The following is a 112,884-nucleotide window of genomic DNA, read 5'->3' on the forward strand; positions in this document are numbered from 1 at the left end:
GAAGATCTTCGGGTTGAGGTCGCTCACGACGTCGACCTTCGCCTTGAGCAGCGCGCCCTGGATGATCCGGTTCTCCTCGTGGGCGCCGACGCTGCGCCACGGGTCGGCGAGCGCCTTCTCCTCGGTGAGGTAGTCGCCCTCGAGGATGACGCGCACCCGCACCCCGCGCGCCTTGGCCGCGAGGATCGAGTTCGCGATCGCCCGCGAGTCGATCTCCTGCACCGCGATCGCGAGGCTGTGGTCGGCCTCGTCGATGAAGTCGCGGATCACCCGGTCGAGGTCGTCGGGCCCGCCGACCGATTTCGGGCCGAGGTGCAGTTCGATGCCGCCGATGGTCACCGACATGGCGGACTCCTTTCATGAGGCATCCTCATCCAGTGTCGTCGGCCAGGCCGCCCGCCGAATCAGTGCCCACCCGGAGATCGCGACGAACGAACGCCCCCGCGGTGAGGATCGCGGGGGCGTTCGTGCCGGTGGACGCAGGGGCGGTCGCTCGACCGCCCCTGCGCCGGCTCATCATTCGGCGCCGAAGAACTCCAGTTCGCCGATGGCCGCCCACGGTTGGCCGTTGTGCGAGCTGAGCGCGACGACCTTCACGTACCGGCCGGCGGCCGACTCGCCGAACATGACGGACTGCGCGCCGCCCGTCGCGGCCAGCGCGCCCGACGCGACCGGGTCGCCCCAGGTCTCGCCGTCGGCGCTCACGTACACCTCGTACTCCTTGATGCGGCCGTTGGGCTCGGTGCCCGGCCGCTGCTGGATCGAGATGCCGCGCAGCTCGTTCGCCTCGCCGAGGTCGACCGCGAGGTGGTGCGGGAACTCGGGCGATGCGCCGAGCCACTGGGTGTGCCAGTAGGTCGCGGTGTCGCCGTCGATGGCGTTGGCGGCGGCGCCGTCCTCGCCCTCGATCTCCTCGGAGTCGACGTCGGCGATCGACATGCCCTCCTTCGGCAGCGGGGTCGGCGCCGCCTGGCGCGTGCCCCACACGTTGATCTCACCGGCGCCGGCGAACGCCGCACCGTTGACGGCGTTCAGGCCCACGAGCTTCACGTAGCGCGCGCTCGTCGCCGTCAGCGCGAGGTGCTGCACCTCGGTCGTCGACGCGAACGACCCCTTCTTGACCGGGCTGCCCCAGTTCGTGCCGTCGCTCGAGAGGTAGAGCTCGTAGTCCTTGATCGCCCCGTTGCCGCGACGCACCTGGTAGTCGAACCCGTCGACCGTGTAGGTGTCGCCGAGGTCGAGCGCGATCCAGTGCGGGTACGGCGTGTCGGGGTTGACCTGCGACCAGGCCGAGTGCCACATCGTCGACGGGTTCCCGTCGATCGCGGCGCCGGCGCTGCCGTCGCCCGTGCCGGGCTCGGCGTCGCTCACGCCCGCGATGGACAGGCGCGACTGCGGGATCAGTCCGGCGGGCAGGGTCGGCACGCTCGTGGATGCCTCGACCGTGCGCTCGCCGTCGGCGACCGCGTAACCCGCCGTCGCCGAGATCGGGTAGCGTCCGGGCTCGAGGTCGGCGGGGGCCGTCACGCGCCACGTGGTCTTGACCGTGGCGCCCGGGGCGACGGAGGCGAACTCCGCCGCGCTCGAGGCCGTGGCGGTCCAACCGCCGGGAACCTCGATGGAGGTCGACACCGCCGTCGCGGCCTCGGCCTCGTGGTTGGTGAACGAGGTCGTGAACGCGTTCGCCTCGCCAGGCACGAGACCCGACGGCCCGACGACGTCGAGCTTGGCGCACGCGGCGGCCTCGGTGCTCTCGCCGAGGTCCACGATGCGCACGTCGTCGACGATGAGGTCGGCGCCCGTGCCGCCGACGGCGTTGCGACGCACACCGACGTACGGCGTGCCGCACGCGGCGGCGTCGAACTCGAACGAGAACTCGGCCGTCGACAGCTGCTCGCCGAACGGGGTCGAGGTGAGCTCGATCGGCTTCGACGCGTCGCCGACGACCTGGTCGACGCCCGAGACGAAGGAGTACGCCCCGGCGACGCCGCTCTGGTGGTCGAACGTCACCCGGTACCGGTGGCCCGCCTCGAACGGCACGGTGTACTCGGACGTGCGGTAGACGAGCCCGCGGTTCTCCTCGTGCGCCATGAGCGAGTAGTCGCCGCCGAGCACCATGTCGAACTTGCGGCCGTTCCAGCCCTGCTGCGTGTACGGCTCGTTGCGCTTGGCGATGTGCGTGCGCGGGTCGGTCGTGCCGCCCGAGTCGCCCTTGAAGAACGGGCCCCAGCCCTGGTCGACGGCCTCGAAGTCCTCGTCGACGAGGACGCGCTCGCCCTCGCCGGCGCCGGCCGTCGGGTCGTCGGTCGCGACCACGCGGACGTTGTCGACCCGCACCTCCGCGTCGCCGTCGGCGACCGCGATCGTGAGGGTCGGGCGCACGCCGTCCTCGGGGACGGTGATGTAGGTGCGGATGCGCTGGAGGTTCGTGCCGTTCCACTCGTCGGCGGCGACCGTGTTGCGCACGGTCGAGCGCTCGACCGTGTTCGCGACGGCGTCGCCGCCGGGCACGTCGACCGAGACGGTCGTCTCGCGTGCGGCTCCGTCGGCGATGCCGAGGTCGGCCGACACCGCGTAGGTGCCTGCGGCGAGCTCGCCGAGCCGCTGGCTGATCGACGACTCGCCGGCGCCGAGCACGGCGGCCCGCCGTCCGCGGTCGTCGCGTTCGATCGTCGCCGCGCCGGTCGGGTTCCACCCGTCGAGGTCGGTCGCGTTGAAGCCGGGGTCCTTCACCGGGGTGCCCTGGCCGAACGAGACCTTCTCGGGCAGCGTCGTCGCGCCGGTCGCCTTCTCGCCGGCGACGAGCACATAGGCCTGCCCCGCCTCGGCGTCGATGGTCACCGCACCGTCGACGACGGGCAGGTCGGCGACCTTCTCACGGCCCGCGTCGCCGAGGGCGAAGAGCTGCAGCGACGAGGCATCCGCGAATTCAGCCGTCAGCTGCCAGGTGGTCTGCCCGCCCGCCGGGTTGTAATGGTAGAGCTTGTCGGCGGCATCGCCGGCCTTCGACGACCACGGCAGCAGGTAGGTGCCGCCGCGCAGCACCTCGGCGCCGTCGACCGTGATGACGCGGTCCGCGGCCTTCGTGCCGGTGACGCTCACGCCGTCCTCGAGGTCGATGCGATCGGAGCTCCAGCGGGTGATCTCGTGGTGCTGCAGGAACTTCGCGGGAACGTTGGCGGTCCACACGTTCTCGAGGAAGGCCGGGAAGTCGTTCTGGCCCGTCCAGCCCTCGAACTCGACGATGTGGCTCGTGCCGAGCAGGGGGTGCGGGTTCCACACGTCGGCCTGCGTGTTGTTCACGAACCGCAGGATCTGGGAGTTCACGCCCTTGTTCGACGAGCCGCCGTAGTTCTCGTCGTTCGCCCAGTGCGACCACGTGTTGTTCTCGGCGAGCTTGTCGGCCCACTCCGAGCCGACGCGGAAGCCGTGCTTCACGAGCGAGTCCTGCAGCGACTGCGCGAGCCAGCCGTGCTCGTAGTAGACGTCGATGTACGCGAAGTCGAGGTTGTCGTCGGTCGCCTCGGCGAGCTCGCCGATGCGCTCGTCGAGCTCGCCCGAGGCGCGGTCGTAGCGCTGGTCGATGTAGTACGACTGGTCGAGCCAGTTCCAGCCCTTCGAGTTCTCGTTCGCGATCTCGTCGCTGAACGAGTTGGCCTCGGGGTAGATCTCGGTGGCGTTCATGTGGACGCCGAACGAGGCGTTCCACTTCTCGCCCGCCTTCACGGCCGCGTTCAGCTCGTCGAGGCCGCCGGCGCGCTCGTTGAAGTTGTCGCCGTAGTCGGTGTTCGCCGAGTCGTGGCCCTCGCTCGTGTAGCCCTTGAGCATGGCGACCTGGCCGAGCCCGTCGGTGTTGAGCGCGATGCGCTTCACGTCGTCGAGGGTGCGGAGGAAGGGGTGCGTCGCCTGCGAGGCGAAGTTGAAGGGGATGTGGGTGATGACGTTCTCGGGCGTCTGGTCGCCCTTGTAGGGGGCGATGCGGATGTCGCGCATCGCGATCGCGCCGTCCTGCCAGTCGACCACGTCGTCGCCGTTGGCGTCGGGCGTGATGGCGACCTTGACCCACGGCAGCTCCTCGGTGCCGGCCTGGCCCTGGGCCCGGTAGAGCCACGGCCCGCTCGCGATGCCGACCTCGACGCCGTCGCCGGCGGCGACCGCCTGGCGCCAGAAGTTGCCCGAGTCCTTCGAGCTCGGCCCCGACGACGTGTCGTAGAGGGCGTTCGTCGCGAACGCCGCCGCCAGCTCGCCCGTGTTCGCGATGATCGCGTTCGAGCCCTTCGGCGCGGCGTCGAGCGGGGTCTCGGCCGTCACAGGGAGGAAGACGTCGCCCGACGCCCCGCGGTCGACCGAGAGGTTCGCCGCCGCGACCGCCGCGCCCGCCTCGTCGGAGGAGACCGTCACGAGCCGGTGATCCGGGATCTGCAAGGTCTTCACGATTCCGTCGGGGTCGGTGATCTTCGTGACCTCGATCGTCACGACGTTGTGCTTCACCGAGAGCCGCGCCTCGATCGAGACGCCGGCGAGCGCGGTCGGCGTGAGCACGTACTCGACCGCGTCGTCGTCGACGCGCGAGGCGACCTCGACCGGCTCGGCCTTGCCGTTGATCGTGATCGACGAGATGGCCGTGTCGTTGCCGCGCATCGTCGCGCCCGAGTCGCGGTCGGTGTACGCGACGACCTGCGGGAAGCCCGCCGACGCCGTCACGGCGAGGTCGCGGCTCTGCAGCGCGAACGTGCTGCCCGCGGCGGCGACCGCGAACCCGTCGGGCACGATGGGGGCCGCATGCACCGGCATCGCGCCGAGCGGGGCGATCACGCCGCCCGCGATGGCGCACCCCAGCCCGATCCGCCAGAGGCGCCCCGGGGGTCGTGATGAAGGCATCTTCGTCTCCATTCCCGCGTCGTGTCGACGCGTCCACATCGACCTGCGCCGACGGCGCAGTTCAGTCGAAGGTCTCGATGTACTCCTGTTCGGGTCCGAGCTCGGCGCGTTCGCGCAGCTCGATGACGTCGCCGAGGCGCTCGAGCTCGAGCACGGCGATCATGTTCTCGCCGGCCTGCAGCAGCGGCGCGGGCACGTAGTACGTGCGCTGCGGGCCGATCTCCCAGTACCGGCCGAGCAGGAACCCGTTCACCCACACGAACCCCTTGCCGAAGCCCGGGAAGGCGAGGAACGCGTCGGCGGGCTCGTCGACGGCGAGGGTCGCCGTGGCGAGCCCCGCGAGCTCGCGCTCGCCCCACTCGTCGAGGGGCAGAGCGCGCGCCGTCCAGCGCTGCACGAGCCGCCGGTCGAGCTGCACGCCGCCGAGGATGCCCTTGCCCTCGCCGAGCAGCGGTCCGTAGTTGATGCGGCCCTGGTTCTCGACGAGGAGCTCGAGCACGACGGGCCCCTCGCGCTCGAGGCGCACGCCCGCGGCCGCCTGCTCGGCGTCGAGCACGGCGACCCGCTCGCCGTCGACGAAGACGAGCGCGCGGTCGCGCAGTCCCCGGATCGTGAGCAGCGCCCCGCCCTTCGGCACGACCGGCCGCGCCTCGTAGAGCACGAGGCCGGCATCGAGCCCGAGCTCCTCGAACGTCGGCGGGTGCGCCGCGCGCACCGCCGCACCGGCGCCGCGCGCGACGTCGAGCAGGTTGCGCCCGGGGCGTACGGGCAGCGTCGCTGCCGGCAGCACGGGCGGGGTCGGGGATGCCTCGGGCGGCGTCTGCCCCGAGGCATCCCGCAGTACGTCGCGAATGCGACGGAACTTCTCGGTGACCGCGCCGTTCTCGGCGATCGGTGCGTGCGAGTCGTAGCTCGTCTGCGTCGGCTGCAGCCTGACCCCGTCGTGGTTGGCACCCGACCAGAGCCCGAAGTTGGTGCCGCCGTGCGCCATGTACAGGCTCAGCGAGCCGCCCTCGGCGATGATGTCGGCGACGACGCCCGCCGCCCCCTCTGGGGTGCGCACGTGGTGCGGATCGCCCCAGTGGTCGAACCAGCCGTTCCAGAGCTCGGCGCACATGAACGGCTCGCCCGCGCGCCGCTCGCGCAGCATCGAGGCGGCCTGCGCGGCGCGCGAGCCGAAGGTCGCGGTCGCGACGACGCCCGGCACGCTCCCGCCGTCCTGCATGAGCTCGGTCGGCCCGTCGGCCGTGTAGATCAGCTCGGTGACGCCGCCGGCGACGAGCCGGTCGTGCAGCCAGGCGAGGTAGTCGGCGTCGTCGCCGTAGCTGCCGAACTCGTTCTCGAGCTGCACCGCCACGATCGGCCCGCCGTGGCTCGCCTGCAGCGGCACGAGCCGCGGCAGCAGCTCGTCGAACCACGCGTCGACCGCTGCGAGGTAGCCGGGGTCGCTCGATCGCAGGCGCAGGCCCGGGGTGCCCGAGAGCCACGCGGGGAAGCCGCCGTTGTCCCACTCGGCGCAGATGTACGGTCCGGGCCGCACGATCGCGTCGAGGCCGACCTCTGCGGCGAGCGCGAGGAAGCGCTCGAGGTCGCGCCAGCCGGCGAAGTCGACCTCGCCGCGACGGCGCTCGTGGAAGTTCCACGCGACGTAGGTGTCGACCGTGTTGAGGCCGAGCGCGACCAGGCGCTCGAGGCGGTCGCGCCACTGCGCCGGGTGCACCCGGAAGTAGTGCAGCGACCCGGAGAGGACGCGGTGCGGGCGGCCGTCGCGCAGGAAGGCGCCCGCCTCGAACGTGAGCACCGCGGTCGCGGCGCGCTGCTGCGTGTCGGTCACTTCACGGCCCCCGCGGTCAGGCCGGCGCGCCAGAAGCGCTGCAGGCCGAGGAAGGCGATGATGAGCGGCACGACCGAGAGCAGCGCGGCCACGACGACCGTGCCCGCGGGCACCTGGCCGTTGCTGCCCGCCCAGCCGACGAGACCGACGGTCACGGGCTGCAGGGAGCTGTCGTTGAGCACCATGAGCGGCAGCAGGAAGTTGTTCCAGACCTCGACGAACTGGAAGAGGAAGATCGTGACGAGCGCGGGCGACATGATGCGCATGCCGATCGAGAAGAAGATGCGGAACTCCCCCGCGCCGTCGAGGCGGCCCGCCTCGATGAGCTCGTCGGGCACCGACTGGGCCGCGAACACCCGTGCGAGGTACACGCCGAACGGGCTCACCACGCTCGGCAGCAGCACCGCGAGCGGGTTGTTGAGCAGGCCCACCTGGTTGAACAGCAGGAACAGCGGCAGCGTGAACATCACCTTGGGGATGAGCACGGCGGCGAGGATGACGCCGAACACGACGCCGCGGCCGCGGAACTCGTACTTCGCGAGCGCGTAACCGGCCATGGCCGACAACAGGGTGCCGACGAGCGCCGACGTGCCCGCGTAGAAGACGCTGTTGAGCATCCAGCGGCCGAAGATGCCGTCGGACTCGGCGAAGACGAGCGCGATGTTGTCGAACAGCCCGAAGCCGTCGAACCAGAGGCCCGGCTCCGAGAACTGGTGCCCCGCGGGCTTCGTCGAGGCGACGACGAGCCACCAGATCGGCAGGATGAAGTAGACGGCCGAGAGGCCGAGCAGGGCGAACACGCCCAGGCGGCTCGCGAGGTCGGCTTCGCGCCGCGAACGGCGCGGGCCCGAGGCATCCGGACGGTCGGAACGGGGCGGTCGCTCGGCCGACACCAGCGTGGGGGCGCTCATCGGTCGCCTCGATTCGTGAGCTTGAAGAAGGCGAACGAGAGCACGCCGACGAGGAGGGCGAGCACGACCGACTGCGCGGCCGCGTACGGGTAGTTCTGCGCGGTGACCTGCGCCTGGGCGGCCATCAGCGGGGTGAAGGTGTTGCTGATCGCGCCGCCCGAGATGGTCTGCAGCACCTTGGGCTCGTTGTAGAGCTGGGCCGAGCCGATGATCGAGAAGACGGCGGTGAGCACGAGCGCCGGACGGACCATCGGGATCTTGACGCTCCACGCGATGCGGAACGCGCCCGCGCCGTCGAGGCGCGCCGCCTCGATCGTCTCGGCGGGGATCGTCTGCAGCGACGAGTAGATGATGAGCATGTTGTAGCCCGTCCAGCCCCAGGTCACGATGTTGGCGACCGCCCACAGCACGATCTCGGGGGCGAAGAAGGGGATGCCGGTACCGACGACCCGCTCGAGCAGCGTGTTGATCGGGCTCGTCACCGGCGAGTAGAGGAACGACCACATGACGGCCGCGATGACGCCCGGCACGGCGTAGGGCAGGAAGGCCGCGAGGCGGAAGAAGCCCTCGCCGCGCGCGGAGCGCGAGTCGAGCAGGAGCGCCAGCACGAGCGCGAGGCCGAGCATGATCGGCACCTGCACGAGACCGAACAGGGCGACTCGGCCGAGCGAGGCGATGAACTCGGTGTCGCCGAGCAGTCGCGCGTAGTTCGCGAGCGGCGTGAACTCGAGGGTCGGCGCCTCGAGCCCGAGGCCCGAGCGCTCGAGCGTGAACAGGCTCTGCACGAACGCGAAGGCGATCGGCACGAGGTACATCGCGACGAACAGCACGCCGAAGGGCAGCAGGAAGAGGAGCGGGATGCGCCAGTTGCCGCCGCGGCGGCGCCGGGTGCGGCCCCCGGGGGCGGGCGCGTCGGGCCCGGAGAGCCCGGGGCCGCCCGTGCGCCCGCGGCGCTCGGCGTCGGCGGTGGTGACCGCCCGGGTCGATGAGGTGAGCATGTCGTCCTGCGTGGGGTTCTCGTGGTTCCGGTGGGGCGTGCGGTGGTGCGGACCGGGGCTGGATCCTCGCCCGCCCCGGTCCGGGTCTCGAGGGCTACTCCGAGACGGAGAGGCCCTGGGCCTCGAGGGCGTCGACGGTCTGCTGCTGGGTGCTCGTCAGCGCGTCGGCGAAGGTGCCCTGCTTCGACCAGGCCTTGCCCAGCCCGTCGTCGAGGAAGCCGACGGTCTCGGGCATGTTCGGGCCCCAGGTCCAGCCGGTGGTGACGTTCGGCGAGGCCTCGGCGAAGACGTCGAAGATGACCTGGTCGCCGAAGTACGGGTCGGGCTCGGTGAGGGCCGGCAGGTCGAGCAGGTCGGTCGCCGCGGGGTAGAGCGCGGCAGCCTCGATGAGGCCCGTGTAGATGTCGGGGTCGGTGCTCATCGCGTGCGCGAACGCCCATGCGGCCTCGGGGTTCTCGCAGCCCTTCAGCACGGCCGTGGCCGAGCCGCCGACGTTGCCGACCTTGTTCTCGCCGGCCTCCCACTGCGGCATCGGGGCGACGGCCCACTTGCCCGCGCCGTCGGGGGCGCTGCCCTTCAGGACGCCCGCGATCCAGACGGCGCCGACGTGCGTCGCGATCGAGCCGTCGCCGAGGCCGGTGTACCAGGACTGGTCCCACATGGGGGCCTGGCTGATGAGGCCGGCGTCGGTGAGGCCCTGCCAGTAGTCGGCGACCTTCTGCCCCTCGGGCGAGTCGATCGAGACCTTCCAGCTGTCGCCGTCGACCGAGAACCACGGCGCCTCGGCCTGCCAGTCGAAGCCGGCGTAGTCGTAGTTGAGGTAGCTCGCCGAGAGCGACTTGCCGGCGGCCTTGAGCTTCTCGCCCGCCGCCTGGTATTCGGCCCACGTGGTCGGCACGGCGATGCCCAGTTCGTCGAACACCTCCTTGTTGTAGAACAGCGCCATCGGGCCCTGGTCGACCGGCGCGCCGTAGACCGCGTCGCCGATCGCGACCGCCGACCAGCTCGCCGGCGAGAACTCGCCTTCGCTCTCGGCCGCGAACTCGGAGACGTCTTCGAGGGCGCCCTGCGCCGCGAAGCTCGTGAGGGTCTCGTAGCCGACCTGCGCGAGGCACGGGGCGTTGCCGGCCGTCACGGCGTTGAGCATCTTGTCGTAGCCGCCCTTGGCGCCCGGCGCGACCTCTTCGTACTTCACGACGACGTCGTCCTGCGACGCGTTGAACGCGTCGACGGCGTCGGCGTAGCCCGGGGCCCAGCCCCAGAACGTGACCTCGGCGGGGCCCGACTGCTCGGGCTGGGCGGTACCGGCGCAGCCGGCGAGCGCCAGGCCGATGCCGATTGCGCCGGTGATGCCCACCGTGCGCATGACTGTCTTCTTCACTGCTGCCTCTCCTTTGAATGAGCTCGGAATGCGTCGTGCAACGAACCTGGCCGCGCGGGTCTCGGGTGCGGGGTGCCGCGAGGCGTGCTCATGATGGTGCCACATGTTGTTATCGATAACAAGCACGGATTCCTGACGAATGAGAGGGACAGATGACCCAGTCTTCGAGATAGCATGTTTTCGCTAGCATGGGGGCTGGCCTGGCGAAGGGGCATCAGATGAGCACGACCCGGCGACTCGACGCGAACGGTCGCACGCGCACGCCGAGCATGGCCGACGTCGCCGCCCACGCCGGTGTCTCGGCGCAGACGGTGTCGCGCGTGCTGAGCGGCCACCCCAACGTGCAGCGGGCCACGCGCGACCGGGTGCTCGCCTCGGTCGACGAGCTCGGCTACCGCATGAACAACGCCGCCCGCTCGCTCTCGTCGGGTCGCACCCGCACGATCGGCGTCGTCGTGCTGCCGACCGTCGACTACTCGGGCGCGGCCGTGACGCACGGCGTCGAGTCCGCGGCCCGACGCGCGGGCTATGCGGTCAACATCTCGACCGCGAGCTCGCCCGACCCCGCCGCGATCGCCGCGGCCATGACGCGTCTCGACCGGCAGTCGGTCGAGGGGATCGTGCTCGTCGTGCCCGTGCCGACGGGCACCGACGAGGTCGAGACGATCGCCCGACGCATCCCGACGGTGACGATCGACGGCTCGCGCACGATGTCGAGCGAGGTCGTCGCGATCGACCAGTTCGAGGTCGGCCGCCTCGCGACCGAGCACCTGCTCGGGCTCGGCCACCCGACCGTCTGGCACGTCGCCGGCCCCGACGAGTGGCTCGACTCGACCGGCCGCGCGGCCGGCTGGCGCGCCGCGCTCGAAGCGGCGGGCCGCGAGGTGCCGCCGCTCCTGCACGGCGACTGGTCGCCCGAGTCGGGCTACCAGGCCGGCCTCCTGCTCGGCCGCATCCCCGAGGCGACGGCGGTCTTCGTCGCGAGCGACGAGATGGCGTTCGGGGTGATCCGCGCCCTGCACGAGCTCGGCCGGCGGGTGCCCGAAGACCTGTCGGTCGTGGGCGTCGACGACATCGCCCTCGCCGCGTACTGCAGTCCGGCGCTCACGACCGTCGCCCAGCCCTTCGGCGACATCGCCGCGCTCGCGGTCGAGCACCTGCTGCGCCGCATCGACGACCCGAGCGCGCCGCCGGCGTCGACCGAGGTCGCCGCGCAACTCGTGATCCGGTCGAGCACGGCGCCGCACGCGGGCTGAAGGACTCGGCCGGGCCCTCGCCGCGCGCGCTGTTCCGTGCCCCACCCGCGCCCGGATGCCATGCGCCGTTCGGATCACAGGCACTTTCGCGCGGCGCGCCGCGCGGAGCGCGGCGTCCACGGCGTGTCGCGGGAAATCGCCTGTGCCGAGCGCGGCCGGAGCGGCCGACCCGCGCATGCGACCTGGCCGACGCGGGTGGAGCGGGTGAAGCGGGTGAAGCGGGTGGAGCATCGGGCGCGACGTCAGCCCCGCGACATCCATTCACGCCGCAGGATCGCGTAGAGCTCCGAGTCCTGCCAGCCGTCGTCCTCGAGGATCTCCTCGAGCATCGTGCCCTCGAGCCGCATGCCGAGCCGACGGCAGAGGGCGGCCGAGGCGGTGTTGCGGATGTCGAGGTGGGCGAACACGCGATGCGCGCCGATGACCTCGAACGCGAAGCGCAGCACCTCGGCGGCCGCCTCGTGCGCGAGCCCGCGTCCTTGGAACGCGGGGTGCAGCACCCAGCCGATCTCGAGCTGAGCGCTGTCGATGCTGCCGACCCGCAGCATCACGTCGCCCACCACCCGGTCACGTGGGGCGGATGCCTCGTCGGCGGCGCCGGTCGCGGCGGGCACGCCGACCGACGGCTCGCCGTGCAGCACCATCGCGAAGTGGGTCGCGTCGCCGTCGGCGGCGAGCACGCGCATGCCGGCGCGCTTGAGCGTGTGCACGTGCGCGTCCTCGCGGGAGCGCACGGGCCACGGGATGTAGCGGAGCACCTCGGGCAGGCGCTGGTACTCCCAGATGTCGTCGCTGTCGCCCGGCGAGATCGGGCGCAGCGTCAGGCGATCGGTGCGCGGCGGCGCGGCCTCGATCGACGCGATGTCGAACGGGAACGCCGCTTCGGACTCGGACGCGGCGGTCGCGCCCGGTTCGGCGTCGCCCGGCGCGGTCGCGCCGTCGACGGGACGCGCCGTGGCCGCCACCGCGCCCTACGCCCCGATGAGCCGCGCCGCGAGGAAGCCCTCGAGCTCGGCGAGCGGCACGCGCTGCTGCTCCATGGTGTCGCGGTCGCGCACCGTCACGGCGTCGTCGTCGAGCGAGTCGAAGTCGACCGTGATGCAGAACGGGGTGCCGATCTCGTCCTGGCGGCGGTAGCGCCGGCCGATCGCGCCTGCGTCGTCGAAGTCGACGTTCCAGTGCTGGCGCAGCGACGCCGCGACCTCGCGCGCGAGCGGCGAGAGCTTCTCGTTGCGGCTGAGCGGCAGCACGGCGGCCTTGACCGGCGCGAGGCGCGGGTCGAGCTTCAGCACGGTGCGGGTGTCGGTGCCGCCCTTCGCGTTCGGCACCTCCTCGACGTGGTACGCGTCGACGAGGAAGGCCATGAGCGAGCGGGTGAGGCCCGCCGCGGGCTCGATCACGTAGGGGATCCAGCGCTCGTTCTTCGACTGGTCGAAGTAGCTGAGCTCCTTGCCGGAGTGCTCGGAGTGCGTCGAGAGGTCGAAGTCGGTGCGGTTCGCGACGCCCTCGAGCTCGCCCCACTCGCCGCCCGTGAAGCCGAAGCGGTACTCGATGTCGACCGTGCGCTTCGAGTAGTGGCTGAGCTTCTCCTTCGGGTGCTCGAAGAGGCGCAGGTTCTCGGGGTCGACGCCGAGGTCGACGTACCAGTTCCAGCGGTAGTCGAGCCAGAACTGGAACCACTCGTCGTCGGTGCCGGGCTCGACGAAGAACTCGAGCTCCATCTGCTCGAACTCGCGCGTGCGGAAGATGAAGTTGCCGGGCGTGATCTCGTTGCGGAACGACTTGCCGATCTGGCCGATGCCGAACGGCGGCTTCATGCGCGCGGCCTGCAGCACGTTGGCGAAGTTCGTGAAGATGCCCTGCGCGGTCTCGGGGCGCAAGTAGTGCAGGCCGCTCTCGTCCTGCACCGGGCCGAGGTAGGTCTGCAGCATCATGTTGAAGTCGCGGGGCGGGGTCCACTCGCCGCGGGTGCCGCAGTTCGGGCAGGCGATGTCGCCCATGCCGTTCTCGGGGGCGCGGCCCTTCTTCTCCTCGTACGCCTCGAGCAGGTGGTCCTCGCGGAAGCGCTTGTGGCAGTGCAGGCACTCGACGAGCGGGTCGGTGAAGACGCCCACGTGGCCCGACGCGACCCACACCTGCTTCGGCAGGATGACGCTCGAGTCGAGGCCCACGACGTCGTCGCGGCGGGTGACCATGTACCGCCACCACTGGCGCTTGATGTTCTCCTTGAGCTCGACGCCGAGGGGGCCGTAGTCCCATGCTGAGCGCGAACCGCCGTAGATCTCGCCGGCCTGGAAGACGAAGCCCCGGTGCTGGGCGAGGGCGATGACGGATTCGAGACGGCTGGGTGCGGCCACGGTGGCTCCAATGGTCGAGGGGGTGGAGATCTCGGGCGGACAGCCCGGCGGTGCCACCATCCTACGGGCGACGGCACTCTAGGCTTGAACGGATGCCCCAGCTGCCCGACCTCCTCGTCTCGGCGATCGCGCTCGTCCGCGACCGCCGCGTGCTCATGGTCACGGCGCGCGACCGCGAGGTCTACTACATGCCCGGCGGCAAGATCGACGCGGGCGAGACGGCCGCCGAGGCCGCGGCCCGCGAGGCGTTCGAGGAGGTGGCCCTCGAGCTCGACCCCGCCTCGCTCGACGAGCTGTTCGAGGTCGTGACGCAGGCCCACGGCGAGCCCGACGGCCGACTCGTGCGCATGCGCGTCTTCCAGACCGACACGGATGCCTGGCCGGCGCCCTCCGCGGAGGTCGGCAGCCTGCACTGGGTGACCACGGCCGACGCCGACCGCTGCCCGCCCGCCGGGCGCGAGGTGCTCGCCCGGCTCGCCGCGACGGGCCTCATCGACTGACGCGATCGACCGGCGGTCGATCAGGCGCGCCAGCGCCGTATCGAGACCCCGCGCGCCCATAGACTTCGACGCATGGCGTCGACTCGCGAGTTCCGCAGCGGTGGCCGTGTGACGCGAATCACCCGCAGCGGTCGCGCCGACGGCCCCGGTTACGTGCTCGTGCACGGCATCGGCATGGCCCACGAGTACTGGTCGGATGTCGCGACCGAGCTCGGCCGCACCGGCACCGTCTACGCCCTCGACCTGCCCGGGTTCGGCGACGCGCCGCAGCCCGCCGAGCCGCCCACGATGGGCGAAGCCGGCGACCTGCTCGCCGAGCTCGTGCGGGCCGAGGGCATCGCCGACCCCGTGCTCGTCGGCCACAGCTCGGGGGCCCAGGCCGTCGCCGAGGCCGCTGCCCGGCATCCCGAGCTCTTCGACCGCGTCGTGCTCATCGGGCCGACCGTCAATCCGCGGGAGCGCACCTCGCGCCAGCAGGCGGTGCGCCTGCTGCAGGACCTCTCGCTCACCCAGCCGAAGGTGCTCGGCCTGGGCGTCGTCTCGTACGCGAAGGCCGGCGTCGGCTGGTACCTCGAGAGCCTGCCGCCGATCATGGATCACCGGATGGAGCTCACGCTGCCGAACGTCGCCGCGCAGACGCTCGTCATCCGGGGCGAGCACGATCGCCTCGTCCCGCGGGAGTGGGCCGAGCGCGTGGCGAAGCTCGTGCAGCACGGGCGGTACGCGGAGGTGCCCGGCCGGGGTCACGAGACGATGATCACGGCCGGAACCCGGGTCGCGCGCCTCATCGCGGGGCACGCCCGCGGTGAGCCGGTCGGTCGCTTCGCGGGTCCCGACGACGGGTCCGCGATCATGCCCGCCCGTCGCCCACGACCGCCGCTGCTGAAGATGATCCGCTGGTGGGCGCTCGACTACCTGTATGCGGGGTGGCGCCAGCTCGCGGTGCTCGGCGCGTGGCGGGTGCCGGCGAAGTGGTCGCGCGGCGACGCGGCGCTCCCGACGATCGTGCTGCTGCCGGGCGTGTACGAGCACTGGTCGTTCCTGCGCCTGCTCGGCGACGAGCTCAACGCACGCGGTCATCGCATCCGCGTCGTGCACGGCCTCGGCGCGAACCTGCTCGACATCCCCGAGACGGCCGCCCGTGTCACCCGCGCGCTCGCGCGCGTGTCGATCCCCGAAGCCGGCCAGGTGCTCGTCGCCCACTCGAAGGGCGGCCTCGTCGCGAAGCGCATGCTGCTCGGCGACGAAGCCGCGTCGCTCGGCCTGCTCGGCATGGTCGCGATCGCGACGCCGTTCGGCGGTTCGATCTTCTCGCGCTTCATGTTCGACCGGGCCCTGCGCGAGTTCGACCCCGACGATCCGATCATCGTCGAGCTCGCCGACGGCGTCTCGGTGAACTCGCGGATCGTCTCCGTGTTCGGGCCGTTCGACCCGCACGTGCCCGAGGGCAGCGCGCTCGAGGGGGCGACCAACGTGCAGGTTCCGGTCGCCGGGCACTTCCGCGTGCTCGGTGCGACGGAGACCGTGGACGCCGTGCTCACGGGCATCCGGCAGGTCGCCGACGGCGCCCGCGGTGAGGCGGCCCCACCGGTGGTCGAGTAGCGCCGGCGGGCCGACTGCGGTCGAGACCGGTCAGAGTCCGGCGAACGGAGCCGCGTAGCGGAATGCGCCGGCCGGTGCGGCGGCGTCGCCGAGCCGCACCGCTTGGAAGTACGCCCCCCACGCCGGCTCGGGCGGGTCGATGCCGAGCTCGAGCAGGGCCGTGTTGAGCACGACCTCCACGGGCGGCGACGCCGCTGGCGACCCGTCGGGCTGCGGTCCCGAGAACGCCTCGGCGAGCAGCCGGTCGACATCCGCGCGATCAGCGGCCCGGTACACCCGGACCACCGCGCCGGCCGACGCCGCCGGGCCGCTCACGTCAGCGGGTCGACTCGACCCGACGGCGCGCGAGCGCGAGCCCGCCCGCCGCGACGAGCACGAGCGCGACGAGCGCCGAACCGACCGCGTCGAAGCCCGTCTCGGCGAGCTCGACCGGCTCGCCGGCGGCGGCCTCCTCGTCGGCCGGGGCGGCGGGCTGCTCGGGTGCCGGCTCCTCGGCCGGCGGCGCGGGGACCGCGGACGAGGTGATCGTCAGCTGCACCTCGTTCGAGTAGAACACCGAGTAGTCCTCGAGCATCTGCGATCCCTGCACCATGAGCTTCGGACGGTCGGGCGTGTCGGCCTTCACGGAGTCGACGGGCACGATGACGACGTCGATCGTGCCGTCGGGCGCGACCTCGACGAGCTGCGACGTGAGCGTGCCCTCGCCCGCACGAATGCTCACACCCGCCTCGATGCCGGGCACGAAGCCCGACCCCGTCACGTGGATGCCGTCGAGCCAGTCGCCCTCGGGGAAGGTCGTGTTCTCGACCTCGATGACCAGGTCCGGCTCCTCGGCGGGCGCGGGCGCCTCGGCCGTCGGCTCGTCTCCGCCGGGGGCCGACTCGGTCTCATCGGACGCCGGGTCGGCCACCTCGGGCGTCGGGGCGGTCTCGTCGGGCGTCGGCTCGGACTCCTCGGCCGGAACGCTCACCGACGTGTCGGGCTGGTCGGGCAGCTCCTCGGCGGAGGCGGGCGAGGCGGTGAGGCCGACGAGCAGGAGGCCGGCGGCGGCGGCGAGCGCAGCGAGGCGCACACGCGAGGTGATGAGGGACAACGTCGTTGCTTTCGTTCGGGTCACGGCGACCGCCCGGTGGGCGGACTGCGACGACTCTACGTGACGAAAGAGCCTTTACCATCACGTCGCCATCACGATTCGGACTCGATCCTCCGGTTGGCGGGGAGGCGGCGACCCCGGCGTCAGTGCACGAACTCGAGCAGGTCCATGCCGACCTGGCGCATGCCGTCGAGCACCGCGAGGCGCGACGAGAGCATCGTGTCGGCGTAGTACATCGACACCGCGTAGGCGACGCTCGCGCGCGGCCCGCGCAGCACGCCGACCTCGCTGCGCACGCCGCCGTCGGTGCCGGTCTTGTTCATGAGCAGCACGCCGTGGTCGGGCGTGCGGTGCGACAGCGGGTCGAGGCCGAACGCCGAGGCGACCATCGAGAGGTCGGCGTTGAGCGACAGCCAGCCGACGACGCGCTGCGACACCTCGGGCGAGACGATCTCGCCCCTGGCGAGCGACGCGAAGAGCCAGGTGAGCTCCTTCGCCGAGCCGATCGAGAGCTGCGGGGCGTCGTCGGGCCCGCGGTGGTCGCGCACGAGGTCGAGCAGGGCCGTGCGGGTGAGGCCGAGCGTCTCGGTGCGCGCGCGCACCGCCTCGAGCCCGATGTGCCGGATGAGCACGTTCGTCGCGAGGTTGTCGCTCGTCGCACCGACGAGCGCGGCGAGGTCGGCGATCGGCAGCGACGGCGACTGCAGGTGCTGCCAGATGCCCGAGTCGCCCGCCGCGTCGCGCGGAGCGCGGTCGAGCACGGTGAACGTCTCGGCGCTCGCCCCGACGAGGCGAGAGGCGACCTCGACGAGCAGCAGCACCTTGCCGATCGACGCCGTCGGCATCACGACGTGGTCGTCGACGGAGAAGAGCACCTTGCCGGTCGCGAGGTCGGTCGCTCGCGCCGACACCTGCACCCCGGCGAGCGCGAGCTCTCCGAGCGCGGCGAAGCCGCGGGCGAAGTTCTCGTTCGGCTCCTCGGTGCGATGCTTGCCCTTGCGCAGATCGGCATGACGTGCTCGTCGCTCGGATCCCTGCGACGACGTCACCACGGTGCTTGCACGCTCTTCCTCGGACGGTCGGCGCTCCCCCACCGCAGGCCGCGGCGCGCTCGAGTTGTTCGGATACTCGGATTTCGGATCTGCGACTACCAGATGGTCACCCGCTCGGCAGGGTCGAGCCAGAGGGCGTCATCTTCAGTCACTCCGAAGCCAGTGTAGAACTCATCGATGTTGCGGACGATCTGGTTGCACCGGAACTCGTTCGGCGAGTGCGGGTCGATGGCGAGCAGGCGCACCACCTCCTCGTCGCGGCCCTTCATCTGCCAGGCCTGCGCCCACGACAGGAAGAAGCGCTGCACGGCCGAGTGGCCGTCGATCTCGGGGGCGCCGTCGACGTCGCCGCCCCGCGAGAGCACGTACGCCTTCCACGCGATCGCGAGCCCGCCGAGGTCGCCGATGTTCTCGCCGATCGTGAGCGCCCCGTTCACGTGCGGCGCCGCGTCCGGCTCGGCGTCGCCCCCGGTGGATGCCTCGGCCGAGCCGTCCTCGCCGGGCGCCGTCGCGGCGGGGCGACCGTCGGCCAGCTGCGCCGGCACGAGCGCGTCGTACTGCTCGATGAGGGCCTTCGTGCGCTCCTCGAACGCAGCCCGGTCGTCGGCCGTCCACCAGTCGGTGAGGCGGCCGTCGCCGTCGTACTTCGAGCCCTGGTCGTCGAAGCCGTGCCCGATCTCGTGCCCGATGACCGCGCCGATCGCGCCGTAGTTCGCGGCGGCGTCGCGGCCGGCGTCGAAGAACGGGAACTGCAGGATCGCGGCCGGGAAGACGATCTCGTTGAAGCCCGGGTTGTAGTACGCGTTGATCGTCTGCGGCGTCATGAACCACTCGTCGCGGTCGATCGGCTTCCCGATCTTGCCGAGCTCGCGGTTGAACTCGAACTCGGCGGTGGCGCGCACGTTGCCGACGAGGTCGGCGGCGTCGATCTCGAGCGACGAGTAGTCGCGCCACTTGACCGGGTACCCGATCTTCGGCGTGAACTTCGAGAGCTTGTCGAGCGCCTTCTTCTTCGTCGCCTTGCCCATCCAGCCGAGCCCCTGGATCGACTGCCGGTACGCCTCGACGAGATTCGCGACGAGCTCGTCCATCGCCTCCTTCGCCGCCGGCGGGAAGTGCCGCTCGACGTAGATGCGGCCGACGGCCTCGCCCATCGCCCCCTCGACGAGGGAGACGCCGCGCTTCCACCGCTCGCGCATCTGCGGGGTGCCCGTCAGCGTGCGGCCGTAGAAGTCGAAGTTCGCCTCGACGAGATCGCTCGAGAGGTACGCGGCGCTCGAGCGCACGACCTGCCAGGCGAGCCAGTCGCGCCAGGCCGGCAGGCGGTCCGCGGTGAGCAGTTCGCCGAGTCCCTGCGCGAACGAGGGCTGCCGCACGACGAGCTCGTCGAACGCGCCGGCCGGCACGCCCATGGCGTCGCGCCACACGGCGAGCCCCGACGAGGCGGGCTCGGAGCCCGGGAACACGAGCGCCGAGGCATCCACCCAGCTCTTCAGGTTGTAGGTCTTCTCGCTGTCGCGCGAGTCGACGTTGTTCCAGTGCACCTTCGCGATCTCGGTCTCGAGCTCGAAGACGCGGGCCGCGCGCTCGGCGGCCCCGTCGAGCTGCGCGAGACGCAGCATCCGCTCGAGGTGCGCGCGGTAGGCCTCGCGGATCGGCTCGAAGCGCTCCTCGCGGAAGTAGCTCTCGTCGGGCAGGCCGATGCCGCCCTGCTCGACGAAGACGAGGTAGCGCTCGGGGTCGCCCGGGTCGTTGTCGACGTACAGCTGCGCGAAGCCCGACACGCCCTGTCGCTCGAGCCGGCCGAGCGTCTCGACGAAGCTGCCGATCGAGTTCACGAGCGACACCTCGAGCAGCTGGCCGGCGATCGGCGTGACGCCGAGCAGCTCGGCGCGCTCCTCGTTCATGAAGCTCGCGTAGAGGTCGCCCACCTTGCGCGCCTCGGTGCCGGGCTCGGCCTGCTGCGACTCCTCGATGATCTCGCGGACCGCCTCTTCGGCCTCCTCGTGCAGCATGTAGAACGAGCCGTACCTGGCCTTGTCGGCCGGGATGTCGGTGCGCTCGATCCATCTGCCGTTGACGTGCCGGAACAGGTCGTCCTGCGGGCGCACGCCCGGGTCGAGCTCGTCAAGCGTGATTCCGGAGGGCAGCGCGACGTCGGTCATGCGCAACAGCCTATGCTCGGCTTCCGGCGCATAGGCTGAAGATCGACATGAAGACGCTGCTGAACATCATCTGGCTCGTGCTCTCGGGCATCTGGCTGTTCATCTCGTACGTCCTCGCCGGCGTCGTGATGTGCATCCTGATCGTCACGATCCCGTGGGGCATCGCGGCGTTCCGCATCGCGCTGTACGCGTTGTGGCCGTTCGGTCGCACCGTCGTGCAGAAGCCGACCTCGGGGGCGTGGTCGTTCATCGGCAACGTGATCTGGGTCATCCTCGCCGGCTGGTGGCTCGCGCTCGAGCACATCGTCGCGGGCCTGCTGCTCTGCATCACGATCATCGGCATCCCCCTCGGCATCGCGAACTTCAAGCTCGTGCCGGTCTCGCTCGCACCGCTCGGAAAAGAGATCGTCGACGCCTGACCGTCGGCACGCGACCCAGGTCCATTCCCTTCGGCGGCGGGCTCGGCCAAGATGGGGCTGGGTGCGACCCGGCGCCCCGGAGGTGAGGCGCCATGGCGGAGGACTGGTCGGCGCCGCCGCTCGCACGGTCGCTCGGGGCCGCGCTCACCCTCATGATGGTGCTCGGCGTGCTGTTCGCCGCGCTCGAGTTCGCGCTGCTCGTACCGATCCTGCCCGACGGCTGGGCCGACGCCCTGTTCCCCGCGATCGCGCTCGCCTGGTTCATCGCCGGCACGATCGCGTGGCGACGGCGGCCGAGCAGCCGCACGGGTCTGCTGATCTGGATCGGCGGCGTCTCGCTGCTCGCGGGCGGCCTGTTCGCCACCGGCATCGAGTTCGGCGTCGTCGTCGGCAACGTCTTCGCGACCGCCATCCTCGCCGTCATCGTGCACCTGCTGCTCGCGTTCCCGTCGGGGCGGCTCCCCGACCCGATCTCGCGCGTCATCGCGATCGCGGGCTACATGGTCGCACTCGTGCTGCAGATCCCGCTCTACGTGTGGGGCGCCGGCCTGTTCGCGCCCCTCATCGAGCCGAACGCCGAGCTCGCCGCGATCGGGGTGGAGGTGCAGCGATGGGCCGGCCTCGCGGTCGTCGTGGCGACCGCCGTCGTGCTCGGCGTACGGCTCCACGCTGCGTCGCCGCCGCGCCGGCGCGTGCTCGCACCGCTCTACCTCTACGGCATGGCGTCGATCGTGCTCATCCCGATGATCGCGAACCTCGGGCTCGGACTGAGCGCGGAGATGATCCTCTTCGTGCAGCTCGCGCTCATCGCCGGTCTCGCGATCGCGTTCACCGTCGGCGTGCTCGTCGGCGGGTTCGAACGCACGGCCGAACTCGAGGAGCTCGCGGCATGGCTCGGCACGGAGACGGGCCGCGAGCCGCTGCGTTCGGCGATCGCGCGAGCGCTCGGAGACCCGAGCGTCGAACTCGTCTACTGGCTGCCGGTGCGCGAGGGCTTCGTCGACGAGCAGGGCATCGGCGTCGACCCGCCCGACGCCCCCGGTCGCGGCTTCGCCGTCATCGAGTCCGACGGCGCACCCGTCGGCGCGATCGTCTACGACGACCGGCTGGTCGCCGACCCCAAGCGCGTGCAGGCCGTGGGCCGTGTCGCCGCGATCGCGATCGCCCGCGAGCGCCTCACGACCGAGCTGCGGGCCAGCCAGACGGCGCTCCGGCATTCCCGCGTCCGTCTCGTCGAGGCGGCCGACCGTGAACGCGCGCGCATCGCGAAGGACCTGCACGACGGACTCCAGGTGCAGCTCGTGCTGCTCGCCCTCGAGGCCGGCCGCATCCACGACGACGCGCGCGACGAGGCCGATCGCGAGCGGGCGCTGACGCTGCGGCAGGGCATCGAGGAGGCCGCCGACGAACTCCGCAGGCTCGTGCACGAGGTCATGCCGTCGGCGCTCGTCGAGCGGGGCCTGGTCCTCGCCGCCGAGGACCTCGTCGACCGCATGCCGATCCCGACGACCCTACGAGCCGACGGGCTCGACGCCCCGCTGTCGCCGACCGTCGTGAACGTCGCCTACTTCGTCGTCGCCGAGGGCCTCGCCAACACGGCCAAGCATGCGCGCGCGGCATCCGCCTCGGTGCGCCTCGCCCGCGACGGCGACGTGCTGACGGTCGAGATCGCCGACGACGGCGTGGGCGGCACGGGCGTGCATCGCGGCCGCGGGCTCGCCGGCCTCGCCGACCGCATCGACGCGATCGGGGGTCGGATGACGCTGCACAACGCCCCCGACGGGGGAACCCGGCTCACCGCGGAGTTGCCGTGCGGGTCGTGATCGCGGAGGACGAGACCCTGCTGCGGCAGGGCCTCAGGCTGCTGCTCGAGGAGGGCGGCTTCGAGGTCGTCGCAGCGACGGGCGACGCCGAGGAGCTGCTCGACGCGGTCGCCGCGCACTCCCCCGACCTCGTCATCACCGACATCCGGATGCCGCCGACGCACACCGACGAAGGCCTGCGGGCGGCGCTCCGCATCCGCCACGAGCGCCCCGGGATCGCGATCGTCGTGCTCTCGCAGTACGTGCAGCGACGGTACGCGCTCGAGCTGCTCGACGGCGAGGCATCCCGGATCGGCTACCTGCTGAAGCAGCGCATCGCCGACGTCGGCACGTTCCGCGACGACCTGCGCCGCGTCGCCGACGGCGGCACGGCGCTCGACCCCGAGGTGGTCGCCGTGCTCATCTCGCGGGCGGGGCGCGGCGACGGCCTCGTGCGGCAGCTCACCCGGCGCCAGCGCGAGGTGCTCGCGTACATGGCCGAGGGGCGCAGCAACGCCTGGATCGGCCAGCGGCTCGTGCTCACCGAGAAGGCGATCGTGCAGCACACCTCCGGCATCTACGACGCACTCGGACTGCCCGTCACGGCCGACGACCACCGGCGCGTGCTCGCGGTGATCCGGTATCTCGACGGCGCGGCCGACTGAGTCGCACCCCCCGTTCTGGGTGCCGTCACCGGGCCCGAATGGCGACATGGGTCCATGTCGGCGCCGGCGCCGCGCGAGGAGAGTATGCCGTGCGCGCCCCTACGCGAGCCGCTCCCGGAAGGATCACCAATGGCTCTGTCGACCTCCGTCAAGATGACGAACGCCGCGCTCGGCGCGGTGCGCACCGCCGACCACGTCTCGCACGCACTCGCCGCGAGCCTCGCCGGCCCCATGTTCGAGCGCACGCGCCCCTCACGGGTCGTGCAGCCGAGCGAACAGCCCGTCCACCTCGCCGCCGTGCGGCATCCGCTGCGGCTGCCGCACGGCGACGGCGTGCTCTACGAGTGGGGCACGGGTCCCCGCACCGTGCTGCTCGTGCACGGCTGGCGCGGCCGCGCGTCGCAGTTCGCACCGATCGTCCGCGAGCTGCGCGCCGCGGGATTCCACCTCGTCGCGTTCGACGCGCCCGCCCACGGCGACGCCGGCGGGCGGCACACCGACATCCGCTCGTGGGTGGAGGCGATCAACCGGCTGCACCTCAAGTACGGCCGGTTCGAGGCGATCATCGGGCATTCGCTCGGCGCCCTCACGACCATGACCGCGGTGCGCGACGGCGTGTCCACGCGGGGGGTCGTCGGCCTCGCGGCGATGGCTTCCGGCCGGTACCTGTTCGACGCCTTCGCCCACGGTGTCGGCCTCAGCGAACGCGCCGCCGCGATCCAGCGCGAGCGCTACACCCGCCGGGTGTTCCCCGACGTGTCCGACCCGTGGCGCCGCTTCGACACGATCGCCGCACCGCTTCCCGCGTCGGTCGAACTGCTGCTGCTGCACGACCGCGAGGACCGCGAGATCGATGCCGCGCAGAGCGAGCTGCTGCATGCGGCCCACGGCGACCGGTCGCGGATGCTGCTCTCGAGCGGATCCGGCCACGCCAGGCTGCTCGGGGCCGATCGCACCCTCGACGCGATCACGGCCTTCGTCGGCGGCGGCGTCGATGCCGTCGACCGCATCGAGCGCGGCGAAGAGCGGAGCGTGCGCACCGCTGCATGAGCCGGGCCGGCGCCGCAACCCGAGAACGGCGCCGGGTCCCGAAGGCGACCGGATGCCGGACAGCCCGGCCGGCATCCGGTCGTGTCACCCGGGCGACCGGGTCGCCGAGGCACTACGCGAGCGCACCCCAGAGCGTGGTGTCGCCGGCGATCTCCCCCCGTGGCGACCGGGCGCTGGCCAGATAGACGTTGAGCACGACCGGCAGCGATCGGGTCCCTGCGCCGAAGTTCGTCACGCAGGCCATCTCGCCGCGACGGAAGGCGAGGAGATCGGGGCCGGCATCGATCCACTCGATTCCCGCCGCCGGGAGCTCCTTCCGCAGGCGGAGCGCCCACCGGTAGAGGTTGAGGGTCGAGTGCTCGTTCTCGCGTTGTGCGGCCACGCTGAGCCGACCCCACTGATCGGGCTGGGTCAACCACGTGCGAACGCCGTCCGGCGAGAACCCGAACGGTGGAGCCTCTCCATGCCATGGCAGCGGGACGCGGCAGCCGTCGCGTCCTGGATTCGCGCCATCGGTGCGGAAGTACATCGGATCCTGGAGTTCGGCGTGATCGAGGTCCTCGACCTCGGGGAGGCCGAGTTCATCGCCCTGGTAGATGTACAGCGATCCGGGGAGCGCGGCGACGAGCAGGGCGGCAGCCTCAGCGCGGCGACGTCCGAGTCGGACGTCGCTCGGGATCCCCCAGCGCTTCGTCTCGAAGGAGAACGCGGTGTCGTCGCGCCCGAAGCGGGTGACCGGTCTGGTGACGTCGTGATTCGAGAGCACCCAGGTGCATGGAGCGCCGGTCGGTTCGTGGGCGGACATCATCAGGTCGATCGACGCCCGGTAGGCGGCGGCATCCCACGGCCTCGTCATGAGATCGAAGTTGAACGCGGTGTGCAGTTCGTCGGGAGCGAGATACCTGGCGAATCGATCAGCGTCGGGAATCCACACCTCTCCGACGAGGACACGTGGCTCGTCGTAGCCATCGGCGATCTCGCGCCACCGCCGGTAGACGGGGTGGACTTCGTCGCGATCGAGGTTCGGATGCCGGCCGGGTGCGTGGTCGCCCCGGTCCTCGCCGAGGGCGGGGTCTTTCATGATGTGCGCCGCGGAGTCGATTCGGACCCCGGCGACGCCGCGCGCGAACCAGAACCGCAACAGGTCTTCGTGCTCTCGCGCGACGTCGGGGTGCTCCCAGTTGAGGTCAGGTTGCTCCAGGGCGAACAGGTGCAGGTACCACTCTCCCGGATGCCCGTTCGGGTCCGCGATCCGAGTCCACGACTCACCGCCGAAGTTGTTCTTCCATCGATTCGGCGGGACGGAACCCTCGGGGCTCCTGCCGGGGGCGAACCAGAATCGTGCGCGAGCGTCGTCGCCCGGTTCCGCGGCGAGGGCGGCCTGGAACCACGCATGCGCGGAGGACACGTGATTGGGGACGATGTCGATGATCGTCCGGATACCGAGCTCGCGAGCCTCGCCGATCAGCCGCTCCGCCGCCTCGAGCGTTCCGAAGACCGGATCGATGGCCCGATAGTCCTCGACGTCGTATCCGCCGTCGGCGAGCGGTGAGCGATACCACGGAGTGAACCAGATCGCATCGACGCCGAGCCACTTGAGGTAGGGCAATCCCTGTCGCACGCCCTCGAGATCGCCGACACCGTCACCATCGCCGTCGCGGAAGCTGCGAGGGTAGATCTCGTAGACCACGGCGGATCGCCACCACTCCTCGGAGCCCACCCCTTCGTCCGTGCTCATCCTTTGAGCCCCGAGTGGGCGAGGCCCTCGACGAACTGCCGCTGGGCGACGACGAAGACCACGAGCATGGGGACGACGGTCATCGTCGCGGCGGCGAGCTGCGTGTTCCACATCTCACCCCCGTAGGCGTCGGTGTATCGGGTGAGCGCCTGCGGCAGCGTGAACAGCTCGGGCGACGTGAGGTAGACCGTCGGCTCGAGGTAGAGGTTCCACGAGGCGAGAAAGGTGAGGATCGCGACGGCCGAGAGCGCCGGCTTCGCGAGCGGCAGTGCGATGCGCAACCAGATCGCCGGCCGGCCCAGGCCGTCGAGGCGAGCCGCCTCTTCGAGCTCCGCCGGGAGCGCGATGAAGAACTGCCGCATGATGAAGGTGGCCAGTACGCATGGACCGGCGAGCGCGGTCACGAGAATCAGCGGCCAGTGCGTGTTGACGAGACCCGCCTGCTTGAACATCTGGAACAGGGGCACGATCGTCACCTCGCTCGGCACCAACAGGCCCACGAGTACCACGAGGAAGAGCACGTTCGCCCCGGGGAAGCGCACCCGGGCGAACGCGTACCCGGCGAGGCTCGACACGAGCAGGGTGACGAGCGTCACGACGACCGCGATGTACACACTGTTGAAGTACTGCTGGGCGAACGGCTGGAACGTGAAGGCCTCGGCGTACGCATCGAGCGACGGTGAGCTCGTGAACAGCGTCGGTGGAGACTGGAAGATCTCGGCGAGCGGCTTGAACGACGACGCGACCATCCAGATCGTCGGAACGACGAACGGGACCGCGAGAACCGCGAGCGCGATGACGAGCGCCATGCGCCGGAATCGCTCATTGCTCATGGAACACCCACTTCCGACGAAGCTGCCACTGCAGGAGCGTGAGCAGCATGACGAAGGTCAGCAGCATGAGCGCGAGCGTCGACCCGTAGCCGATGTCGCTGAACTCGAACGCCTGCTGGAAGACGTAGTAGACGAGCACCGTCGTGGCGAGCCCGGGCCCGCCCTCGGTGAGTACGGCGATCTGGGCGAATGACTGCAGCGCGCCGACGATCGTCAGGATGGCGGTGAGGAGAAGGGTCGGCGAGATCAGCGGGAGCGTGATGCGGAGGAAGATCGTCCCGCTGCGCGCACCGTCGATTCGGGCAGCCTCGTAGAGCTCCGACGGCACGCCCTGCAGCGCGGCGAGGAAGAGCACCATGTTCACGCCGACGCTGCGGATCACCTGCGTGACGATGACGGCGATCATGGCGGTGTCGCCCTGGACGAGCCAGTTGGTTCCCGGCAGACCGATCGCCTCGAGCGCCGCGTTGATACCGCCGTTGTCCTGCAGGAGGAAGCCCCACACGAGCGTCCAGGCGACGACGGAGACGACGACCGGTGAGAAGAAAAGGGTGCGGAACACCGTGACGCCGCGGAAGCGGCGGTTCAGCATGACGGCGAGAGCGAGGCCGAGCGAGATGTTCAGAACGACGACCCCGACGGAGAACCCGGCGGTCGCCGCGAGTACGGCGGGCAGCTGCCGGTCGTCGAGGAGCGCGGCGTAGTTGGCCCCGCCGACGAACGTCAGCTCACCGCGGAAGATGTTCCACTCGTTGAGGCTGTACCAGACCGCGAGCACGACGGGCACGAGCACGAACACGGCCACGCCGGCGAGCTGCGGCGCCACGAAGAGATAGCCGGTGAGCGCATCGCGCCGCCGCGTCGTCCAGAACGGCCGCCCGCGGGCCGGGCCCGAGGGCCCGGGAGGCGGGGTCGCCTCCCGGGCCCGCGGGGTCGCGCGGGCGGTCTTCGCTTCGCGGATCGCCGTCACTTGTCGAGCAGGGGCTGGATCGCGTCGCACGCCGAGCCGAGGACCGCTTCGACATGGGCATCGGGGGTCCACATCGCGTCGAGCGCCGTCTTGCCCGTCTGGGCGATCTCGGCAGGGTTCGTGTGGTTCGGCAATGTGATCGCGTCGGGGATCTGGTCGACGACCACGCGCTGGAGTTGCTCGGCGGTGAGCTTCGGGTTGTTCTCGGCCAGCTTCTCACCGGTCAGCAGTGATTCGCGGGGCGGCGGGAAGTACTGTGCGAGCAGCGCCGCGTTCTCGGGGTTCGTGAGATACGCGAGGAAGTCGGTCGCCTCCTGTGCGTGTGCGCTCGAGGACAGCACGCCGACGCCGGCCTGACCGATGACCGAGTATTCGCCGGCGGGCCCTTCGGGCAGCGGAATCACGTCGTACCCGAAGGAGCCGTCGAGCAGCGCGGCGCGGGAGACCTGCGCCACCGTGAACGCCGAGTCGCCGGCGAAGAAGTCGGCAGTGGTACCCGGGCCCGGCATCGAGCCGTCGACGTAGACCGCGTCGTGCAGGAACTGAAACGCCTCGACCATCTCCGGGCTGTCCATCGTGCACTTCGTCCCGTCGGCGTTCCAAGCGGCGGCGCCCCAGCCCGGCCACACCGAACCGAGCATGTTCCACGACGAGTAGTTGAAGTCGCGAATCACGAACCCGCCCTTCCCCGTCGCCCGGTTCACGGCAGCGCCGATCGCCGAGACCTCCTCCCAGGTCGGGTCCTCGTCGAGTTCCTGCCCGGCCTGATCGATCAGGTCGGTGTTGACGTACAGCGCGAAGGGCGAGTTGGAGAACGGGTAGGCGTACAACTCGTCGCCGACGGAGAACTCGGCGGTCACGCTCTCGAGGAGATCGTCGTAGTCCCAGCCCTCCGTGGCTTCGAGCTTCTCGGTGAGGGGCATGAGGGCGTCTGACGCGATGAGGTCCTTGGAGAGATCGCCCATCCAGGCCAGGTCGGGAGCGTTGCCACCCGCGATCTGCGTGGTGAGCGTCGTGTTGTACTCCTCGAACGGCAGACTCTCGAAGGTGATCGTGCCGATCTCCGGGTGGTCCGCACGATAGGACTCCGCGATCGAGTCGAACAACGCCAGTTGGTCCTCGTTCGAGGTCCAGACGGTCATCCGCAAGTCGACGCTTCCCGGCGCCGCGCTCGTCGGTGGGGCTGCACCCGGGCTGCTCTGACATCCGGCGACGGCGAGGCCGACCGCCGTCGCGAGCGCGAGCGCTCCGCCCAGCTTCTTTGCTGTGATCATGTTTCTCTCTCCTAGTAGCCGAGGATCTCGGGCCAATGGATTTCGACTCCCGATTCGGTGAGCCGGTGCTGGAACTGTTCGATCAGTTCCGGGTCCGAGGCGATGTCGCTCGGAAGGATCGCGTGCTCGAGGCAGAACGCCACGAGTTCGCCCGCCGCCTCGCCGACGTTCCACTCGACGGGGTGCAGGCGGTACGCGCCGTTCGTGATGTGAGTGGTGCCGATGTTCTTGGCGGCCGGCAGGAGGTTCTTCATCCGCAACGGGACCAACGCGGCGAGCGGGATCTCGAACGGCGCGCACTCGACGTCGATGTAGTTGTCGCCCGCAGTCGACGGGTGGAGGTCGATGCGGTACATCCCGACCCCGACGGAGTCCGGGAACGTCACCGGTCCGGCATCCCCGCGTGCAGCGACCGAGATGTCCTGCTCGACGATCGTGCGGAGCGCGCGGATGCGCCGGGATTCGCGGATGTACGGTGCCTGCGCGAACCCGTCGTCGGTGCCCATCACGTCCCCGCGCAAGCGCAGTCCGGGCCATCCGAATCCGCCGTCGGGTCGTGGCGCCTCGGTCTGGAGCCAGTAGAAGTACGCGCGCGACTGGGCCTTCGCGGCGGCGAGGTGCCGATCCCGCTCGTCGGTGTCGATGATCGAGCCGCCGAGGTAGTCGAGCTGGGGCCAGTTCGCGAGTACGATGTCGCTCTCGTAGAAGCCCTCACCGAACGTCTGCCGCGCCGCGATGCGGCGGAAGGTCCAGAGGTCCTGGTCACCGGCATCGGTCCGTGGATCGCCGTGGCGTTCCTCGCTCGGATTCACTCCGAGCGTGCGCGCCTCGGGCACGAGCGTGCGGGGATTCGGGGCGACGAAGGACAGCATCGGCGCACCCCAGAAGGGCGGCTCGAGCCCACGCCACTCTTCGTAGTCGTCCGGTCGCTCGATCGTGTGGTCGCCGTCGACGTGGTCGAACGCGAAGCACCAGGCGATCGACTGCACGTTCGCCGGGTCGGCATCGACCGGCGCGCTCGGCTCGCCCGTCTCCTCGTGCGATTCCGCTCCGACGACGTACTCGGTGCCGGTGAGCGGGAGAAGGTCCCCCGTCTCCGTCGCGTCGAGCACGAAGGGTGCCCTGATCACGGTTCGCGCGCCGCTCCCGCTGCGCTCCACGACGACCTCGCGGACGAGGTCGTCCTCGACCAGCGCCGAAATGGGAACCGCTCGTCGGACGACGACGAGCCGGCCACTCGACTCGAACGGAGCCAACCGCTCTCGAATCACGGCTTCGGCGACCCGCGGCTCGTGGCAGAGGCGGCTGACGCGACCACGGCCGGGGTTGAGCGCGCGCTCCGAGCGCGCGGATTCGGTCAACGGATAGTTGCGTCGGTAGTACTCGCGGATGGCTTCGCGCAACGCGCGGTATCGCGATGTGATCCCGAACTGTTCGACCCAGATGTGCTCGTCGGGCGGAACGGCCTGCGAGGTCAGCTGACCGCCGAGCCAGCGATGCTCCTCGGTGAGGACGACGCGGAGACCGCGTTCGAGCGCGGCGAGCGCGGCGGCGACTCCGCCGAGACCGCCCCCGATGATCGCGACGTCGGTGTCGAGCGCCCTCATCGCGCAGCACGCTCGACGACGGTCTCCCCGATCTCCACCTCGGCTTCGAGGAGGCGCTGCACGTCGAGCTCCTCCCACTCCTCGACGGGCGTGGCGATGAGCAGCTGGAGCATTTCGAGCGCCGTCGCGGCGACTCGCTCGCGCGGCACCCGGAATCCCGTGAGGGCGCGATCACCACTGCGGTGCCCCCGCACCTCGGCGAGCGCCGCCACTGATACCTCGTCGGGCACGACGACCCCCGCGGTTGTGAGTGCGTGGATCGCGTCCTCGGCGAGGAAGACGTCCTCGGCGAAGACGACGCTCGCCCGCGCGGCGCGAACATGCTCGGCGAGGCCTGCGAGATCCGCCTCTTCGAGGATGGAGAACTCCAAGCGACCGTCGGACGCCGCCAACTCGATGGCTTGCAGGCGGTCGCGGACGGTCGGGCTGGAGCCTTCGCGCCGGAGGTAGACGGCCCGCTCGTGGCCGAGCGCCCGTGAGCGCTCGACGAGTGCGAGCGTCGGGGTGACGTAGTCGAGTCCCACGTAGGGCACCGTCGCCTCCGTCTCGTCGCGGCGACCGACCGCCACGAACGGGAACCGCTCTTCGACGAGCCGCTCGAGCTCCGAGGCATCCATCTGCTGGCCCAGCAGGATGCAGCCATCTGCGAGCCGCAACCGTGTCTTGCGGTTGAAGAGGCTGCGGCGACCGTCCTCTACGGGCGAGCTCGTGAAGAACAGCAGGTCGCAGCCGATGCGTTCCGCCGCCCGCTCGATGCCGTTGAGGAGCGGGCCGTAGAAATCCATGCTCTCGGGCGAGAGGGCCGCCTCGTAGGTGAACACCCCGACGATCTGGTTGTCGAGACCGGCGAGCCGGCGAGCAGCGGGGTCGGCGACGTATGTGGATGCCTCGATGGCAGCCTTGACCCGCGCACGCGTTTCCTCGGGAATGCGCACGTTCGAGCCATCGCGGTCGTTGAGCACCATCGATACGGTGGTCTGGCTCACCCCTGCGATGCGGGCGATCTCCCGTTGGGTGATCCGACGAGGCTTCGGTGCCATCTGAACTCCTGTGCTGATAATGCCTATTGGCGGGGTGTCGAGCAGTGACGCTAATACGCATCATCAAATTCCGCAACCCCACTTGACAAATCGCCGCACTCGGATCGACGATGGTCGAGTCCCCTTTGATAATAGGTATTAGCAGCATGTCGTCGCGGACATGCGGAAGAGGAGCGACGATGACGTCGACACCTTCGGGCCCGAGTGGGCTCACCCGCCGCGGATTCCTCGGCGGCGGCCTCGCCGCCGGGGTCCTGCTCATCGCGGAGCCGTCGCCCGTCACCGCCGTGGCGGCAGCGGGTGACGTGACGCTCTCGGCGTCGGGCATCAGCGTGCTCGCAAGCGTCGGCGGTCGTATCGCCGTCCGCGACGGCGCCGGCGTGATCCGCTCGCAGGGTTCCCGATTCCAGGTGAAGGACTCGGTCACCGGCATCCACGTCTCCACAGGTGGGCAGCCGAGCCTCATCACGACTGCCGAGGGGCAGCCCGCGATCCGCATGGAGTACGTCTTCGGGACGGCCGCCGGGGCGACCACGGTCGTCGGCACGGTCACGGTGTCGACGAACCGGGCGCACTTCGAGTGGCACGTGGACGGGGCCTCCACCCTGTTGCCCGATGGATTCCTCTTCAGCCGTGCCATCATCGGCGCGACCGAGCCCGATGACTACGTCGCCCTCACGAAGTGGTCGCGCGACCCCGCCGGAGGCATCCCGTTCGAGGAGATGATCGGCGTGGCGCACACCTCGACCTGGGGCGAGCAGCACGGCATGTTCTTGCTCGAACGGTCGCGCCAGGCGTGGTCGAACGCGACCTGGATCCACTGCCCCGGCATGCCGCGCGAGGACGGTGGCCACCTCAGCTCTGCCGACTTCTTCTTCAGCACCACCCTGCCCTCGGCGACCGCCTCGATCGGACTCGGCCGGGCGCTCGGGCTCGAACTGCAGACCGACCGCGCCTTCAGCCTGCTCACGCCGACCGACCCGCCGATCACTCTGACGGCGCTCATCGCGAACGGCGCCGAGGTCGAGCAGCGCGTCGAGGTGAGCTGGTGGGTGCGCGACTACGACGGCGAGATCCTTGCCGAGGAGACCCGATCGGTCGACATCGCCGCACGTTCCACGACCGCCCCGGAGTTCACCTTCGCCGCACCCCCCGAGGGCGTGTACGTCTCCGAGGTGACCGTTCGCGCGGGCGCCGACGAGGCGTTCGCGCGAACGAACGTCGCCGTGCTGCCCGCAGAGGCGGCTGCCGGCCCGTCGGCGGCCAGTATGTTCGGCATCGCCAACTATCCGTGGCTCCTGCGCCCGTCAGCTGACGCGCTTCTCGACCTCTGGCAGCGGGTGGGCATCAGCCGAGTGCGCATCGCCTACGACGGCGGCCCCGGACTCCCGCCGTCGGCGTTCGACGCCCGAGGGATGTCGCACAACATCGAGCTTCAGCCTTTGCTCACGGCGACGCCCGCCCAGGCGGCCGACTGGGCGGCGGCCAACCTCGACGTGGCGATCGCAGCGGGCGCCGAGTACTTCGAGGTCGGCAACGAGCTGAACCGGCCCTTCAACACGGGTGTCGCGGCACAGGCGTACATCGACCTGGCGCTGCGTCCGGTCGTCGACCGCGCGGCCGCCATCGGCTCGACGATCAAGATCATGAACAACGGCCTCGCTGGCATGGACGAGCCATGGGTGCGGGCGTTCCATGCCGGTGGCGGCTGGGATCTCATCGACGCGTTCGCATTCCACCCGGGCCGCGGCAACTTCACGCCCGACTACGTGCCCGCCGACGGCGACGACGCATCGTCGAACGGCGGCTACTGGAACTTCTACGGAGGCCTCCGCAAGCTGAAGGCGCTGATGGAGGAGTACGGCGAGAAGGAGATCTGGCTCACCGAGGCCTACGCCTGCACGCGGCCGAACGCATGGTGGAACGACACCTACCGACACGCCGCGGAGAACGTCTTCCTCACTCTCGCGCTCGCGAAGGCGGAGGGGCTCCGCGGGGTCTGCTGGTACCAGTTCCACGACAGCGTGCTCGGCAACCCGCAAGTGGCGAACGCCGACAACGTCGAGTACCACTTCGGCCTGATGAACCGCGATCTCAGCGCGAAACCGTCGTTGCTCGCCTACGCGAACGCGGCGCGACTGCTCGACGACGCCGAGTTCCGCGGCTGGCTCGACTTCGACGACGATGACATCAAGGGTCTGCACTTCCGGACTCCCGAAGGGGATCTCGTCGTGCTCTGGACCCGGGTCGACGGTTACGTGCTCAACCCGGATCACGCCTCTGGGACGGATCACTTCCCGGCGCCCGAGCTCTGGATCGACCCATGGCCGAGCAAGGTGCCGGTCACGGTGACCACGGTCACCGACGCGATCACAGAGATCGACGCGATCGGGCGACGGCGAACGATCGACGCAACCGGGCGAACGGCCGAGATCGTGCTCGACGGTGCGCCGCGCGTGTTCCTCGGGCTGAACGTCGCTCCGGCGACGAGCGCGGCACCGGCGGGTGTGCCCGGCGGAGCGGCCGGGCCCAGACTGGCGGGAGCACGGCACGGCTGACCGCGGCGGTTCGAGCGGGACAGCGATCGCCGTCCGCGCCGACGGGCTCCCGGATCCGGGTGGCGCATTCCGACCGCCCGCTGCCGCCCCCACTGTCGCCGGCTCCGCGTAGGCTCGTGGGGCACATGAAGACCACCGAGCTCCCGGCGTCGCGCGCCGTCGACCGCGACATCCTGCGCCTCGCCGTCCCCGCGCTCGGCGCGCTCATCGCCGAGCCGCTGTTCCTGCTCGCCGACACGGCGATGGTCGGCCATCTCGGCGCCGAGCCGCTCGCCGGCCTCGGGCTCGCGAGCGCGGTGCTGCAGACGATCATCGGGCTCATGGTGTTCCTCGCGTACGCGACGACGCCCGCGGTCGCGCGCCTGCTCGGGGCGGGCGACCTGCGCAGCGCGGTCGCCTCGGGCATCGACGGGCTGTGGCTCGCGCTCGGCATCGGCATCGTGCTCGCCGTCGCCGGCTGGTTCGCGGCACCGTGGCTCGTCGGGCTCTTCGGGGCGACCGAAGACGTCACGGCCGAGGCATCCACGTATCTCTCGATCTCGATGGCCGGCCTGCCGGCGATGCTCATCGTGTTCGCCGCGACGGGCCTGCTGCGCGGCCTGCAGGACACGAAGACCCCGCTCTGGGTCGCCGGCATCGGCTTCGCCGTCAACATCGCGCTCAACTACGTGTTCATCTACGTCGCGGGCTGGGGCATCGCGGGGTCGGCAGCGGGCACCGTCATCGCGCAGTGGGGAATGGTCGCGGTCTACCTCGTCGTCGTCGCGTCGCATGCGCGCCGGGCGGGCGCGAGCCCCTGGCCGCACCACGCCGGAGTGCTGCGCGGGGCCGTCTCGGGCGGCTGGCTGTTCATCCGCACCGCGAGCCTGCGCGTCGCGCTGCTGCTCGCGACGTGGACCGCGACCTCGCTCGGGTCGAACGAGCTCGCCGCCTTCCAGGTCGCGATGACGATCTACTTCACGCTCGGGTTCGCCCTCGACGCGCTGGCGATCGCGGCGCAGGCCCTCATCGGGCAGGGGCTCGGCGCGGGCGACGTCGCGGTCGTCCGGCGCGTGCTGCGGCGCTGCATCGAGTGGGGCATCGGCTCGGGCGCGGTCATCGGGACACTGCTCATCGCGACGGCCTGGGTGCTGCCCGGGCTGTTCACGAGCTCGGCCGAGGTCGCGGCCCTGCTGCCGCCGTCGCTCGTCGTGCTCGGCCTGTCGGCACCCCTCGGCGGCCTCGTCTTCGTGCTCGACGGCGTGCTGATCGGGGCCGGCGACGCCAGGTACCTCGCGTGGACCGGCCTCGTGAACCTGGCCGTCTTCGTGCCGCTCGCACTCGGCGTCGCGGCGATCGCCCCGTCCGGCGCGGCCGGGCCGGCCTGGTTGATGGCGGCCTTCGCGATCGGGTACCTGGCGGCCCGCGCCGTCACCCTCTCCCTCCGCGCCCGCGGCAGCAAGTGGATGGTGACGGGCGCCCCGGCCTGAGCGGCCCCGCGACGCGTCCACCCGTCGTGAGTCAGGAGCGGATCAGGCCAGCCACTCGCGCGCCGCGCCGACGAGAGCGGTGACGCCGCTCTCGAGGGTCGGGTCGATGACGGGCGCGAAGTGCGGCGAGTGGTTCGACGGAAGGTCGTCGGGCAGTCGGCCCGCGGCGAGCGCGGCCGGGTCGAACAGCGACGGGTCGAACCCGCCGAGGAACCAGTACACGAGCGGCACGCCCGCTTCGGTGGCGAAGACGCCGACGTCTTCGCTGCCGGAGACGACGCCCGGGTCGAACACGCGCCCCTCGCCGAGGGCGCGGCGCAGGGCGGCTGCGGTGCGCTCCGAGGCATCGGGGTCGTTGACAGTGGCCGGGAAGCGGGCGTCGTAGTCGAGATCGGGATCGCGGGGCGCGCCCGACGCGGCCGCCTCGCCCTTGGCGACGCGCTCGATCGCGGTGAGCACCCTCGTGCGCACCGTCTCATCGAAGCTGCGCACGTTGATGCCGAGCATCGCCTCCGACGGAATGATGTTGTGCTTCGTGCCGGCGTGCAGCTGCCCGACCGTGACGACGGCGGCGTCGGTCGCGGCGACCTCGCGGGCGACGACGCCCTGCAGCCGCATGGTGATCGCGGCGGCGAGCAGCACTGGGTCGATCGTCGTCTCGGGGCGCGAGCCGTGCCCGCCGACGCCGTGCACGCGGACCGTGAGCGAGTCGGCGGCCGCCATCGCGACGCCCGGGTGCACGCCGACGAATCCCGCCGGCAGCGGGGCGACGTGCTGGCCGAGCACGATGTCGGGCCTGGGCACGCGTTCGTAGAGCCCGTCGGCGATCATCGACTCGGCTCCGCCGCCGAGCTCCTCGGCCGGCTGGAAGACGACGACGAGCGTGCCCGACCAGCCCGCACGCTCGGCCACCAGGCGCTCGGTCGCGCCGAGCAGGCACGTCACGTGCACGTCGTGGCCGCACGCGTGCATGACCGGCACGTCGTTGCCGTCGGGGTCGATACCGCGCGCCGTGCTCGCGTACGGCAGCCCGGTGTCCTCGAGCACGGGCAGGGCGTCCATGTCGGCGCGCAGCAGCACCGTCGGGCCGTCGCCGTTGGCGAGCACGCCCGCCACGCCGGTCGTGCCGAGCCCGGTCACGACCTCGAGGCCGAGACCGCTCAGCACCTCGGCGACGATGCCGGCGGTGCGGTGCTCCTGGAACGAGAGTTCGGGGTTGGCGTGCAGGTCTCGGTAGATCGCGGCGAGGTCGAGGCTCATGCGGGCCAGCCTACGACCGGGCGCGCTCGATGCCGCGAGGGCGCACGCCGGGTGCGCCGAGACACCGCGCTGCGAGGTGCCGCGCGATGCGGCTCGGCCCCGCGCCGGCCTGGAGGGCGGCGTCGCGCGACGCACGTCGCACGTCGCACTGGTGCGTTGCGCCCGCGAGCCGCGGTCATTCCCTCGGCGACCGGTGTGGTCATGTGGTCATGTGGTCACGACGGCTGTGGTCATGTGGCCATGTGCTCACGACCGGTGCGGCCATGTGGCCATATCGCCACGACCGATGTGGTCATGTGGTCATGTGGTCACGACGGGTGTGGTCATGTGGTCATGTGGTCACGACCGGTGTGGCCATGTGGCCATGTCGCCACGACCGGTGTGGCCATGTGGTCATGTGGTCGCGCTCCGCGGAGGGCGACCCTCCCGCCGAGGCCTCGTCGCGCGCCGCGCGCACGGCGGACCAGACCGAGGAGCCGTCGTGCAGACGACACGCGCGCTTCTCACACCCCGCCCTCAGCGGGCGGGCGGCGGGGCGGTGGTGTCGCCGACGTGCAGGGTGCTCGTGAAGCAGACCGATTCGGGCGACTCGCCCGCGAGCAGGCTCACGACCGCCTCGCCGGCGGCACGGCCCTTCGCGACCGACGGCTGCGAGAGCGTCGTCAGGTCGTGCTGCAGACCGTCCACGCGGATGCCGTCGAACCCGATGACGCTGAGCTCGGCGGGCACCGCGATGTCGAGCTCCTCCGCGGCGCGGATGACGCCCGCCGCGAGCAGGTCGCTCTGGGCGATGATCGCCGTCGGCCGGCTCTCGGGGTTCGCGAGCAGCGCCCGTGCGGCCTCGAGGCCCTCCTCGATCGAGCTCGCCCCGGCGACCTGGCCGGTGATGCCGGGGAAGATCTCGCGGGCGCCGGCGAGCCGCTCGCGCGCGGTCGCCGCGGTGCCGGCGCGCTCGAGCTCGGGGGTGAGCGGGCCGCGCGTGCGGGCCGCATCGAACGGCAACGTCACGAGTGCGACGCGCGTGTGCCCGAGCTGACGCAGGTAGTCGGCGCCGCGCCGGGTCGCCTGGTGGTTGTCGATCGAGATCTCGGGCAGGTCCTCACCGGTGTCGCCCTCGATGGCGACGGCGGGGATGCCTCGGCGCCGGAGCGCCTCGATCGAGACGGCGAGCCGCGGGCTGCAGCCGATCAGGACGACCGCGTCGACGGGCGCGCTCTCGATGTTCACGGCGTTCTCGCCGGGCTCGCCGGTGTCGGTCAGCAGCAGCAGGCCGGCGCCGAGCGGCGCGATGCCCTCGGTGATGCCGTCGAGCATCTGGATCTTCACCGGGTCGAGGAACGCGGCCCGCACCCGCTCTTCGAGCACGACGCCGACGATGCCCGAGCGGCCCTGCCGGAGCGAGCGAGCGCGCGGGTCGGGCCCGCCGTAGCCGAGCGCCGCGGCGGCGTCGAGCACCCGCTGCTTCGTGGCGTCCGACACGGGGCCGGACCCGCTGAACGCGAGCGAGGCCGTCGACGCGGAGACGCCGGCCTTCGCGGCGACGTCGGCGAGCGTCGGCCGCGAGGCGGCCGGGGCGGCGGGTTCGGGCTGCATGCGCCCGATTCTAGGCCGAATCGATTCGAAGCCGGCCGAGCACGGTGCCGCGCCACCCAAAGGTACCGGCGCTCGTCACGAACCCTCGGCGAGCTCCTTCACCTTCGCGACGAGCGAGTCCCACATCCCCTTCGAGTGCTCGGCCGCCTCCGCCGTCGGGTTGTCGTCCTGCGTGAGCGTCAGCACCGTCGCCCCGCCGGCGGCGACGAGCGTCCACGTCAGGGTGTGATGGTTCTCGGGCACGTCGGCCTCGCCGCCCAGCGGACTGAAGTGCGTGTGCACGAGCCGTCCGGGCGGGTCGAACTCGAGCACGACGCCGTGGTCCTCGTACGCCTCGCCCTTCCACTCACCGCGCCACCTGATGTCGCCGCCCACCGACCACTCCGTCTCGAGCTCGGTGCCGAACATGAACTCCCGTGCGGCGGCCGGGTCGGTGATCACCGCCCAGACGTGCTCGCGCGGCGCGTCGATCGTGATGCTCGAGACCGCGTCGAATCGCTCGGCCATGATCCGCCTCCTTTCGCGTCACCGCCCGGAGGCGGTCTCCGCTCATGGTCGGGCCCAGGCTACGCCGGACGATCGCGCGCGTCTTGCAGATACGCGACACCGGCGGCCGGCCTCAGCCGGCCGCGACCGCCTCGCGCGCCTCGGTGAACGCCTCGACGCAGCGGCGGATCTCATCCTCGGAGTGCGCAGCCGACAGCTGCACGCGGATGCGCGCGGCGCCCTTCGGCACGACCGGGTACGAGAAGGCCGTCACGAACACGCCGCGCTCCTGCAGGGCGTCGGCGATGCGCGCGGTGAGCGCCGCGTCGCCGAACATGACCGGCACGATCGGGTGCTCGCCGGGCAGCAGCTCGAAGCCCGCGGCATCCATGAGGTCTCGGAACAGCGCGGCGTTCGCGTTCAGGCGCGTGCGCAGCTCGCCCGAGGAGGCCAGGAGCGACAGCGCCTCGAGCGTGCCCGCGACGATCGCGGGCGCGAGGGTGTTCGAGAACAGGTACGGCCGGGCCCGCTGGCGCAGCAGGTCGACGATCTCCTGGCGGGCGGCGACATATCCACCGGATGCGCCGCCGAGCGCCTTGCCGAACGTGCCGGTCGTGATGTCGACCCGCCCCTCGACGCCGCAGTACTCGGGCGTGCCGCGGCCGTTCGCGCCGACGAAGCCGACGGCGTGCGAGTCGTCGACGAACACGAGCGCGCCGTACCGGTCGGCGAGGTCGCAGATCTCCTCGAGCGGCGCGATGTAGCCGTCCATCGAGAACACGCCGTCGGTCACGATGACCTTGCGTCGGGCGCCCGCAGCCTCGACGAGACGGGCCTCGAGGTCGGTCATGTCGCGGTTCTTGTACCGGAACCGCCGTGCCTTCGAGAGGCGGATGCCGTCGATGATCGACGCGTGGTTGAGCTCGTCGGAGATGATCGCGTCGTCGGCCCCGAACAGCGTCTCGAAAACACCGCCGTTCGCGTCGAAGCACGACGAGAACAGGATCGTGTCGTCGTACCCGAGGAACTCCGACACGCGCCGCTCGAGCTCGAGGTGCTGCTCCTGCGTACCGCAGATGAAGCGCACGCTCGCCATGCCGTAGCCCCACTCGTCGAGGCCGCGGTGCGCGGCCGCGACGATGCGCGGGTCGTCGGCGAGGCCCAAGTAGTTGTTCGCGCAGAAGTTCAGCACCTCGCGGCCCGCGACGTCGATCGCCGAGGACTGCGGCCCCTGGATGCCGCGCTCGCGCTTCGTGAGCCCGGCGGCCTCGATCTCGTCGAGTTCGGCGCGCAGCTGCGCCTTCACGTCTCCGTACATCAGATCTCCGTCCAGTCGAGGATGACCTTGCCCACGCCGCCCGATGCGGCCACGTCGAAGGCCTCGCGCCAGTCGCGCGCGGCGAACCGGTCGCTGATGATCGAGGCCACGCGCGAACGCAGCTCCGAGCTCGTCTGCAGCATCGCCGACATCGAGTTCCAGGTCTCGAACATCTCGCGGCCGTAGATGCCCTTGAGCGTGAGCATGTGGGTGACGACCTTGCCCCAGTCGATCGCGTAGGGCTCGCTCGGCAGGCCGAGCATCGCGATGCGGCCGCCGTGGTTCATGTTCTCGATCATCTCGGGCAGCGCCTTCGGCGACCCGCTCATCTCGAAGCCGACGTCGAAGCCCTCGCGCATGCCGAGCCGGCCCTGCGCCTCGCGCACGCGCTCCTTCGAGACATCCACGACCGCGTCGGCACCCATGTCCATCGCGAGCGAGAGGCGCGACGGCGAGACATCCGAGGCGACGATGAACCGCGCGCCGACGTGGCGCGCCACCGCGATCGACATGAGGCCGATCGGTCCGCAGCCCGTGACGAGCACGTCCTCACCGACGACCGAGAAGGCGAGGGCGGTGTGCACCGCGTTGCCGAAGGGGTCGAAGATCGCGCCGACCTCGGGATCGACCGGCGAGTGGTGCACCCAGACGTTCTCGCCGGGGATGACCACGTACTCGGCGAACGCGCCGTCGCGGTGCAGGCCCACGCCCTGCGTGCGGATGCACATCTGGCGACGGCCGGCGCGGCAGTTGCGGCACATGCCGCAGACGACGTGGCCCTCGCCCGACACCTTGTCGCCGACGGCGACGTCGTGGACGAGCGAGCCCACCTCGACGACCTCGCCGTAGAACTCGTGCCCCGGGATGAGCGGGGTGCGGATCTCGGAGGCCGCCCAGTCGTCCCACTTCTCGATGTGCAGGTCGGTGCCGCAGATGCCGGTGCGCAGCACCCGGATCTTCACGTCGGCGGGACCGGGCTCGGGCTCGGGCCGTTCGACGAACTCGAAACCGGCGCCGGGGGCGGCTTTGTAGAGGGCCTTCATCGCTTCGAAAACTCCGTTGTTCGGCGCACGAACCGCTGGGTGCGGCGGTTCATGCGGTTGGTCCGGTGGGTGCGCCGGATGACTCAGCCATCGTACCGGCGCGGGAAGAACCATGACTTCGGAGATCTGCACGAAACGGGCCCGTGCACGCGGGTGCGCGCCGACGTTGCGTCGCTCTCCGAAGGGGCGGCGGGATGCCTCAGGCCGACGCCGTCGCCGGCTCGACCTGGCCCGCCTCGAAGTAGGCCACGAGCCCCGAGTCGAGCTGCGGCACGTCGAGCGTGCCGCCGTCGCCGCGCAGCGACTCGGTGGCCCGGATGCCGACGGCGACCGCCTCGCGGGCGGCGACCGGCGAGGTCTCGGTCAGCCCGCCGTCGCGCACGAACCGCAGGAACTCGCCGACGAGCAGCGCGTCGGCGCCGTCGTGGCCGACGTCCTCGGGCGAGGCCGGCACGATGAACGTCTCGTCGGCCGGTGCCGCGCCCTGATGGCGCCGGTTCCACAGCCGCACCTCCGACCCCGAGACGTCCCCGAAGTTCTCGATGCGGCCCTCGGTGCCGATGACCGTGTAGTTGCGCCAGTAGTCGGGCGTGAAGTGGCACTGCTGGTAGCTCGCGAGCACCCCGTTGCCGAGGCGCATGTTGACCATCGAGATGTCCTCGACGTCGACGACCGGGTTGAGGCCGGTCTGCGCGGTCGGCGGCCAGTTGTCGAGGCTGAACCAGTCGCGCATGCGCTCGCCCGAGCGGTCGCGGCGGTCGTCGATGTCGCCATAGACGCTCAGCGCGCCCATGGCCTGCACCTCGGTCGTGTAGGCGCCGGCGAGCCAGTGGATGACGTCGAGGTCGTGGGCGCCCTTCTGCAGCAGCAGGCCCGTCGTCTTCTCGCGCTCGGCGTGCCAGTCCTTGAAGTAGTAGTCGCCGCCGTTGCCGACGAAGTGGCGGCACCACACGGCCTTCACCTCGCCGATGCGGCCCTCGAGGATGAGCCGGCGCATGAGGAGCACGACCGACATGTGGCGCATGTTGTGGCCGACGTAGAGGCGCGTGCCCGTGCGACGAGCGGTCTCGAGGATCGCGTCGGCGTCGTCGAGGGTCACGGCGAGCGGCTTCTCGCAGAACACCGGGACGCCGGCCTCGAGCGCGGCGATCGCGACGGGCGCGTGCTGGTGGTCGGGGGTCAGCACCATGACGGCGTCGATGCCGCTCGCGAGCAGCTCGTCGAGCGAGTCGGTGACGGATGCCTCGGGCAGTGCCGCGCGCGCCTCGGCGCGCGATCGTTCGGCGAGGTCGCAGACGGCGACGACGCGTGAGCCGCGGCCGGGCTTGTGCGCCTCCTTCCACAGGGTCGAGCGCGCGCCGAAGCCGACGATGCCGATGTTCAGATCCACGGGGTGGTGCTCCTTCAGGTGTTGCCGCACGCGAGCCGGGCCGCGGGCGCGAGATTCAGTGCATGCGCGCCGCTCGGGGCGGCGCGTCGAGATCGGTCGAGCCGCCCGGGACGAGCGACCAGGGGAATTCGTGCAGGCGCGGTTCGGCGTCGCCCGAGTCGAGCGCGCGGGCGACGATGATCTCGGCCTGCCTGCGGTAGAAGTCGGTCGGGCCGACCGTGGTGAGGGTCGGGGCGATCGACTGCGCGTCGGGGGTGTTTCCGACGCCGATCACGGCGACGTCGTGCGGCACGCGGAGGCCGAGCATGTGCGCGGCGTTGATCGCGGCGATCGCGGCGAAGTCGGTCGTGGCGTAGATCGCGGTCGGCCGGTCGTCGCGCGAGAGCAGCGCGACCGCCGCCGTGAACGCGCTCGCCTGCGTGTTCTCGTACGTCGCGGTGTGCTCGGGCACGATCGCGATCCCGCGCTCGCGCATGCGCACGAGATAGGGCGTGTACCGCGAGCGCTCGGGCGCCTTGACCGCATCCTCGGCGGCGAGGCATCCGATCGCGGTGTGCCGTTCGAGCAGGTGGTCCATCGCGAGATAGCAGCCGGGGATCGCGTCGGAGCGGATCACGTCGTACCCGTCGGGCTCGAGCGTCTCGCTGAAGACGACGAGCCGCTGGCCGCGCTCGGCGAGCGCCTGCAGCTTCCGCCCGACGTCGGCGGTGGCGCCCGCCCCGTCGAGGTAGGCGACGTCGCTCTCGACCCGGTCGAGCGCGGCGTACCAGTCGCCGTCGGCGAGGATGAGCGTCGTGAGGCCGTGCCGGTTCGCCTCCTCGTTCACCGCCGCCGCGACGGCGAGCGACCACGGGTCGCTCAGCATGTGCAGCGAGAGCTGCACGGTGTCGCTGCGGCCGGTGCGGATGGTGCGCGCGGCGCGGTTCGGCCGGTAGTTGAGCTGCTCGGCGGCCTCGAGCACGCGCTTGGCGGTCGCCTCGGCGACGCCCGAGCCCGAACCGCCGCCGCCGCGACCTGAGAAGACGTACGAGACGGTCGCCGTCGAGACGCCCGCGAGCTCGGCGACCATGCGCAGCGTCGGCCGACGGCGCACGTGGTTGCCTGCACCCGGCCCGCCGGGTCCGCCGTGCGTCGTCGAGCCCCCCGTGTTCGCCCGCACCATCACGTCACCCCTTCGTCCCCGAGAACGCGATGCCCTGGATGAACTGCTTCTGCAGGATCATGAACGTGACCAGCATGGGCAGCGTCGCCAGCAGTGCGCCCGCCATCAGCACAGGGTAATCAGTGCCGTGCAGGCCGACGAGCTGCGACAGGCCCACCGAGAGGGGCATCTTCTCGGGGTCGGTCGTGACGACGAGCGGCCACAGCAGGTCGTTCCACGACCACAGCACCGTGAACACCGTGAGCGCGACGATGCCGGGCTTGGCGAGCGGCAGCATCACCTTCCAAAAGGTCTGCCACGGGTTCGCGCCGTCGATGCGCGCGGCCTCTTCGAGCTCGGCGGGCATCGACATGAAGAACTGCCGCATGAGGAACGTGCCGAACGCGCTGAAGATGCCGGGGACGATGAGCGCCTGCAGGGTGTTCAGCCAGCCGAGGTTCTGGATGATCTCGTACTGCGGCAGCAGGTAGAGCTGCGACGGCACCATGAGCACCGACAGGAAGAGCACGAAGACGACGTTGCGCCCCCGGAACGGGATGCGCGCGAACGCGTAGCCCGCCATCGTGCACAGCACGACCTGGCCGACCGTGCGGCCGACCGTGAGCAGCACCGAGTTGAGGAACATCTGGCCGAAGGGCATCGACTCGAAGACCTCGGCGAAGTTCGTCCACACCCACGGGTCGGGGAACACGACCGGCGGCACCTGCACCGAGTCCTGGAACGTCTTGAACGCGGTGAGCGTCTGCCAGACGAACGGGAAGATCATCAGCACGGCGCCGGTGGCGAGCAGCAGGTGCACGAGCCAGTGGCCCTGCTTGCGACCGCGGCCGGTACGGCCGGGTCGTGGGGCGGATGCCTCGGGCGGGGCGCCCGTCATGGCGCGGGTGTCGACGGCGAGATCACTCATAGTGCACCCACTTCTTCTGCAGACGGAACTGCACGACCGTCAGGATGAGGATGATGATGAGCAGCAGGAACGCGATCGCCGCCGCGTACCCCTGCTGGTTGTCGAGGAAGCCCGCCTCGTAGAAGAGGTAGACGATCGTGCGGGTGCTCGGCATCGCGGGGTTCGAGGTGCCGAGCATCATGTAGATGAGGTCGAACACCTGCAGGGCACCGATGACGCTGATGACGCTCACGAAGAAGATGCTCGGGCTCAGCAGCGGGATGGTGATCGAGAAGAACTTGCGCACCGGGCCGGCGCCGTCGAGGTCGGCCGCCTCCATGACCGTGTCGGGGATGCCCTGCAGCCCCGCCAGGAAGATCACGATGTTGGTGCCGAGGCCGGCCCAGATGCCGACGATCGCGATGGCGACGAGTGCCGTGTTCGGGTCGGTCAGCCAGCTCTTGCCCTCGATGCCGAAGACCGCGAGGGCCGCGTTGAGCACGCCGTAGTCGCCGTTGTAGATCATGCGCCAGACGAGCGCGATCGCGGCCGGCATCGTCACGACGGGGATGAAGTAGAGGGTGCGGTACACGCCGCGGCCGCGGAGCCCCGCGGTGTTGAGCAGCGCGGCGATGGCGATCGCGATGGGGATGCCGATGAGCGCGATGACGGTGTAGACCGCCGTGTTGCGCAGCGCCTCGATGAGCTCGGAGTCCTGGAAGAGCCGGACGTAGTTGTCGACGCCGACGAACTCGGAGCCGCCGAACGGGCCCGACTCGGTGAACGACATCAGGAAGGTGCGGACGGTCGGCCAGAGGTAGAAGACCAGGAGGCCGGCGGCGGTCGGGCCGATGAAGAGCAGCGCCCACCACGGCGACTGGCCGGGCCCGCGACCGCGGCGCCGCCCCCGGCCGGGAGCGGCCTCGGGCCGCTCCCGGTCGAGCTCTGCGATCGGCGCGCTCGTGCGCTGCGCGATCAGATCGGACATGGTGTTACTCCGACTCCGCGTCCAGTGCCGCCTGCATCTGCTCGGCGAGCTGCTGCAGCCCCTCCTCGGGAGTGACGGAGCCGGCCCAGACCTGCGAGAGGATCTCGCTCTCGATCGACGTCCATGCCGAGGTGTTCTTCGAGACGGGGTAGGGCACCGCGGTCTCGAGCGCGTCGATGTAGACCTGCAGGTCGTACTGCGGAAGGGCGTCGACCCAGGTCTGCTGGGTGCCGTTGAAGGCGGGGATGACGGTGCCGGTCTCCGCCTGGATCTCGGCGGCCTGCTCGGAGCTCGCGAATGCGGCGAACTGCTTCGCGACGTCGACGTGCTCGCTCTTCGCGTTCGCGACGTTGCCGATGCCGTGGATGACGCTCTGGTTGCCCGTCGCACCCGTTGCGAGCGGCGCGACATCGACCTTGTCGGCGATGTCGGGGTTGTCGGCGTAGGCGACGGCGGCCCAGGAGCCGTTCTGGAACATCGCGACCTTGCCCGAGAGGAAGAAGTCCTCGGGGTTCGTGTCGGTCAGCTGCTGGGCCGTCGGCGACGAGCCCGCCTCGATCAGGTCGGTCCAGAGTTCGATGCCGGCGAGCGCCTCGGGGGTGCCGTAGCCCGACTCGGTGCCGTCGGAGCTGATGACCTCTCCGCCCGCCTGGGCGATCGAGTTGTAGTAGTTCTCCTGGCCGTACTGGCTCGCGGCGATCCCGTACTGGCCCTTGGCCGGGTCGGTCAGCTTCGCGGCGGCGGCCTTCAGGTCGTCCCAGGTCCAGCCGGCCTCGGGGTAGGCGACGCCCGCCGCGTCGAAGAGCTCCCTGTTGTACCAGAGGGCGACGGTGTCGAAGTCCTTCGGCGCACCGTACAGGGCGCCGTCGTACGTGTAGAGGTCGATGAGGCCCTGCGGGTAGTCCGCGGCGTCGATGCCCTGGTCGTCGAGCGGCGCGAGCACGCCGTTCGACGCGTAGAGCTGGAAGTTCGGGCCGTTCATCCAGAACACGTCGGGGGCGGCGCCGCCCGAGACCGAGGTCTGGAGCTTGGTGAAGTACTCCTTGTACGGCGTGAGCTGGATGTCGACCGTCACGTTCGGGTGCTCCTCGGTGAAGGCCGCGGCGATGTCCTCCATGGCGGGCTGCTGGTTCTCGTCCCAGATCCCGTACGTGATGGTGACGTCCTCGCCGTCGCCTCCGTTCGAACCCGTGCCGCTGCAGGCGCTCATCGCGAGCGCCGCGGTCGCGGCCACGGCGAGTGCGGCAGCACCACGGCGGGTGTTTGCACGTCGAAGCATCCGATCCTCCTTTGGATCCGTCTCTCTTGGTGAAAGGGTGCGGTGCTTGGCCCGCAGATGTTAATCGTTTAGCTAAACGATTAACACGAGACTGTAGGGGAGGCCGGTCGCTCGATGCAAGCGCGAACCCGCGATTCCGGACGATCGGCCCTCCGGAGGCCCGCCACGGCTTGCGGGCACTCCGGTCGGCGGATAGGGTTCTCGAACGAGTCGAATCGATTCGACTCTCGATTCCATCCGCACATCAGCACCTCCTGCTCGACCGAGAGACAGCGCACGACCATGACCGAGACCTCCGGCGACGCCGCGCCGACCACGCGCCCTGCTCGCGAGCTCATCGCCTGGCGCAACGCGATCTTCGCGATCTTCTTCCTCTCCGGGCTCGCGATGGCGAGTTGGGTGGCGCGCATCCCCGCGATCCGCGACGACACGGGCCTCACGACGCAGGGCGTCGGCCTCGTCATCCTCGCCTCGTCGATCGGCGCCGTGGCCGGCCTCGTCGCCGCCCCGTGGTTGCTCGCCCGGCTCGGTGCGCGGCTCGGCATGATCGGCGCGCTCGTGACGGTCTCGGTCGGGCTCGTGTTCACCGGAGTCGGCGGCTCGGACCTGCTGCCGTCCGTCCCTCTCGTCGTCATCGGCCTCGCCCTGTTCGGCTTCGGCAACGGCACGGTCGACGTGATGATGAACGTCGAGGGCGCCGAGGCCGAGCGCGAGATCGGCCGCACCGTCATGCCGATGATGCACGCCTTCTTCTCGTTCGGCACCGTCGCCGGCGCCGCCGTCGCGGCGGGCGCCTCGGCGATCGACGTGCCGGTGTCGCTGCACCTCGGCGTCATGGCGCTCGGCATCGCGGCCGGCATCTTCGTGGCCGTGCGCTACGTGCCGGTGCGCGCCGAGGTCGGCGACGACACGCACGCCGGCGCCCCCCGCCCGCCCTGGCCCGAGCGGCTCAAGGCGAACCTCGCCGTATGGGGCGACGTGCGGCTGCTGCTCATCGGCGTCATCATGCTCGGCATGTCGTTCGCCGAGGGGTCGGCCAACGACTGGCTCGCCCTCGCCGTCGTCGACGGCCACGGCTTCGACGCGACGACCGGCGCGCTCATGTTCGGCGTCTTCACGGTCTCGATCACGGCCGGTCGCGTGGTCGGCGGGCCGATCCTCGACCGCTTCGGACGGGTTCCGGTGCTGCGCACCCTCGCGATCGTCGGCATCGTCGGGCTCTCGCTCTTCATCTTCGGCACCGAGACGTGGATGCTCGTCGTCGGCACCGTGCTCTGGGGCGTCGGCTCGTCGCTCGGGTTCCCGGTGGGCATGTCGGCCGCGGCCGACCACCCGACCGATTCGGCGGCGCGTGTGAGCGCCGTCGCGATCATCGGATACTGCGCCTTCCTCGCCGGTCCCCCGCTGCTCGGCTTCATCGGGCAGCAGTTCGGCATCCTCAACGCGCTGCTCGTCATCCTCGTGCTGCTCGTGCTCTCGGCGCTCGCGGCGCCCGCCGCCCGCGAACGCACCCGGCCCGAGGCATCCCGCCCGCTCGCCTGACCGACGCCCGCCGCCCGACGCCCGACGCCTCGATCGCCGCCGGCAACACTCGGCGAGTGTGGCCGTTCCGACCGGATGTCGCTCCCCGAGCGGCGACATCCGGTACGAGCGGGCACCCTCGGCGACGCTCGGCGCGCCGATGCGCGCCGGTAAACTCGTCGGGTGCGTCTCGTCATCGCCCGCTGCTCCGTCGACTACGCGGGGCGGCTGCAAGCCCACCTCCCGCTCGCGACCCGCCTGCTCATGGTCAAGGGCGACGGCAGCCTGCTCGTGCACTCCGACGGCGGCAGCTACAAGCCGCTCAACTGGATGAGCCCGCCCTGCACGCTCGAGGCGGCCGAGCCCGACGACGAGCAGCGCGAGGCCGGCGTCGTCGAGCTCTGGACGGTCACGCACAAGAAGACCGCCGACCGGCTCATCGTGTCGATCCACGAGGTGCTGCACGACTCCGCGCACGACCTCGGCGTCGACCCGGGCCTCCAGAAGGACGGGGTCGAGGCGCACCTGCAGAAACTGCTGGCCGAGCAGATCGAACTGCTCGGCGAGGGGCACCGGCTCGTGCGTCGCGAATACATGACCGCTATCGGCCCGGTCGACATCCTCGCGACGGATGCCTCGGGCGCGAGCGTCGCGGTCGAGCTGAAGCGGCGCGGCGACATCGACGGCGTCGAGCAGCTCACGCGCTACCTCGAGCTCATGAACCGCGACCCTCTGCTGGCGCCGGTGACCGGCGTGTTCGCCGCGCAGGAGATCAAGCCGCAGGCGCGCACGCTGGCCGAAGACCGCGGCATCCGCTGTCTCGTGCTCGACTACGACGCGATGCGCGGCGTCGACGACGGGCACTCGCGGCTGTTCTGAGACGGCTCGACGGCGAGGCCTCCCGACTGGGTCGGATGACCCGGTCAGCCTGAACGCGGCCTGTCGGTTGCCTGTGACCAGGGCTTCATACGAGCAATACTCGCGTTCGATGACCCTAGAATGTCACGGTGACCTCCCCCGCACCCACGCTCACCCGCACCTGGTCGGCGGTGCTCTTCGACCTCGACGGCACCATCATCGACTCGGCCGCCGACATCACCGCATCGCTCGCCCATACGTTCACCGCCCTCGGACTGCCCGTCCCCGACGACGCGACGCTGCGCTCGTACGTGGGCCCGCCGCTCACCGAGGTGTTCGGAGCCGGTCACGGTTTCGCCGACGCCGTCGCCGCCGAGGCCGTCGCGACCTACCGCGCGCACTACGCCGACCACGTGCTCTCGTCGCCGGTGTTCCCCGGCGTGCGGGGCCTCCTCGAGCGGCTGCACGCGGCCGGCGTGCCGATCGCCCTCGCCACCTCGAAGCCCGAGCACACCGCCCGCGAGGTGCTCGACAACGCCGGGCTCACCGAGTACTTCACCGTCATCACCGGTGCGACGACCGACGGCACACGTGCGACGAAGACGGCCGTCGTCGCCGAGGCGCTTCGTCGCCTCCAGGCGGAGGGCGTCGACACCTCGCACTCCGTGATGGTCGGCGACCGCAGCCACGACACGGTCGGCGCGCTCGCGAACGGCGTGCCGACGATCCTCGTCGAATGGGGCTACGGCTCGCCCGCCGAGGCCGACGACGCGATGGCGATCGTGCACTCGACCGACCAGCTGCGGAGCCTCCTCGTCGGGTAGCGGCATCCGCCCCCCTGCGCACTCCCCGCACGGGACCCGCCACCGACCGACCGGAAGGTCGGAGTCTATTGGACGCCCCGCTCCCTGGGAAGCGTTCCCGGACATCGTGACCTGATCGCCACCGTCTGCATGACGGATGGGCGGAGTTCTCCACAGTTTGAAACCCAGGGCTTCCATAGGCGCGTCGGTTAACGGCAGGATTCCGATTACGTCCGTCCACCGACGGGCGCCATGCGTGTTGCCGGCGGTCACCCCCGCCGCGGCACTCGAAGGGAGAAGCATGTCTGGAAACTCCACTCGCGCGCGCAGGCGCGTGGTGGCGACGACTTCCGTGCTTGCGCTCGCGGCCGCCGGTCTGGCGACCCTGGGCGCGCTGCCCGCGAACGCGACGCCATCGCACGTCTCCGCGCCGGTGATCGGTGACGACGAGTACTACATGAATTACGTCGCGCCCCGAGCCGAGGCTGAGCTGAAGGGCGACGACGAAGCGGTCGTCGACATCAACGGCAAGAAGACCGGTGCGCCGAGCGCCGCGACGGCGCTCGAGCTCGCCAAGTCCGTCGACCAGAAGTACGCGCAGGGAAACCCCATCGCGGCGCGTCAGCTGGCGAAGACCGAGGAGAAGGCGCAGAAGACGGGCAAGAGCCCGAAGGCGCTCAAGCAGGCCAAGGGCACGCAGGAGGCGAAGCTCCTCACGATCCTCGTCGAGTTCGACGGCACGGAGGACTTCAGCGACCTGCAGGTGCCGACCGAGTTCGGCGCGACGACGTGCAAGCCGGGCTCGGTGCAGTCCGGCCCGCTGCACAACAACATCCCCGACCCCGCGTCGTACGACCTCGAGGACAACAACTCGATGTGGGTGGAGGACTTCTCCAGCGAGCACTTCAACAAGATGCTGTTCACCGACGAGGGCATCACGGAGCGCGTGCGCACCGACCTCACCGGGCCCGACGGCGAAGCCGGGTTCGACATCTCCGGCTACACGATGAAGAACATGTACGAGGAGATGTCGCGCGGCGCCTACACCGTCACCGGTGAGGCGACCCCGTGGATCAAGGTGCCGCACTCCGAGGCGTACTACGGCGCCACGCTCTGCCACCTCAACGACAAGGGCGTCTACGAGGCCGGCCCCATGCAGGACATGCAGGGTCACCCCGACAACCCGCTCGGCCCGGGCCAGCTCCCGATCGACGCGGTCGCGGCCCTCGCCGAGCAGCAGCCCGACTTCCCGTGGGCCGACTACGACATCGAAGACCAGGGCGACCGCGACGGCGACGGCAACGTGCTCGAGCCCGACGGCGTCATCGACCACGTCGTGCTCGTGCACGCCGGCGAGGACAAGTCGGGCGGCGGCGGCGCCGAGGGCACCTACGCGGTCTGGGCGCACTCCTCCGCCGTCGCGGGCGGCGCCGACATCCCCGGCACCGACCTCCAGCTGTCGAACTACATCGTGCAGCCCGAGGACTCGGGCGTCGGCGTGTTCGCGCACGAGTACGGCCACGACCTCGGCCTGCCCGACCTCTACGACACCTCGAACGTCGCCAGCTCCGACGTCGACTTCTGGGACCTCATGAGCAGCGGCTCGCACTCGGGCCCGATCTTCCAGTCGATGCCGACCCACATGGGCCTCTGGGACAAGTGGGTGCTCGGCTGGGCCGACCCGAAGGTCGTGAACCCCGGTGACGACGAGCTCGCCATCAAGGTCGGCCAGACGTCGCGTCCCGCCAAGGGCACGGAAGACGGCATCAAGGTCAACCTCCCCGAGAAGGTGATCACCCTCGCAGAGCCCCACAGCGGCGAGAACATGTGGTACACCGGCGCCGACCAGGACTGGGCCGACCTGCGCCTGGGCCGCACGATCGACGTGCCCGCCACCGCTCCCAAGTTCTGGATGTGGAACGACTACGTCATCGAGGAGGACTGGGACTACGGCTACATCGAGGTCTCGACCGACGGCGGCACGACGTGGGCCGAGCAGAAGGTCTACGACGAGGCCGGCAAGCTGGTCTCGACCGACGACGGCTACGCCGACCCGAACGGCCGCATGAAGGACTTCGGTGCGGCCGAGGGCGCACCCAAGGTCTACGGCCTCACGGGCTCGACGCACGGCTGGCGCCACGACTACGTCGACCTCACCGCGTACGCCGGGCAGACCGTCCAGATCCGCCTGCGCCTCGCGACCGACGCGGCCTACCAGGACCGCGGCTGGTTCACCGACGACCTCGCCCTGACGAGCGGTGACTCCGTGGTCTGGAGCGACGACGTCGAGAGCGGCGACAACGGCTGGACGAAGGAGGTCGCCTCGTTCACGACGACCACCGGCCCCGGCTGGCGTCAGGACACCGGCACCTCGGTCAAGGCGCAGTACTACCTCGTCGAGTGGCGCAACTTCGACGGCTTCGACGAGGGCCTGAAGTACGGCTACAACAGCATCTACCAGGACGGCGCGTGGAAGGTCGCGAAGCTGGCCTACAACGCCCCCGGTGCGCTGGTGTGGTACCGCGACACGACCTACGGCAACTCGAACATGCCGGTCGCGAACGAGGCGGCCCTGCCGAGCTACGGCGCCAAGGGCGGCCTGCTGATCGTCGACAGCCACTTCAACCCGCTGCAGCGCACGGGTGAGGCGGCCGAGGTCGACCCGTCCACGATGAACGCGATGGCCTCGCGTGCGCAGTCGTCGAACGCCGCCTTCGGCCTGACGAAGACGTATCCGTTCACCGAGTGCATCACCGACGCCGAGCTCAACGAGTACTGCACCGACATCGAAGCGCTGGACCCGGTGAGCACGTTCACCGACGACCGCGGCTGGGTGCCGGGCTTCGCGCTCCGCGCGGACGGGCGACTCGTCTACCGTGACCAGGACGCCTCGACCGTCGTGCCGTCGGTCGGCAACGCCCCGTACAGCGTGCCGATCTACGACCTCGAGGGCAACCCGCTGACCGAGCTCTACGGCACCCCGGTCGCCGGGCTGGGCGTGCTCGGTTCGGGCAACCCCGCCGACGACGGCGTGGGCTACGGCACCGTCATCCAGGTCCAGAAGGCCTTCAAGGGCAACACCGCCGCGCTCATCCGCGTCGTGCCCCCGACGGTCGACTGACCAGCACCTTCGCAACACCGACGAGGCGTCGGCCCCTCCGGGGGTCGGCGCCTCGCCGCTTCTCGACGGAGCGCGCAGGGGGCGCGAGCGCTCAGCGGCGCGACGCCGACAGCACCGACTCGAAAGCCGTGGCGCAGGGTCGCTTCAGCGCGTGAAGCCGTCGATCACCCGGCCGATCGCGGCGGCGAACTCCTCGGGGCCCTCGCCATCGAGGTCGAGGCCGGCGGTCTGCTCCACGAGGGGGTGTCGCGACTCCGACCACAGCGGCTGCTGCACGGATGCCTCGACCGGCGCCGCGCGACGTGCGGCCTCGAGCGCCGCCTGTCCGAAGGTGTGGGCGCGCACCGCGTGGGCCGCTCGCGCGGCGTCGTCGACCTCGAGGCCCGACTCGACGAACGCCTCGATGAGCGTCTCGGCGACGGCGAGCGCGTTCGGCCCGTCGAGCGGCCCGCTCGTGACGAGGACGATCGCACCCGCGTGCTCGGCCAGCCGGGCCCGAAGGGTCAGCGCGATCGACACGACACGGTCGCGCCAACCCGGCATCGAGGCATCCGTACCGGCGTCGACGCTCGTCGCGATGCCCGCCAGCAATTGCTCGACCATCGCCTGCAGCAGCGCGTTCTTCGACGCGAAGTACGTGTACATCGCGGTGGGCGTCAGGCCGAGGGCGGCGGCGACGCCGCGCACCGAGACGGCGGCGACGCCCTTCTCCTCGAGGATCTCGAACGCGGCGTCGACGATGTCGGACTGGCTGACGCTGCGCCTGGGGCCGGGCTTCATGTGCGGGGGTGCTCCTCGGGGTCGACCCTCAACGCTACCGGGCACCGGGGCGGCTCAGCGCACGAGCCGCACGGTCATGATGTTCCACGGTTCGAAGAACTGCTCGACGCCGTCGGGCTCGAACCCGTTGCGCCGATAGAAGGCCCGCGCCCGCGTCTCGCCCGCCATCGCCCACAGGAACGCCGGCCTGCCGCCGATCGCGGCGTCGAGCAGGGCCTGGCCCAGCCCCGAGCCCTGGTACTCGTCGAGCAGGTAGAGGCCCTTGAGCTCGAGATCGCGCGGCGGCTCCGGCTCCTCGGCAGGGTCGACGGGGCGGGCGTCGGCGAAGCCGATCACGCGATCGCCGTCGACCGCGAGCACGACCGTTCGCTCGCCCCGCAGCGTCTCATCGACCACTCGCTCCCAGCCGGCGGTGCGCTCGTCGAGCGTCCACGCCTCGATGCGTTCACGGGCGACCGCCCCCGACTCGATGTAGGTCGACTGGTGGCTGTCCCAGTGCATGCGCGCGATGTGCGGCGCATCGCCCGCGCGGGCCGCACGGATCACCGGAGAGGTCGCGGGAGTCTGCACGTCACGAGGGTAGCCCCCCGTCCGTGCCGGCTGCGGACGGCACGGACGCGGCTCAGCCGAGCAGCCGGGCCCGCACACGGTCGAGGTCGCGGGCGTCGAGCCCGTTGCCGACGAGGTAGACGGGCACATCGAGACGGTCGAGGAACTCGTCGAGCTCGCGCACGCGACGCTCGTTGAGCGCCTCGAACTCGGCAGGCCCGACCGTGCGTCCGCCCGCGCTCCCGTCACCCGTCGCCCGTTCGTGATCGTCGATGGCGCGCACGGCGGCGAGGTAGTCGGCGACGATCGCGCCGCGGTCGACCTCGCAGAGCTGCAGCAGCATCGCGGTGATCATGCCCGTGCGGTCGCGACCGTGCGCGCAGTGGAAGAGCACGGCCCCGGAATCGTGCGCCTCCTCGGCTCGGGCGAGCTCGGCGAACACGGCGACGATGAGCTCGGGCCAGCGCTCGAGCACCTCCGGGTAGTAGCCGGGCGAGTCGAGCGTCTCCCACCGCGCCATGAACTCGGCGTCCGACTGGTCCTCGACCGGCCGGTGGTGCCGGATGAAGGGCGCATCGATCGCCGCGGCCACCTCGTCGTCGTTGCGGAGGTCGATGATCGTGCGCACTCCGCCGCCGTACAGCTCGGCGCGCGCGGACTCGTCGAGCCCGTCGAGCATGGCCGACCGGTACACGCGTCCATGCCGCGTCGTGCCGAGCGCCCCGTCGAGTCCGCCGAGATCCCACGTGTTGGGCAGCCCGGCCCAGGTGATGCGACGCGTCATGGGTTCGACGCTAGCGGTGCCCGCCTCATCCGCCCGTGCAGAGGCCTCTCCGGCGACGCGGTTCAGCGCAGCGCGCCCGCGCGGTACGCCGCCTCCGTGCGCGTCGCCGCACCGAGCTTGCGCAGGATCGACGACACGTGCACGCTCGCCGTCTTGCCGCTGATGAACAACCGCTCACCGATCTGCCGGTTGCTGAGGCCCTCGGCGATGAGCTCGAGCACCTGGCGTTCGCGTGCGGTCAGCTCGGCTGCGGCGTCGGTCGAAGCGGCGATGCCGTCGGTCACCCCGACTGTGTCGGCACCGGGGCGGTGGCCGGCGTCGACGGCGAGGCCTGCGGCGCCGGCGACGCGCATGACCGACGCGAGCACGGCGCCGACGCCGACCGCCTCGGCCTCGTCGTGCGCCGACTGCAGGGTGGCGCGCGCGGCGACGCGGTCTCCGGAGGCGAGTTCGGCCTCGCCGAGGCGGAGCAGCGCGTACGGCCGCAGGAACGCCTCGGATGTCGCCGCCGACGCCGCCTCGACGGCCGAGCGCCAGGCACCGACGTCGCCGCCGACCGGCAGGCCGGCATCGGCACCGGCGAGTTCGGCCTCGATCAACGACGACCAGAGCGGCTCGAGCGGCCAGGGATCGAATCCGGCGACCAGCTCGTGCAGCGCCGCCTCGGATGCGGCGGCCTCGGCGACCGCGGCGGCGCCCTCGGCGTCGGCCGCGCCGGCGCCGGCCTTCGCCGCGGCCACGACCCGGGCGACCGCCCACGCGTACGGGAAACCGAGTGCGACGGCCGGGCGCTCGCGCGGATCGAACAGCCCCCGCGCCTCGCGCCAAGCCTGGGCGACGTCTCCCCGGGCGAGCGCGAGCTCGGTGGCGAGCCGGCCGACCGAGAGCCTCGTCTGCATCTCGATGTTGACGGGATTGACGGTGATCGGCCGGATCGCCCGGAAGTCGCGGTCGGCGCCCTCGACGTCGCCCTGCCACAGCCTCGCCCAGACCTTCGCCCGCAGCAGGTAGACCTTGAACTGCATCGGCGGGTCGAGTGCGAGGGCGCGTTCGATGAGCGGCAGCGCCTGTTCCCACTGGCCGAGCGCGTAGTGCGGGTCGACGGCGTTCGACGCGAGGATGACCCCCGAGCTGCGTTCGAGCCCGAGTTGCCGTGCGCGGGCGAGCCCGGCTTCGGCGAGCTCGACCGCGCGGGCGTACTCGCCGATGAGGTAGTGGACGTCGGAGGCGTTGACCCAGTACCGGAGCAGGGCCGGCCCGTCGCCCTCGGCGAGCTCGCGACTGCGCTCGAGGTCGGCGAGGCCGCGCTCGACCTCGCCGAGGTTCACCCGGCACACCGCCGCGACGTTGAGCGACACCGAGGCCGTGCGGGCCGACCCCTCTCGCAGTGCGAGCTCGAGCGCGGTCTCGGCCGTGTCGATTGCCTGCCGCAGCCGGCCTTCGATCATCTGCCGGCCGGCGAGCGCCGAGAGCACGGTCGCACGCATGAGCGGCGCTCGGTCGCCGAGCACCTCGAGCGCCTGCTCGAGCAGCGGGATGGACCCCGGCCGGCCGGCCCCTGCGAGCGTGAGCGCCTCGTCGCGCAGCAGCCGCGGGAAGTCGGGGTCGTCGGGCGGGCACTCGGCGAGCGCGGACTTCAGCAGGGTGAGGCTGCGCTCGTTCTCGCCGGCGTTGCGCAGGTGCGAGGCGGTGCGGCCCATGAACTCCATGCGGCTCATGCCGGCGATCTGCTCGGCGCCGTCGACCACGTCCCACAGGGCGAGCGCCCGCTCGCCGAGTTGCGCGGCCGAGGCGAACGCGGTCGCGCGGCGGGCCTCGTGCATCGCCTGCACGGTCGACGGAAACGCCTTGCCCGCGTTGTTCGCGCCGAGCCAGTGGAACGAGATCTCGGCCGCGAGCCGGCGCGTGCCTGCGGCGGCGAGCGCTTCGTAGGCCTCGGCGTACCGCGCGTGGTAGCGCGCCCGCTCGCCGGGCAGGATGTCGGCCAGGATCGCCTCGCGGACGAGCGCATGGCGGAAGCCGTACTCGTCGCCGTCGATGACGAGCACGCCCCCGACGATCGCCTCGCGCACCGCCTCGTCGAGTTCGTCGCCGCTGCACCGCGTCACCGATGTGAGCATCGAATGCCCGACCCGCACGCCGCCGGTCGCGATGAGCCGCAGCAGCTGCTGGGCTTCGTCGGAGAGTCGCTCGTAGCGGGCGAGCAGCAGCTCGCGCAGGGTGTCGGGCAGGTCGGACTCGTCGCGGCAGCCGTCGAGGCCGATGACCTCTTCGACGAAGAAGGGCACGCCGTCGCTGCGCCGGAAGAGGACGTCGAGGGCGCCGTCGGTCGGCGGCTCGTCGGCGATGGATGCCACGAGCTCGCGCACCTCGTCGCGCGAGAGTCGGCCGAGCTCGCGTCGCTCGACCCACCGGTCGCGCTCGAGCTCGGAGAGGAAGGGCCGCAGCAGGTGGCCGCGGGTGACGTCTTCGCTGCGGTAGCTCAGCACGATGAGCACACGGCTCGACGCGAGCATGCGGGTGAAGAACCGCAGCAGCGAGAGGCTCGCCGAGTCGATCCAGTGGAGGTCTTCGACCACGAGCACGATCGGACGCTCGTGCGAGAGCGTCTCGAGCAGCACGGCGATCGCCTCGTGCAGCTGCCCGCTGGCGCCGGAGCCGCCGGCGATCGCGCCCGCGTCGACGGGTTCGCCGATGGCGCCGAGTTCGGGCAGGAGCGCGATGAGCGCCGCCCGCCCCGGGCCGACGATGTCGAGCGCCCGCTCGCCGCCGACCTCGGCGACGAGGGCGCGCAGCGCGGCCTTGATCGGTGCGTACGGCGCCGCGACCGCGCCGAGGTCGACGCACTGCCCGAAGAGTACGCGCGCCGTGCGCTCGGCGCGCTGACGGAACTCGCGGATGAGTCGGGTCTTGCCGATGCCGGCCTCGCCGCCGATGACGACGGTGCGGGGCACCCCGGCTGCGGCCTCGTCGAGGAGGCCGCCGAGCCAGGCGAGTTCGGCATCGCGCCCGATCATCGTGGCGCTGGACGCGGCGGTGGTCACCAACCCATCGTCCCACGCACCGGTGACACCGGCGTCGGGTTCGGCCGAGGCATCCTCGATCGGTCGTGCGAACGGGAGGACGCTCGCGACCGCGGCCGACCCGCTCACCGCAGGGCGAGCTGCGGAGCGCGCCGGCCGACGTGCCGGTGGCGCCGGACCCGACCGCCCGCCGAGGCCGCGCCCGCGGCGTCGGCCTCGGCGGCCTGGTCCTCGACGGCGAGCCGCTGCGCGAGCCGGCGCTCGGCCGTCAGCACGTTCGCCTCGTGCGTGCGGACCGCGACGAGATCTGCTGAGTACTGCATGGTTCCTCCTGTGTCGGGCTCCGACCGTGTCGACCGGATGACCTCAGACAACTCGCTAAGGACCCTCGGGCCCATCGGGCGTTCGCCCTATTTCGGTGCGGAAGCGGACTGGGCCTGCTTAAGACGACCGCGATCCGGGCGCGGGGAACATCTGTCGCGGTCGGCCGAGCCCGTCGAGGCGGACCTCGACGATCGCGGCCACGATGGCCGAGGCGGCGAGCACCGCGAGGGCGAGCATGAGCATGAGCATGAGTGGGTTCCTTTCCATCAGGGGAGCATTCGCGAGCCGGTCGGCCGCGTCATCAGCGCCCGCACCGAAGCGGGCAGGGGCGTGCCCTCCGGGGTCAGCCCGGAGGGCCGGGGTTCGCCCCACGAACGGCCGAGCGGCAGCACGCCGGCCCAGACGGTGTGGTCCTCGCCGTCGTCGGGCGACTCGCCGACGCCGCCGTCGCGCACCTTCATGACGACGTCGTCGAGCGCGAGGCGCAGCGCACGCGTCTGCGCGTACTCCTTCTTCGTCGCGGCGCGCACCTCGGCCGATCGGCCGGGCATGAGGCGATCGGTCATCGCGACGAGGGCCCGGTGCTCCTCCTCGCCCGAGAGCGGCTCGAGCACGCCGTATGCGACGAGGCTGCGGTAGTTCATCGAGCTGTCGAAGGTCGAGCGGCCGAAGACCAACCCGTCGAGCGCGGTGACCGAGAACGCGACGGTCGCGCGCTCGGCCGCGGCGCGGAGCACGAAGCCGGCACCGGTAGATCCGTGCATGACGATGTGGTCGCCGACCCGGGCGTACCCGGTCGGCACGATGATGGGCGCGCCGTGCGCGACGACGGCGAGGTGGCCGACGAGCTCGTGGTCGAGCAGCGCGTCGATCGATTCGCGGTCGGTGCGCTGGCGGTCGGGCTTGCGGCGGATGCCTCGGGGCGAGTCGTTCCCGTCGTGCGAGCGCGTGGGCGGGGCGGACTGGAGCGAGGCGGCGTTCGAGTTCATGCTTCGATCGTGCGACCCGGACTGGTAGCATCCGAAGACCAGTTCGAGCGCATTCATGCCGACCAGTCAGTGGAGGGTGATGGACGGCCCGCTCCTCGTCATCGATCGCACCGCCGAGCGCACCGTCGTGGCGCAGCTCGTCGAGAGCCTGCGCCGCGGAATCCTCGAAGGGCGCCTGCGCTCGGGCGATCGGGTGCCGTCGACCCGCACCCTCGCACGCGAGCTCGGCATCGCCCGCAGCTCGGTCGTCGCCGCGATCGAGCAGCTCGCGGGCGAGGGCTACCTCGAGCTGCGCCAGGGTGCGGCGACCCGCGTCGCCGCGAACACGCAGCTCGCGGACCCCGGCCGACCGCGTGCGCCGGCGGCCACGGCCGCGTCGAGGTCCGGAGCATCGGGCGCCGCCGCCGCGACCGGCGAGATCGCGTCTCCGCCCGTGGTCGACCTCTCCCCCGGCATCCCGTCGACGTCGCGCCTCGACGAGCGGGCGTGGCGCGCAGCTTGGCGCGCGGCCGCCGCCGCGCCACCGGGCGACGGCCCGCCGCCGCTCGGGCTGCCGGCGCTGCGCGCCGCGATCGCCGAGCACCTGCGCCACGCGCGCGGGGTCGCGGTCGCCGCCGATGACGTCGTGGTGGCCGCCGGCACGAGCGAGGCACTGGCCGTCGCCGCGCACGCGCTGCGGTCGCTGCACGGCACCGCGCCGCGCATCGGCGTCGAGAGCCCGGGCTACCGCAACGGTCGCCGCACCCTGCTCCAGCAGGGCGCCGAGCTCGTCGCGCTGCCCCTCGCCGGCGACGGCCTGGACGTCGCCGGCGTCGCGTCGGACCCTGCCGTCGCCCTCGACGCGATCATGGTCACGCCGAGCCACCAGTATCCGCTCGGCGGGCGCCTCCCGGTCGGCGACCGCCTCGCGCTCCTCGACTGGGCCGCGGCCGCCGACGCGTTCGTCATCGAGGACGACTACGACAGCGAGTTCCGCCACACCGGTGCGCCGCTGCCCGCGCTCGCCTCGCTCGACGGCGGCGAGCGCGTGGTGCTGGTCGGCAGCTTCTCGAAGGTGCTGACGCCGTGGCTTCGGCTCGGCTACCTCGTGCTGCCGAGGCATCCCGGGCTCCGCGCCGCCGTCACGACCGCGCGAACCGAGCTCGCGACCCCCGTCGCCGGCCCGGTGCAGCTCGCGATGGAACACCTCATCACGAGCGGTGCGCTGCGCCGGCACATCGCCGCGACGAGTCGCGAGTACCGGCACCGCCGGCAGCTCGTGCTCGCCGCGCTCGCACCGCTCGAACGCCCGGCGACCCGACTGCGCGCGCTCGACGGCGGGCTGCACGCCGTGCTCGAGCTGCCCGACCGCGCGCACGAGCGCGAGCTCGTCGCCCGGCTCGCGGCCGACGGCATCGTCGTCGCCGCGTTGTCGTCCTATTCGGCGACGACGGGGCCGAATCCCCGGCGGGGTGCGGCGCCCCCGCCCGCCGCGACGAGCGGCGCCGGCATCGTCATCGGTTACGCGGGGGTCGGCGACCTCGCCCTCACGGCCGCGCTCGATCGCATCGCGGCGACGGCCCGCGACATCCTCGAGACCCGAGGCGCCGCGAGGGAGTGACCCGCGGGTTCCCTTGCGGGGATCACCCGGATGGCGGGATCATCGGAGGGCGGGCACGTCGCAGTCGGGGGCGGCGGATCCGACCGCGTCGCGGCGATCGCCGCGACCCCGCCGCACACACCGGAGATCGCTGTGAACGACATCATCACCGTCGCACCGTGGCACCCCTGGCCCCTCGCGATCCCGATCGCGATCGCGATCGGCGGCATCGTGGTGTCGAGCCTCGGAACGCGGCGGCGTTCGAAGCCCATCCGCGAACTGGGCAGTGCGATCTTCTTCCTCGCGGCGCTCGCGGCCGTCGCCATGTTCGGGTTCATGCCCGGCTCCTGGGACCAGGGCGCCCGCGCCGATGCACTGGGCACGATCGGCTACGAGTCGGCGACGTTCTCGGCCGAGCAGATCGTGGGCCCGGGCGAGCCCGGCGTGATCGCGTTCCAGGCCGAGCGCGACGGCGAGCGGGTGCGGGGGTTCCTCAGGAGCGTCGGCGGCGACCAGTGGGAGGTCGCCGAGGTCGAAGAGGACGACGAGGCCGAGTGAGCCCGGCGCGCCGTCCGTGCCGAGCCGCCACCCGGCGCGGCGCGCCGAATCAGGCGAACAGCTTCTGCCCGACGAACTCGCCCTCGGCGATGCCGCCCGGAACGGCGAAGATCGCCGAGCCGACGTGCTTGAGGTACTCGTTGAGCCCGTCGGTCGCGAGCGAGGTCTGGATGTCGATGAACTGCTGGGGCGAACGCTGGAACGACAGGAAGAAGAGCCCCGCGTCGAGCTGCCCGAGCTCGTCGTTGCCGTCGACGAAGTTGTAGCCCCGGCGCAGCATGCGCGCCCCGTTGTTGCTCGACGAGTGCGCGAGCCGCACGTGCGCGTTCGCATCGATGAGCGGCGCACCGGTCGGCCCCTCGGCCTCGAAGTCGGGCTCCGTGAACTCGGTGCCGCCCGACAGCGGAGCGCCCTCGCCCTTCGAGCGGCCGACCAGCGTCTCCTGCTCGCCGAGCTGCACCCGGTCCCACGTCTCGATCTTCATGCGGATGCGCCGCGCGACGAGGTACGAACCGCCCGCCAGCCAGGCGGCGCCGTCGGATGCCTCCACCCAGACCTGTTCGTCGACGACGCCGGCCTCCTCGGCCTTGACGTTCGCCGTGCCGTCCTTGAAGCCGAAGAGGTTGCGCGGCGTCGCCTGCGCGGTCGAGGTCGATGACGTGCGGCCGAAGCCGAGCTGCGACCAGCGCAGGGTCGCCCGACCGAACGCGATGCGGCTGAGGTTGCGGATCGCGTGCACGGCGACCTGCGGGTCGTCGGCGCACGCCTGGATGCAGAGGTCGCCGCCCGTGCGAGCCGGTTCGAGCGCGTCGCCCTGGAAGCGCGGCAGCGGCTCGAGCCCGTGCGGTCGGCGACTCGCGAGTCCGAAGCGGTCGGCGCCGGAGGCATCCTCGAAGATGCCCGGCCCGAAGCCGAAGGTGAGGGTGAGGCCCGCGGCCGGGAGCCCGAGCGCCTCGCCGGTGTCGGCGGGCGGCGCGTAGTCGGAGCCGCCGACCGCGCCGCCCTCCTCGACCTCGAGGCCCTTCGTCAGGCGGGCCGCCGCGTTCGTCCAGTCGGTGAGCAGTTCGACGAGGCCCTCGCGATCGAGCGAGTCGTCGACGTCGAAGGCGGCGAAGTGCAGGCGATCCTGGGCGGGGGTGGTGATGCCCGCCTGGTGCATGCCGTAGAAGGCATACTCGGTGGCCGAGCCGGCGGCACCCGAGGAGGCCGACGCCGACGACATCGCCGCGCCCACGGCCGCGGCGCCGCCGGCGAAGCCCACGGCCGCACCCGCCGCGCCGGCGCCGAAGAGGCCCAGCAAGCCGCGGCGGGACACGTTCGCGGGCTGCGGAACCCGCGGTCCGTCGGTCACGTCAGACCCCGAGCACGGTCGCGGTGAGCTGCGAGAGCGGCTCGGCGAGCGCGTTGACCTGGTCGCTCAGCGCCTTCTTGTCGGCATCGGTGAGCTCGCTGTAGTTGACGAAGCCCTCCTCGAGCGAGCCGTACTCGGCGAGCTCGGCCTCGAGCGCGCCGAACTGCTCGTCGATCGTCGCGGCGAGCTCGGTGCCCTCGTCGCCCTTCGACTCGGCGAGGGCGCGGACCGCGCCGAACGCGACGCCGGCGCCCTGCACGTTGGCGGCGAAGTCGGAGAGGTCGGTGCCGCTCCACCAGTCCTCCTCACCGGTGATCTTGCCGGAGGCGACCTCGTCGAGCAGCGCGATCGCGCCGTTCGAGATGTCGGCGAGGCCGACCGCGAACGATTCGTCGGTCACGAGTTCGTGCAGCTCGGCGACGTCGGCGACGAGGCCCTCGGCGTACGCCCGGCGCTCCTCGGCGGTGGAGGGCGCCCAGCCCTTGAGCGCGTCCTGGCCGTCGGAGTTGAGGTCGCCGGGCTGCGGCGCCCAGAGGTCCTTCTCGATGCGGTGGAAGCCCGTCCAGTCGAGGCCGTCGGCGACCGCGTCGACCTCGCGGAAGTCGATCTTCGGGTCGAGGTCGCCGAACGCCTCGGCGGTCGGCTCGATGCGCTCGTACGGCACGCGGGCCGCCGCGAACAGCGCGCGGGCCGTCTCGTCGTCGCCCGCCGCGTACGCGTCGGCGAACGCCTGCACGAGCGGCAGCAGCTCGCTCGTCTGCGAGCGCACGTAGGCGAGGTACTCGGTCACCGCCTGGTCGCTGAGCTCCTGCTCACCGGCCGACACGGTGGATGCCTCGCCGGTGACCGTGAACGCGGCGAGACCGACCGGAGCACCGACCTGCTGGAACTTGCACGCCGTGTAGTAGGTGCCCGGCTCGAGCTGGGCGGTGAAGTCGATCTGCTGCCCGGGGGTGACGTTCTCCTTCTCGCCTACGATGCGCAGCTTGTCGTCGGCGAGGATCTCGAACTCGTTGACGTCGGTGCCGTTGTTCGCGAGCGCGAACGTGACCGCTCCCGCAGAGGCGTTGTCGACGGCGACGGCGCATCCGTCGTCGGTGATGTCGACGCCGATCGCCTCGGCGAGGTCGGCCTTCGCCACGCACCCGGTGAGGGTGAGGGCGGTGAGTGCGGTCACGGCGACGGAGGCCGCGAGGGCACGACGGGTCATTGGGAGCTCCTGGTTCGACTGGGGGTGCGGGGGGACGGACGTGGTCAGGGGACGGTCACGACCGCCGGAGCGGCGGCCGGAGCGGGCTTCGGGGCATGGCGGCGGTTCAGCATCACGAGGTAGAGCGTCATGGTCACGGCGACGTAGGCGACCCAGCCGATGACCTGCGCCCAGGTCGGCTGCGGGGTGAAGTTGAAGATGCCGCCGAGCAGCGAGTCGAGCCAGCCGCCCGCGGGCACGACGGTCGTGAGGTCGTACGCGGCGGTGCCCCATCCGGGGATGACCGACGCCTCCTGCAGGTCGCCGATGCCGTACGAGAGCACGCCCGCGGCGACGAGGATGAGGAAGAGCCCAGTCCACGTGAAGAACGTGCCGAGGTTGAACCGGACCAGGCCCTTCGAGATGCCCCATGAGATGGCGATCGCGGTCGCGATGCCCGCCACGGCGCCGAGCGTGCCGAGCACGGGGTCGCTGCCGCCCGAGGCGTTCGCCCAGACGAAGAGCGCCGTCTCGATCCCCTCGCGGCCGACCGACAACGCGCCGAGCAGCACGAGCGCCCAGGTCGAGCGCTCGATCGCGGCATCCACCTGCCCGCGCAGTTCGCTCGAGAGCGTGCGCCCGTGGGTGCCCATCCAGAAGATCATCCAGGTGACCGTCGCGACCGCGACGAGCGAGAGCACGCCGCCGAGGATCTCCTGCGCCTGGAACGTCATCGCGTACGGGCCCCAAGTGAGGAGCGCGCCGACGCCGAGCGAGACCGCCACGGCGATGCCGATGCCGATCCAGAGCCGGCCACGCAGCTCGCGGTGCCCGATCTTCGAGAGGTACGCCAGCAGGATGCCGACGATGAGACCGGCCTCGAGGCCTTCGCGGAGGCCGATCAGGTAGTTGGCGAGCACACGTCTCTCCCGGGATGAACGCGGTGGGGAATGAGCTAAGGCTAACCTAACTCGATCGCGCAGCAAACTTCGGCCTCCGGTCATCGCGACTCTCCCGCGGAGCGGGTCCGAGGACGTAGCGTGGAGTGGTGCTGACTCCTCCCGTGACTCCGAAGCGACCGATCGAACGCGTGCACCACGGCGACGTCGTGGTCGACGACTACGAGTGGCTGCGCGACAAGGACGACCCCGCGGTGATCGCGCACCTGCACGAGGAGAACGCGTACACGAACGCGAAGACCGAGCACCTCGCGATCCTGCAGGAGCAGGTCTTCGAGGAGATCCGCACCCGCACGAAGGAGACCGACCTCTCGGTGCCGGTCCGCGAGGGCGACTGGTGGTACTACAGCCGCACGGTCGAGGGGCTCGAGTACGGCATCCACTGCCGCGTGCCGGCCGCCGGTCCCGACGACTGGGAGCCGCCGGCCATGGATGACTCGGGCGCGGCGCTCCCGGGCGAGCAGATCCTCCTCGACGAGAACGTCGAGGCGGAGGGCCACGAGTTCTTCGCGCTCGGCAGCTTCGACGTCTCGGCCGACGGCACGCTGCTGCTGTACGGCGTCGACGTCGAGGGCGACGAGCGGTACACGGTCCGGCTCCGCGCGTTGGACGACTCGGGGCGCGAGTTCACCGACGAGATCGAGGGCACCGCGGCCGGTGCGGTGTTCGAGCCGGGCGGGCGGTACGTGTTCTACGCGACCGTCGACGAGGCCTGGCGGCCCGACACGATCCACCGGCACGAGGTCGGCACCGAGGCATCCCAGGACGTCGTCGTCTTCACGGAACCCGACGAGCGCTTCTGGCTCGGCGTCGGGCTGACGCGCAGCCGCCGCTTCCTCGTCATCGAGGCCGGGTCGAACGTGACGAGCGAGACCCGCCTGCTGGATGCCTCGGACCCGACGGGCTCGTTCGCGGTCGTGTGGCCTCGGAAGGACGGGGTCGAGTACGACGTCGAGCACGTGGTCGCGGGCGGGCGCGACCGGCTGCTCATCACGCACAACGACGGCGCCGTGAACTTCGAGCTCGTCTCGGTCTCGGCCGACGACCCGCAGGGGCCGCGCCGCATGCTGCTGCCGCACAGCGCCGACGTGCGCATCGAGAGCGTCGACGCGTTCCGCGACTTCGTCGCGCTCGAGTACCGCCGCGACGGGCTGCCGCGGGTCGCGGTCGCCCGCGTTCCGGCCGACGGGCTCCCGGCCGACGCGACGCCCGACGACACGCTGCACGAACTCGCCTTCGACGAGGAGCTCTTCTCGGTCGGCCTCGCCGGCAACCCCGACTGGGAGCAGCCGACCCTGCGCCTCGGGTACACGAGCTTCACGACGCCCTCGACGGTGCTCGACGTCGTGGTCGCGACGGGCGAGCGCAAGCTGCGCAAGCGACAGGCCGTGCTCGGCGACTACGACGCGACCCGCTACGCCCAGCGACGCGAGTGGGCGACGGCGAGCGACGGCACCCGCATCCCGATCTCGCTCGTCTACCGGCACGACCTCGTGACCCTCGGCGAGCCGGCGCCGACCCTGCTCTACGGCTACGGCGCGTACGAGCACTCGATCGACCCGGGCTTCGGCATCCCCCGGCTGTCGCTGCTCGACCGGGGCATGGTGTTCGCGGTCGCGCATGTGCGCGGCGGCGGCGAGATGGGCCGGCTCTGGTACGAGCACGGCAAGAAGCTCGAGAAGCGCAACACGTTCACCGACTTCATCGCGGCCGCGCGACACCTGGTCGACAACGACATCACGGCGCCCGACCGACTCGTCGCCCAGGGCGGGAGCGCGGGCGGCCTGCTCATCGGCGCGGTCGCGAATCTCGCGCCGAAGTACTTCTCGGGGTTCCTCGCCGAGGTGCCGTTCGTCGATCCGCTGACCTCGATCCTCGACCCGTCGCTGCCGCTGACGGTCGTCGAATGGGACGAGTGGGGCAACCCGCTCGAGGACGACGAGGCCTACTCGTACATCAAGTCGTACGCCCCCATCGAGAACGTGCACGTCAACCACTACCCGCGGATCCTCGCGGTGACCTCGCTCAACGACACCCGCGTGCTCTACGTCGAGCCGGCCAAGTGGGTGGCGAAGCTGCGCGAGGCCGGTGCCGACCCGCTGCTCAAGGTCGAGATGGCCGCCGGGCACGGCGGTGTTTCGGGCCGCTACTCGGCCTGGCGCGAGCGCGCCTTCGCGTACGCGTGGGTCATCGACGCGGCGGGGGCGCACCCGTCGGGCGAGTGATCCTTCCCACTGGCCGAGGAGCGCGCGACGCGAGCGCCGCGAAACCTGCGGACGGCGGCGTCAGCGGGGCACGTCGTAGGTGATGTGCGTCACGAGGTCGGTCTGCAGCACCTCGACGGGCGTCAACTCGAGGTCGAGGCCTTCGAACAGGCGCTCGCCCGAGCCCAGGGTGATCGGCGAGATGCTCACGATGATGCGGTCGATGAGCCCCGCCCTGAGGTACTGCTGCACGGTGCTCGCGCCGCCGGCGATCGAGACCCTGCCGTCGCCCGCGGCGGCCTTCGCCCGGTCGAGCGCGTCGTGGATGCCGGTCGTCACGAAGTGGAACGTCGTGCCGCCCGCCATCTCGACGGGCTCGCGCGGATGGTGGGTCAGCACGAAGACGGGACCGTGGTACGGCGGATCCTCGCCCCACCAGCCCTTCCACGAGCCATCCGGCCATTCATCGCGCACCGGGCCGAACATGTTGCGGCCCATGATGTAGGCGCGCGGCGCGAGGATCTGGTCGACGATGGGCTGCGCCTCGTCGGGCTGCTCGAACATCCAGCGATGCAGGTCTTCGCCGCCCTCGCCGAGCGGGTCGTCGAGCGACTGGTTCGGGCCCGCGACGAAGCCGTCGAGCGACATGGTGATGTTGGCGGTGACGAGGCCGTCGTTGATCGTCATGCCGAGCACCCTACGCCGCGGCGCCGACACCCGCGACGATCGCCGCGACGGGCGCATGCGCGCGCATCGATTCCGCGCTGAGCGAGCAACCTTCCCGGTGTCGGCGGGCGCTGCCAGACTGACGAAATGTCTCTTCTCACCGAACTGAGCGAGCAACTCCCAGGCCGGGCCTTCGGTCCCGGCGCAACCGAATACGACTCCGGCCGCACCGTCTTCGCGGGCGCCGGCGAACCCGAACTCGTCGTGCGGCCGCACACGGTCGACGAGGTCGCGACGGCCGTGGCGCAGGCCGCGGCCGCGGGCCTCTCCATCGCCGTGCGCAGCGGCGGTCACGGCCTCCTCCCGGTCGACGACGGGCTCGTCGTCGACCTCGCCGAGTTCGACACGATCGAGGTCGACGATTCCGGCCTCGTGACGCTCGGCCCCGCCGCCCACTGGGGCGACGTCGCGGCAGCGCTCGCACCCCGTGGGCTGGGCATCAGCTCGGGCGACACCCGTCAGGTGGGCGTCGGCGGGCTGCTGCTCGGCGGCGGCATCGGCTGGCTCGTGCGCACCCACGGCCTCACGATCGACGCGCTCCGCGAGGTCGAGCTCGTGACCGCGGCGGGCGAGGTGCTCACCGTGAACGCCGACTCGCACCCCGACCTGTTCTGGGCGCTCCGCGGCGGCGGCGGCAACTTCGGCGTGGTCACGCGCTTCACGGTGCAGGCGAGCCCGGTCGACGGGCTCGTGGGCGGCTCGATCCGCTTCGACCGCTCCGACGTGCTCACGGTCCTGCGCGCGTGGCGCGAGGTCATGCGCGCCGGCGGCGACGACCTCAACTCGTCGATCATGCTCATGCCGCCCATGGGGCCCGAGATGCCGGGCGGCCCTCAGGTGGGCATCGCGTTGCGAGGCAGTGAGAGCGAATTGCGCGAGCTGCTCGCACCGCTCCTCGCGCTGCCGTCGGTCACGACGGTCGACCTCGCCCCCATCGCCTACGGCGACCTGCTCGAAGACGCGCCGCCCGGTCGTCCGCCGTTCCAGTTCGTCGGCGGCAACGGCTTCGCGCCCGAGGTCACCGACGAGCTGCTCGAGGCGGTCGCGGCCGCGTACGCCCGCGACGTGCCGACCATGGCGCTGCTCCGCTGGCTCGGGGGCGCGTTCTCGAGGGTGGCTGCGGACGCGACGGCCATCGCCCACCGCGACGCCGAGGCCCTCGTGGTCGTGAACGGCGTACTGCCGGCCGACGCCGCCCCCGAGCTCGTCGCGGCGGTGAAGGCCGGCAGCGATGCCGCCATCGCGTTCACGACGGGATCGTACGGCGGCTTCGAGGCGAACCGCAGCGACGCCATCACGGCGTCGATGTACCCGCCGGCGACGCTCGAGCGGCTGCGCCGCATCAAGGCCGAGGTCGACCCGGGCAACGCGTTCCGGCGCAACCACAACATCGCGCCGGCGGGCTGACGCGCAGCCCGACCCGGATCCCGTCGCATCGGACGCACCGATGCGACGGGATCGTCGCGCTCCACAGCCGGCGCGATCGATTTTCGGGAATCGTGGAACCGAAGGGCCATCCCCGGACATATCCCTATAGCGGCAATCATCTGCACCGGCTGCCGCGTCCGCTTCGCGCTCGACAGAAAGGCAACGACGATGCTCCCGCACCGATCGACCGACTCGACGCAATCACCGACCGATCCGATCGACTTCACGGCCTACCTGCCCGATCCGGCCGACGAGCCGACCGGCTAGACCTCAGGCGTTCGCCGGGCGTCCGGCGCGGGATCGCGTGCTGGACGCCCACGCCGCGCGAGCGTAGCCTGCCGCCATGGGGGTCAGCGGCGAGACCTGGGCTGCGCTCGCACTCGCGAGCATCTTCGTCACGCCGTTCGTACTCTGCCTGCTGTCGGTCCCATGGCTCGTGCACGCGGCACGACGACGCCGGACCCGAGCGACCGACTCGGGGGTGCTCAGCCGGTCCGACGAGGTGTTCAACCCCGAGGCATCCGCGCCGACCGGCGGCACCGACGTGACGTCGGCGCTTCCCCTGACCGTTCCGCTGCCCGGTGACGCGGCGCTCCACGTCGGCCGCATCCGACTCGACGTCTGAGCGACCGCGGCGGCACCGAGTGGCCTCGTCACGTTCTCGCGGGTGAACCGCGTCAGCTGCAGCGGTCGGGGAGATCGAACGTCATGCCTCCCGTCGACGTGAAGCGGACGCCGGCGACCTCGTAGTCGACGCGGATCGCGTCGACGTGGCCGGGCACCTCACCACGCTCGACCACGGCGACAACCGCCATCGGCTCACCGGCCTGCGCCGCGCCGCCCACGGCCGCAACGCGTTCGTCCCACTTCGGCGTCGTCGGCGGATACTCGGCCGCGCCGATGTTCCCCTCGACGGGAACCAGGTAGGCCTCGGTGAGGCTGACCCCCTCGGCGCCGATGAGCCGCACATCGCGAACCGTGACATCGACGGCCGGCGGCCGAAGCACGTCGCCGATGACGAGCTTCTCGCCGGCACCGAGCTGGGTGCAGACCAGGGCGCCGCCCATCTGCCCGAAGCTCGGGTCGATACCACCCTCGGGCTCAGGCGATCGGCGGATCCTCGTGCAGGTCGACGTCGGCCGGCACGAACGCCCATCGCGTGAACCGCACCTCGAGGCCGGCCCGCAGCGGTGCGCACAGCATCGGTCCGGCCTCGGCGGGTCCGGCCGTGAACGGCGCGACCCTCAGTGTCCGCCACGGCCCGTCGTCGGCGCGCGCCCGCAGCGTGACCGCGTCGCCCGCCTCGCCACCGCGGCTCGCGCGAACGGTCACGCGACGGCCGGCCCACTCGGGCACCGGTGCGAGCGACCAGTCGGAGACGCCGTTCGTCACGACCGCGCCGAGGTGCGGCACGCCGTCGGACATCTCGAGACCCGCCTTGATCCACTGGTTCTCGCCTGCGAAGAGCAGCAGTCCCGCCTGGTCGTAGAGCCCCGTGAGGGTCGAACTGTCGAACACGACCTCGACCGCGGCGTCGGCGGGCCAGTCGGCGAGCAGTCCATGGCCGTCGTCGTGCACGAACCCGTAGTGCGTCGTGCGCCAGTAGTCGCTGCCCTCGATCGCCTCGGCGACGAGGGCTCCGGCATCGACGCGACTCGACGCCGGTGCCCTCGTCCAGCGTCCTTCGCTCCAGCTCACGTCTCGTCCGGTCATGCGCCCACGCTACCGGCGCCCGCCACCGGGTGCGCGCCGCGGATCAGGCGTCGAGCAGGGGCGCGGCGGCCGCCTCGAGCGCGCCGGGCACGAGCCGGTAGTACGCCCAGGTGCCCCGCTTCGACCGCGAGAGGAAGCCCGCCTCGGTGAGGATCTTGAGGTGGTGCGACACCGTCGGCTGGCTCAGCCCGACCGGTTCGATGAGGTCGCAGACGCACGCCTCCTGCCCCGCCGAGGCGGCGACGATGGAGACGAGGCGGAGCCGCACGGGGTCGGCGAGCGCCTTGAGCCGGCGAGCGAACCGCTCGGCGTCGTCGGCGGTGATCGTCTCGCGGACGAGCGGCGCGCAGCACGACTCTGCCGCGGCGTTCGCCGAGACATCCGTGACGTCGAGCATCGTGACCATGCATCGATGATACTCGATATTGACAGTCATCGATATTTCGTTCCATACTCATCGCATCGAAGTCCATCGATATCCATCGATACCCCCCTGGAGGACGCAGTGACACTGCTCGACGTGACGACCCGCCCCGTGACCGACGACCGCCTCTCGACGTTGCCGGTGGTGATCGTCGGCGCCGGCCCGATCGGGCTCGCCGCCGCGGCGAACCTCGTCGAGCGCGGAATCGACTTCGTCGTGCTCGAGGCGGGCGACGACATCGCCGACAGCGTGCGCGCCTGGGGTCACACCCGACTGTTCTCGCCGTGGCGGCATCTCGTCGACCCGGCGTCGCAGCGCCTTCTCGAGGCCGAGGGGTGGGTGCTGCCGAGCCCCGAGCGTGCCCCGTCGGGTCGCGAGCTCGTCGACGGGTATCTTCTGCCGCTGAGCCGGCTCGAATCGATCGCCTCCCGCATCCGAACGGGTGCCGAGGTGCTCGCCGTCAGCCGCCAGGGCATGGACCGGACCCGCACCTCGAACCGATCGGCGACGCCGTTCCTGGTACGCCTCCGTACCGCATCGGGTGTCGAGGAGCTCACGGCCCGCGCGGTGATCGACGCCTCGGGCACGTACCGCTCGCCGAACTCGCTGGGGTCGTCGGGACTCGCGCTGCTCGGCCTCGACGAGGTCGCCGACCGCGTGCAGCCGGCTCTGCCCGACGTTCTCGGGCGCGATCGCGACACGTTCGCGGGCCGGCACACCACCGTCGTCGGCGCCGGTCACTCGGCCGCGAACACGTTGCTCGGGCTCGTTCAGCTCGCCCGCGAAGTGCCGGGCACACGGGTCACCTGGCTCATCCGCAACGCGCAGGCCGTTCGGGTGTCGTCGTCGGCCGACGACGAACTGGCCGACCGCGCGAAGCTCGGCGGTCGCGTCGACGCGGCAGTCCGCCGCGGCGACATCGAGCTCGTGGACGGCTTCGAGATCCTCCGCGCCCGCCGCGGCACCGACGGGGTCGAACTCGTCGGGCAGCGGGGCGGCGACCTCGCGGTGCACGCGACCGACCTCGTGGTGAACGCGACCGGTTTCCGGCCGAACCTCGACCTGTTGCGCGAGATCCGCCTCGAGCTCGACGAGATCGTCGAGGCGCCGAAGCGGCTCGCACCGCTGATCGACCCGAACGTCCACTCGTGCGGCACCGTCGAGCCGCACGGCTTCGCCGAGCTCACCCACCCCGAGCACGGGTTCTTCATCGTCGGCATGAAGTCCTACGGCCGCGCCCCGACCTTCCTCCTCGCGACCGGCTACGAGCAGGTGCGGTCGGTCACCGCCTGGCTCGCCGGCGATCTCGTCTCGGCGTCGAACGTCGAGCTCGTGCTGCCGGCGACCGGGGTCTGCTCCACCGATCTCGGCGGGTCGTCGAGCTGCTGCTCATCCTCGGACTGCTGAGCCCGCCGACGTCGCCTACGCCGGCAGCAGTTCGGCGAGCAGCGCCTCGACCCGGCCGCGGATCTCGTCGCGGATCGGCCGCACGGCCTCGATGCCTTGACCGGCCGGGTCGTCGAGCTCCCAGTCCTCGTACCGCTTGCCGGGGAAGATCGGGCAGGCGTCGCCGCAGCCCATCGTGATCACGACGTCGGAGTCGCGGACCGCCTCGGTGGTGAGCACCTTCGGCACGTTGTTCGCGATATCGATGCCCTCCTCGGCCATCGCCTGCACCGCGACCGGGTTGATCCGGTCCTTCGGCTCGGATCCGGCCGAGAGCACCTCGACGCGGTCTCCGCCGAGCTGGCGCAGGAAGCCGGCGGCCATCTGCGAGCGACCGGCGTTGTGCACGCACACGAACAGGACAGTGGGCTTTTCAGTCATCAGGTGACGCTCTCCTCGGATTCGATGAGTTAACCATAGATCACGATCTATGGTTACGCGGGGCGCGGAGGCCGAGTTCAGCGGATGTTCACTCGGCAGGCTGCCCGAGCGACGCCATGAGCTCGCGCACTCGCCGGTCGATGTCGTCGCGGATGTCGCGCACATCCTCCAGCGGCCGCCCGACCGGGTCGGCGAGCTCCCAATCGAGGTACCGGGTGCCGGGGTAGACGGGGCACGCGTCACCGCACCCCATCGTGATCACCACGTCCGCCGCGCGCACCACCTCGTCGGTGAGCGGTTTCGGGAACTCCCCGCCGAGCGACACCCCGATCTCCTCGAGCGCCGCGGCGACCGTCGGCGCCACGGCCACCGCCGGCTCGGAGCCGGCCGTTCGAACCAGCACCCGATCCCCGGCCAGCCGTCGGAGCAGCGCCGCTGCCATCTGCGACCGCCCGGCGTTCTGCACGCACACGAACAGCACCTCCGGAACGCCGGTGGAATCCCGCTTGCGGGCCGCGACCGCAGCCAGACGCTGCGCCGAGAACTCGGCCGTTCGCGATGCCAACCGTGCACCGGTGCCGGCCCGGACCAGGAGGCGTCGGCTTTCCTCGACGAATCGCTCGACCGTCTCGCGGTTGAACGTCCCGGCGAACCGGACGGCGAGGTCGTCGACGACCCGCGAGAACACCGCGGCATCCGGTTCCGTGTCGAACCGCTCACCGAGCAGCTCGAGCACGCGGTCCAGTCGACCAGGAGCCACCGAGTACCAGACCTGCCGCCCTTCGGGGCGGCGCTCGAGCACGCCCGCCTCGACGAGCACCTTCGCGTGATGCGTGATCGTCGGCTGACGCAGCCCGAGTTCCCCGGCAAGCCGAGTCACCGTGGATCGCGCGTCGGGCCGACCCAGGATCAGCTGCAGCATTCGCGTGCGCGTCGGATCGGACACGGTCGCCGAGAGCTGAGCGAGACTCATAGACAAAAGTCTATGCCTCGCGATCAGGGCCGGAGTCAGCCGACGTACCCCCGGAACGGGTCGGCCTCTTCGGCGCGCCGGCCCCGCTCGGCCTCGGCCTCGCGCAGGTCGCGCTCGAGGTCGCCGAGCAGCCCGCGCAGCCGGTCGTCGCGCTCGGCCTCGTAGGTCTCGTCGACCTCGATCTCGGGCCAGCCGCTGCCCCACTCGCGTGCGAGGCGCGCGTCGATCGCTCCGGCGACGTCGTCCCACGCCTCGTTGCGGGCGCGCTCGGCGAGGGCCGCCAGGTACTCGGGATCGTTCCGGCGCGTCCACAGCTCTTTCGCGATCGCGGCGTAGACCTGCTCGCGCCGGCGCAGGTTCGCCGCATCGGCCCGCCGGTAGTCGTGCTCGTTCGACGCGCGACCCTCGCGCTTCGCGGCGACCGTGCGGTCGTCGGCGGTGCGCTCGGCGACCTCGTCGGCCTCTTGAACGAGCTCGTAGAGCACCTCGCGCGCGGCGGCCGCGGCGCGCTCGTCGTCGAACGGCTCGTCACCGCGCAGCGCGTGCATCACGAAGCGGTTGCGCAGCGCCATGCGCCCGGCCGCCTCGGCGACGAGCAGGCCCTCGGCGAGCATCTCGTCGAACGTCGGAGGGACGACCTCGGGCAGGGCGCTGCGGTCGAACGGCTTGAAGCGCTTCGCCCGCTTCCTGCGCCAGAACGCCATGATCACGCCCCTCGAACACCGATGTCCGACGTCATTCGACGTCGGACATCGAGCCTATCGCGGGCGGGTGACGGGCGGTCATGTCGGCGGCCGGTCGTACCGTTGCCGCATGGTTGAGCTGGATGCCTCGGCCGCCCGCTGCTCGATCGCCGAGGCCGACGGCATGGCGTGCGCGCGACCGGTCGCGGCCGGTGCGCCGATCGCGCTCTGCGCCGGGCACCTGCTCGTCGCCTACGACTGGGTCGCCCGCGAGGTCGGCGAGGTCGACCTGCTGCCGGGGCCGTGCGCGGCCTGCGGCGCGCGGGTGGGCGTGCACTTCCCCTCGGGGTGGATCTGCGCCGACTGCGAGTGGCGCTACGGCGATCTGCCCGATCGCACCCTCGACGACGACCCCGTCGAGGTCGTCTACTACCTGCGGTATCGCGATCGGGTGAAGATCGGCACCTCGGCCAATCCGAGGCAGCGGGTCGCGAGCCTGCCGCACGACGAGGTGCTCGCGTTCGAGCGCGGCGGCCGACGCCTGGAGCGCCGGAGGCACGAGCAGTTCGCCGCATTCAGGGGCCGGGGCACCGAGTGGTTCGACGTGCACGACGCGTTGCTCGAGCACATCGCCGAGCTCGCAGCCGGCGTCGACGACCCCTGGGCGCAGTACGACCGCTGGGTGAGCCGGCGTCTCGCCCGACCGCGCCTCGACTGACCCCGGTCGGTCGAGCCGGCGCGCAGCGCCGTATCGAGACCACCGACCCCGAGCGGCCTACCCGGCCGCCGCCGGCACCGGGCAGTGCAGCTGGGTGCGCTCGCCCGAGCGATCGATCTCGTGGTCGGCCATCGCGGCACCGCACAGCGGGCAGGTCGGCGCGGTCGCCGGCTTCGGCTCCTCGTCGTAGGGGCCGAGCGGGGGCGGGCCGATATAGGGCAGCAGCTTGGCGTTGAGCCGGTCGATGAAGCCCGCGTAGCCGCGCTGGGCTCCGGGATCGACCGCCTTCTTCTTTCGCGTCACAATCATTAGTGTACTAACAATTCGTCCACAAGTCATAATGGATGCATGACCGAGAACACCGCCACCGTCGAGATCGACAACTCCGAGGCATCCACCCCCGCAGACGGCGACGGCCCGGTCGACCTGCTCGCCCTCGAGAACCAGGTGTGCTTCGCCCTCGCGGTCGCCGCGCGCGGCGTGATCGGCGTGTACCGGCCGATCCTCGAGCCGCTCGGCCTCACGCACCCGCAGTACCTCGTGATGCTCGCGCTCTGGCAGCGGAGCCCCCGCACGGTGCGCGACCTCGGCGGGGCGCTGCAGCTCGAGCCGGCGACGCTGTCGCCCCTGCTCAAGCGGCTCGAGGCGCAGGGCTACCTCACTCGAACCCGCAACCCGCACGACGAGCGCGCGCTCGACGTCGAGCTGACCGAGACGGGGCGCTCGCTGCGCGAGCAGGCGCTCTCGATTCCGCCGCAGGTCGTCGACCGGCTCGGCATGAGCCTCGCCGAGCTCGGCGCCCTGCGCGACCGGCTGAGCGAGGTCATCGCGGCGGTGCAGCGCGGCTGACTGCCAGCCCCACGGGCCTGCTGGGCACGCTGCCCCCAGGAAGCCGTCAGGCCGGCTCCTCCTGCAGTGCACGCACCTCGACGCGGCAGCCGAGCGCCTTCGACGCCTGCGCGGCCCATTCGACGGCCGCGGCCTCGTCGGCCGCCTCGATCACCCAGAAGCCGCCGACGTACGACTCGGCTTCGACGAACGGCTCGTCGAGCACGCGCGTCTCGCCCGAGGACGCGTCGACGGTCTTCGCAGTCGACGGCGGGTTGAGGCCACCGGCGAACACCCACGCACCCGAGTCCCGAAGGGCCGTGTTGAACGCGTCGACCGCCGCGATCACGGCTTCGAAATCGGCCGGATCGAATGCCTGCATCGACTCCATCGTCGGCTCATCAGCGGAATCGTGGGGCATCGTCAGGAAGTACTGCGTCATGGTTCCGTTCCTCTCGTCGGGGACGCCGTTCGGGAGGCGCCCTCACTCAGGCGTCGAACGACGATGCCGCGGGTCGACATCGGCCGCAAGTATCGTCCGTGGGGCGCTTCGAGCACCGTGCCGCACCGGTTCGCCGGGGCCTCGAATGTCGGTGGGTGGTGTGACGATCAGTTCATGTCAGACGGGTTCGACGGGCGCGGGGCAGCACTGCTCGACGAGCCTGTCCGTGCTGCATCTCCGGGTGTCGATCTCGCCGAGTTGCTCGCGCTGCCCGCCGACCCGCTCGCGTGGTTGAACGCCGACGTCCTCTTCGACATCGACCGGCGAGACCCCGCCGAACCGGTCGATATCCACGACCTCGATGCTCATGATCCGTTCGCGCTCGAGGCCGAGTACGAGTACGCCGGGGTCGCGGCCTCCGTCGACGCGTTCGCCGAGCTCTGCGCGTCACTCGATGCCGCTGAGCAGGCCCAGTTCGCCGTGAACCGGGCCATGGCCGAGCACCTGGCAGCCGTGCGCCGCGCACTCGAGGTCGCCGCACGAAACCCGGCCGTGTACCTCCTTCCGGCCGAGATCGGCAAGCCCGGCGCATCCGAGCTCGCCGTCCGCGCCGCGGCCGCGGAGCTGTCGATGCGGCTCCACGTCCCGGCCGGCACGATCCGCAACCGCGCCCACGAGGCCGCCGTCCTGCAAGATCGCCTCCCCGAGACGTGGGCCCGCTTCACCGACGGCGCCGTCACGTACACCGACGCCCGCGTCGCTGCCGACACGGCAGCCGGGTTCCCGCCCGGAGACGCCAGACTGCCCGAGCTCGACCACGCCCTCGCCGCAGTCATCGGCACCGTCACGACCTCGCAGCTGCGGCACCGCGCCCGCACCATCCGGGCCCGGCTCGAACGCGACGCCCTCCCTGAACGCCACGCCCGTGCCCTCGCCGAACGCCGGGTCGTGACCGAGTACGTCGACGACGGCATGGGCTGGCTGCACCTCTATGCCTCGCAGGTCGAGATCGCGAAGATCACCACGCGCCTCGACAACACCGCCCGACGCGACCACGGCCACCCCGACGAGCCCCGCACCCTCGAGCAGCTCCGCGCCGATGCCGCGACCGCCTGGCTCACGGGTGCCGGCACGCCGACCGCCGCACGCACCGAGCTCCTCGTCACCATCCCGGTCCTCAGTCTCGTCGAGGCGCCCGGCGGCCGCTGGAGGAACCGAGCGGACCACCGCGACTCGGGCGCCAAGCCCACCGCGACCCACCGCAACTCGACCGAGGGCACAGCGACCCACCGCAACTCGACCGAGGGCACCGCGACCCACCGCAACTCGACCCACCGCAACTCGACCGGGCACGACCGCCGGCGCTACGGCGAGGCCGCGAACGACGGCATCGACGCGAGGCGCACCAGCCTCCGCGCCCTCGAGTCCGACGAGCAGCTTGCGCCGGCCCCCGTCCACCGCCCGTTGCCGATGCTCGACGGCGTCGGCCCCATCGACGAACACACCGCCAGGCGACTCTTCTCCGACGCCCACTCCTTTCTCCGACTGGCCGTCGACCCGATCACAGCAGCTCCGCTCGCGCTCGATCGCACGAGGTACCGAGTCACGAAGGAGCAGCGCATCTGGCTCGCCCTGACGCACGGCACCTGCTCGCGGCCGGGCTGCAACCGGCTCGCCTACACCGCCGACATCGACCACCTCGACGAGTGGCAGCACGACGGCGGAACCAACCCCGAGAACCTCTGCCCCGACTGCCGGGGTGATCACCGCCTGAAACACACCACCCGGCTCACCCCCACGAAGAACCCCGACGACACGGTGACCTGGCGAAGTCCGACCGGACGCGAGTACACCGGCCCACCGCCCTTCTGAGGTTCGGCGGGCCGACACGATCGACGCCATCGCCGCGTCACGCCGCACTCAGCCGACGGGCGCCGGTGATGCCGCGGACTTCAGGACGGCTCGAACCCCGCCACCGTGCCGTCGGCGGTCGCGAACTTCGCGATGAGGCTGCAGTCCTTGCCGCCGTACCCCTCGTCGATGAGGCGCTCGAACTGCCCGAGCGCGATGCGGGAGGCCGCCATCGGCAGCCCGGCCGAATCGCCGGCGTCGACGGCGAACGAGAGGTCCTTCTCGGCGAGCGCGGTCGTGAAGGTCGCGTCGTAGTTGCGGTTCGCCGGACTCGTCTCGACGACGCCCGGTGCCGGGTACCAGAGCCGGAGCGGCCACGACTCTCCCGACGAGACCGAGGCGACCTCGAAGAACTTCTTCGGGTCGAGCCCGAGCGAGTCGGCGAGCGCGGCCCCCTCCGAGACGCCGAGCAGTGACACGAACAGCATGAGGTTGTTCGCGAGCTTCGCCGCGATGCCGAGCGTCGGGCCGCCGAGCTCGAACACGTGGCCGGCCATCGGCTCGACCAGCTCGCGGGCGTCGGCCGTGGCATCCGCGTCGCCACCCAGCATGAAGGTGAGGCTGCCGGCCGCCGCGCCCGCGATGCCGCCCGAGACGGGCGAGTCGACGAATCGGAATCCGCGCCCGGTCGACTCGTCGTGGCACCAGCGCGACGTCTCGACGTCGACGGTCGAGGTGTCGAGGAGGAGCGCACCCGCCTGTGCGGTCGCCCAGACGCCGCCGTCACCCGCGTAGACCTCGCGCACGTGCTCACTGCGCGGCAGGCTCGTGAAGACGGCGTCGGCGCCGGCGACCGCCTCGGCGATCGAGTCGACGACCTGCACGCCGTGCCCGGCCGCAGCCTCCCGCGCCTCGGTCATCGGATCGACGCCGCGCACCGCGTGGCCGGCCGCCACGAGGTTCGACGACATGGGGCCGCCCATGTGTCCCAGTCCGATCCACGCGATGTTCGCCATGCGCCCGCCCTCCCGACCTCGTCGACGTGAAGTGCTCTCTCGCTGCCCACGATACGCCGGGCACGGGTGGCGCGCGGAGCGGCGATCGCGGGTTCAGAACCGGATGACCTGCCGGATCGCCCGTCCCTCCGCGAGGGTGTCCATCGCCTCGTTGACGTCGTCGAGCTCGACGGTCGACGAGATGAGCGCCTCGACCGGCAGCCGCCCCTGCCGCCACAGTTCGGCGTAGCGCGGGATGTCGCGCGACGGGATCGCCGACCCGAGGTACGACCCGACGATCGTGCGCGCCTCGGCGGTGACCGTGAGGGGCGAGATCTGCGAGACCGCCGACGCCGGCGGCAGCCCGACCGTGACCGTGCGACCGCCCGGCGCTGTGAGCGCGAACGCCGTCTCGAACGCCCGCGGGTGGCCCGCCGCCTCGACCACGAGCGAGGCGCGCAGCCCGGCGGCGAGCGCCTCCTCGGGCGTGTACGCCGCATCGGCCCCGAGCTCGCGCGCGCGGTCGAGTTTCTCGGCGACGCCGTCGACCCCGATCACGCGTCCGTAGCCGAGCGACGCCGCGGTGATGAGCGCCGCCATGCCGACGCCGCCGAGCCCGACCACGACGATGTCGTCTCCCTCGCGCGCCGCACCCGCGTTGAGCACGGCCCCGCCACCGGTGAGCACCGCGCAGCCGAGCACGGCCGCGACCTCGGGCGGGACGTCGTGCCCCACGACGACCGCCGACCGCCGGTCGACGACCGCGTGCGTCGCGAACCCCGAGACCCCGAGATGGTGCCGAACGGGTTCCCCGGCGCGGCGCAGGCGCACGTCGCCGTCGAAGAGGGTGCCTGCGGTGTTGGCCGCCGTGCCCGGCACGCACGGCAGGGCGCCCCCGGCGAGGCATCCGTCGCACCGACCGCAACGGGGCAGGAACGCCATCACGACCCGGTCGCCCACCGAGAAGCCGTCGGCGGATGCCTCGGCGCCGGCTTCCTCGACGATGCCGGCGGCCTCGTGGCCGAGCAGCATCGGCACCGGCCTCGGCCGGTTGCCGTCGACGACCGAGAGGTCGGAGTGGCAGATGCCGGCGGCCTCGATGCGTACGAGCAGTTCGTCGGGCCCGGGGCCGTCGAGCTCGAGCTCGCCGATCGTGATCGGCCGCGACTCGGCGAAGGGGCGTGCCCGCCCGAGCTCCTCGAGCACGGCACCGCGGATGCGGATCGACATCGTCGCGGCCTGCGTCAGTGCGTCGGGAAGCCGAGGTCGATCTGCGACTCGCTCGGCTCGGGCCAGCGCGAGGTCACGACCTTGCGGCGCGTGTAGAAGTTGAAGCTCTCGGGCCCGTACATGTGGGTGTCGCCGAAGAGCGAGTCCTTCCAGCCGCCGAACGAGAATGCGCCGACCGGCACCGGGATCGGCACGTTGATGCCGACCATGCCGACCTCGATGTCGAACTCGAAGCTGCGCGCCGTCTTGCCGTCGCGGGTGAAGACGGCGACGCCGTTCGCGAAGCGGCTCGCGTTGATGAGCGCGACCGCCTCGTCGTAGCTGTCGACCCGCACGACCGAGAGCACCGGGCCGAAGATCTCCTCGTCGTAGACGCGCATGCCGGGCTCGACCCGGTCGACGAGCGATGCGCCGATGAAGAAGCCGTCGCCCTCGAAGCGGTGGTCGCGGCCGTCGACGACGACGGTCGCCCCCTCGCCCGCGGCCCCGTCGACGAAGCCGGCGACCCGGTCGCGCGCCTCGCGCGTGATCAGGGGGCCCATCTCCGAGGCGGGGTCGGTGCCGTCGCCGACGACGAGCCGCGACATCCGCTCGGTGATCTTCTCGATCAGCGGGTCGCCGACCTGCCCGACCGCGACGAGCACCGACACGGCCATGCACCGCTCGCCCGCCGAGCCGTACGCGGCCGAGATCGCGGCGTCGGCCGCTGCATCGAGGTCGGCGTCGGGCATGACGACCATGTGGTTCTTCGCCCCGCCGAGGGCCTGCACTCGCTTGCCGTTCTCGGCGGCGCGCGTGTAGATGTACCTCGCGATCGGGGTCGAGCCGACGAACGAGATCGCCTTGACGTCGGGGTGGTCGAGCAGCGCGTCGACGGCGACCTTGTCGCCGTGCACGACGTTGAGCACGCCGTCGGGCAGCCCAGCCTCGCGGAACGCCTCGGCGATCCAGACCGCCGCGGAGGGGTCGCGCTCGCTCGGCTTCAGGATGACGGCGTTGCCCGCGGCGATCGCGGTCGTGACCATCCACAGGGGCACCATCGCCGGGAAGTTGAACGGCGTGATGCACGCCACGACGCCGAGCGGCTGTCGCACCTGGTGCACGTCGATGCCGCGAGCGACCTGCTCGGCGTAGTCGCCCTTGAGGTGGTGCATGAGCCCGGCGCAGAACTCGACGTTCTCGAGTCCGCGGGCGACCTCGCCGAGGGCGTCGTCGACGGTCTTGCCGTGCTCGGCGGTGATGATGCGCGCGAGCTCGCCGCTGCGCGACTCGATGATCTCGCGCAGCTTGAACATCACGTGCGAGCGCTTGGCGAGGCCGGTGGCGCGCCAGGCCTTCTGGGCTTCGGATGCCGCGGCCACCGCCTCCGCGACGCGGAGGTCGTCGGCGAGCACCACCTCGGCGGTCTGCTCGCCGGTGGCGGGGTTGAAGACGGGGCTGCGCCGGGCATCGTCGTCGATGCGGTCGCCCGCGATGACGTGCGGGAGGGTCCGCACGGCGGTGAGGGTGTCGGTCATGGGGTCGTTCCTTTCAGCGTGCGCCGGCCGTGGCCGGTGCGGAGTCGGTGTAGCCCGCAACCACGCCGTCGGCGCGCACGAGCTTGGCGATGAGGCTGCAGTCCTTGCCGCCGAGGCCCTCGGCGATGAGCTCCTCGAACTGCTCGCGGGCGAGCCGGGCTGCGGGCAGCTTCAACCCCGCGGCATCCCCGGCGCCGAGCGCGAGCGAGACGTCCTTGAGGGCGAGGGTCGTCGCGAAGGTCGCGTCGAAGTTGCGGTTCGCGGCGGCCGAGTCGACGATGCCCGGCACCGGGTACCAGGTGCGCAGCGCCCACGAGTCGGCCGACGAGACGCGGGCGATGTCCCAGAAGACCTGCGGGTCGATGCCGAGGCTCGACGCGAGCTGCGAGCCCTCGGCCGCGGCGACGAGCGAGATGAACAGCATCATGTTGTTCGCGAGCTTCGCGGCGATGCCCTGCGTCGGTCCACCGACGACGAAGACGTTGCCGGCCATCGGCCGCACGAACTCGGCGGCGTCCGCGGCATCCGCTTCGGCGCCGCCGAGCATGAACGTGAGGGTGCCGGCCGCGGCACCCGAGATGCCGCCCGAGACCGGGGCGTCGACGAAGCGGAACCCGCGCTCGGCGGAGCCCTCGTGGCACCAGCGCGAGGTCTCGATGTCGACGGTCGAGCTGTCGAGCAGCAGGGCGGACTGCGGCGCGTTCGCCCAGACGCCGCCCTCGCCCTCGTAGACGGCGCGAACGTGGTCGCCCTTCGGCAGCATCGTGAAGACGGCCTCGGCGCCCGCGACCGCCTCGGCGGCGGATGCCGCGAGGCGCACGCCGCGCTCGGCGGCCGCGCGGCTCGCCCCCTCGTCGAGGTCGTACCCCACGACCTCGTGCCCCGCCTCGATGAGCCGGCCGGTCATCGGACCGCCCATGTTGCCCAGACCGATCCATGCGATCGTCGCCATCGTGTCCTCCTTGACTTCGACGTGTGTGGCGGCGCCTCCCCCAAGGCGCCGCGCTGAATCACCATAGAGTCGCGATGAACGCACATTCAACGCGATTCGACCGCGAATCTTGCACCATCGCTGTGCATTCATGCACGATGGTCGGATGACGACGCCGACCCACGACCCGAACCCCGAATGGCTCATGACCTTCCTGGCGGTCGCGCGCCTCGGCCGGTACACCGCGGCGGCGCAGGTGCTGGGCGTCAACCACTCGACGGTGTCGCGACGCATCGCCGCCCTCGAGAACGCGATGGGCGGGCGGGTGCTGATCCGTGCTGCCGGCGGCTGGGCGACGACCCCGCTCGGCGAGCGCGCGATGGCGGTGGCCGAGCGCATCGAGCTCGAGATGCGCTCGCTCGTCGAGGTCGACCAGCCGGGTCTCTCGGGGCTCGTGCGCATCGCCGCCCCCGACGCGTTCACCGCGCTGTACGCCGTGCCCGCGCTCGCGCCGCTGCAGATCGCGAACCCCGGCCTCTCGTTCGAGCTGCTCAGTGCGACGCAGCGCGTGCGGCAGAACCGGTCGGGGGTCGACATCGAGGTCGCGGTCGGGCGTCCCGACGTGCGCAAGGCGCTCGCGACGCCCGTGCTCGAGTACTCGCTCGCGCTGTTCGCGAGCGAGCAGTACCTCGTCGAACGGGGCGAGCCCCGCTCGATCGCCGAGATGGCCGGGCATCGGCTCAACTACTACATCGAGTCGGCGCTGCAGATCGACGAGCTCGACCTCGCCGTCGACGAGCTCCCGCCGACGCTGCCGAGCATGCGCTCGACCGGCGTGTTCGCCCACCTCGCCGCGACGGTCGCGGGCGCCGGCATCGGGCTCATGCCCGACTTCCTGGCGGCCCGGGAGCCGAGCCTCCGGCGGGTGCTCGCCGAGGAGTACGACCACCCCATCGCCTACTGGGCGGTCACCCGCGAGGAGAGCCTGCGCAACCCGGCGGTCGCGGCGTCGTTCCGTGCGCTCGTGGAGCACCGGCCCGAGTGGCGGGCCGCCGGCGGTTGACCCGGGCCGCCGACTGCGCCACCTCGGCACTCGCCGCGCCACTTCGGATGGCGCAGCGCGCGGGCACCAGGCGCAGAGAGACTCGCCGTCCCGCTCGAAGCCGCGCCTCCTTCGCGACCGAGCAACGCTGCGCACGTCGTGCCGCATCCGTCGGCGTGCGCCTGGTTCGGTCAGAGCGACAGTCCGCAAACGCGGCTATGCCAGTTCCGCCTCATCGATGAGGCGGAACTGGCATTGCCCTGAGCGGAACACGGACCGGGGACCGGCACTCACCGCCCCGAGCGACGAGGGCGGCGAGGCCGGCGCGAGCGGCGAGGCAGGCTCGAGCGACGAGGCAGGCTCGAGGGACGAGGCCGGACCGGGCGGCCTACGCCGAGGCCTTCACCGCTCCCGTCTCGGCGGCGACCCGCTCGCGGTCGGCTTCGTCGATCGAACGCAGCGAGATGCCGTTCGTCTCGCGCATCGCGGCGACCGCGATGAGCGTCACGCCCGCGGCGAGCGCGAGGTAGATCGCGACCGGCACCCACGAGCCGAAGCTCGAGAGCAGCATCGTCGCGATGATCGGAGCGAGCGAACCGGCGATGATCGACGTCACCTGGTAGCCGAGCGAGACGCCCGAGTATCGCATGCGCGTCGGGAACATCTCGGCCATGATGGCCGGCTGGCTCGCGTACATGAGCGCGTGGATGATGAGGCCGACGATGAGGACGGCGACGATGAGCCAGTCGTTCTTCGTGTCGAAGAGCGGGAAGGCGACGAAGCCCCACACCGCGCCGAGCGCCGCACCGGCGGCGTAGACCGGCTTGCGTCCGAGCTTGTCGCTGAATCGACCGACGACGGGGATCACGCAGAAGTGCACGACATGCGCGAACAGGATGAGCGTGAGGATCGTCGAGGTGTCCATCTGCAGGTGCGCCGACATGTAGGTGATCGAGAACGTCACGACGAGGTAGTACATGATGTTCTCGCCGAACCGCAGGCCCATCGCGGTGAAGACGCCGCGCGGGTAGCGCTTGAGCACCTCGACGACGCCGTAGCCCGACTTCTTCGCCGCCTCGGCCTCGGCCTGCGCCTCGACGAAGATCGGGGCGTCGGTGACCTTGGTGCGGATGTAGTAGCCGACCGCGACGATGACGACCGAGAGCCAGAAGCCCACGCGCCAGCCCCAGGTGAGGAACTGCTCCTCGGTGAGCGTGCGCGAGAGCACGAGCAGCACGACCGTGGCGAGCAGGTTGCCCGCGGGCACCGCCGCCTGCGGCCAGCTCGCCCAGAAGCCGCGCTGCTTGTCGGGCGAGTGCTCGGCCACCAGCAGCACGGCGCCGCCCCACTCGCCGCCGACCGCGAAGCCCTGGAAGAAGCGCAGGACGATGAGCAGGATGGGCGCCGCGTAGCCGATCTGGTCGAACGTCGGCAGGCAGCCCATGAGGAACGTCGTGACGCCGACGAGGATGATCGCGAGCTGCAGCAGCTTCTTGCGACCGTACTTGTCGCCGAAGTGGCCGAAGACGATGCCGCCGAGCGGGCGGGCGACGAAGCCGACGGCGTAGGTGAGGAACGCCTTGATGATGTTGTCGAGCGGGTTGTCGCTCGGCGGGAAGAAGATGACGTTGAAGACGAGCGTCGCCGCGGTGGCGTAGAGGAAGAACTCGTACCACTCGACGATGGTGCCGGCCATGGACGCGGCGACGACCTTGCGCAGGCCGGTGCGGACCGGAGTACCGGGGGGATTCGGGGACGTGCGGGGCGTCGAAGCGTCGACAGCCATATGGACTACCTCCTTGTAGTGTGGCCCGCGATCGGGGGTCGCGATGCAGGCGATTCTCACCGTGCATCGATGCGAGCGGCAAGCCCCGATCCCGCACACGAGGTGTGCGTTTCCGCACATCCCCTCGCCGGTCGAGGAGCGCGCGACGAAGGAGCACCCTCGCCGGTCGAGTAGCGCGCGACGAAGGAGCACCCTCGCCGGTCGAGTAGCGCGCGACGAAGGAGCACGCGTATCGAGACCCAGACACGTGGCCTCGATACGGCGCTTCGCGCCTACTCGACCGACGGTGACCGGAACAGCACGGCGCGCGCCGCATCGAGGTCGGCGCCGATCCCCGGCGCCCGCACCTCGGCCATGACGAACCCGTCGCGTCGGACGAGGTAGACCCGGTCGTGGCGCAGCCGAGGTCGGCCCCGCACGCCGCGATCGCTCGGGAACACGTGCGACTCGGCGACCCCGAGCTCGCGCGCGATGCGCAGCACGACCCGCTCGGGCACGCCGTAGCCGTGCACCTGCCATTGCATCGACCGCAGCACGTCGTGGTTGTCGCCCGTCCACGGCAGCCGCACCCCGACCACCGCCCCGTGCCGGCGTTCGTGCCGCGACCGGCGAGCCGCGCCGGCGCCGCCCGCGCCGCCGCCGCCCGAGTCATCCGGCACCGGGTACCTGATGCGCGTCTGCGAGAGGTACCCGAACACGCGGGGGCCAATCGCGAGCGGGAGCAGCCGCACCGCGACGGGGCCGATCGTCGGCAGCGCCCGCCCGCGCAGGAACCGTGCGAACCGCGACTCCGACGTGATCTCGCCGAAGAGTCGATCGGTCGTCGCGACGAGCGTCCTGCCCACCGGGCGCCGCTCGGCCTCGTAGCGGTCGAGCCGCGCATCGGGCATGCCGCCGAGGATGACGTCGGCGAGCGCGCACGCGAGGTTGTGCGCCTCCTGCAGTCCCGTGTTCATGCCCTGGGCCCCCACCGGCGAGTGGATGTGCGCCGCGTCGCCGACGACGAAGCACGGCCCCTCGCGGAACCGTGCGGCGAGCCGGTGATGCACGCGGTACGTCGTGAACCACGCGCTCTCGGCGTATCCGACGCCGAACTCCCGGTCGACGAGTTCGCGCATGCGCGCCTCGCGCAGGCTCCCGTCGGCTTCGAGGTCGGCGTCGCGCACGATGCCGAGCAGTCGCATCCGGGTGCCGCCCATCGGGAACGCGAGCAGGAAGTGCTCGGCCGTGAAGCGCAGGTTGACCGCGTCGCCGACGAGCCCCGTCACGTCGAGGGCATCGGCGATGTAGTACGTGTACTCGTTGGTGACGCCCTCGAACGCGATGCCGAGCGACTCGCGCACCCGCGAGTGCGCGCCGTCGGCGCCCACGCAGTACCGCGAGCGCACCGCGCGGCGGCCACCGCCCGTCGCGGCGAGTTCGGCGACGACCGTGGATGCCTCGGCGCTCGCGCCGCCCTCGACCTCGAGCCGCTCGAGCCGGTGCCCCCAGAGCACCTCGCGGCCGGCCGCGGCGAGCGCATCGACGAGCAGGCGCTCGTTGCGGCTCTGCTCGAAGACGGTGATGTCGGGGTAGGGGGTGATGCCGGCGCCGAGGCCCGGGAACTCGACCCTGCCGAACGCGCGGCGACCGGCCCCGGGGGCGATCGCCACGGCCGGGGCCCGCACGGCGAGCACGCGGTCGACGAGGCCGAGTTGGTCGTAGAGCTCCATCGATCGCGCCTGCACGCCGAGCGCGCGAGACTCGCGGGTGGGGCCGTCCTTGCCGTCGACGATGACGGCGTCGACGCCGAGCTTCGCCAGGGTGACGGCGAGCATGAGCCCGCTCGGTCCCGCGCCCACGATGAGCACGTCGGTCGTGATGGAGCCGCTCGCCGCTTCCATGCCTCCATCGTGGCACCATCGCCCGCCGGTCGAGTAGCGCGCGACGAAGGAGCACTCACTCGCCGGTCGAGTAACGCGCGACGAAGGAGCACTCCCCGGCCGGTCGAGTAGCGCGCGACGAAGGAGCGCGCGTATCGAGACCCCCGCCCGCGACCCCGATACGGCGCGTCGGCCTATTCGACCGACGGCGCGTGCAGCAGCACCTCGTCGAACGACTCGATTCGCCGCCAGCCGGCCGCGATCACGGTCGCCGGCAGCACGTCGGCCGCGACGAGCTCGGGCATCTCGAGGCCGGTCAGCGCCGAGACATCCGCCACGGGGACCTGGAAGGTGCGGAACGGCCCGAGCGGCGGCGCCGCGCCGACCACGGGTCGCGCCTCGGTCGTGTCGACGAGCGGCGCCTGGTCGACGACGAATGCGGTCGTGGCGAGTGCGCCGCGCGCGTTCCAGGCGGCGACCTTCCAGAAGCGGAGCGGCACTCGGATGCCCCGGTACTCGGGGTCGCCGGGCGCGAGCACCGGTGCGGTGAACACGCTCAACCGCTGCGCGGTCGCCTCTGCGTAGGCGAGCACGTGGTCCTCGAGGCCGAGCCAGAGCTCCTTCGACTGGTTGAAGCCCGACGCCTGCGGTGCGGCGTTCGGGTAGTGGAACGTGTCGGCGTTCGCCCGCGCCGCGACCGCATGGTCGCCCCAGACCGGGTCGCGACGGCGAACAAGATGCCCGCGATCGAGGTCGTTGTCGGCGTAGACCAGTGGACCCGCCTGCCAGTCGAGGGGCACCCGATCGTCGAACCGCCACTCGTCGCCACCGCGGTCGAGATCGACGAGCGCGCCCCCGTCGACGTTGACGCCCGTGACCCGGGCGAGCCGGCGCGCCGGGTCGAGCACGACCGCGAAGTGCACGTAATCGAGCTCGACGCACTCGGGGGCACTCGCGCCCGTCACCCGCGGCATCGGCGCCGGCACCCCCAGGAACGTCGCGTCGAAACCCATGGGGACAGCACATCACACGCGGGTGACATCGCAGGTTCGAGACGTCGCCCCGCTCCGCCACGACCCGCGACGGGGCCAGAATGGGCGAATGGACCTGCTGCTGGCCGGGGTGCTCGCCCTGCTCGCCATCGCCGCCGCCACCGCGTTCGGGCCGAGATTCGGCGTGGCCGCTCCCCTGCTGCTGACGCTGCTCGGCCTCGGGATCAGCCTGCTCCCCATCGTGCCCGCGTTCGAGGTCGACCCCGAGTGGATCCTCGCGGGCGTGCTGCCGCCGCTCCTCTACTCGGCGGCCGTGTCGATGCCGACGATGGAGTTCCGCCGCGACTTCTCGACGATCGGCGGGCTGTCGGTCGTGCTCGTGGTCATCACGTCGGTGCTGCTCGGCCTGCTGTTCGCGTGGCTCATCCCCGACCTCGGCATCGCGGGCGGCATCGCGCTCGGCGCGATCGTGAGCCCCACCGACGCGGTCGCGACCTCGATCGTCAAGCGCCTCGGCGTCTCACCGCGCGTCGTCGCCCTGCTCGAGGGCGAGAGCCTGCTCAACGACGCGTCGGCGCTCGTGCTGCTGCGCGCCGCGATCGCGGGCATCGCGGCAACGGTCTCGTTGTGGTCGGTGTTCGGCTCGTTCGTGTACGCGGTCGTCGTGGCGGTGATCATCGGCGCGGCGGTCGGCTGGCTCAACCTGCGCGTGCGGGCCCGGGTGTCGAACCCGACGGTCAACACGGTGATCTCGTTCACGATGCCGTTCATCGCGTCGCTGCCGGCCGAGCGGTTCGGGGCCTCGGGCCTCGTCGCGGCCGTCGTCGCGGGCATCGTGACGGGCCGCGGTGCGGCGAAGTTCCTGAGCCCGCAGCACCGCCTCTCGGACGTGCAGAACTGGCGCACGGTCGAGCTCGTGCTCGAGGGTGCGGTCTTCCTCGTCATGGGCCTCGAACTGACCGCGATCGTCGACGACGTCGAGGCATCCCATGCCGGCGCCTGGCACGCCGCCGGGCTCGCGGCCGTCGCCCTCGTCGCGACCGTGCTGATCCGGGCCGCGTACGTGGCCTCGCTGTTCGGCGGCCTCGCCCGGCGCGCGAAACGGGCCGAGCGGATCAGGTCGGTGCTCGACGATCGGGCGAAGGGCATTCCGTCGACGACGCCCGAGTTCGAACGTCGACGCGCCGAGGTCGAGGCCCGGCGCGCGAAGCGGGCACGCCGGGGCGGCCCCGAGCCGACGCCCGCGCAGACCGAGCGGTTCCGCTCGCTGTTCCGCCGGAGGGTCGCCGACATCGACTACTACCTCGACGAGCGGCTCGGGTGGCGCGAGGGCGCGATCGTCGTGTGGGCGGGCATGCGCGGCGTCGTCACGCTCGCGGCGGCACAGACGCTGCCGAGCGACACCCCGAGCCGGTCGCTGCTCGTCTTCATCGCGTTCCTCGTCGCGGTCGGCTCGCTGCTCGTGCAGGGCGGCACGCTGCCGTGGCTCGTGGGACGGCTCGTGCCCGCCCGCGACACGAGCGCCGACGCCGCCGAGCGGCGCGAGCTCGCCGGGGTGCTCCGCAGGGCCGCGATGACGGAGCTCGAAGGCTCCGACGACCCGGCGATCCGCGCGGTCGCCGAGAAGATGCGCACGGCCTGGCAGCTCTCGATGGACGAGGGCGAGACGACGAGCGAGACGGATGCCTCGGGCGAGACGCCGCCCGAGGCATCCCCGCGTCGGGTGGATCCCGAACAGGTGCGCCGCCTTCGCCTGCGCATGATCGAGGCGGAGCGCGACGCCCTGCTCGACGCACGTGACGAGGGCCGGTTCAGCGCGGCCGCGCTGAACGCCGCGCTCGAAGGGCTCGACGCCGAACAGATCAGCCTCGAGATCCGCGGCGTTGAGGGGTGAAGCGCCGCACCTCCGACGGCGTCGGCGCTCGAATCAGCGTTCCCCGCCCACCCCTGGCGGCAGCACGAAGGCGCGGCCCTGGATGTCGCGCGGGCTGATCCGCACCCAGCGATCCTTGCGGCCGGGCGCCCACGTCGTGATGCCGAGGCGTTCGACCACCTCGATCTCCCGCTCCTGCTCGATTCGACCGGCACGGCCTTTCACGACGACGCTGAACGCCTCGCCGTTCTCGACCCCGTCGACCTCGAAGAGCACGTCGTGCTCGAGGGTCATCGCGAGCAGCTTCGTGCCCGGCGCGGTTCGGAACACGATGCTGTGCCGATCGACGCCGTGGTTCACGGGGAAGAGGTCCATCTCGCCCCCGGCGTACGTGCCGACCCGGCCGTACGCGGCCTGTTCGATGCGTTCCCAGCACTCGGCCGACCGCATCTCCCGCATCGGCGGGCGTTCGTCCTCGTCGGTCATCTCGCCCTCCCTCCCCGCCGAAGCGATCTCCGGCGGAGCCTGCGGCCTGTCTACCCCCGGGCGAGGCCGTCGTCAACGCCTGCGCGAATGGTGGGACGAACCCGCGTCATGATCGGCGCCACGGTGCATCTCTTCGGGTAGAGCCATCAGTTCTGCCGTCAGGAAGGGGAAGCGCCATGGCCCACCACCTCGAATTCGTGTTCGGACCGCTCGGCGAGGAGACCCGCCTGGCCTGCGCGTGCGCGCGCGGCGGCAACCACCTGCGCCCGAACTCCGAGTCGCGTATCGCCGACGAGTTCGACGGCGAGCTCGTCGCGGCGGCCGCCGCGGCGCTTCCGCCCCGTTCGCAGCGGGTGAGGTCGCGCCGGCACGTGCAGCACCGCACGCGGTTCACGTTCGTACCGGCGCCGACCTCGCGCGCGCGCCACGCGGCCTGACCCTCGCGCCGCCTCCCGCCCCGCGCGTATCGTGTGAGCAAGCCGAGTCGCGCGCCGGTGCCGTCCCTGCACCGCCGTCCCGGCGAAGGGGGAACGATGACGACCCAGCAGACGCCGGATCACATTCCGGACCACGACCCGGCCGACGACTTCGAGAACTACCGGGAGCGCATCGGCGACGAGATGCTCGCCGTGCAGGACTTCTCGAACGAGGAGCACGGCTACCACAAGACGCTGAAGCCGCGGCAGATCCAGATGATCGCGATCGGCGGCGCGATCGGCACGGGCCTCTTCATGGGCGCCGGCGGGCGGCTCAACAGCTCGGGCCCGTCGCTCCTGATCGTGTACGCGGTCTGCGGGTTCTTCGCGTTCCTGATCCTGCGCGCGCTCGGCGAACTGGTGCTGCACCGGCCCTCGTCGGGCTCGTTCGTCTCGTATGCGCGCGAGTTCTACGGCGAGAAGATGGCCTACACGGCGGGTTGGCTCTACTTCCTGAACTGGGCGTTCACCTCGATCGTGGATGTCACGGCGGCGGCGCTGTACGTGAAGTTCTGGGGCCAGTACTTCCCGGCGCTCGAGGCGATCCCGCAGTGGGTGATCGCGCTCGTCGCGCTCATCGTGGTGCTGTCGCTGAACCTCGTCTCGGTGAAGATGTTCGGCGAGATGGAGTTCTGGTTCGCGCTCATCAAGGTCGCCGCCCTCATCGCCTTCCTCATCATCGGCGTGATCTTCATCGTGTTCATCGGGCAGACCGACGTCGGCCCGACGGGGTTCAGCGTGATCTCCGACAACGGCGGCTGGTTCCCCAACGGCGCGATCGCGCCCATCCTCGCGATCTCGGGCGTCGTGTTCGCGTACGCGGCGATCGAGCTCGTGGGCACCGCCGCCGGCGAGACCGCCGAGCCGCGCAAGGTGATGCCGAAGGCGGTCAACACGGTCGTCATGCGCATCGCGGTGTTCTACCTCGGCTCGATCCTGCTGCTCTCGCTGCTGCTGCCCTACTTCGTCTACGAGGCCGACGAATCGCCCTTCGTGACGTTCTTCTCGCACATCGGCTCGCCCGAAGCCGGCGCGATCTCGGCCTCGGTGATGAACTTCGTCGTGCTCACCGCGGCACTGTCGTCGCTCAACGCGGGCCTCTACTCGACCGGTCGTATTCTGCGCTCGATGGCGGTCAACGGCTCGGCCCCCCGCTTCACCGAACGAATGAGCAAGAGCGGCGTGCCCTACGGCGGCATCCTGCTCACCGCGGTCATCACGCTCTTCGGCGTCGGACTCAACGCGGTCGTGCCGTCGGAGGCGTTCGAGATCGTGCTCGAGGTCGCGGCGATCGGCATCATCGGCGGCTGGGCGACGATCATCCTCTGCCAGATGAAGCTCGCCTCGTGGGCGAAGCAGGGGCGCCTCGAGCGGCCGTCGTTCCGGCTGTGGGGCGCACCCTGGACGGGCTACCTCACGCTCGCGTTCCTCGCGTTCGTGCTCGTCACGATGGCCTTCTCGCCGACCGGGCGGTGGGTGCTCCTCTGCAGCCTCGCGCTCATCCCGCTGCTCATCATCGGCTGGTTCTCGTTCCGGAAGCGCATCGCGGCCGCCGCACTCGAGCGCGAAGGGCACACCGGCGCGTTCCCCGTCGTCGCCGAGCGGCCGGCCGTCGACAACCCGCCGAAGTTCGGCAGCAAGGACGAGTAGCGCTACACCCCGACCTCGGCCGCCACGCTCGCGTTGTCCGTGAACAGGTTGCCCGGGTCGACCTCGGCCTTGATGCGGCGCAGCCGCTCGAGGGTCGCGGGAGGGAACGCCGCGGCGAGCTGGGCGGGCCCGACCTCGGTCTCGAAGCTCAGGTAGGCGCCCGTCATGTGCGGGGCGAGCAGCTCGTCCCACGCCTCGCTGGTCCGGCGAGCGCGGGTCCCCATCGCGACCACCGAGAACTCGGCGTCGCGGTGGGCGTAGGCCGTGGCATCCGCCGGCACGTCGTGAACCGCACCGCCTGCGGCCCGCACCTGGAAGAAGTAGCTCGCCCCCGTCTCGAGGAATCGCGCGACGTCGCGGGCGAACTCGGGCGTGAAGCGCCCGATGAGCCCCGTGCGCGAGAGCGGCTCGCCCTCGGCGCTGTGGCTGCCGTCGCTCGCGTTCGAGATGATGGCGCGGTAGCTCGTGAGCCTCACATCCTGCCCGACGAGCGGGGCGGCGTCGGCGATGGGCTGCAGCCGTGCGAGCACGGTGTCGGCGTCGTCGGAGTCGACGACGGCCATGACGTGCGCGACCGGCGGGCGACCATCGCCGCCCGGCTGCACGAGGAGGAAGCTCGTGAGGTCGCGCGGCGCATCGACGACCCAGTCGCTCCACGCCAGCAGGAAGGCCTCGGTGTCGCTCGCATCGAACGTCAGCTGCGCGAACGCGACCGTGCCGACCTCGTCGACCTCGAACTCGAACGCGGTCACGATGCCGATGTTCGCGCCCGCACCGCGCACGGCCCAGAACAGGTCGGGCCGCTCGTCGGCGCTCGCCCGCACGACGCTGCCGTCGGCGAGCACGAGCTCGACCGCGCGCAGGTGGTCGATCGTGAGGCCGTGCTCGCGCACGAGCCAGCCGATGCCGCCCGCGGTCGCGAGCCCGCCGACGCCGACGCCGCCGTAGTCGCCCGAGCTCAGCGCCCAGCCGTGCGGCTCGAGTACGGCCGCCACGTCCTTCCAGCGGGCGCCCGGTTCGATGCGCACGAGCCGGGATGCCTCGTCGAGCACGTCGATCGCGTGCATGCGCGAGAGGTCGATGACGATGCCGCCGTCGTTCGTCGACCGGCCGCTGATGCCGTGCCCTGCGCTGCGGATGCCGAGCGGCACGTCGCGGTTCGCGCGCGCGAACGCGACGGCGTCGACGACCTCGGCGGTCGAGGTCGGCTGCAGCACGAGGCCGGGGTTTCCGCCGCGCAGGTAGGTCGACCGCACCCGTGCGAACTTCGCGTCGCCCGGTTCGATCGCGGATGCCGCGAGCGAGGCGGGCACGGCGTCGTAGTCGATCCCGTCCCGGCGCTTCGCGAGCGACGCGGTCGAGCGGATCACCCCGGCCGAGGCATCCGGCCCGAGTTCGCGCTCGACCGCCTCGCGCAGGGCCGGCGCGACCTCCTCGATGAACCGCTGCATGCTCGTCGGGTCGTCGCCCGCGAGGATGAACGTGTCGGCCCCGTCCTCGACGACGAAGGGCAGCAGCTGCTCGGCCCAGTCGGCGGGTGTGCCCTCGATCGCGCCGCCGCGGCTCCTGACGTCGCCCCCGGTGCCGTTCGTGAACCGGCCGGCGACGTTCACGAGCCGGCGGATCTCGGCCGGATTGCGCCCGGCCTTCAGCGCGGCCTCGTCGATGCGGGCCGCGCCCTCGGCGTAGTCGCCCGGCTGCAGGTAGGCGAGCGACGGCAGCCAGCCGTCGCCCGCGCGGCCGATGAGGCGAAGCATCCGCGGCTTCAGCGCACCGACCCAGATCGGGATGTCGTGCGCCGGCGCCGGCCCGCGCTTCGCCCCGTCGACGTGGTAGTACTCGCCGGGCACGCTGAACCGCTCGCGGTTGCCCGCGTCCCACGTGCCGCGGATGATTCGGATCGCCTCGTCGAGCGCGTCGACCGCCTGGCCCGGCGTCAGCCTGCGGCCGCCGATCGCCGCGATCGCGTCCCAGAAGCCGCCCGCCCCGAGCGCGAGCTCGAAGCGCCCGCCGCTCAGGAGGTCGAGGCTCGCCGAGGCGCGGGCGAGCACGGCCGGCTCGCGCTGCAGCGGCACGTTGAGCACGTTGCCCGCCACCCTGATGCGGCTCGTGCGTGCCGCGACCCAGCTCATGAGCGTCCACGTGTCGTGGAACGCGGGCTGGTACGGGTGGTCCTGGAACGTCACGAGGTCGTAGCCGAGCGTCTCGCTCAGCTCGGCCAGCCGCACGGCCTGCTGGGGCGGGTCGTTGACGGGCGTGACGAAGGTGCCGAACTGCAGTTCGCGTCCGTAGTGCATGTGTTCATCCTTCCCGGATGCCGCGACCCGCGCATTCCGCGGGTAAGCTACTTACTCGAAGAAAGTGAAGGAGGCGCGGCCATGGAGTATTCCCGCTCGGTGCCCCACCGGCCCGACCGCGACGATGACGAGGTCGGCGCTCGCCGCTCCGCCCGGCTGCGCGAGCTCGGGCACATCGATGACGAGGCGTGCCGCCGGTTCACGGGCGCCATCGAGTTCGCGGGCCGCAAGTGGAACGCCGCGATCCTGCTCGCCGGCGTGCGCGGCGCCCGCCGGTTCAGCGAGTACCGCGACACCGTGCACGGCATCTCCGACCGGGTGCTCGCGGCCCGGCTGCGCGAGCTCGAGGCCGACGGGCTGATCGAGCGGCACGTGCGGCCGACCACGCCCGTGACGATCCGCTACACGCCGAGCAGCCGAGCGCTCCAGCTCATGGAGTTGCTGCAGCCCCTCGTCGAGTGGCAGCGCACCGACGCCGACGCCGGCGCCGCCTCCACGGCTGCCGATCCGGGCGGCCTGCCCGCCTGACCCGCCCCGCACCCCCACTCGCGCCCTCCGCTCCGCCCGTATCGAGAGTGCAGCCCGGAACGGGCCCTCTCCTCCTCCCGTGCCCTAGGCACGGTTCCACGATCTCGCTGTGCAAGTTCCGCCTCATGATGAGGCGGAACCGGCAGAGCTGAAATGGGAAACCTGCGGGTCGTCCCGTGCCGCGGCCAGGTCCGCGTGACGCCCCTCCGCGCGAGGGCTCGCGCCGAGCGGACCGCGTCCGACAGGATGGGCGGGTGACTGCAAACGTTTTCATCGCCGGCCCCGCGTCGTGGAACCGCATCGTCCTGCTCGACCGCCTGCCCGAACCGGTGCCGCACATGCAGTTCGCCCTCGCCGAGCACGAGACCGTCGGCGGCACCTCGGCCGGCAAGGCGCTCGGACTCGCCGGCCTCGGCCGCCGACCCGCGTTCTACACGCTCATCGGCGACGACGCCGACGGCACTCGCGTGGCCGAGGCGCTGCGCGCCGCCGGAGTCGACCTCATCGTCGGCGCGACCGACGCCACCGAACGGCACCTCAACCTCATGACGCCCGCCGGCGAGCGCGTGTCGCTCTACCTCTCCTCCCCCGGCGAGGCGTCGGCCGAGTCGCAGCGGGAGACCGCGGCATCCGTGGCCCTGGCGATGCGGGATGCCGCGGCGATCGTCCTCGACCTCGCGCCCGAGGCCGGCCGGCTCATCCCCGCGGCGCGCGCGACCGGACGTCCGATCTGGACCGACATCCACGACTACGACGGGCGCGCCGAGTTCCACCGTCCGTTCATCGCGGCCGCCGACGCCGTGTTCATGAACGCCGACGACATCGGCGACCCGATGCCGTTCCTGCGGTCGCTCATCGACGGCGGCGCCTCGATCGCGGTCTGCACGCTGGGCGCCGACGGCGCGGTCGGCCTCGACGCCGCCGGGCGTGAGCACCGCGTCGAGGCCGTGCCGGTCGAGGTGCTCGACACCAACGGCGCCGGCGACGCGTTCATGTCGGGGGCGCTCGACGCGACCCTCGACGGCGCCGAGCTGCCCGAAGCCCTCGCGGCGGGCGCCCGCCACGCGGCATCCGTCTTGACGACCCGCCACCTGCACCCCGCCCTCGACCCGATGCTCGGTTAGGTCGGTCGAGTAGCGGAGCGTATCGAGACCATCCCGCGTTCTCGATACCCTCCTTCGTCGCCACTCGACCGACCTGGTGGTCTCGATACGGCGCCTCGCGCCTACTCGACCGACTCGCCCGCGCTCAGCGCCGGCGGTGGTCGACGAACTCCATGCGCGGGCCGCGGCGCGGCTTGCCGCGGGCCCCAGAGGCGCCGAGCAGCCGGATGACCCGGTAGCGCTGCCCCGCCCAGGGCTCGAGCGCGACGAGCATCTCGTCGTCGGTCATGTCGCGGCCCTCGAGCGCGTGCCCGACGAAGTTCGCGAGGTGGTAGTCGCCGACCGAGACGGCGTCGGCGTCGCCGAGTGCGCGCTGGGCGACCTCGGCCGCCGTCCACGCCCCGACGCCGGTGAAATGCGTGAGCCGGGCGAACGCGTCGGCTGGCGACATGGTCGCGGCCTCGTCGATGCGTGCGGCGTACGGTGCGAGCGCGACGATCGTGCGCGAGCGCTTCGGGTCGACGCCGGCGCGGTGCCACTCCCAACTCGGGATGCGCCGCCACCCCTCGGCCGACGGCGTCACCCGCATGGTGCGCGGCACGGGCCCCGGCGCGGGCTCGCCGAACCGCCAGAGCAGCGCCCGCCACGAGTCGTGCGCCTGCAGCGTGATGACCTTCTGCTCGAGCACGGCCGGCACGAGCGCCTCGAACACCCGCCCGCTGCGCGCGACCCGCATGCCCGGGTTGCGCCGATGGGCATCGGCGAGCCGCGGCAGCAGCGGCTCGAACGCGTCGGTCGCGTCGCGGGCACCCAGTAGGTCGGGGGCGGATGCCGCGGCCTCCGCCGCTCCGGGGCCCCAGGCCTCGCAGCGGAACTCGTCGGGACCGCGCCGCGAGAGCCGCATCGTCGCGACACCGGACGGCATGCGCGTCGTGCGCCAGACGGCGCGATCGGGCGTGACGACGAAGCTCGGGTCGCCGGGGCCGCGGCGCAGCGCGCCGACGGTCTGGTGCAGGTCGGTCGGGTGCGGCGCGCGCCAGTCGAGCTCGGCGTCTGCGGTCACCTCTCCAGTGTGCGCCATGCTGCCGACGCCCCGGCTGGGAGCCACAGCGAGCGGATTCCACGATGACGCACGGAGTTTGCACAGAATCGCAGCACACAATGAATCGTTGCGCCTTGATCGCAATCCGTGCGAAGAAGTTGCGTGAACCCCCATGAGGGGTGAGACTTGCTCTGCCATTCGAGAGGACAGACATGGGCACCGCATCCGAATTCCCCGCCGACGTGACGGCGACCGCTCCCGAGCGGGGCGCGCCCGCGGCATCCCCGGCGCCCGACGCGACCCGCATGCACGCCGTCACCGGCGAGACCGAATCGATCGTCGACCTCGTGCTCGACTACTCGCGTCGACGCCTGCTCTCGACCGACACCCCGCTCGACAAGCCCGAGACCGAGGCCGAGCTCAAGCGCCTCGCCGGCCGCACGATCGACGAGCGCGGCATCGGCGCGAGCCGCGCGCTCTCGATCTTCGAGCACGTGCTCGCGCCCGCGTGCATCACGATCGATCACCCCCAGTACCTCTCGTTCATCCCGGCCGCGCCGACGAAGGCCGCGATGGCGTTCGACCTCGTGGTGTCGGCGTCGAGCCTCTACGGCGGCAGCTGGATGGAGGGCTCGGGCGCGGTGCACGCCGAGAACGAGGTGCTCACCTGGCTCGCGAACGAGTTCGGGCTGCCGGCCGGCGCCGGCGGCGTGTTCGTGCAGGGCGGCACGATCGGCAACCTCTCGGCGCTCGTCGCCGCGCGCGAGCTCGCCCGCGAGAAGCGCACCGCAGAAGACCGACCGATGCCCGCGCGCTGGAAGCTCGTCTGCTCGACCGAGGCGCACTCCTCGAACAAGTCGGCCGCGAAGGTCATGGACGTCGACGTCGTGCTCGTCCCGGCCGGCGACGACGGGATGCTGCGCGGCGACGCCGTGCGCGCGGCGCTCGAGGAGCACGGCGACGACGTGTTCGCCGTGATCGCGACGACGGGTTCCACGAACTTCGGCATCGTCGACGACGTCGCCTCGATCGCCGCACTCAAGGACGAGTTCGACTTCTGGCTGCACATCGACGGCGCGTACGGCCTCACCGGCATGCTCTCGCCCGCCGCACGTGACCGCTACCGCGGCGTCGAGCGCGCCGACTCGGTCATCGTCGACCCGCACAAGTGGCTGTTCGCCCCGTTCGACGCGTGCGCGCTCATCTACCGCGACCCCGAGATCGGCCGCCGCGCGCACACGCAGCACGCCGAGTACCTCGACACCCTCACCGGCAAGCCCGAGTGGAGCCCGTCGGACTTCGCCGTGCAGCTCACCCGGCGCCCGCGCGGCCTGCCGTTCTGGTTCTCGCTCGCGACGTACGGCGCCGCCGCGTACCGAGCCGCGATCACGAACTCGCTCGACCTCGCCCAGCGCATCGCCGATGAGATCCGCACGCGTCCCGAACTGAAGCTCGTGCGCGATCCGCAGCTCTCGATCGTCGTGTTCGAGCGCGAGGGCTGGACGATGGACGACTACGAGCGCTGGTCGGCGAAGTTGCTCGACGAGCAGCGCGCGTTCGTCACGCCGAGTTCGCACGCCGGTCGCCCGAACACGCGATTCGCCATCATCAACCCGATGACGACGTTCGAGCAGCTCGTCGGCATCCTCGACTCGATGCGCTGAGCCCCTCCGACGGCCGTACGCGCCCGGCGAGTCGGACGCGTGTCGAAACCTCCCAGCCCGCGGATGCGAGACTGAGGGAGTCCGCGCAACAGACCCAGGGGATGAACATGACCGTCAACGGACCCGATCTCAGCGGTGACTGGGACATCGACCCGGCCCACAGTCGCATCGGCTTCTCCGCCAAGCACGCCATGGTGGCGAACGTCCGCGGCGCCTTCAACGACGTCACCGGCAGCCTGCACGTCGACTTCGACGAACCCGACCGGTCGACCGCCGAGATCGTGCTCAAGACCGCCAGCATCGACACCCGCAACGCGCAGCGCGACGAGCACCTGCGCAGCGCGGACTTCTTCGACGCCGAGCAGTGGCCCGAGATCGTCTTCACGAGCAACCGGATCGAGGAGGTCGCCGACAACGCGCTCGTCGTCTCGGGTGATCTGACGATCCGCGACATCACGAAGCCGATCACCATCCCGATCGAGTTCACCGGTGCGCACGTCGACGCCACCGGTGCGCTGCGCGCCGGGTTCGAGGGCACGCGGCGCATCGACCGCCGGGAGTACGGTCTCGAGTGGAACGTGGCGCTCGACACGGGCGGATGGCTCGTCTCGGAGAAGATCACCCTCGAGTTCGAGATCTCCGCCGTCAAGCGCGAGGCCGAGGCGGAGGCGGTCGCGTAGCGCCCCCTTTCGCTGGTCGAGTGGCGCCCGACGGAGTCGGACGCGTATCGAAACCGCCGTCACACGGATGACGCGCCGTCGCGCAGCAGCGCGAAGAGGTCGCCGACCGGCCCGAGGTGCCCGAGCTTGTCGGGGTTCAGCTGGTTCGCGAGCGAACGCACCGCGTCGCCCTCGACGTGCAGCGTCAGCACCGAGAGCACGGCGCCGTCGCGACCGCGGAAGACGACGGTGCGCTCGCCGTTCGCCACGGTCGGCTCGGCGACCACCCCGAGCGCGTCGCCGCGACGCATGAGCCCGACGAGGAACCTCGCGACCGCGACGTCGCCCGACATCGGGTGCTGGATGGCCGGCGCCTTGCCCCCGCCGTCCGCGGTCATCACGACGTCGGGCGCCAGTAGCCTGACGACGGCGTCGACGTCGCCCGCGCGCAGCGCCTCGAGGAACTCGCTCGCGAGCCGGGCCGCCTCCGAGGCATCCACCTCGAATCTCGCACCGTCGGCCGCGAGACGCTGCCGCGCCCGGTGCATGATCTGCCGGCATGCCGCCGGATCGCGGTCCACGATCTCGCCGATCTCGGTGTAGTCGTAGCCGAGGGCCTCGTGCAGCACGAACACCGCGCGCTCGACGGGGCCGAGGCGCTCGAGCATCGTGAGCACGCCGATCGAAAGCGTCTCGTCGTGCTCGATGCGGTGAGCGGGGTCGGCGTCGTCGGCGAGCAGCGGCTCGGGCAGCCAGGGGCCCACGTACACCTCGCGCGTGCGGCGGGCCGAACGCAGCACGTCGATCGACAGCCGCGTCGTGACGGTCGACGCGAAGGCGTCGGGGCGCTCGATCGCCTCGCCGCTGCGCACGCGTTCGTGGATGCGCAGCAGGCCGGCCTGCACGACGTCCTCCGCTTCGCTCACACTGCCGAGCATGCGATAGGCGATCGAGAACATGAGCGGCCGCAGCCGGGGGGTCTCGAGCACGAGGTCGACCATCGCCCCAGCCTGTCACACGCGTTCTTCCCTCCGCCTGTCACACCCGGGCGGGGTCGCCCGTCGGAGGTGGTGAAGAGAGAAGGGACGACATCATGAGGATCTTCATCGCCGGTGGTTCGGGAGCCGTCGGTTCGCGACTCGTGTCGCTGCTCGTCGCGGCCGGGCACGACGTCACGGGCACGGCGCACAGCGACGGCGGGATCGCCCGCATCCGGGCCGCGGGCGGCCGCGGGGTGATCATGGATGCCACGGATGATGCGTCGATCCGCCGCGCGGTGCTCGACGCCTCGCCCGAGGTGCTCGTGCACCAGCTCACGTCGCTGTCGGGCAGGTTCGACTTCAAGCGCTTCGACGAGACGTTCGCCGTCACGAACGACCTGCGCACGCGCGGCACCGACACGCTCATCGCCGCCGCCCGGGAGGCGGGCACGGAACGGATCATCGTGCAGAGCTACACCGGCTGGACGAACGAGCACGCGGGCGCCGGGGTGAAGACCGAGGCCGACCAGCTCGACCCGAACCCGGTGCCGTCGGCGCGCAAGTCGCTCGCCGCGATCGCCCATGCCGAGCGAGCGGCCGTCGCCGCGGGTGGACTCGCGCTGCGATACGGCAATTTCTACGGGCCCGGCCAGTCGCTCGGCGAGGGCGGCCAGATGTTCGAGTCGGTGCGCAAGCGGCAGGTGCCGATCGTGGGCGACGGGGCGGGCGTCTGGTCGTTCTGCCACATCGACGACGCGGCGGCCGCGACCGTCGCGGCGGTCACCCACGGGGCCGCCGGCATCTACAACATCGTCGACGACGAGCCCGCGGCGGTCGCCGAGTGGCTGCCCGAGCTCGCCCGGGCGATCGGCGCGAAGCCGCCGATGCACGTGCCGGCCTGGATCGCGCGCACGATGATCGGCGAGTTCGGCGTCTCATGGATGACCACGGCGCGTGGTTCGTCGAACGCGAAGGCGAAGGCCGAGCTCTCGTGGCGGCCGCGGTACGCGACGTGGCGCGACGGGTTCCGCGAGGGGCTGGGCGTCGGGCTCGGCGCCGCCTGAGCCCCGCATCGTCCGGCGTCGGGTGTCGCCGCCCGCGCCGTCATATTCGGCGGCGCGGGCAGCGAGCGGGCGTACCGTGGAGGCATCCGCGAACCGACCGCCGGGAGGCGAACAATGACGCGAGCCGATGCACCCGGACCCGCCGTGACGAGCACCGGACCCGAAGGGCCCGATGCCCACCTCGTGATCGAGCCGACCGTGCTCTACGTCGGTACGCCCGTCTACCTCGTCGTCACCGAGAACCCCGATGGCACGGCGAACCTGGCGCCGGCGTCGGGCCACTGGGCGCTCGGCCGCATGCTCGTGCTCGGCCTCGAGGCCGACGGCCAGTCGGCGCAGAACCTCCTCGAGCGGCCGCAGCTGACCGTCAACTTCCCGGCGGCGGCGCAGTGGCGGCACGTCGAGCGTCTCTCGGCCGTCACGGGACGCGACCCGGTGCCCGACGCGAAGGCCGACCAGTACCGGTTCGAACCGCGCAAGTTCGAGCTCGCCGGCTTCGGCGCGCAACCCTCCGACCTGGTTACGCCCCCGCGCGTGCGCGAGGCACCGCTGCAGTTCGAGGCCGAGGTGCGCCGGATGACCCCGGGCGTCGACCCCGGCTACTTCATGGTCGAGGTGGAGGTCGTGCGGGTGCACGCGCTGCCCGAGCTCAACGTTCCCGGCACCCAGCACATCGATCCGCACGCGTGGCACCCGCTCATCTACAGCTTCCGCCACTTCTTCGACCGGGGCGAGCAGGTCGGGTGGACGCGCAAGTCGCCCACCGCCGGTTCACCGCCGGATGTCTCGGAGCCGACGCCGGACGAGGCGTCGCGCGTCGCCCGCACCCCGCTCGAGGAGCTCGAGCGCTGGGAGAGCTTCGGCGGAACCTGGGCCCTGCGCGAACTGACCGACGACGGTGCGATCGTGAGCCTGTGCCGCTGCGACGGCGGCGAAGAGGTGTCGCGCATCGTGTCGGCGGATCCGGCCTTCCTGGACTGGGCGGCCGCGCAGGAGGTGCAGGCGTGAACGACGCGACCGGTCGCAGCGACTCCGGTGTTCGAGGAGCGGAGCGTCTCGAGCCCCCTCCCCGGCTCTCGACCCCGTGGTCGCGCTCGCTCGACCTCGCGACGCCGATCGTCAGCGCTCCGATGGGCGGGGTCGCCGGCGGGCGTTTCGCCGACGCGGTGTGCCGGGCCGGCGCCCTCGGCATGATCGGCATGGGCAGCGCCGGGTCGGCGGTGAAGCTCGAGGCGCAGCTCGCCGAGTTCGCAGCGGCGCGCGGCGACGACGCGGCCGCCCACCCGTTCGGCATCGGCATGGTGCACTGGGGCCTCGAGCGCGACCCGGCGATGCTCGACGTCGCGCTCGACGCCGGCCCGACGCTCGTGTCGGTCGGCTTCGCGACCCGCTTCGACTGGGTCGAGCGGGTGCACGACGCGGGATGCCTCGCGGCGACGCAGGTCTACACGGCGGCCGAAGCGGTCGTCGCCGCCGACGCGGGCGTCGACGTGGTCGTTGCGCGGGGCTCGGAGGGCGGCGGTCACGGGGACCCCCGGCTGGGCACCCTCGCCCTGCTCGATGCCGTGCTCGACGCGGTCGGTGGGCGGGCGGGCTCGGGGGCCGGCTCCGACGCAGCGGTCGGTCGTCCGGGTGCCCCGGCGGTCCTCGCGGCGGGCGGCGTCGGCTCGGGACGCAGCCTCGCGGCGGTGCTCGCGGCGGGCGCCGACGCGGCCTGGATCGGCACCGCGTTCATCGCGAGCCCCGAGGCGCTCACCCCCGAGTCGGCGAAGCCGGTGATCTTCGCCGCGACGGGCGACGACACGGTGAACACGACGGCGGCCGACGCCGCCCTCGGGCTGCCGTGGCCCGACCGCTTCCCGGAGCGCGTGATCCGCAACGCCTTCGTCGACGAGTGGGGGCACCGCGCGCCCGAGCTCCGCGGCGACGGCCAGGGCGGTGGCGGCGACCTCGCCGCGTTCAAGGCCGAGTTCTCGCGCGCGAACGCGGCCGGCGAGCACGACCTCGTGCCGTTCGATGCCGGCCAGGGCGTCGGACTGCTGCGCTCTTCGCGCCCGGTCGCCGACGTGATCGCGGAGTTCACGCACGAGGCATCCCGCCTGCTCGCCCGCCCGTTCTGAGGCACGCGACCGGTCCGCACCACTACGCCGACGTGGGCGCGTCCGGCTCGTCGGGCGTGACCGGCTCGTCCGGTTTCCGGAACACCTGCCGCATGTGGTCGCTGTCGAGGAAGTCGGCGATGCCGATGAGGATGAGGCTGAACACGATCTGCTCGGTCACCATCCAGAACGGGAAGAGCCCCGGGATCGCCGCCATCACGAGCGTGACGACCGGGAAGATCTTGCTGAACAGCCGCAGCCGGGAGTACGCCCAGCGGTAGCCCTTCTGCGCCCGCCATGCGAAGTAGAAGAGCGTCACCGTCATGCCGAGCACGACGAGGATGCGCATCCACACCGGGAACGCGAGCACCGTGCCGTTGGCGAGCAGCACGGCCGCGACGACGAACGCCGCCCCGCCGATCACGACCTCGACGGCCAGCAGCCAGGTGATCCACGTGAACGCGCGCCGGGTGCGCGGGTGCCCGACGAGTTCGTCGGCGACCCTCACGCCCGCGGCCTTGCCGCCGGCGATGCGGTCGAGCTTCAGCAGCATCGGCTCGAGATCCATGGTTCCTCCTCTTCGAGCGTAGAGGGATGCCTCGGGCCCGGCATCGACCGGAAGTTCGAGTCCCCCAGCGGGTCGAGGAGCGCCCGGCGAGGGAGGACGCGTCTCGAAGCCCATTCCCGCCTACGCTTGCCACCATGCGCTTCGGAACCCTCGACTTCTCGCCCGCCGTCGATTCGCCCGAGCTGCTCGCCCCGCCGACGGCCGCCGCACTGGCGGCCGCGCCCGACCGCGACGTGCTCGTCGCCGCGATCGACGCATCGCTCGCCGACACCGCCGCCTTCTGCGACCACTACGAGATCTCGCCGGGCGACGGCGCGAACTGCGTCGTCGTGCAGGCCCGCCGCGGCGACCGCACCTGGTACGCCGCCTGCCTCGTGCGCGGCGCCGACCGGCTCGACGTCAACGGCGCCGTGCGCCGGAACCTGGACGCGCGCAAGCTGTCGTTCGCACCCATGGACCTCGCGGTCGAGCTCACCGGCATGCAGGTCGGCGGCATCACGCCCGTCGGGCTGCCCGAGGGCTGGCCGATCCTCGTCGACGAGTCGGTCGCGGCGCACGAGCGCCTCATCGTCGGCGGCGGCACCCGAGACGCGAAGCTGCTCGTCTCGGGTGCCTACCTCGCCGGGCTGCCCGGCGCCGAGGTGCTGCCGATCGCGCTCGCATCCGCTGGCTGAACAGCGGCTGCGGCGCTCCCTCAGGCCGCCGCGGCGACGATGTCGGACTGCCGGACCGATCGCATCGCGACGGTCCAGGCCTCGAGCTGGTCGAACATGGTGGCCGCGAACTGCTCGTGGATCTCGGCCGGCTTGAACGTCGTGTAGTTCTCGAAGTCGGTGAAGCCCGAGAACGCGAGCGACTGGCGGACGTGCGCGATCTGCAGTTCGGAGGCGATGCCGCGCAGGTGCTCGACCGCGCGTGCCGCGCCCACGGCCCCGTAGCCGACGAACGCGGCGGCCTTGTCGTTCCATTCGGCGTAGAGGAAGTCGAGGGCGTTCTTCAGCACCCCGGAGGTCGAGTGGTTGTACTCGGGCGTGACGAACACGAATCCGTCGTACGAGGCGATCTTCGCCGCCCACGCCTTCGTGTGCTCGCCGGCGTACTGGCCGAAGGCGGCCGGCATCGGTTCGTCGAGGTGCGGCAGCGGGTAGTCGGCGAGGTCGACGAGCTCGTAGGTCGCGCCTTCGCGCCCGTTCGCCTGGGCGATCACCCAGTCGGCGACGTCCTTGCTCTTGCGGCCGGGACGGGTGCTGCCGACGATGACGGCGATGCGGATATCGGACATGTGGGGTCTCCTTCGATGGTGGGGTTGGGTGATGGGGTGTCGGTCAGAGCTCTGCGGCGAGCGCCGCCGCATCGGCGGCGCGCTCGTCGCCCGCGGACGCCCGCGCGGGCGAGCGGACGAAGAAGCTGCCGACGACGGCGACCAGGGAGATCGCCGCGCCGATGGTGAACGCGAACGACACGCCGTGCGCCCCGGCGGCGTCTGATCCGGCGCCTCCGGCCGCGGCCTGCGCGGTGCCGATCGCGAGCATGGTCACGAACAGGGCGGTGCCGATGGCGCCGGCGACCTGCTGCACTGTCCCCACGATCGCGGACCCGTGCGAGTACAGGCGTGGGCTGAGCGACCCGAGGGCGCTGGTCATGAGCGGGGTCATCATGAACGAGACCCCGAGTGCGATGCCGGCGAGCCCCAGGGCGGCGGCGATCGGCGGCGTGTGCTCGGTGAGCCGCGTCAGCGCCCACAGCGTCGCGGACGCGAGGATCGCGCCTGGGATGACGAGCGGCCGCGGCCCGTACCGGTCGAACAGGCGCCCGACGAGCGGAGCGACGAGGCCCATGACGAGTCCGCCCGGCAGCAGCAGCAGGCCGGTCGCGGCGGCTTCGACGTGGAGCACGTTCTGCAGGTAGATCGGGAGCAGCATGATCGCGCCGAACATCGCGGCCATCATGATCACGATGAGGCCGGTCGCGAGGGAGAACGATCGCGAGCGGAAGGTGCGCAGGTCGAGCAGTGCCCGGTCGGTGCGCTGGAGCGCGAGCTGCCGCCGCACGAACAGCGCGAGGAACACGACGCCCACGATGAGGGCGATCACGCCGGCCGCGACGGGGCTGCCGGGGCCGCCGCCGATCGTGCTGATGCCGTAGACGAGGCCGCCGAACCCGAGCGCGGTGAGCGGCAGTGACAGGGCGTCGAGCGGAGTGCGGGCCCGTTCGCCGACGTTGCGCAGCAGCGCGAGGCCGATCCCGAACACGCCGATCGCGACGGGAAGGATCGTCCAGAACAGGAAGTGCCAGTTCAGCGACTCGAGGATGAACCCCGACAGGGCGGGCCCGAGTGCGGGAGCGACGGCCATGACGATCGTGATGCGGCCCATGAACCGGCCGCGCTCATGCGCGGGAACGACGTTCATGATCGTCGTCATCAGGAGCGGCATCATCATCGCGGTGCCGACGGCCTGCACGACGCGCGCGACGAGCAGCAGCTCGAAGGTCGGTGCGAGGGCGCCGATCAGGGTGCCGATCGTGAACGCGGTCATGGCCGCCCCGAAGACCTGCCGGGTCGAGAAGCGCTGCAGCAGCCAGCCCGTGGTGGGGATGACGACGGCCATGGTCAGCATGAAGGCGGTCGTCGTCCACTGCGCGGTCTGCAGCGTGATGCCGAGGTCGGTGACGAGGTGCGGGATCGCGACGCCCATCACCGTCTCGTTGAGCATCGTGACGAACGCCGCCCCGAGCAGCAGCCAGATGACGCCCGTCCCACGGGCGGTGTCGCGGCTCGGCGTGGGGGCGGCCGTCGCCGTGGAGATCTCGCTCACGACCGTCACACCCCGAGCAGCCGCAGGGCGGCGATCGCGAGCGCGATGACCATCATCACGAGGTTCCCGACGAACCGCTCGCCGTGCTTCCGGTGGGCGGCACCCGCGAGGAACTGGATGATCGCGATGCCCACCGCCGCGATCGGGGTCAGGAACGTGGCGATGCCGGTGAGGGGCGGCACGATGAGGCCGATCGCGCCGAGCACCTCTGCGACACCGATCCACCGCACCTGGGCATCGGTGTAGTCGTCGAGCACCGGCATCGGCCGGCGGCCGCCGTGCGGCTTGAGGATCTTCATCGTCCCGGCCATGAGCATCACGGCGGCGAGGAGACCGGACAGGACCCAGGTGAGGATCGTGAGGGCGACCATAGTTTCAGAACCTTTCTTAGTTACCTCTTGTAACTGAGGTACCATCGGTTAGTATTCCGAGCAGGCCGCGGGAAACGCAAGGTTACCGACGCACATGAAAGTAACCATTGGTAACCTCGCAGGGGACGGCAGCGACGGAGGGACGGGGGCGCGATGGCGATCGAGGACCGGATGGCGACCATCCACGAGCCGCGGATGCATGAGATGTGCGGGCACGATCCCGCGGAGTCCGAGGTGTTCCGCTCGGTGCTGTCGCGCATCGGCGACAAGTGGAGCGTGATGCTCGTCGGCATGCTGCACGAGGGGCCGCTGCGATTCGGGCAGCTCAAGCAGATGACGCCGGGCATCTCGGCACGCATGCTCACGCACACCCTCCGGCAGCTCGAGCGCGACGGCCTGGTCGAGCGCGAGATGTTCCCCGAGATCCCGCCGCGCGTCGAGTACCGCTCGACGCCGCTCGGCAAGAGCCTCGCCGGTCCCGTGCTGGCGATCGCCGAATGGGCGTCGGCTCACCAGGACGAGATCATCTCGAATCGCGACCGCTACGACGCCCGGGCCGACGAGGACTGACGATCGGTCGCGGTCACCGGCGGCCCGGCTACCCTGAACGGGATGACACGCACCCAGTCGAGCGGCGGCTTCACGCGACGCCCGCGCGAAGACCGTCGCGACGAGCTCCTCGATGCGGCGGTCGCGCTCGCGTTCGACGACGGCCTCGGCAGGATCACCGCGCGCCGCGTCGCCGCGCGGGTCGGTGTCGCGCAGGGTCTCGTCACCCACTACTTCGGCTCGATCGACGAACTGCTCGCCGCCGCGTTCGAGCGCGCGGCCGAGGCCGAGCGCGACGAGCTCGATCCGCGTCCGACGGGCGACCCGGTCGCCGACATGCGGCGCGTGCTCGGGTTCTACGTCTCGCACGACCGCGACCCCGCCGCACTCCTCTGGCTCGACGCCTGGCGCGAGAGCGCCCACCGCCCCGCGGTCCGGCAGGCGGTCATCCGGCAGATGGAGGGCGACGTCGCCGACCTCGACGCGATCATCGAGGCGGGCATCGCGAGCGGCGCCTTCCCCGAAGCCTCGGCCAAGTCGTCGATGCGCATCATCGCGCTCGTCGACGGTCTCGCCGCGAACGCGGCCGTGCGGGCCGGCCTCGACGAGCCCACGCTCGACTACGCGAACGTGATCGACTTCGTGTTCAGCACGGCCGAGCGCGAGCTCGGGCTCCCGCCGGGCGCACTGCTGCCCGAGGCCTGACGAGCCGGAGGCATCCGCACCGGGCTTATTGACCAATGGGCCAACACGCGATACTCTCCCCGTGGCTTGAAATTGGCCGCAAGGCCAACAACGCGAGGAGGCGTTCCAGATGGCGGAGACCGCGAACACGGCGGAGACGACGAACGAGGCGAACACCCGGCCCGGGCGCATCGAGCAGCACGGCACCGACCACATTCCCGCGGCCGAGCGCCACGGCACGCCGCGCAGCCTGTTCGCGGTGTGGGCGAGTTCGGGCGTGAGCTACCTGTACTTCGTGCTCGGGGGCATCCTCGTGCTGCTCGGCCTCGACGCCTGGCAGGCGCTCGCGGTCGTCGTCGCGGGCAACCTCTTCTTCATCGGCGTTGGATTCCTCGCGATCAGCGGCCCGCCCGCCGGCGTGCCGAGCGAGGTCATCACGCGCAGCTTCTACGGCGTGCGCGGCAACCGGGTCGTGAACGTGGTGCTCGGCTGGCTCATCGGCGTACTCTACGAGGCGATCAACCTCTCGGTCGGCGCACTCGTCGGCTTCACGCTCGTGCGATGGTTCGCCCCCGACGCCCCCGACGCGGTCATGGCCGCGATCGTCATCGGGCTCGCGCTCCTCACCTTCACGATCAGCGTCTACGGACACGCCACGATCGTGAGGATCAGCGGCTGGGTGATGTGGGCGCTGCTCGCGGGCATCGCGGTGCTCGCCTGGTTCGTGCTCGCGAACGCCGACCTGTCGTACGTTCCCGAGGGCGGCGTGCTCGAGGGCCCCGAACTGTGGGCGGCGGCCGCCGCGGGCTTCACGATCATCGCGTCGGCCCCGCTCTCGTGGCTCGTGGGCGCCGACTACTCGCGCTACCTGCCCGAGCGGTCGAGTCCCGCGAAGGTCGCCTTCTGGACGGCGTTCGGCGGGTTCCTGCCCGCGGTGGTCATCGGCTCGCTCGGGGTGCTCGCCGGCACCGTCGTCGACATGTCGGTGCCCGAGGAGTCGATGGCCGAGCTCGTGCCGGCCTGGTTCTACCCGGTGTTCCTGCTCGTCGTCGTCATCGGGTCGATCACGAACAACGCCCTCACCGCCTACAGCACGGGCCTCGCGCTCATGGCGTCGGGCATCCGGTGGAAGCGGTCGGTGACCGTCGTGTTCGACGCCGTGATCGCGGTCGCGCTCACGCTCTACGCGCTCTTCGTCTCCGACTTCCTCGGCACCGTGAGCGGGCTGCTCGAGATCAGCATCGCCGTGCTCGCACCCGCCCTCGGCGTGTACGCCGTCGACATCGTGCTGCGCCGCAACCGCTACGACGGCATCGCCCTGCAGGACGAGTCGCGCGGCGGCCCGAACTGGCACCTCGGGGGCTGGAACCCGGCCGGCTGCCTCGCGCTCGGCGTCGGCAGCGTGGTCACCGCGCTGTGCGTGAACACCACGTTCTACACCGGTCCGATCGCGGCGGCCCTCGGCGGCGCCGACCTCTCCCCGTTCGTGGGCGTCGTCGTCGGCGGCGGGCTCTACGCGCTGCTCGGGCCGCGTGCCGTTCGCCGAGCGATCATGGATGCCGCGGCGAGCGCCGACCACGAGGCATCCGGTTCGACCGTGGCCGAGCCCGTCAGCGAGCCGGCATGACCGCCTCGCACGCGCTCGACACGGTCGGCGTCGTCGACCGGTGGTTCTCGGCCGAGCCGCTCGACGAGCGCACGACGCGCCTCGAGGAGCCGCACGTGCACGAGTTCCTGCGCGGCAACATCTGGCACGTCCGAGGGGCGACTCGCGACCTCGTCGTCGACGCCGGGCTCGGCATCGCCTCGCTCCGCGACGAGCGGCCCGAGCTGTTCGCGCACGACCCGGTGCTCGTCGTCACGCACGCGCACCTCGACCACATGGGTGGGGCGCACGAGTTCGACGATCGGCGGGCCCACGCCGACGAGCCGATGGACGACCCGCGCGGCACGTCGATCCGCGGGCCCGAGCTCGCCGGCCAGCTCGGCCTCGACGAGCAGCTGCCCGACCTGCTCATCACGGCCCGGCCCTCCGGATTCGTACCCGACGGGTACCGGTTGCGGCCCGCCCCGGCGACCCCTCTCGTGGACGGCGACGTCGTCGACCTCGGCGACCGCCGATTCACCGTGCTGCACCTGCCGGGGCACACTCCCGGTTCGATCTGCCTGTTCGACGAGGCATCCGGCACGCTCTTCAGCGGCGACGTGGCCTACGACGACGTGCTGCTCGACGGCCTGCACGGCTCCGACCGCGATGCCTACGCCGCAAGCCTGCGCCGCCTGCGCGACCTGCCCGTGCACATCGTGCACCCGGGCCACGGCGAGTCGTTCGACGGCGGGCGCCTGCGCGAGCTCGTCGACGCGTACCTCGCGGGCTGAGCCGGATCAGGCGGATCGGGCCGGCCGGACCACGCGGGCCGGCTGGCCCGCCCGGGCCGGGTCGGCCACGACGACCTGCTCGGAGAGCGCGGCCGCCAGGCGCTGACGCGCCCGCCTGATCCGCTGGCGCACGAGTGCCGGGCTGATGCCGAGCAGCTCGGCGATCTCGTTGCCCG

General features: G+C 71.5%; 101 protein-coding genes (2 of these 101 cut by a window edge). 38 read left to right on the top strand and 63 right to left on the bottom strand.

Going from position 1 to position 112,884, the window contains the following annotated elements; translation table 11 throughout:
* The 6 genes from AC3RJ7_RS14895 to AC3RJ7_RS14920 form a co-directional block, all read right to left on the bottom strand.
* Positions 1–345, bottom strand: partial view of a phospholipase D-like domain-containing protein gene (locus tag AC3RJ7_RS14895; protein WP_491456629.1) — the beginning only. Its footprint begins 759 nt before the window's first position; the window shows 345 of its 1,104 coding nt (coding positions 1–345); the start codon lies at positions 343–345; its stop codon lies beyond the left edge, outside the window.
* Between the two features lie 171 nt (positions 346–516).
* On the bottom strand, positions 517–4,881 hold the full coding sequence (locus AC3RJ7_RS14900; protein ID WP_491456630.1) for an endo-alpha-N-acetylgalactosaminidase family protein: 4,365 nt from the start codon (positions 4,879–4,881) through the stop codon (positions 517–519).
* A 61-nt stretch (positions 4,882–4,942) separates the two neighbouring features.
* Positions 4,943–6,715 (bottom strand): glycoside hydrolase family 35 protein, encoded by a 1,773-nt coding sequence (locus AC3RJ7_RS14905; RefSeq protein ID WP_491456631.1) that lies wholly within the window; start codon positions 6,713–6,715, stop codon positions 4,943–4,945.
* Positions 6,712–7,626 carry a carbohydrate ABC transporter permease gene (locus tag AC3RJ7_RS14910; protein WP_491456632.1) on the bottom strand — a complete coding sequence of 305 codons (915 nt, stop codon included), beginning with the start codon at positions 7,624–7,626 and terminating at the stop codon, positions 6,712–6,714. Before AC3RJ7_RS14910 ends, AC3RJ7_RS14905 begins: the two co-directional genes overlap by 4 nt.
* Positions 7,623–8,624, bottom strand: a complete 1,002-nt coding sequence (locus AC3RJ7_RS14915) for a carbohydrate ABC transporter permease (protein WP_491456633.1) — start codon at positions 8,622–8,624, stop codon at positions 7,623–7,625. Before AC3RJ7_RS14915 ends, AC3RJ7_RS14910 begins: the two co-directional genes overlap by 4 nt.
* Before the next feature lie 94 nt (positions 8,625–8,718).
* Positions 8,719–10,005, bottom strand: coding sequence for an ABC transporter substrate-binding protein (locus AC3RJ7_RS14920; RefSeq protein WP_491456634.1), 1,287 nt, complete (start codon positions 10,003–10,005; stop codon positions 8,719–8,721).
* 218 nt (positions 10,006–10,223) lie between these two features.
* Here AC3RJ7_RS14920 and AC3RJ7_RS14925 point away from each other — a divergent pair, with 218 nt between their 5' ends.
* Entirely contained in the window at positions 10,224–11,261 is a 1,038-nt protein-coding gene (locus AC3RJ7_RS14925) for a LacI family DNA-binding transcriptional regulator (protein ID WP_491456635.1), read from the top strand.
* 242 nt (positions 11,262–11,503) lie between these two features.
* Here the strand turns inward: AC3RJ7_RS14925 and AC3RJ7_RS14930 are convergent, their stop codons facing one another.
* Positions 11,504–12,226: a GNAT family N-acetyltransferase gene (locus tag AC3RJ7_RS14930; protein WP_491456636.1), complete on the bottom strand. Its 723-nt coding sequence runs from the start codon at positions 12,224–12,226 to the stop codon at positions 11,504–11,506.
* 6 nt (positions 12,227–12,232) lie between these two features.
* Positions 12,233–13,618: a glycine--tRNA ligase gene (locus tag AC3RJ7_RS14935; RefSeq protein WP_491425146.1), complete on the bottom strand. Its 1,386-nt coding sequence runs from the start codon at positions 13,616–13,618 to the stop codon at positions 12,233–12,235.
* Positions 13,619–13,710: 92 nt separating this feature from the next.
* Between AC3RJ7_RS14935 and AC3RJ7_RS14940 the strand changes: the two genes are divergently transcribed.
* Positions 13,711–14,118: an NUDIX domain-containing protein gene (locus AC3RJ7_RS14940; protein WP_491456637.1), complete on the top strand. Its 408-nt coding sequence runs from the start codon at positions 13,711–13,713 to the stop codon at positions 14,116–14,118.
* A 72-nt stretch (positions 14,119–14,190) separates the two neighbouring features.
* Positions 14,191–15,720, top strand: coding sequence for an alpha/beta hydrolase (locus AC3RJ7_RS14945; protein ID WP_491456638.1), 1,530 nt, complete (start codon positions 14,191–14,193; stop codon positions 15,718–15,720).
* A gap of 30 nt (positions 15,721–15,750) precedes the next feature.
* On the opposite strand, the gene AC3RJ7_RS14950 is transcribed toward AC3RJ7_RS14945, so the two are convergent.
* From AC3RJ7_RS14950 to AC3RJ7_RS14965, 4 genes are all read right to left on the bottom strand, one after another.
* On the bottom strand, positions 15,751–16,035 hold the full coding sequence (locus tag AC3RJ7_RS14950) for a hypothetical protein (protein WP_491456639.1): 285 nt from the start codon (positions 16,033–16,035) through the stop codon (positions 15,751–15,753).
* 1 nt (position 16,036) lies between these two features.
* The gene (locus AC3RJ7_RS14955; protein WP_491456640.1) at positions 16,037–16,813 is read right to left on the bottom strand and encodes a hypothetical protein; all 777 of its coding nucleotides are present in this window, start codon (positions 16,811–16,813) and stop codon (positions 16,037–16,039) included.
* 143 nt (positions 16,814–16,956) lie between these two features.
* Positions 16,957–17,862: a serine hydrolase gene (locus tag AC3RJ7_RS14960; protein ID WP_491456641.1), complete on the bottom strand. Its 906-nt coding sequence runs from the start codon at positions 17,860–17,862 to the stop codon at positions 16,957–16,959.
* 98 nt (positions 17,863–17,960) lie between these two features.
* Positions 17,961–20,030, bottom strand: a complete 2,070-nt coding sequence (locus AC3RJ7_RS14965) for a M13 family metallopeptidase (protein WP_491456642.1) — start codon at positions 20,028–20,030, stop codon at positions 17,961–17,963.
* A gap of 47 nt (positions 20,031–20,077) precedes the next feature.
* On the opposite strand from AC3RJ7_RS14965, the gene AC3RJ7_RS14970 reads away from it, so the two are divergent.
* The 4 genes from AC3RJ7_RS14970 (at position 20,078) to AC3RJ7_RS14985 (ending at position 23,966) form a co-directional block, all read left to right on the top strand.
* A complete protein-coding gene (locus AC3RJ7_RS14970; RefSeq protein ID WP_491456643.1) occupies positions 20,078–20,449 on the top strand; it encodes a YccF domain-containing protein in 372 nt (123 codons plus the stop codon).
* Positions 20,450–20,541: 92 nt separating this feature from the next.
* A complete protein-coding gene (locus AC3RJ7_RS14975) occupies positions 20,542–22,272 on the top strand; it encodes a sensor histidine kinase (protein WP_491456644.1) in 1,731 nt (576 codons plus the stop codon).
* The gene (locus AC3RJ7_RS14980) at positions 22,260–22,916 is read left to right on the top strand and encodes a response regulator transcription factor (RefSeq protein WP_491456645.1); all 657 of its coding nucleotides are present in this window, start codon (positions 22,260–22,262) and stop codon (positions 22,914–22,916) included. Before AC3RJ7_RS14975 ends, AC3RJ7_RS14980 begins: the two co-directional genes overlap by 13 nt.
* Before the next feature lie 129 nt (positions 22,917–23,045).
* Positions 23,046–23,966 carry an alpha/beta fold hydrolase gene (locus AC3RJ7_RS14985; RefSeq protein WP_491456646.1) on the top strand — a complete coding sequence of 307 codons (921 nt, stop codon included), beginning with the start codon at positions 23,046–23,048 and terminating at the stop codon, positions 23,964–23,966.
* Between the two features lie 112 nt (positions 23,967–24,078).
* Here AC3RJ7_RS14985 and AC3RJ7_RS14990 read toward each other — a convergent pair whose 3' ends face one another.
* The 6 genes from AC3RJ7_RS14990 to AC3RJ7_RS15015 are packed head-to-tail and all read right to left on the bottom strand — an operon-like array spanning position 24,079 to position 31,428.
* A complete protein-coding gene (locus AC3RJ7_RS14990) occupies positions 24,079–25,704 on the bottom strand; it encodes a glycoside hydrolase family 13 protein (protein WP_491456647.1) in 1,626 nt (541 codons plus the stop codon).
* Positions 25,701–26,537: a carbohydrate ABC transporter permease gene (locus AC3RJ7_RS14995; RefSeq protein WP_491456648.1), complete on the bottom strand. Its 837-nt coding sequence runs from the start codon at positions 26,535–26,537 to the stop codon at positions 25,701–25,703. Before AC3RJ7_RS14995 ends, AC3RJ7_RS14990 begins: the two co-directional genes overlap by 4 nt.
* Complete coding sequence (locus tag AC3RJ7_RS15000; RefSeq protein ID WP_491456649.1) at positions 26,527–27,507, bottom strand: carbohydrate ABC transporter permease; 981 nt, start codon at positions 27,505–27,507, stop codon at positions 26,527–26,529. The genes AC3RJ7_RS14995 and AC3RJ7_RS15000 overlap by 11 nt, the downstream gene beginning before the upstream one ends.
* A complete protein-coding gene (locus AC3RJ7_RS15005) occupies positions 27,504–28,781 on the bottom strand; it encodes an ABC transporter substrate-binding protein (protein WP_491456650.1) in 1,278 nt (425 codons plus the stop codon). The genes AC3RJ7_RS15000 and AC3RJ7_RS15005 overlap by 4 nt, the downstream gene beginning before the upstream one ends.
* Positions 28,782–28,792: 11 nt before the next feature.
* A complete protein-coding gene (locus tag AC3RJ7_RS15010) occupies positions 28,793–30,388 on the bottom strand; it encodes an FAD-dependent oxidoreductase (RefSeq protein ID WP_491456651.1) in 1,596 nt (531 codons plus the stop codon).
* Positions 30,385–31,428, bottom strand: coding sequence for a LacI family DNA-binding transcriptional regulator (locus AC3RJ7_RS15015; protein ID WP_491456652.1), 1,044 nt, complete (start codon positions 31,426–31,428; stop codon positions 30,385–30,387). Before AC3RJ7_RS15015 ends, AC3RJ7_RS15010 begins: the two co-directional genes overlap by 4 nt.
* A gap of 179 nt (positions 31,429–31,607) precedes the next feature.
* Here AC3RJ7_RS15015 and AC3RJ7_RS15020 point away from each other — a divergent pair, with 179 nt between their 5' ends.
* Positions 31,608–33,986, top strand: coding sequence for a hypothetical protein (locus AC3RJ7_RS15020; protein WP_491456653.1), 2,379 nt, complete (start codon positions 31,608–31,610; stop codon positions 33,984–33,986).
* 125 nt (positions 33,987–34,111) lie between these two features.
* Positions 34,112–35,455, top strand: coding sequence for an MATE family efflux transporter (locus AC3RJ7_RS15025; RefSeq protein ID WP_491456654.1), 1,344 nt, complete (start codon positions 34,112–34,114; stop codon positions 35,453–35,455).
* A 42-nt stretch (positions 35,456–35,497) separates the two neighbouring features.
* Here AC3RJ7_RS15025 and AC3RJ7_RS15030 read toward each other — a convergent pair whose 3' ends face one another.
* The 10 genes from AC3RJ7_RS15030 to AC3RJ7_RS15075 all read right to left on the bottom strand — a co-directional run bounded on the left by AC3RJ7_RS15030 (position 35,498) and on the right by AC3RJ7_RS15075 (position 46,860).
* Positions 35,498–36,715 carry an amidohydrolase gene (locus AC3RJ7_RS15030; protein WP_491456655.1) on the bottom strand — a complete coding sequence of 406 codons (1,218 nt, stop codon included), beginning with the start codon at positions 36,713–36,715 and terminating at the stop codon, positions 35,498–35,500.
* Between the two features lie 516 nt (positions 36,716–37,231).
* Positions 37,232–38,308: a LacI family DNA-binding transcriptional regulator gene (locus AC3RJ7_RS15035; protein ID WP_491456656.1), complete on the bottom strand. Its 1,077-nt coding sequence runs from the start codon at positions 38,306–38,308 to the stop codon at positions 37,232–37,234.
* A 75-nt stretch (positions 38,309–38,383) separates the two neighbouring features.
* A complete protein-coding gene (locus AC3RJ7_RS15040; protein WP_491456657.1) occupies positions 38,384–38,815 on the bottom strand; it encodes an SRPBCC domain-containing protein in 432 nt (143 codons plus the stop codon).
* Positions 38,816–38,927: 112 nt separating this feature from the next.
* Positions 38,928–40,112 (bottom strand): glycine C-acetyltransferase, encoded by a 1,185-nt coding sequence (locus AC3RJ7_RS15045; protein ID WP_491456658.1) that lies wholly within the window; start codon positions 40,110–40,112, stop codon positions 38,928–38,930.
* The gene (gene tdh / locus AC3RJ7_RS15050; protein WP_491456659.1) at positions 40,112–41,155 is read right to left on the bottom strand and encodes an L-threonine 3-dehydrogenase; all 1,044 of its coding nucleotides are present in this window, start codon (positions 41,153–41,155) and stop codon (positions 40,112–40,114) included. The genes AC3RJ7_RS15045 and tdh overlap by 1 nt, the downstream gene beginning before the upstream one ends.
* 199 nt (positions 41,156–41,354) lie before the next feature.
* Positions 41,355–42,545: a Gfo/Idh/MocA family protein gene (locus tag AC3RJ7_RS15055; protein ID WP_491456660.1), complete on the bottom strand. Its 1,191-nt coding sequence runs from the start codon at positions 42,543–42,545 to the stop codon at positions 41,355–41,357.
* Between the two features lie 55 nt (positions 42,546–42,600).
* A complete protein-coding gene (locus AC3RJ7_RS15060; RefSeq protein ID WP_491456661.1) occupies positions 42,601–43,707 on the bottom strand; it encodes a LacI family DNA-binding transcriptional regulator in 1,107 nt (368 codons plus the stop codon).
* 4 nt (positions 43,708–43,711) lie between these two features.
* Positions 43,712–44,614 carry a carbohydrate ABC transporter permease gene (locus tag AC3RJ7_RS15065; protein ID WP_491456662.1) on the bottom strand — a complete coding sequence of 301 codons (903 nt, stop codon included), beginning with the start codon at positions 44,612–44,614 and terminating at the stop codon, positions 43,712–43,714.
* A complete protein-coding gene (locus AC3RJ7_RS15070) occupies positions 44,607–45,581 on the bottom strand; it encodes a carbohydrate ABC transporter permease (RefSeq protein ID WP_491456663.1) in 975 nt (324 codons plus the stop codon). The genes AC3RJ7_RS15065 and AC3RJ7_RS15070 overlap by 8 nt, the downstream gene beginning before the upstream one ends.
* A gap of 4 nt (positions 45,582–45,585) precedes the next feature.
* Positions 45,586–46,860 carry an ABC transporter substrate-binding protein gene (locus tag AC3RJ7_RS15075; protein WP_491456664.1) on the bottom strand — a complete coding sequence of 425 codons (1,275 nt, stop codon included), beginning with the start codon at positions 46,858–46,860 and terminating at the stop codon, positions 45,586–45,588.
* A 282-nt stretch (positions 46,861–47,142) separates the two neighbouring features.
* Between AC3RJ7_RS15075 and AC3RJ7_RS15080 the strand changes: the two genes are divergently transcribed.
* From AC3RJ7_RS15080 to AC3RJ7_RS15095, 4 genes are all read left to right on the top strand, one after another.
* Positions 47,143–48,402 carry an MFS transporter gene (locus AC3RJ7_RS15080; protein WP_491456665.1) on the top strand — a complete coding sequence of 420 codons (1,260 nt, stop codon included), beginning with the start codon at positions 47,143–47,145 and terminating at the stop codon, positions 48,400–48,402.
* A gap of 162 nt (positions 48,403–48,564) precedes the next feature.
* The gene (gene nucS / locus AC3RJ7_RS15085) at positions 48,565–49,260 is read left to right on the top strand and encodes an endonuclease NucS (protein ID WP_491456666.1); all 696 of its coding nucleotides are present in this window, start codon (positions 48,565–48,567) and stop codon (positions 49,258–49,260) included.
* 128 nt (positions 49,261–49,388) lie between these two features.
* Positions 49,389–50,063 (top strand): HAD hydrolase-like protein, encoded by a 675-nt coding sequence (locus tag AC3RJ7_RS15090; protein ID WP_491456667.1) that lies wholly within the window; start codon positions 49,389–49,391, stop codon positions 50,061–50,063.
* A 316-nt stretch (positions 50,064–50,379) separates the two neighbouring features.
* Positions 50,380–53,163, top strand: coding sequence for an immune inhibitor A domain-containing protein (locus AC3RJ7_RS15095; protein ID WP_491456668.1), 2,784 nt, complete (start codon positions 50,380–50,382; stop codon positions 53,161–53,163).
* 144 nt (positions 53,164–53,307) lie between these two features.
* Here AC3RJ7_RS15095 and AC3RJ7_RS15100 read toward each other — a convergent pair whose 3' ends face one another.
* The 7 genes from AC3RJ7_RS15100 to AC3RJ7_RS15130 form a co-directional block, all read right to left on the bottom strand.
* Positions 53,308–53,943: a TetR/AcrR family transcriptional regulator gene (locus tag AC3RJ7_RS15100; RefSeq protein ID WP_491456669.1), complete on the bottom strand. Its 636-nt coding sequence runs from the start codon at positions 53,941–53,943 to the stop codon at positions 53,308–53,310.
* 54 nt (positions 53,944–53,997) lie between these two features.
* Complete coding sequence (locus tag AC3RJ7_RS15105) at positions 53,998–54,513, bottom strand: GNAT family N-acetyltransferase (protein WP_491456670.1); 516 nt, start codon at positions 54,511–54,513, stop codon at positions 53,998–54,000.
* A gap of 52 nt (positions 54,514–54,565) precedes the next feature.
* Complete coding sequence (locus AC3RJ7_RS15110) at positions 54,566–55,276, bottom strand: tyrosine-protein phosphatase (protein ID WP_491456671.1); 711 nt, start codon at positions 55,274–55,276, stop codon at positions 54,566–54,568.
* 62 nt (positions 55,277–55,338) lie between these two features.
* Complete coding sequence (locus tag AC3RJ7_RS15115; protein WP_491456672.1) at positions 55,339–58,320, bottom strand: helix-turn-helix transcriptional regulator; 2,982 nt, start codon at positions 58,318–58,320, stop codon at positions 55,339–55,341.
* 104 nt (positions 58,321–58,424) lie between these two features.
* Positions 58,425–58,622 (bottom strand): hypothetical protein, encoded by a 198-nt coding sequence (locus AC3RJ7_RS15120; protein WP_491456673.1) that lies wholly within the window; start codon positions 58,620–58,622, stop codon positions 58,425–58,427.
* A 118-nt stretch (positions 58,623–58,740) separates the two neighbouring features.
* Positions 58,741–58,890 (bottom strand): hypothetical protein, encoded by a 150-nt coding sequence (locus AC3RJ7_RS15125; protein WP_491456674.1) that lies wholly within the window; start codon positions 58,888–58,890, stop codon positions 58,741–58,743.
* The gene (locus AC3RJ7_RS15130; protein ID WP_491456675.1) at positions 58,890–59,612 is read right to left on the bottom strand and encodes a pyridoxamine 5'-phosphate oxidase family protein; all 723 of its coding nucleotides are present in this window, start codon (positions 59,610–59,612) and stop codon (positions 58,890–58,892) included. The genes AC3RJ7_RS15125 and AC3RJ7_RS15130 overlap by 1 nt, the downstream gene beginning before the upstream one ends.
* 55 nt (positions 59,613–59,667) lie before the next feature.
* On the opposite strand from AC3RJ7_RS15130, the gene pdxR reads away from it, so the two are divergent.
* Positions 59,668–61,212, top strand: a complete 1,545-nt coding sequence (pdxR, locus tag AC3RJ7_RS15135) for a MocR-like pyridoxine biosynthesis transcription factor PdxR (protein WP_491456676.1) — start codon at positions 59,668–59,670, stop codon at positions 61,210–61,212.
* Positions 61,213–61,242: 30 nt separating this feature from the next.
* The gene (locus AC3RJ7_RS15140; RefSeq protein WP_491456677.1) at positions 61,243–61,749 is read left to right on the top strand and encodes a hypothetical protein; all 507 of its coding nucleotides are present in this window, start codon (positions 61,243–61,245) and stop codon (positions 61,747–61,749) included.
* Positions 61,750–61,798: 49 nt separating this feature from the next.
* Here AC3RJ7_RS15140 and efeB read toward each other — a convergent pair whose 3' ends face one another.
* The 3 genes from efeB to efeU are packed head-to-tail and all read right to left on the bottom strand — an operon-like array spanning position 61,799 to position 65,209.
* Positions 61,799–63,100 (bottom strand): iron uptake transporter deferrochelatase/peroxidase subunit, encoded by a 1,302-nt coding sequence (efeB, locus tag AC3RJ7_RS15145; protein WP_491456678.1) that lies wholly within the window; start codon positions 63,098–63,100, stop codon positions 61,799–61,801.
* 1 nt (position 63,101) lies between these two features.
* The gene (gene efeO / locus AC3RJ7_RS15150) at positions 63,102–64,310 is read right to left on the bottom strand and encodes an iron uptake system protein EfeO (protein ID WP_491456679.1); all 1,209 of its coding nucleotides are present in this window, start codon (positions 64,308–64,310) and stop codon (positions 63,102–63,104) included.
* 44 nt (positions 64,311–64,354) lie between these two features.
* On the bottom strand, positions 64,355–65,209 hold the full coding sequence (efeU, locus tag AC3RJ7_RS15155; protein WP_491456680.1) for an iron uptake transporter permease EfeU: 855 nt from the start codon (positions 65,207–65,209) through the stop codon (positions 64,355–64,357).
* Positions 65,210–65,337: 128 nt separating this feature from the next.
* On the opposite strand from efeU, the gene AC3RJ7_RS15160 reads away from it, so the two are divergent.
* On the top strand, positions 65,338–67,473 hold the full coding sequence (locus tag AC3RJ7_RS15160; protein WP_491456681.1) for a S9 family peptidase: 2,136 nt from the start codon (positions 65,338–65,340) through the stop codon (positions 67,471–67,473).
* A gap of 60 nt (positions 67,474–67,533) precedes the next feature.
* On the opposite strand, the gene AC3RJ7_RS15165 is transcribed toward AC3RJ7_RS15160, so the two are convergent.
* Positions 67,534–68,139, bottom strand: coding sequence for a dihydrofolate reductase family protein (locus AC3RJ7_RS15165; RefSeq protein ID WP_491456682.1), 606 nt, complete (start codon positions 68,137–68,139; stop codon positions 67,534–67,536).
* A 126-nt stretch (positions 68,140–68,265) separates the two neighbouring features.
* Between AC3RJ7_RS15165 and AC3RJ7_RS15170 the strand changes: the two genes are divergently transcribed.
* Positions 68,266–69,585, top strand: a complete 1,320-nt coding sequence (locus tag AC3RJ7_RS15170) for an FAD-binding oxidoreductase (RefSeq protein WP_491456683.1) — start codon at positions 68,266–68,268, stop codon at positions 69,583–69,585.
* Positions 69,586–69,949: 364 nt separating this feature from the next.
* Complete coding sequence (locus AC3RJ7_RS15175) at positions 69,950–70,231, top strand: hypothetical protein (protein ID WP_491456684.1); 282 nt, start codon at positions 69,950–69,952, stop codon at positions 70,229–70,231.
* Between the two features lie 52 nt (positions 70,232–70,283).
* On the opposite strand, the gene AC3RJ7_RS15180 is transcribed toward AC3RJ7_RS15175, so the two are convergent.
* Genes AC3RJ7_RS15180 through AC3RJ7_RS15190 form a run of 3 tightly spaced genes read right to left on the bottom strand, consistent with a single transcriptional unit; the run spans position 70,284 to position 71,725 of the window.
* Positions 70,284–70,673: a hypothetical protein gene (locus AC3RJ7_RS15180; RefSeq protein WP_491456685.1), complete on the bottom strand. Its 390-nt coding sequence runs from the start codon at positions 70,671–70,673 to the stop codon at positions 70,284–70,286.
* Positions 70,674–70,707: 34 nt separating this feature from the next.
* On the bottom strand, positions 70,708–71,319 hold the full coding sequence (locus AC3RJ7_RS15185) for a DUF1349 domain-containing protein (protein ID WP_491456686.1): 612 nt from the start codon (positions 71,317–71,319) through the stop codon (positions 70,708–70,710).
* A gap of 43 nt (positions 71,320–71,362) precedes the next feature.
* The gene (locus AC3RJ7_RS15190) at positions 71,363–71,725 is read right to left on the bottom strand and encodes a metalloregulator ArsR/SmtB family transcription factor (RefSeq protein ID WP_491456687.1); all 363 of its coding nucleotides are present in this window, start codon (positions 71,723–71,725) and stop codon (positions 71,363–71,365) included.
* 114 nt (positions 71,726–71,839) lie between these two features.
* On the opposite strand from AC3RJ7_RS15190, the gene AC3RJ7_RS15195 reads away from it, so the two are divergent.
* Positions 71,840–73,150, top strand: a complete 1,311-nt coding sequence (locus AC3RJ7_RS15195) for an FAD-dependent oxidoreductase (protein WP_491456688.1) — start codon at positions 71,840–71,842, stop codon at positions 73,148–73,150.
* A 15-nt stretch (positions 73,151–73,165) separates the two neighbouring features.
* Here the strand turns inward: AC3RJ7_RS15195 and AC3RJ7_RS15200 are convergent, their stop codons facing one another.
* From AC3RJ7_RS15200 to AC3RJ7_RS15210, 3 genes are all read right to left on the bottom strand, one after another.
* Positions 73,166–73,570 carry an arsenate reductase ArsC gene (locus AC3RJ7_RS15200; RefSeq protein WP_491456689.1) on the bottom strand — a complete coding sequence of 135 codons (405 nt, stop codon included), beginning with the start codon at positions 73,568–73,570 and terminating at the stop codon, positions 73,166–73,168.
* 88 nt (positions 73,571–73,658) lie between these two features.
* Positions 73,659–74,543, bottom strand: coding sequence for a metalloregulator ArsR/SmtB family transcription factor (locus AC3RJ7_RS15205; RefSeq protein ID WP_491456690.1), 885 nt, complete (start codon positions 74,541–74,543; stop codon positions 73,659–73,661).
* 35 nt (positions 74,544–74,578) lie between these two features.
* The gene (locus tag AC3RJ7_RS15210) at positions 74,579–75,247 is read right to left on the bottom strand and encodes a hypothetical protein (protein ID WP_491456691.1); all 669 of its coding nucleotides are present in this window, start codon (positions 75,245–75,247) and stop codon (positions 74,579–74,581) included.
* Positions 75,248–75,356: 109 nt separating this feature from the next.
* Between AC3RJ7_RS15210 and AC3RJ7_RS15215 the strand changes: the two genes are divergently transcribed.
* Positions 75,357–75,944: a GIY-YIG nuclease family protein gene (locus AC3RJ7_RS15215; protein WP_491456692.1), complete on the top strand. Its 588-nt coding sequence runs from the start codon at positions 75,357–75,359 to the stop codon at positions 75,942–75,944.
* A 57-nt stretch (positions 75,945–76,001) separates the two neighbouring features.
* Here AC3RJ7_RS15215 and AC3RJ7_RS15220 read toward each other — a convergent pair whose 3' ends face one another.
* Positions 76,002–76,247, bottom strand: coding sequence for a hypothetical protein (locus tag AC3RJ7_RS15220; protein ID WP_491456693.1), 246 nt, complete (start codon positions 76,245–76,247; stop codon positions 76,002–76,004).
* Positions 76,248–76,292: 45 nt separating this feature from the next.
* Between AC3RJ7_RS15220 and AC3RJ7_RS15225 the strand changes: the two genes are divergently transcribed.
* Complete coding sequence (locus tag AC3RJ7_RS15225; protein WP_491456694.1) at positions 76,293–76,793, top strand: MarR family winged helix-turn-helix transcriptional regulator; 501 nt, start codon at positions 76,293–76,295, stop codon at positions 76,791–76,793.
* A 46-nt stretch (positions 76,794–76,839) separates the two neighbouring features.
* Here the strand turns inward: AC3RJ7_RS15225 and AC3RJ7_RS15230 are convergent, their stop codons facing one another.
* Positions 76,840–77,214 carry a YciI family protein gene (locus tag AC3RJ7_RS15230; protein ID WP_491456695.1) on the bottom strand — a complete coding sequence of 125 codons (375 nt, stop codon included), beginning with the start codon at positions 77,212–77,214 and terminating at the stop codon, positions 76,840–76,842.
* A gap of 174 nt (positions 77,215–77,388) precedes the next feature.
* Here AC3RJ7_RS15230 and AC3RJ7_RS15235 point away from each other — a divergent pair, with 174 nt between their 5' ends.
* Positions 77,389–79,086 carry an HNH endonuclease signature motif containing protein gene (locus tag AC3RJ7_RS15235; protein ID WP_491456696.1) on the top strand — a complete coding sequence of 566 codons (1,698 nt, stop codon included), beginning with the start codon at positions 77,389–77,391 and terminating at the stop codon, positions 79,084–79,086.
* 80 nt (positions 79,087–79,166) lie between these two features.
* On the opposite strand, the gene AC3RJ7_RS15240 is transcribed toward AC3RJ7_RS15235, so the two are convergent.
* The 4 genes from AC3RJ7_RS15240 to AC3RJ7_RS15255 all read right to left on the bottom strand — a co-directional run bounded on the left by AC3RJ7_RS15240 (position 79,167) and on the right by AC3RJ7_RS15255 (position 83,759).
* Entirely contained in the window at positions 79,167–80,081 is a 915-nt protein-coding gene (locus tag AC3RJ7_RS15240) for an NAD(P)-dependent oxidoreductase (RefSeq protein ID WP_491456697.1), read from the bottom strand.
* 93 nt (positions 80,082–80,174) lie between these two features.
* Positions 80,175–81,284, bottom strand: coding sequence for a zinc-binding dehydrogenase (locus AC3RJ7_RS15245; protein ID WP_491456971.1), 1,110 nt, complete (start codon positions 81,282–81,284; stop codon positions 80,175–80,177).
* A gap of 20 nt (positions 81,285–81,304) precedes the next feature.
* Positions 81,305–82,807, bottom strand: a complete 1,503-nt coding sequence (locus tag AC3RJ7_RS15250) for a CoA-acylating methylmalonate-semialdehyde dehydrogenase (protein WP_491456698.1) — start codon at positions 82,805–82,807, stop codon at positions 81,305–81,307.
* Between the two features lie 13 nt (positions 82,808–82,820).
* Positions 82,821–83,759 (bottom strand): NAD(P)-dependent oxidoreductase, encoded by a 939-nt coding sequence (locus AC3RJ7_RS15255; RefSeq protein WP_491456699.1) that lies wholly within the window; start codon positions 83,757–83,759, stop codon positions 82,821–82,823.
* 145 nt (positions 83,760–83,904) lie between these two features.
* Here AC3RJ7_RS15255 and AC3RJ7_RS15260 point away from each other — a divergent pair, with 145 nt between their 5' ends.
* On the top strand, positions 83,905–84,801 hold the full coding sequence (locus AC3RJ7_RS15260) for a LysR family transcriptional regulator (RefSeq protein ID WP_491456700.1): 897 nt from the start codon (positions 83,905–83,907) through the stop codon (positions 84,799–84,801).
* Between the two features lie 367 nt (positions 84,802–85,168).
* Here the strand turns inward: AC3RJ7_RS15260 and AC3RJ7_RS15265 are convergent, their stop codons facing one another.
* The 3 genes from AC3RJ7_RS15265 to AC3RJ7_RS15275 all read right to left on the bottom strand — a co-directional run bounded on the left by AC3RJ7_RS15265 (position 85,169) and on the right by AC3RJ7_RS15275 (position 89,441).
* Positions 85,169–86,566 (bottom strand): MFS transporter, encoded by a 1,398-nt coding sequence (locus AC3RJ7_RS15265; protein ID WP_491456701.1) that lies wholly within the window; start codon positions 86,564–86,566, stop codon positions 85,169–85,171.
* A gap of 272 nt (positions 86,567–86,838) precedes the next feature.
* Complete coding sequence (locus AC3RJ7_RS15270; protein ID WP_491456702.1) at positions 86,839–88,449, bottom strand: FAD-dependent monooxygenase; 1,611 nt, start codon at positions 88,447–88,449, stop codon at positions 86,839–86,841.
* 173 nt (positions 88,450–88,622) lie between these two features.
* On the bottom strand, positions 88,623–89,441 hold the full coding sequence (locus AC3RJ7_RS15275) for a DNA/RNA non-specific endonuclease (protein ID WP_491456703.1): 819 nt from the start codon (positions 89,439–89,441) through the stop codon (positions 88,623–88,625).
* Between the two features lie 88 nt (positions 89,442–89,529).
* Here AC3RJ7_RS15275 and AC3RJ7_RS15280 point away from each other — a divergent pair, with 88 nt between their 5' ends.
* Positions 89,530–91,314 carry a cation:proton antiporter gene (locus tag AC3RJ7_RS15280; protein WP_491456704.1) on the top strand — a complete coding sequence of 595 codons (1,785 nt, stop codon included), beginning with the start codon at positions 89,530–89,532 and terminating at the stop codon, positions 91,312–91,314.
* A 33-nt stretch (positions 91,315–91,347) separates the two neighbouring features.
* On the opposite strand, the gene AC3RJ7_RS15285 is transcribed toward AC3RJ7_RS15280, so the two are convergent.
* Entirely contained in the window at positions 91,348–91,779 is a 432-nt protein-coding gene (locus AC3RJ7_RS15285) for a pyridoxamine 5'-phosphate oxidase family protein (RefSeq protein ID WP_491456705.1), read from the bottom strand.
* A 176-nt stretch (positions 91,780–91,955) separates the two neighbouring features.
* Between AC3RJ7_RS15285 and AC3RJ7_RS15290 the strand changes: the two genes are divergently transcribed.
* Together AC3RJ7_RS15290 and AC3RJ7_RS15295 are read left to right on the top strand one after the other, a co-directional pair.
* Positions 91,956–92,216, top strand: a complete 261-nt coding sequence (locus AC3RJ7_RS15290; RefSeq protein WP_491456706.1) for a hypothetical protein — start codon at positions 91,956–91,958, stop codon at positions 92,214–92,216.
* Positions 92,217–92,312: 96 nt separating this feature from the next.
* Positions 92,313–93,905, top strand: a complete 1,593-nt coding sequence (locus AC3RJ7_RS15295; RefSeq protein WP_491456707.1) for an amino acid permease — start codon at positions 92,313–92,315, stop codon at positions 93,903–93,905.
* A 2-nt stretch (positions 93,906–93,907) separates the two neighbouring features.
* Here AC3RJ7_RS15295 and AC3RJ7_RS15300 read toward each other — a convergent pair whose 3' ends face one another.
* Complete coding sequence (locus AC3RJ7_RS15300; RefSeq protein WP_491456708.1) at positions 93,908–96,202, bottom strand: LLM class flavin-dependent oxidoreductase; 2,295 nt, start codon at positions 96,200–96,202, stop codon at positions 93,908–93,910.
* A gap of 81 nt (positions 96,203–96,283) precedes the next feature.
* Here AC3RJ7_RS15300 and AC3RJ7_RS15305 point away from each other — a divergent pair, with 81 nt between their 5' ends.
* Together AC3RJ7_RS15305 and AC3RJ7_RS15310 are read left to right on the top strand one after the other, a co-directional pair.
* Positions 96,284–96,730, top strand: a complete 447-nt coding sequence (locus tag AC3RJ7_RS15305; RefSeq protein ID WP_491456709.1) for a winged helix-turn-helix transcriptional regulator — start codon at positions 96,284–96,286, stop codon at positions 96,728–96,730.
* A gap of 254 nt (positions 96,731–96,984) precedes the next feature.
* Positions 96,985–97,854, top strand: coding sequence for a carbohydrate kinase family protein (locus AC3RJ7_RS15310; RefSeq protein ID WP_491456710.1), 870 nt, complete (start codon positions 96,985–96,987; stop codon positions 97,852–97,854).
* Positions 97,855–97,978: 124 nt separating this feature from the next.
* On the opposite strand, the gene AC3RJ7_RS15315 is transcribed toward AC3RJ7_RS15310, so the two are convergent.
* Positions 97,979–98,896 (bottom strand): DNA-3-methyladenine glycosylase family protein, encoded by a 918-nt coding sequence (locus AC3RJ7_RS15315; RefSeq protein WP_491456711.1) that lies wholly within the window; start codon positions 98,894–98,896, stop codon positions 97,979–97,981.
* Between the two features lie 284 nt (positions 98,897–99,180).
* Between AC3RJ7_RS15315 and AC3RJ7_RS15320 the strand changes: the two genes are divergently transcribed.
* Together AC3RJ7_RS15320 and AC3RJ7_RS15325 are read left to right on the top strand one after the other, a co-directional pair.
* Entirely contained in the window at positions 99,181–100,539 is a 1,359-nt protein-coding gene (locus AC3RJ7_RS15320; RefSeq protein WP_491456972.1) for a pyridoxal phosphate-dependent decarboxylase family protein, read from the top strand.
* A 107-nt stretch (positions 100,540–100,646) separates the two neighbouring features.
* On the top strand, positions 100,647–101,219 hold the full coding sequence (locus AC3RJ7_RS15325; protein WP_491456712.1) for a YceI family protein: 573 nt from the start codon (positions 100,647–100,649) through the stop codon (positions 101,217–101,219).
* Between the two features lie 59 nt (positions 101,220–101,278).
* Here the strand turns inward: AC3RJ7_RS15325 and sigJ are convergent, their stop codons facing one another.
* A complete protein-coding gene (gene sigJ, locus AC3RJ7_RS15330; RefSeq protein ID WP_491456713.1) occupies positions 101,279–102,199 on the bottom strand; it encodes an RNA polymerase sigma factor SigJ in 921 nt (306 codons plus the stop codon).
* A gap of 92 nt (positions 102,200–102,291) precedes the next feature.
* On the opposite strand from sigJ, the gene AC3RJ7_RS15335 reads away from it, so the two are divergent.
* The 3 genes from AC3RJ7_RS15335 to AC3RJ7_RS15345 all read left to right on the top strand — a co-directional run bounded on the left by AC3RJ7_RS15335 (position 102,292) and on the right by AC3RJ7_RS15345 (position 105,362).
* The gene (locus AC3RJ7_RS15335) at positions 102,292–103,242 is read left to right on the top strand and encodes an NAD-dependent epimerase/dehydratase family protein (RefSeq protein WP_491456714.1); all 951 of its coding nucleotides are present in this window, start codon (positions 102,292–102,294) and stop codon (positions 103,240–103,242) included.
* 114 nt (positions 103,243–103,356) lie between these two features.
* Positions 103,357–104,250, top strand: coding sequence for a flavin reductase family protein (locus AC3RJ7_RS15340; protein ID WP_491456715.1), 894 nt, complete (start codon positions 103,357–103,359; stop codon positions 104,248–104,250).
* Positions 104,247–105,362, top strand: coding sequence for an NAD(P)H-dependent flavin oxidoreductase (locus tag AC3RJ7_RS15345; RefSeq protein WP_491456716.1), 1,116 nt, complete (start codon positions 104,247–104,249; stop codon positions 105,360–105,362). The genes AC3RJ7_RS15340 and AC3RJ7_RS15345 overlap by 4 nt, the downstream gene beginning before the upstream one ends.
* Positions 105,363–105,384: 22 nt before the next feature.
* Here the strand turns inward: AC3RJ7_RS15345 and AC3RJ7_RS15350 are convergent, their stop codons facing one another.
* Entirely contained in the window at positions 105,385–105,909 is a 525-nt protein-coding gene (locus AC3RJ7_RS15350) for a hypothetical protein (protein WP_491456717.1), read from the bottom strand.
* 134 nt (positions 105,910–106,043) lie between these two features.
* Between AC3RJ7_RS15350 and AC3RJ7_RS15355 the strand changes: the two genes are divergently transcribed.
* Positions 106,044–106,583 carry a YbaK/EbsC family protein gene (locus AC3RJ7_RS15355; protein WP_491456718.1) on the top strand — a complete coding sequence of 180 codons (540 nt, stop codon included), beginning with the start codon at positions 106,044–106,046 and terminating at the stop codon, positions 106,581–106,583.
* A gap of 20 nt (positions 106,584–106,603) precedes the next feature.
* Here AC3RJ7_RS15355 and AC3RJ7_RS15360 read toward each other — a convergent pair whose 3' ends face one another.
* Genes AC3RJ7_RS15360 through AC3RJ7_RS15370 form a run of 3 tightly spaced genes read right to left on the bottom strand, consistent with a single transcriptional unit; the run spans position 106,604 to position 109,096 of the window.
* Positions 106,604–107,191 (bottom strand): NADPH-dependent FMN reductase, encoded by a 588-nt coding sequence (locus AC3RJ7_RS15360; RefSeq protein ID WP_491456719.1) that lies wholly within the window; start codon positions 107,189–107,191, stop codon positions 106,604–106,606.
* 43 nt (positions 107,192–107,234) lie between these two features.
* The gene (locus tag AC3RJ7_RS15365; RefSeq protein ID WP_491456720.1) at positions 107,235–108,725 is read right to left on the bottom strand and encodes a DHA2 family efflux MFS transporter permease subunit; all 1,491 of its coding nucleotides are present in this window, start codon (positions 108,723–108,725) and stop codon (positions 107,235–107,237) included.
* Positions 108,726–108,730: 5 nt separating this feature from the next.
* On the bottom strand, positions 108,731–109,096 hold the full coding sequence (locus AC3RJ7_RS15370) for a DoxX family protein (protein WP_491456721.1): 366 nt from the start codon (positions 109,094–109,096) through the stop codon (positions 108,731–108,733).
* Positions 109,097–109,249: 153 nt separating this feature from the next.
* Between AC3RJ7_RS15370 and AC3RJ7_RS15375 the strand changes: the two genes are divergently transcribed.
* The 4 genes from AC3RJ7_RS15375 to AC3RJ7_RS15390 all read left to right on the top strand — a co-directional run bounded on the left by AC3RJ7_RS15375 (position 109,250) and on the right by AC3RJ7_RS15390 (position 112,708).
* On the top strand, positions 109,250–109,666 hold the full coding sequence (locus AC3RJ7_RS15375) for a winged helix-turn-helix transcriptional regulator (protein ID WP_491456722.1): 417 nt from the start codon (positions 109,250–109,252) through the stop codon (positions 109,664–109,666).
* A gap of 42 nt (positions 109,667–109,708) precedes the next feature.
* A complete protein-coding gene (locus AC3RJ7_RS15380; protein ID WP_491456723.1) occupies positions 109,709–110,350 on the top strand; it encodes a TetR/AcrR family transcriptional regulator in 642 nt (213 codons plus the stop codon).
* Between the two features lie 109 nt (positions 110,351–110,459).
* Positions 110,460–111,956: a purine-cytosine permease family protein gene (locus AC3RJ7_RS15385; RefSeq protein WP_491456724.1), complete on the top strand. Its 1,497-nt coding sequence runs from the start codon at positions 110,460–110,462 to the stop codon at positions 111,954–111,956.
* On the top strand, positions 111,953–112,708 hold the full coding sequence (locus AC3RJ7_RS15390) for an MBL fold metallo-hydrolase (RefSeq protein WP_491456725.1): 756 nt from the start codon (positions 111,953–111,955) through the stop codon (positions 112,706–112,708). The genes AC3RJ7_RS15385 and AC3RJ7_RS15390 overlap by 4 nt, the downstream gene beginning before the upstream one ends.
* 6 nt (positions 112,709–112,714) lie before the next feature.
* Here the strand turns inward: AC3RJ7_RS15390 and AC3RJ7_RS15395 are convergent, their stop codons facing one another.
* A protein-coding gene (locus AC3RJ7_RS15395) for an RNA polymerase sigma factor (RefSeq protein ID WP_491456726.1) crosses the window boundary here: on the bottom strand, positions 112,715–112,884 show its 3' portion. The gene runs 403 nt beyond the window's last position; only the last 170 of its 573 coding nucleotides appear in the window; the start codon falls outside the window, past its right edge — the gene reads right to left on this strand; it ends in the stop codon at positions 112,715–112,717.

This window comes from Agromyces solani, assembly GCF_058349925.1.

Excerpts from the sequence above, each read along its gene's own strand:
- AC3RJ7_RS14900 (WP_491456630.1), bottom strand. The coding sequence starts at position 4,881 with ATGCCTTCATCACGACCCCCGGGGCGCCTCTGGCGGATCGGGCTGGGG.
- AC3RJ7_RS14910 (WP_491456632.1), bottom strand. The coding sequence starts at position 7,626 with ATGAGCGCCCCCACGCTGGTGTCGGCCGAGCGACCGCCCCGTTCCGAC.
- AC3RJ7_RS14915 (WP_491456633.1), bottom strand. The coding sequence starts at position 8,624 with ATGCTCACCTCATCGACCCGGGCGGTCACCACCGCCGACGCCGAGCGC.
- AC3RJ7_RS14925 (WP_491456635.1), top strand. The coding sequence starts at position 10,224 with ATGAGCACGACCCGGCGACTCGACGCGAACGGTCGCACGCGCACGCCG.
- AC3RJ7_RS14940 (WP_491456637.1), top strand. The coding sequence starts at position 13,711 with ATGCCCCAGCTGCCCGACCTCCTCGTCTCGGCGATCGCGCTCGTCCGC.
- AC3RJ7_RS14945 (WP_491456638.1), top strand. The coding sequence starts at position 14,191 with ATGGCGTCGACTCGCGAGTTCCGCAGCGGTGGCCGTGTGACGCGAATC.
- AC3RJ7_RS14965 (WP_491456642.1), bottom strand. The coding sequence starts at position 20,030 with ATGACCGACGTCGCGCTGCCCTCCGGAATCACGCTTGACGAGCTCGAC.
- AC3RJ7_RS14970 (WP_491456643.1), top strand. The coding sequence starts at position 20,078 with ATGAAGACGCTGCTGAACATCATCTGGCTCGTGCTCTCGGGCATCTGG.
- AC3RJ7_RS14975 (WP_491456644.1), top strand. The coding sequence starts at position 20,542 with ATGGCGGAGGACTGGTCGGCGCCGCCGCTCGCACGGTCGCTCGGGGCC.
- AC3RJ7_RS14985 (WP_491456646.1), top strand. The coding sequence starts at position 23,046 with ATGGCTCTGTCGACCTCCGTCAAGATGACGAACGCCGCGCTCGGCGCG.
- AC3RJ7_RS14990 (WP_491456647.1), bottom strand. The coding sequence starts at position 25,704 with ATGAGCACGGACGAAGGGGTGGGCTCCGAGGAGTGGTGGCGATCCGCC.
- AC3RJ7_RS14995 (WP_491456648.1), bottom strand. The coding sequence starts at position 26,537 with ATGAGCAATGAGCGATTCCGGCGCATGGCGCTCGTCATCGCGCTCGCG.
- AC3RJ7_RS15005 (WP_491456650.1), bottom strand. The coding sequence starts at position 28,781 with ATGATCACAGCAAAGAAGCTGGGCGGAGCGCTCGCGCTCGCGACGGCG.
- AC3RJ7_RS15010 (WP_491456651.1), bottom strand. The coding sequence starts at position 30,388 with ATGAGGGCGCTCGACACCGACGTCGCGATCATCGGGGGCGGTCTCGGC.
- AC3RJ7_RS15015 (WP_491456652.1), bottom strand. The coding sequence starts at position 31,428 with ATGGCACCGAAGCCTCGTCGGATCACCCAACGGGAGATCGCCCGCATC.
- AC3RJ7_RS15020 (WP_491456653.1), top strand. The coding sequence starts at position 31,608 with ATGACGTCGACACCTTCGGGCCCGAGTGGGCTCACCCGCCGCGGATTC.
- AC3RJ7_RS15025 (WP_491456654.1), top strand. The coding sequence starts at position 34,112 with ATGAAGACCACCGAGCTCCCGGCGTCGCGCGCCGTCGACCGCGACATC.
- AC3RJ7_RS15030 (WP_491456655.1), bottom strand. The coding sequence starts at position 36,715 with ATGAGCCTCGACCTCGCCGCGATCTACCGAGACCTGCACGCCAACCCC.
- AC3RJ7_RS15035 (WP_491456656.1), bottom strand. The coding sequence starts at position 38,308 with ATGCAGCCCGAACCCGCCGCCCCGGCCGCCTCGCGGCCGACGCTCGCC.
- AC3RJ7_RS15040 (WP_491456657.1), bottom strand. The coding sequence starts at position 38,815 with ATGGCCGAGCGATTCGACGCGGTCTCGAGCATCACGATCGACGCGCCG.
- AC3RJ7_RS15045 (WP_491456658.1), bottom strand. The coding sequence starts at position 40,112 with ATGTACGGAGACGTGAAGGCGCAGCTGCGCGCCGAACTCGACGAGATC.
- tdh (WP_491456659.1), bottom strand. The coding sequence starts at position 41,155 with ATGAAGGCCCTCTACAAAGCCGCCCCCGGCGCCGGTTTCGAGTTCGTC.
- AC3RJ7_RS15060 (WP_491456661.1), bottom strand. The coding sequence starts at position 43,707 with ATGGTGCGGGCGAACACGGGGGGCTCGACGACGCACGGCGGACCCGGC.
- AC3RJ7_RS15065 (WP_491456662.1), bottom strand. The coding sequence starts at position 44,614 with ATGAGTGATCTCGCCGTCGACACCCGCGCCATGACGGGCGCCCCGCCC.
- AC3RJ7_RS15070 (WP_491456663.1), bottom strand. The coding sequence starts at position 45,581 with ATGTCCGATCTGATCGCGCAGCGCACGAGCGCGCCGATCGCAGAGCTC.
- AC3RJ7_RS15075 (WP_491456664.1), bottom strand. The coding sequence starts at position 46,860 with ATGCTTCGACGTGCAAACACCCGCCGTGGTGCTGCCGCACTCGCCGTG.
- AC3RJ7_RS15080 (WP_491456665.1), top strand. The coding sequence starts at position 47,143 with ATGACCGAGACCTCCGGCGACGCCGCGCCGACCACGCGCCCTGCTCGC.
- AC3RJ7_RS15100 (WP_491456669.1), bottom strand. The coding sequence starts at position 53,943 with ATGAAGCCCGGCCCCAGGCGCAGCGTCAGCCAGTCCGACATCGTCGAC.
- AC3RJ7_RS15110 (WP_491456671.1), bottom strand. The coding sequence starts at position 55,276 with ATGACGCGTCGCATCACCTGGGCCGGGCTGCCCAACACGTGGGATCTC.
- AC3RJ7_RS15120 (WP_491456673.1), bottom strand. The coding sequence starts at position 58,622 with ATGCAGTACTCAGCAGATCTCGTCGCGGTCCGCACGCACGAGGCGAAC.
- AC3RJ7_RS15125 (WP_491456674.1), bottom strand. The coding sequence starts at position 58,890 with ATGGAAAGGAACCCACTCATGCTCATGCTCATGCTCGCCCTCGCGGTG.
- AC3RJ7_RS15130 (WP_491456675.1), bottom strand. The coding sequence starts at position 59,612 with ATGAACTCGAACGCCGCCTCGCTCCAGTCCGCCCCGCCCACGCGCTCG.
- pdxR (WP_491456676.1), top strand. The coding sequence starts at position 59,668 with ATGCCGACCAGTCAGTGGAGGGTGATGGACGGCCCGCTCCTCGTCATC.
- AC3RJ7_RS15140 (WP_491456677.1), top strand. The coding sequence starts at position 61,243 with ATGGCGGGATCATCGGAGGGCGGGCACGTCGCAGTCGGGGGCGGCGGA.
- efeO (WP_491456679.1), bottom strand. The coding sequence starts at position 64,310 with ATGACCCGTCGTGCCCTCGCGGCCTCCGTCGCCGTGACCGCACTCACC.
- AC3RJ7_RS15165 (WP_491456682.1), bottom strand. The coding sequence starts at position 68,139 with ATGACGATCAACGACGGCCTCGTCACCGCCAACATCACCATGTCGCTC.
- AC3RJ7_RS15170 (WP_491456683.1), top strand. The coding sequence starts at position 68,266 with ATGTCTCTTCTCACCGAACTGAGCGAGCAACTCCCAGGCCGGGCCTTC.
- AC3RJ7_RS15175 (WP_491456684.1), top strand. The coding sequence starts at position 69,950 with ATGGGGGTCAGCGGCGAGACCTGGGCTGCGCTCGCACTCGCGAGCATC.
- AC3RJ7_RS15180 (WP_491456685.1), bottom strand. The coding sequence starts at position 70,673 with ATGGGCGGCGCCCTGGTCTGCACCCAGCTCGGTGCCGGCGAGAAGCTC.
- AC3RJ7_RS15185 (WP_491456686.1), bottom strand. The coding sequence starts at position 71,319 with ATGACCGGACGAGACGTGAGCTGGAGCGAAGGACGCTGGACGAGGGCA.
- AC3RJ7_RS15190 (WP_491456687.1), bottom strand. The coding sequence starts at position 71,725 with ATGGTCACGATGCTCGACGTCACGGATGTCTCGGCGAACGCCGCGGCA.
- AC3RJ7_RS15200 (WP_491456689.1), bottom strand. The coding sequence starts at position 73,570 with ATGACTGAAAAGCCCACTGTCCTGTTCGTGTGCGTGCACAACGCCGGT.
- AC3RJ7_RS15205 (WP_491456690.1), bottom strand. The coding sequence starts at position 74,543 with ATGAGTCTCGCTCAGCTCTCGGCGACCGTGTCCGATCCGACGCGCACG.
- AC3RJ7_RS15210 (WP_491456691.1), bottom strand. The coding sequence starts at position 75,247 with ATGGCGTTCTGGCGCAGGAAGCGGGCGAAGCGCTTCAAGCCGTTCGAC.
- AC3RJ7_RS15215 (WP_491456692.1), top strand. The coding sequence starts at position 75,357 with ATGGTTGAGCTGGATGCCTCGGCCGCCCGCTGCTCGATCGCCGAGGCC.
- AC3RJ7_RS15225 (WP_491456694.1), top strand. The coding sequence starts at position 76,293 with ATGACCGAGAACACCGCCACCGTCGAGATCGACAACTCCGAGGCATCC.
- AC3RJ7_RS15230 (WP_491456695.1), bottom strand. The coding sequence starts at position 77,214 with ATGACGCAGTACTTCCTGACGATGCCCCACGATTCCGCTGATGAGCCG.
- AC3RJ7_RS15235 (WP_491456696.1), top strand. The coding sequence starts at position 77,389 with ATGTCAGACGGGTTCGACGGGCGCGGGGCAGCACTGCTCGACGAGCCT.
- AC3RJ7_RS15240 (WP_491456697.1), bottom strand. The coding sequence starts at position 80,081 with ATGGCGAACATCGCGTGGATCGGACTGGGACACATGGGCGGCCCCATG.
- AC3RJ7_RS15250 (WP_491456698.1), bottom strand. The coding sequence starts at position 82,807 with ATGACCGACACCCTCACCGCCGTGCGGACCCTCCCGCACGTCATCGCG.
- AC3RJ7_RS15255 (WP_491456699.1), bottom strand. The coding sequence starts at position 83,759 with ATGGCGACGATCGCATGGATCGGTCTGGGCAACATGGGCGGTCCGATG.
- AC3RJ7_RS15260 (WP_491456700.1), top strand. The coding sequence starts at position 83,905 with ATGACGACGCCGACCCACGACCCGAACCCCGAATGGCTCATGACCTTC.
- AC3RJ7_RS15265 (WP_491456701.1), bottom strand. The coding sequence starts at position 86,566 with ATGGCTGTCGACGCTTCGACGCCCCGCACGTCCCCGAATCCCCCCGGT.
- AC3RJ7_RS15270 (WP_491456702.1), bottom strand. The coding sequence starts at position 88,449 with ATGGAAGCGGCGAGCGGCTCCATCACGACCGACGTGCTCATCGTGGGC.
- AC3RJ7_RS15275 (WP_491456703.1), bottom strand. The coding sequence starts at position 89,441 with ATGGGTTTCGACGCGACGTTCCTGGGGGTGCCGGCGCCGATGCCGCGG.
- AC3RJ7_RS15280 (WP_491456704.1), top strand. The coding sequence starts at position 89,530 with ATGGACCTGCTGCTGGCCGGGGTGCTCGCCCTGCTCGCCATCGCCGCC.
- AC3RJ7_RS15285 (WP_491456705.1), bottom strand. The coding sequence starts at position 91,779 with ATGACCGACGAGGACGAACGCCCGCCGATGCGGGAGATGCGGTCGGCC.
- AC3RJ7_RS15290 (WP_491456706.1), top strand. The coding sequence starts at position 91,956 with ATGGCCCACCACCTCGAATTCGTGTTCGGACCGCTCGGCGAGGAGACC.
- AC3RJ7_RS15295 (WP_491456707.1), top strand. The coding sequence starts at position 92,313 with ATGACGACCCAGCAGACGCCGGATCACATTCCGGACCACGACCCGGCC.
- AC3RJ7_RS15300 (WP_491456708.1), bottom strand. The coding sequence starts at position 96,202 with ATGCACTACGGACGCGAACTGCAGTTCGGCACCTTCGTCACGCCCGTC.
- AC3RJ7_RS15305 (WP_491456709.1), top strand. The coding sequence starts at position 96,284 with ATGGAGTATTCCCGCTCGGTGCCCCACCGGCCCGACCGCGACGATGAC.
- AC3RJ7_RS15320 (WP_491456972.1), top strand. The coding sequence starts at position 99,181 with ATGCACGCCGTCACCGGCGAGACCGAATCGATCGTCGACCTCGTGCTC.
- AC3RJ7_RS15325 (WP_491456712.1), top strand. The coding sequence starts at position 100,647 with ATGACCGTCAACGGACCCGATCTCAGCGGTGACTGGGACATCGACCCG.
- sigJ (WP_491456713.1), bottom strand. The coding sequence starts at position 102,199 with ATGGTCGACCTCGTGCTCGAGACCCCCCGGCTGCGGCCGCTCATGTTC.
- AC3RJ7_RS15335 (WP_491456714.1), top strand. The coding sequence starts at position 102,292 with ATGAGGATCTTCATCGCCGGTGGTTCGGGAGCCGTCGGTTCGCGACTC.
- AC3RJ7_RS15340 (WP_491456715.1), top strand. The coding sequence starts at position 103,357 with ATGACGCGAGCCGATGCACCCGGACCCGCCGTGACGAGCACCGGACCC.
- AC3RJ7_RS15350 (WP_491456717.1), bottom strand. The coding sequence starts at position 105,909 with ATGGATCTCGAGCCGATGCTGCTGAAGCTCGACCGCATCGCCGGCGGC.
- AC3RJ7_RS15355 (WP_491456718.1), top strand. The coding sequence starts at position 106,044 with ATGCGCTTCGGAACCCTCGACTTCTCGCCCGCCGTCGATTCGCCCGAG.
- AC3RJ7_RS15360 (WP_491456719.1), bottom strand. The coding sequence starts at position 107,191 with ATGTCCGATATCCGCATCGCCGTCATCGTCGGCAGCACCCGTCCCGGC.
- AC3RJ7_RS15370 (WP_491456721.1), bottom strand. The coding sequence starts at position 109,096 with ATGGTCGCCCTCACGATCCTCACCTGGGTCCTGTCCGGTCTCCTCGCC.
- AC3RJ7_RS15375 (WP_491456722.1), top strand. The coding sequence starts at position 109,250 with ATGGCGATCGAGGACCGGATGGCGACCATCCACGAGCCGCGGATGCAT.
- AC3RJ7_RS15380 (WP_491456723.1), top strand. The coding sequence starts at position 109,709 with ATGACACGCACCCAGTCGAGCGGCGGCTTCACGCGACGCCCGCGCGAA.
- AC3RJ7_RS15385 (WP_491456724.1), top strand. The coding sequence starts at position 110,460 with ATGGCGGAGACCGCGAACACGGCGGAGACGACGAACGAGGCGAACACC.
- AC3RJ7_RS15390 (WP_491456725.1), top strand. The coding sequence starts at position 111,953 with ATGACCGCCTCGCACGCGCTCGACACGGTCGGCGTCGTCGACCGGTGG.